Raw genomic sequence first — 115,343 nt, 5'->3', positions numbered from 1 at the left:
AATCGGTACATTGTTAAGTGTGTGAACATAGGTTTCTGACTCCGTGTTCTGTGCAGCTGATTCTGAATTTTTATAGTTGGTGGTTGTTGCATAGAAAAAGAGCAACAATGCTAGAAAAATAGATAGGGCTAAGTGACCTACAGCTTTAAACTTATCGTTCATGTTTGCCACCTCCTAATCGCTTCCAGATGGACTTTTTCTCTACATTTTCAGAAATAAAAGTCGCTCGCAACTCTGCTTCAAACTCATCCAAAGTCAAGTCATGTTTGAATATCCCGTTTCGTGCAATAGAGATACTGCCAGTTTCTTCAGAAACAATAAACACAAACGCATCAGATACCTCCGATAAGCCAATGGCTGCACGGTGTCGTGTTCCAAATTCCTTTGAAATTCCTGCGCTCTCTGACAGGGGCAAATAAGCACAAGCAACCGCTACTTTGTCTTCCTTGACAATTACGGCCCCATCGTGTAACGGTGTATTCGGGATGAAAATATTTATTAATAATTCCTGAGATATATCCGCATTAAGAGGAATCCCCGTTGCTCTATATTCTTGTAATGTTTGGGCTTGTTCTACTGCCACAAGTGCACCAATTTTACGCGGAGACATATAAGCAACAGATTTGAGAAAAGCAACAATTAACTTTTCTTCTGCACTCACAGTATTTGCCCCAAAAATCTGAGTTGTCCTGCCAAGTTTTTCAAGCATGGCACGCAACTCTGGTGCAAAAATAACTACTGCTGCAATAACTCCATACGTGATTACTTGATTAATCAGCCAAGCAATCGTCTGCAGACCGAATAAACTAGCTATAATCTGGACAATAATGAAGAGAAAAACCCCTCGAATCAATGTCATAATTTTAGTACCTGCAATAGCCTTACTAAAATTATAAATCAAATAAACAACTATACTAATATCAATTAGGTGCAACAGTGCGGTCCAAGGACTGGCTATCAAACTCGACCAATACCCTGTATCCAGTAACTGGTTTAGGTTTAACATATCATTCTCATACTTTCTAACTCATACATAGTAATGTACTCATTATACCATATTTTTTCCCCTTTTCTTTAGAAAATAGTGACCTTCCTGTTAAAAATATTACAGATTTACTGCAGGAATATATCACGTTCCAACATACTCCATTCTAGAAAATCAGTGACCTTTGTGATAAAATAGTCCCATGAAAATAAATACAGCTTTGGGTATTCTAGCAGGAAAAAGTTCCCAGTTCATTTTGAAAAAACTAGGACGTGGTACTACCCTGCCTGGAAAAATTGCCCTCAAATTCGATAAACATATTTTAGATAGTTTGGCTAAGGATTATGAAGTCGTTGTTGTGACAGGTACTAACGGTAAGACTCTGACCACCGCCCTGACAGTTGGTATCCTTCAGGAAGCTTTTGGCGAAATCACGACCAACACCAGCGGTGCCAATATGATTACAGGGATTACGGCCACCTTTTTATCTGCCAAGAAAAATAAAAATGGCAAGAAGATTGCCGTCTTGGAGATTGACGAAGCCAGCCTGGCCCGTGTGACCGACTTTATCAAGCCTAGCCTGATTGTCTTCACCAATATCTTCCGCGACCAAATGGACCGTTACGGCGAGATTTATACCACCTACCAGATGATTTTAGATGGGGCTGCCAAGGCACCTCAGGCGACCATTTTGGCTAACGGTGACAGCCCACTTTTCAACTCGACGAGCATTATCAATCCAGTTAAATACTACGGTTTTGCGACGGAAGAGCATGAGCCACGTCTGGCCCATTACAATACCGAAGGCGTTCTCTGCCCGCATTGCCACCAGATTCTCCAGTACAAGCTCAATACCTACGCTAACTTGGGCAGCTACATCTGTAACAACTGTGGCTTTAGCCGACCTGAGCTGGATTACAAGTTGACAGAGTTGAAAGAAATTACCAATACTTCTTCTACCTTTGCCATTGACGGTCAGGATTACAAAATCAACATCGGTGGGCTTTACAATATCTACAATGCCCTAGCAGCTGTCAGCGTGGCAGAATTTTTCGGCGTATCTCCTGAGAAAATCAAGGCTGGTTTTGACAAGTCCAAGGCAGTTTTCGGTCGCCAAGAAACCTTTAAGTTGGGCGACAAGGATTGTACCTTGGTCTTGATTAAAAACCCGGTCGGTGCAACCCAGGCCATTGAAATGATGAAACTAGCTCCTTACGATTTTAGCCTGTCAGTCCTTCTCAATGCCAACTACGCTGACGGAATTGATACCAGCTGGATTTGGGACGCCGACTTTGAGCAAATCACTCAAATGGACATTCCACAAGTCTTTGCGGGCGGTGTTCGCTCGTCTGAAATTGCCCGTCGCCTCCGTGTGACTGGCTATCCAGAGGACCAGATTACTGAAACACCAAAACTGGAAGACATCATGACCTTGATTGAGCAGTCCAGCAGTCAGCATGCCTATATCCTCGCAACCTATACGGCTATGCTAGAATTTCGTGATTTGCTGGCTCAACGCCAAGCTGTTGGAAAGGAGATGAAATAATGGTCTATACGTCATTAAAAAGTCCTGAAAAAGACTACACTTATGATCTCCACATCGCCCACCTCTACGGCGATTTGATGAACACCTACGGTGACAATGGCAATATCCTCATGCTCAAGTATGTGGCTGAAAAGCTGGATGCTCGTGTTCAGGTGGACATCGTTTCCCTGACAGATGAATTTGACAAGGATTTCTACGACATCGCCTTTTTCGGCGGTGGACAGGACTATGAACAATCCATTCTAGCTAAGGATTTACCAACTAAAAAAGACAGCCTAGCAGACTTCATCGAAAATGACGGTGTCATGCTGGCTATCTGCGGTGGTTTCCAATTGCTCGGTCAATACTACATCGAAGCTGGCGGCCGCAAGATTGACGGACTGGGTATCATGGGCCACTACACCCTCAACCAGACCAATAACCGCTACATCGGTGACATCAAGATTCACAATGATGAATTCAACGAAACCTACTATGGTTTTGAAAATCACCAAGGCCGTACCTTCCTAGCTGACAACCAAAAACCGCTGGGCAAGGTTGTCTATGGCAATGGCAACAACAAGGAAGACGGCGGCGAAGGCCTGCACTACAAAAACACCTTCGGCAGCTACTTCCACGGACCAATCCTGTCCCGCAATGCCAACCTAGCCTACCGGCTGGTCACAACTGCCCTCCGTAAAAAATACGGACAAGACATCCAACTTGCCAGCTACGCTGACATCCTCAGCAAAGAAGTCGCTGAAGAATACGGCGATGTGAAAAGCAAGGCAGAGTTTGAGAAATAAAGCAAAACCGCTTCTGAATCCAGAGGCGGTTTCATTTTTTATATCGTTCCTACCAAAAGCACTCCATCCACCGTAATCTCGGTCAACTGGATCAAATCCAACTTAGACTGGTCCACTTGGAAAAAGAGGGGCGTCATGTCTGCCAAGACTTGAGCATGGTCGGCTGTAATTGGCAAGGTACGGCTGACCAGCACTTGCTCCACCTGCCCCAAGTAAGACCTGAAATGGTCCACAATCTCACTGTTGTCATAGGCTTCCTTGCGGAGTTGGTCTTTGGCTAAATGGCGGAGCTCCTTGAGGTGATTGGGTCCTGGGACCAGTTTGAGAATAGCCCCACCAGCTTTCAACACTCTGGCAAACTCCTGATAATTAGCTGGGGAAAAGATGTCCAAGATGCCGTCAATGGTCTTGTCTTGAATGGGCAACTTGGTCAAGTCACCGACAAACCATTTGACCGACTTGGTGCTGTCTGTTTTGGCTGCTAGGAGTATGGAAGCCTTGGAAATATCAAAAGCAAGAATGTCCAAGTCCATTTTCTCGGCTAATTTGCGGGAATAAAAGCCCTCCCCACAGCCGATGTCCAAGACCGACTGCAAGCCCAGCTCTGCTATTTTCCCCTCCAAAGCCTCATAAAGATGATTGTAATAACCTGCCTCTAAAAAGGCCTGGCGGTTTTCAAAGCTAGACTTGTGGTAGTTGGCGGACTGCTTGACCTGGGGTGCCAGATTGACATAGCCCTGCTTGGCGATGTCGAAGGTGTGGCGGTTGGGACAGCGGAGGCTGTTGAGGTCAAGACCAAGAGCCTGCCCACAATGTGGACAGGCGAAAAATTGGTCGCTATTAAGGAAACGTGGGTGTTTGGTCATCTTACTTATTTTCTTTTCTAAAGCGGTGCAGGGCTAGTCCTGATAGGAGCGTGGCAATGGCTCCTGTAAAGACCAGCAGGTAGCCGACTGGGAGCAGGTAGAAGTTTTCATGCAAGATGCCGTTGGCATCGACATATTCGACGGAATTGGCCTTGATGAAAAAGCAGACTAGGCCTAAGACCATGAGAAAGCTTCCGATAATGGTAATGGTCAGGTGCATCTGGGTACGACGGCCTTCATGACCGTCCTTGACAGGTTTTTCTGTCATGTTGTTCATGTCAGTTCCTCCTAAGACAAGTTGATCTAAAGAGATTGAAAAGACAGAGGACATGAGAATCAAGAGTTCCAAGTCGGGTAGGTTTTTGTCATTTTCCCAGTTGGAAACAACCTGCCGTGTCACATTGAGTTTGAGGGCAAACTGTTCCTGGGTCAAGCCTTCCTTCTTACGTAAATCTTTGATTTGTTGTCCAAAGTTCATTTCGTTCTCCTCACTAGGTCCTGTCTGGCAGGTCCTAACTTTATCTTAGCTCGTCGGTCGATGTTTGCCAAGAAAGTCTAACTTGCAATAGAACTTTTGACCGCAAGAGAATGTTGCGGCAGAGTTTTTTCATCGCAATACCTGCTTGCAGGCTTGATTTGATAGGCTTTCTGACAGCTTGTCAACCTAGCCCATCTGCTCGGATAAGGCTTCCCATTCTTCCATGAGGCTTTCTTGTTGGGCTGTCAGTTGGTCGATTTCTTTCTGGTAATCGGTCAGCTGGCCGATGTCGTTGGTTTCTAGCATGGCTTGGTTGAGCTCGCTCAGGCGGTTTTCGATACTGTCGATTTCTGCCTCGATTTGCTCGATGCGGCGGGCCAGTTTGCGTTGCTCTTTTTGGTTTTCCTTTTGGGCTTGGTAGTCCATGGCTCCGGCTGATTGGCTAGTGCTTTCTTGCTGGTCAGGCTGGGCTTCTACTTCCAGCTCTGCCTTTTTCTCCAGATAATAATCATAGTCGCCCAAGTAGAGCGTGGAGCCAGTTTCCGAGATTTCGAGGACCTTGGTGGCGACGCGGTTGATGAAATAGCGGTCGTGGCTGACAAAGAGCAGGGTGCCGTCAAAGTCGATGAGGGCATTTTCCAGGACCTCCTTGCTGTCGATATCCAAGTGGTTGGTCGGCTCATCAAGGATGAGGAAGTTGTTGTTTTCCATGGACAGCTTGGCGAGGAGCAGGCGGGCTTTTTCCCCACCAGACAGCATGGAGACGGACTTTTTGACATCATCGCCTGAGAAGAGAAAGGCTCCTAGGCGGTTGCGGATTTCCACTTCAGGCGTGGTCGGAAAGGCTGACCAGAGCTCCTCCAAGACGGTGTTGGAAGGCGTTAGGGCAGACTGGGTCTGGTCGTAGTAGCCCACTTCCACATTGGCACCTAGTTTGGCTTCCCCTTTGATAAATGGCAGAGCTCCGATGATTGATTTGAGCAGGGTTGTTTTTCCGATACCATTTGGTCCGACAATGGCAATGGCATCCAGCTTTCTTTGGTCAATGGAAATAGGCTGGGAAAGTATTTCTCCATCGTAGCCCACCGCAGCATTTTCCACTGTCAAAACGATATTGCCAGAAGTCTTGTCCGACTGGAAGGTCATATTGGCAGACTTCTGACCAGTTGTTGGCTTGTCCAGTCGCTCCATCTTTTCCAACTGCTTGCGTCTAGCCTGAGCACGCTTGGTGGTCGAAGCACGGACAATATTTTTCTGAACAAAGTCTTCTAACTTGGCAATTTCCTTCTGTTGCTTCTCATAATTTTGCAATTCCGTTTGCAACTTCTGCTCTTTGAGCTCGACAAACTGAGAATAATTGCCCACATAGCGATCCAAGGAATGCTTGGTCAAGTCCAGTGTCAGTGTCGCTACCTTGTCCAAGAAATAGCGGTCGTGACTGACGATAATCAAGGCTCCCTTGTAATGCACTAGGTAGTTTTCCAGCCAGGCAATCGTGTCAATATCCAGGTGGTTGGTCGGCTCGTCCAGCACCAATAACTCTGGGCTTTCAAGAAGCATTTTTGCCAAAGCCAAACGGGTATTTTGCCCGCCAGAGAGTTCGGAAATTTTCATATCCCACATGGTTTGGTCAAACTTAAAACCATTCAAAATAGCAAGGATATCCGCCTCATAGTTAAAGCCACCTGCCAGACGAAATTCCTCTGACAAACTATCATAGGTTTTCATCAGCTGGTCAAGTTCACTACCAGACAAACTGCCCATTTGCTCTTCCATAGACCGCAGGCGTTTCTCCGTCATTCGCAGGTCATCAAAGACATGGAGCATCTCATCGTAGATAGTATTTTCCGACTCAAAACGGCTATCCTGTGCCAGATAAGAAAGCGATAAATCTCGCTTGGTAGAAATCTCGCCGCTAGTCGCTGCTTCTTCTCCGACAAGGATTTTAAGAAGAGTTGACTTGCCAGCCCCATTTTTTCCGACAAGGGCAATCCGATCCCGCTCATCCACTTGAATGTTGATATTGTTAAATAAAACTTCGCCCGCAAATGAGCGTTCAATCTTGTTTCCACTTAGAATAATCATAGCAATATTGTACCATAATTTAGGGTAACAGTGCGGAATCCTTTTTCTGATTTCAGCAAAAAACAGCGACTTTTCAGCCACTGTCCTTCTCAAAAAATATTTAGACCAAACCGCTAAGCAATTCCTTATTCTGCCAGAGCAGATAAAGACCACCACCGATAATAATCAGCATGATGACAAACTTGATCAAGCCCTTAACAAATCGGATGACCAACATCAATATCATAGATACAATCAGCCATCCCCAAGCGGAAGAATTGAGTAAGGTCTGCATACTCTCTAGACTGGCACCTGTCCAGGCCTTGATAGGTTCGAGGATTTTATCAAACCAGCTGCTATCTATACCGATTTGTTCCATAATCGAATGACTGGTAGACTGCATCCATGCAAAAATCCCAGCATTATAGAGAAAGAGCAGAGCTTGCTCAGGATAACGTTTTATTGTGTTTGTAATTGTTCGAAACATATTTTCCCTTCTATTCTGAATACAAGGCAAGGACCGCATCAATATCTGCTTGCTGGATACCATGATTAGAACCTGCCGATTCCATAACAGAGGTCTGACTATCTTCATGATCTAGGCCAATAGCATGGCCCAATTCATGCTCAGCTGTATGGATAATTCTATCCATATCATAACCATATGGGTCGTTTAATAAATAAAAACTATTCAGACGCACCGTTACCGAGCTATAATAATTCGTCAATAAATTAGTCGTTGAATTGGCCTCACCTGCTGCCTGGGTATTTCCATCATTCATCTCAGTTGCGATAATATCAGCCTGATTTGGATCACTTGTCATCACAAAAGTGAAGGCCCCTGTCGCATTCCAATTTGCAATGGCTGTTTCATAGGCAGCTACAAATGTTGGATTCTGGGTTTCAATGTAAACAGTCGCAGTATTGCTTTCCCATCGACCATGATCAGCTGTATTGACCGTATCAGTCGTCAGGTGCTTAATGGTATTAACACCTTCTTCAATCGTCACTTCAGACTGTCCTTTGACCATCAATTGCACTTCTTGAGCTAAAGTTTGTAGCATCTGAGGCGCTGCTTCCTGTTGAAAATAGAATAACAGACCTAGACCACAAGCCAATAACACCATTGATAACCAAATCAGACCCCAAAATGTCCGCCAAATCCGCCGCAGAATATTTCCAATAAGTTTCATAGACTATACCTCTTTCTAGAAATAGGTTTTAGTATAGCCATAATTTCTGAAACTTTTCTTAAAAACTAGGACAGTCTTTCTTCCAATTTGAAATCAATTGGCAACCAAGCCAATACCTTCTCAATCTGCTGATTCCAGTAGTACCACTCATGTTTACCAGGTCCGAAACTCGCCTCTATATCAAATCCCAGCTCTTTCAACTCCTCAACTGCCTTTTGATGCCCTTCAAAGAGAAAATCTTCCTCACCACACCAGGCATAAAATTTGGTCTTTTTATCGGATTGTTTAGCAATTTCTAACAAATTATTTGGATTCTGTTTATCAGAAATGTCACCAAATACTCCTCGCCAATACGAAAGACTTCCCAATTCTGCTGCCGCTGGATTATCAAAATCAAAATACAATGCGCCTGAAAGCGAAGCGGCGTAAGAAAAGCGATTGGTCATCATGGCAATCTTGAAAGTCCCATAACCACCCATAGACAAACCAGCGATAAAATTCTTCTCTCGCTTGTCAGACATATTTGGGAAAAATCGTTTGAGAATTTGAGGCAACTCTACTGCAATGGCATCGAAGTAATTCATACCGTAAGTGGTATTGGTATACCAAGCCTTGTCAGTATTAACCATAACAACAATCAGATTGGTATAACGAACCAATCGTTCCACTGTAGAACGATTCAGCCAGGAATCCTGATTGCCTCCCATACCGTGCAAAAGATATAGGACAGGAATGTCGTTGTCATCAGGATTTTCCACACGATTGCGATCTGGATATAAAACCGTAATCTGTCTAGACATATCTAGAGCTTCTGAGTGGTATTCAATTTTCATTATTGCCATAAATCTTCTCCTTATGGTAAAGAGCCTGAGTTTCCCTCGGCTCTTTGCATTTATAAAACTCTATTTCACTTCCATAATCACCGGTAAAATAGCTGGGCGACGTTTGGTTTGGTCAAAGAGGAATTTTGCTAAATCATCGCGAACAGCACTCTTAAGCTCTGCCCAGTCAAAGCTATCCTTTGTAAAGTAATTTTCCACCGTTGTATTCACCAATTCTGATGCCTCACGCAAGATGTCCTTGCTCTTTTTCACGTAGACAAAACCACGAGTATTGACCTTGGCTTTAGAAATGATTTTTTTCTCACGGCGGTTGACAGTGATAGCCACGATAAAGATACCGTCTTCTGAGAGGATCTTACGGTCACGAAGGACGATATTTCCAACATCGCCTATGGCATTTCCGTCAATCATGATATCACCAGCAGGAACCGCTCCGCTATGGACAAAATCCCCCTCTTCAAAAGCCATGACATCCCCACGCTTAACGATGATAATGTTTTCTGGATACATACCGATTTCGAGCGCAGCCTTAGCGTGAGCATCCAATTGACGATACTCCCCTTGAACTGGGAAAAGATATTTAGGCTTCATGATGTTGAGCATAAGCTGCAAATCACGCGCATTGCCATGCCCAGAGACGCGCAGTTTTTTTGTAATGGATTTGACCGTTCCACCAGCCTTGTAAATCAAGTTTTCCACACGAGCAACAACCGCTTCTTTTGAAATACTTGGAGTGGTAACAATATAAACTAGATCACCTTCTTTGATTTCAACATAGCGATGTCTACCGATAGACATTTTACGCAATCCATTTAACGGCTCGCCCATACGACCAGTTTCTAAAATAATCAATTCATGGTCTTCATACTTGTTCATATCCTTTGGTTTTACCAACAAGCGTTCGCTGACCAAACGAAGTTTTTTCAATTGAATCGCTGTTCGGACAATGTTTTCCACATCATGTCCTGTCAATACGACACGACGACCAGTTGCTTCTGCCGCGTCAAAAATCTGTTGAATACGTACAATATTGCTGGCAACTGCTGCCACAATAACTCGCCCGTCACAGTCAGCAATCGTATTGAGAATTTCCTCCCCAGCCTCATGCATGCTCGCTACTTGAACATTGCTATCTGCATTTGCTGAGTCTGACAAGAGGGCCAACACACCTTCGTTACCGATTTCAGCCAATCGCCCAAAATCCGTACGATAAAACTTATCTGCCGCCTGGTCAAACTTAAAGTCACCTGTGTAAACGATGTTCCCCTGGTCTGTCTTGACTACAATTCCTAAACTCTCAGGAATTGAGTGAGTCGTTTTAAAGAAAGAAACGACTGAATCTCCAAAGTCAATCTCCGTTTCGGCATTGATGATATGAAAATCCTTGAATTTCTTGGTTGCATTATTGTTCTTGACTATCAATTTTGCCAATTCAATGGTCAAGTGTGAGCCAAAAACAGGAACTTTCACTTTTTCCAATAGGTAAGGCAAAGCTCCAATCGAATCCGCGTGACCATGTGTCAGAAAGATTCCAGCTACACGGTGCTTGTTTTCTTCCAAATAGTCAAAGTTGGGAACAACAACATCAACACCCAACTGTTCATTTTCCGGATACTTGGCACCCGCATCCAAGACAAAAATCTGTTCATTGACTTCAGCAATATAGAGGTTTTTTCCGTTTTCACGTACACCACCGAGAGCCATGATTTTTATGCTACTCATTTTTTCTCCTTTTTGGACATCCCACAGGTGTCCAGTTTATTTTTCTTACCAACGGTCCTTGGGAGTTCCAAGTCGAATTACAGTCTGCTATGTCGGAGTTCTATTTGCAAAAGACACACGTTGGTTCAAAATTATATTCAACCATCAACGCAACTTTTAAATAGAAATACCTAAATAGCTATCGCTTCTATTATACATTTTTTCAAGAAAATTTACAAAAAACTCTGCTGAAATTCAACAGAGTTCTCTCATTTAATCAATAACCATGTCCCCTATGTTCCCACTTTCCACCAAGATTACGCACTAAAATCCATTTCCAATCCCGATGAATACTATTTGGTTCCAAGGTTGGTTCTGCCCCTTCAGCGGCTACCTTGAAAGAAGAGGTTAACACTATAGCCTCCTCTGCACCATAGTTTTCAGCCCAGTCGTCAAATAACTTTTCATCATCGCCACCGTATCCAATGGTCAACAATTGGCAATCAGTAAAATGCTTATCAAAGTAATCTTGAACGACAACTACAGCATCCTGAATTTCTTTTTCCGTGTATAATTCCGACGCTTCCATCGGCTCAATCTTTGCCTGATAAGCTGCTCCTGTCCGACATCCTACCAAAAATAGACAACACAACAGACTAAAAATAGCTAAACATTTTCTCATCTTTGTTACCCCAAGTCAACAATCGTTGCTGAAAAGCCAATCTCTTCGACAAAACGTAAAACATCCTCTGTCTTTACAAAAATCGTTTTCGTATTAACATTGGGGTGGAAGGTTAGAATGGGTTCAGAAAGGATTTCTTTATCAAAAAAGACTTGAATATCCTTATCAACATTATGTAACAAGCCAAAAACAGATACCGCACCCGCAGGCAAGTGCATTTTTTCCATCAAGCTATCACTCGAAGCCATCCGAATGCGGTTGGCTCCCACCAAATCACGAAACTGGTCCATATCCAGCTGCTTCTGGTCATCCATGATCAGTAAATAAAATGCAGTCTTTTTCTTATTAGTCAGAAACATGGACTTGGTCCGTACTCCTTCTAACCCTTCAATGTAACGGTCTGCTTCCTCAGTTGTCCGAGCTGGTGGATGCTCTACAATGGTGTAGTCCATTCCCAAGTCAGCTAAGCTTTCAAAAACTAATTTATCCATGACAGCACCTCTTGATATATTTAGTATATTATACTGCTTTTTAACTAAAAATTCAAAGGATAATAAAAGCCTGGATTACTCCAGACTTTAGACCTGTATTCACAAGTGATCTGTTTGATATAAGATTCAGTTTTAGCCAAAACCAAACTTGGTTGGAAGTTGCGAACTATCCACACAGGTTCTTAATCAAACAACTTATAATAATCTTCCAGTTTCATCTGGGACTTCTCTTCGCTAGTCTGATCTTGAATAATCTGACCATTCTTCATGACAATCAAGCGATTACCGTGACGCAGCGCATCTTCCATCTGGTGAGTGACCATGAGGGCCGTCATTCCCTTGGTCTCAATCAACTCGTCCGTTAATTGCATCAAGGATTGGCTGGTCTTAGGGTCAAGGGCTGCAGTATGCTCATCCAAGAGTAAAAGTTCAGGCTGTTTCAAACTCGCCATCAACAAACTCAATGCCTGGCGTTGACCACCTGAGAGGAGCCCCGCTGGCGTATCCAGATGTTTTTCTAGACCATTTCCCACTCTCGGCAAAAGCTGGGCAAATTCTTCCGTCTGTTGGGCCAATCTGCGTGGCACTAAGCCCCGTCCTTCGCCACGGTACTTAGCTATAAGTAGATTTTCTGCCACCGTCATCCGTGGCGCTGTACCCATTTTAGGATCTTGGAAAACTCGTGCCAGATACTTAGCACGTTTTTCAGCAGGCCAATTGGTCACGTCTTCACCAAGTATGTGGACCGAACCACTTGTCAAGGGCAGGGTACCAGCAATGACATTGAAGAGGGTTGATTTCCCAGCACCATTGCCACCTAAAATAGTAATAAAATCCCCTTGGTAGATGGTCAGATTGACATTGTCCAAAATCACGCGCTCTTCATCAAAACCGTTGGTCACCACCTTGGTGGCATTTTTTAATTCAACAATTGCTTTCATCGTGACAGGCTGGCTCCTTTCAAGATTTTATTTTTCAACTCAGGAACCATGAGGCAGACTGCCAAAATCATGGCTGAGAAGATACGGAGGTAGCTGGTATTGATACCAAGGGAAATAACCACCAAAATTAAGAACTGATAGAAAATCGCTCCGACAACAATGGCCAAGAACCGTTCTAACATAGTAAGGTTACCATAAATTACCTCACCGATAATCAGACTAGCCATACCGACCACAATGACACCAATACCACGCGACACATCCGCATAGCCTTCTTGTTGTGCAATCAAGGCACCTGCAAGAGCGATGATCCCATTTGAAAGAACAAGGCCTAGCAACTCCATTCGACTTGTATTGATACCAAAACTGCGTGCCATATCTGGATTATCCCCTGTTGCAATAAAGGCTTGACCAAGGCGAGTATAGAGGAAGAACATCAAGGCACCAATCACCACCGCTAGGCTACCTAGACCTAGCAAGAGACCATTAATTTGCTCAGAAAAAGGAAGGAAATCTTGTAAACGTTTGGTATTCAGTAAGCCTAGATTTGCCCTACCCATGATAAATAGAATGACAGAGTGACAGGAAGACATGACCAAGATACCAGCTAGGAGAGTGGGAATTTTCCCCTTGGTATAAAGCAAGCCTGTGACAAAGCCCGCCAAACAGCCAACAAGAACTGCTGCTAGAGTAGCCAAGATAGGATGAACTCCTTGCGTCAATAAGGTAACAGCAACCGCTCCTCCAAGCGGGAAAGAACCCTCTGTCGTCATATCAGGAAAATTCAGAATCCGAAAGGTAACGAATATTCCCAAACCTAGTACAGCCCATAAAAGAGCCTGTGAAACTGTTGATACAATCATATTTTTCCTTTTCTCTATCTCTTATTCGATAACCTTGCTTGCTTTACTAATCACATCATCTGACAAGGTAATTCCTAATTCTTTAGCAACTTTTTGGTTGACTACGACAGTACCTTCATTAAAAATTTGCACTGGTGTATCTCCAGGATTTGCACCGTCCAAGATTTTCGCAGCCATCTTACCAGTTGCCACACCCAAGTCATATTGGCTAAGGGTAACAGATGCGATACCTCCGCCTTCTACCATATCTTCTACGCTGGTGAATATCGGAGTTTTGGTTTTATTTGCCACAGATACGACAGTTGAAAATGCTGAGGCAACTGTGTTGTCTACTGGTGTAAAGAGAACATCTGCTTTACTACTTGCGACCTCTACTGTTGCTGCAATTTCATTACTAGAAACAACTGCATATTCAAGAACAGTATAGCCAGCCTCTTCTGCTGCTGCCTTAAATTCCGCTACTTGAATTTTTGAATTATCTTCATTTGAAGAGTAGAGAATACCGATTGTTTTAGCGTCTGGTATAATTTCTTTAATGAGAGAAACTGCGTCTGCTACTGGTGTTTGGTCAGAAACACCAGTGATATTTCCACCAGGATTTTTCAAGTCAGTTACCAAGTTGGCTCCGACTGGATCTGTCACAGCTCCCATGATAATGGGTAATTCTGTGGTTGCATTGGCAAGACCTTGTGCAGCTGGTGTCGCGATACCGATCAAGAGTTCATTACCATTGTCCACCAATTTTTTACTCATGGTTTGAACTTGGGATTGATCACCCTCAGCATTCATAAAATCAATTTCTAAATTATCCGTTGTGGTATAACCACCTTCTTTAAGGCCTGCCTTGATTCCCTTATAAATCTCATCTAATGAATCATGGGTCACAAATTGCAGAACTCCAATTTTGACTTTCTCTGTGCTATTGGATGAATTGCTCTGTTCTTTTTGCGTCATAAACAAAGCAGCAGCTACCATAACAGTAAGGGCAACAATTGTAGCAAGTAAATTTTTATTTTTCAACATATTCATTCTCCTCGTAAAATACACAATATACAATTTCTACGTCATCAATATATTATCCCACCATCGCCATCGTTTCATCATGATTACCTCTTAATTTCTATCATTGTCAAAGTAGAATGTCATTATCTGTATTTCATTTTTTCAATTGAACGACAATCTACCAAGACAAGGAAAAAGCCCCCGCATACTGAAAAACAGTATGCGAGGGCGTCAATGACACGGTGCCACCTCACTTATGGGAATTGTCTAGAATTCTCCCATATCTCATCTCCTCCAACAAGGAGTTGCACTGTAAGGTGTGCGGACCGAACTATCATTGTTTTAAGTTCATTTGAGTGACTGTTTTGGCTGAAACCTTCGTTAGCTCTCGACATAAACAATCCACATCAGCCCATTTCATAAAACTCCGCCACCCGTTCCCAGTACCACAGGCTCCCTGAAGACTTCTGCTTTACTACTTCTTCTGATTACAGATGATTATACGGTATCAAAATCACTTTGTCAATACTTTTGATTAAATTTTCTGAAAACTTTTTATGTTAGTAGGGACTACCAGTCTCATCAAAAAACATCAAAATATGATATACTAGACTGAGTTATAGCGATTAGAAAGAGGAACACCATGTCTTTTGACGGATTTTTTTTACATCACATGACGGCTGAGTTAAGGGCCAATTTAGAAGGGGGGCGGATTCAGAAAATCAACCAGCCCTTTGAGCAAGAAATTGTGCTCAATATCCGCAGCAACCGTCAGAGCCATAAGTTGCTCCTGTCCGCCCATTCGGTTTTCGGGCGGGTTCAGCTGACCCGGTCGGACTTTACCAATCCCAAGGTGCCCAATACCTTTACCATGATTCTACGAAAATACTTGCAGGGCGCCATTATTGAGGAAATTCGTCAGTTGGACAATGACCGCATCTTAGAATTTTCGGTGTCCAACAAGGACGAGATTGGCGACCATATCCAAGCAACCTTGATTGTGGAAATCATGGGCAAGCACAGTAATATCATCTTGGTGGATAAATCTGAACAGAAGATTATCGAGGCTATCAAGCACGTTGGTTTCTCGCAAAATTCCTACCGAACTATTTTGCCAGGCTCAACCTACATTCGTCCACCGGAGACACATTCTCTCAATCCTTATACGGTGTCTGACGAGAAATTGTTTGAAATCTTATCCACACAAGACTTATCAGCCAAAAATCTCCAACAGGTCTTTCAAGGTTTGGGACGGGATACAGCTACTGAACTGGCTAGTCACTTGCAGACGGACCGCCTCAAGAACTTCCGTGCCTTTTTTGACCAGGCAACTCAGCCTAGCCTGACAGACAAATCCTATGCTGCTCTGCCATTTGCCAATAGCCTTGAAAACCAGCCTCACTTTGAGAGCCTGAGCAGTCTGCTGGACTTCTACTATCAGGACAAGGCGGAGCGGGACCGGGTGGCCCAGCAGGCTAATGAGCTGATCAAGCGGGTGGCCAGTAAGCTGGAGAAAAATCGCAAAAAGTTGGTCAAGCAGGAGCAGGAATTGGCGGATACGGAAGGTGCAGAGTTGGTGCGGCAAAAGGGCGAGCTCCTGACCACCTATCTGCATCAAGTGCCAAATGACCAGTCGAGTGTGCGGTTAGACAACTACTATACAGGCCAGGAACTGGAGATTGAGTTGGACGTAGCTCTTACTCCTAGCCAAAATGCCCAGCGTTACTTCAAGAAGTACCAGAAACTCAAGGAGGCGGTCAAGCACCTGACCAACTTGATTGAGGAAACCAAGGCAACCATTGTCTATCTGGAGTCCGTTGATACCATGCTGGGACAGGCTAGTCTGGCAGAAATCGATGAAATCCGTGAGGAATTGATTGAAACAGGCTACCTCAAACGTCGCCACCGTGAGAAAATCCATAAACGTCAGAAACCTGAACGTTACTTGGCAACAGACGGGAAAACCATCATTCTGGTTGGGAAAAATAACCTGCAAAATGACGAATTGACCTTCAAAATGGCCAAGAAAGGCGAACTCTGGTTCCATGCCAAAGACATTCCAGGCAGTCACGTGGTCATCACTGATAACTTGGACCCAAGCGACGAGGTCAAGACCGATGCGGCGGAGTTAGCCGCCTATTTCTCTAAGGCCAGACATTCCAATCTGGTCCAAGTCGATATGATTGAAGCCAAGAAACTTCACAAACCAACAGGTGGCAAGCCAGGTTTTGTGACCTACCGCGGTCAGAAAACGCTCCGTGTCACCCCAACTGAAGACAAAATAAAATCCATGAAAATCTAGTTCATGGATTTTTCTGTATTGAAACCTACTCCGCCTTATCAATATCTTCTCTAACTTCCTTAGCGTTGAACTTAGCAAAAAGATACTGGCGGTCTTGAACAGGAAAACGTTGGTCTAGTTGATCTACTGGCCCCACTTCCACCATTCCTTCTGAGATAACATAGTCCATGACATGACCACCAAAGGTCAAATCATCCGAAATAAAATGCAAATGATAGCCAGCCACACTGACACCATGGAAAATCTCTGGCGTCCAAATACCAACAATGGTTCCAGAAATGTTCTCAGCGGTATATTCGGGCTGACGGCTAGCCACCTCCGCAAAACGGACATCCGAAGCCGATTTAGGAATCATGCGCACGTGCATATGCGAAAATGTCCCTTTGATTTTGATGGAACGGAAGAGATTTTCCCCATCATAATAGGATTCAATCCGCTGGTGCAATTCATCGCTAGTCATTTCAAAGCGTTGTTTGAAAATGACTTCTGCCTCATGGAAAATGACCGCCGCATAGGGAACCTTCATATCAGCTGGAACTTCAACCACTTCTGGTTTCTCCCCTGCTCCCTTGGCCTGATAAGCCCTTCCATCCAAGACAATCAGCTCACCGTCAATAGAATCCAGGGTTCCCAAACCCAAATCACCATGTTCCAACAATTCACCTACCGTCAAAGAACCATCATATAAACCCGCCATTAAGGCACCTAAGGTATTGTATTGAAATAATCGATTTACTTGCATAACCTACTCTTCATTCAAAAATTCTTGCATGGCTAAATCGTCTGGCACCAATTGGATATAATGACTAGCTTGCTCTTTTGCCTCATCCAAACGACCAAGTTGACGTAAAACCGCTACGTAATCAGCCAAAAATTCAGGATTCTCAGCCAATTCTCCAGCCAATTCATCGTAAAGCTCAATAGCTTTATCATCTCTTTCTAGAGCTTGATAGGCTTTGGCCATATTCCAGCGAGCTAGAACGTTATCGACCTCTTCATCAAATAAAGCCACAACCTCTTCAAATCGTTCCTGCTCAAGATACAGATTGGACAAGCGCAGAGCTAGTTCGTTACTATCATCTGCCACCTCTTTTGCCCGTAGAAGATAATCTTCTGCCCCCGCCTCGTCATGCAATTCATAGGCATACTGTGAAGCCTGAAGCAAGAGATTGGCATCAAAGTCATTTTTAGCCAGGCCTTTTTGAGTCATAGCCAAGGCTTCATCAATTTTATGCTCGGCATGAAGCGACTGAGCATAGGCATATTCATAGCCCTCAAAATCAGGATTGATGGTATCCAACTGCTTGAAATAGAGATTGGCCTTTTGGTATTCATCTCTTTCAAATAGCAGAGCTGCTAACTCAAAAACTGTCTGGTCATCGTATTCCAACTCAACAGCTTTTTCCAAAAATTCAATGGCCGCTTCAAATTTCCCCAAACTTGCATAGGCAATACCAATTCGCTGATAGGTAGAAACTCCCGTTAATTCGTAGATTTCACGATTATCCAGCTGGGCATAGTAGGAAATAGCCTCATTAAAAAGCTCCAGTTCCATATCCAATTCTGCTAAGCCAAAGAGGATGATGGATTCATCTGATAAGTGACTTGCTTCTAACAATTTTTCACGCGCCACATCCGACAAGCCTTCTGCCTGATACAAGTCCGCCTTGACCAACAAGGTTTCTACATAGGCAGAACTGTCTTCCGAAATTTCCTCCAAATAAGCAAAAGCTTCTTCGACCATGCCGTCTTCAAATGCTATTTGGGCAAGATTGATCAGTACTTCGGGAAATTCTTCTTTGACCTGTTCATAGATTTGTCTAGCCTGTGGAAAAAAACCAATGCCTTCTAAGTAGGCTGCCAAGGACAAAAGCGTTTCGCTATCATCTTGCACCAAGGCGCGCTTGAAATACTTATCCGCCTTGTCTAAATCCTGTTGGTCCAAACAAACCAACATTTTTTCACTATTGTTCATTCACAACCTCATTTTCTTCATCTTCATACAAACTACTGTGTGCCTTGTACCATTCAAATGCCGCTTTCACTAAAACCTTAATAGAGGCATATATTGGAATTCCCAGAAGAACTCCTAGGACACCGTACATCTGACCAGCTGTCAATAATACAAATAAAATGGTAATCGGATGAATACTTAGGGAGCTTCCGATAATCAATGGTGTCACAAAACGACCTTCTATAGTTTGCTCAATCATAAAGACTACTAAAACCTTTATCAGCATGATTGGACCAGCAATCAATCCTAAAATAACAGCTGGAATCATGGCCAAGAAAGAACCCAAATACGGAATTAGATTGAGGAAACCAGCCATCACCCCCAAAGTTATTGGATAGCTAAGACCAATGATTGAGAACATCACTGAAAACATCAGAGCAACAATAATCGCAACGGTCACCTGACCACGAACATAGTTTGATAATTGCCCATTCACATCTGATAGTACTGTTCCAATCGGTTCTCTCCACTTGGTTGGTAGATATTGGGTAATGTGTTTATTCAAATACTGACCATCCCGTAACAGATAAAAGAGAATAAAAGGCATAATCAAAATAGCAACAATAATCTGTGAAGCGGTTGAAATCAAATTACTTGCCCAGTTCACAGCGCTTGAAGAAAACTTCTGAGCATAGGCAACGATCTGATCATTGACCTTATTTAACATCTCCAGAGCTGTTGGTCTAAATTGTTCAAAGCGCTGATCCTGTAGGAGCCCAGTTACCTGTCCTTCGATTTTCTGGATATTCGAAGGAAGATTTTGCGCAAAAGATGTCACTTGCTCTTGAATACTCGGAATTGCCACCGCCAGTCCCCAGATAATGAGAAGACTGATTAAAACAAAGAGAATGGAAATACCAACTGTACGAGAAATTTTATGCTTTTCCATCCAGTCAACCATCGGATTTAATAGGTAATACAAAAGACCTGTCAAAATCATCGGTAACAATACAATTTCTAAAAAGCTTCCTATTGGTCTGAATAAAAAACTAATTTTACTAAAAATAAATATGGTCAAAAAAGTCAGTAAGGTTACCAATAAAAATGTCACCGCTTGGCTATTTAAAAACAAGCGGAAAAACCAAGTCAGACTAAATTTTTGATGCTTATCCTCCATCTAATACACTCCTAGTCTTTTTTTCTATTGTAACATGGAGAAAGGATTTTTGTAAAAATCAACTACAGAATTTATACGACTTTCTCAGAAAAACATGGTATAATTTTATCAATCATTTCCAAAAAGGAGAATCCTATGACTATCTATTTCGGTACCTACACAAAACGTGAATCCAAAGGAATTTATAAAGCAAATTTTGACTCTGAAACAGGACAACTTAGCAATCTAGAATTGGTCACTGAAGAACCTAACCCTACCTACCTTGCCTTTGATAAGGCCGGACATCTATACTCCGTCGGCGCTGAAAATGGTCTAGGAGGTATCGCTGCCTTTAATGCTGACTATACTCTACTCAACCATGTTGTATCAGAGGGCGCACCACTTTGCTATGTCGCTGTAGATGAAGCAAGAGATTTAGTTTATGGCTCCAATTACCACAAAGGGCAACTACTTGTTTATAAACGTTTGGCGGATGGTTCGCTAGAATTAGCTGATGTCGCTCAACACGAAGGATCTGGACCGCACGAAAACCAAGCTTCCGCCCATGTTCACTTTTCTGATTTGACGCCCGATAAATTTTTAGTAACCTGTGATTTAGGGTCTGACCAAGTGGTAACCTATAAGGTATCTGACCAAGGAAAAGTAGAGAAAATCGCAACCTATCAGGCTGCGCCAGGAAGTGGTCCACGTCACATTGTCTTCCATCCTGTCGCAAAAATTGCCTATCTCATCTGTGAACTCAATTCAACTATTGAGGTGCTTATCTATGACGGCTGGGGACAATTTGAACACCTACAAACTGTCTCTACTCTCCCAGAAGACCATACTGGTTTCAACGGTACTGCCGCTATTCGCATCACAAAGGATGGTAAATTTATTTATGGCTCCAACCGCGGAAACGACTCTATCGCAGTCTACAAAACGCTTGCTGATGCCAGCTTAGAATTAGTTGAAATCGTCCCAACAAATGGAAAAACTCCTCGCGATTTCACGCTTAGTCCTGATGAAAAGCATTTGATTGTTGTCCATCAAGATTCTGACAATGCAACTGTATTTGAGAGAGATGCCGAAAATGGCTGTTTGACTGAGCTTTCACACGATTTCTATGTTCCAGAAGCAGTTTGCATTACATTTTTATAAGTCGTTTCAGTTGTGAAATCCGTCCAGTTTTGGTTTAATAGTTTCATAGGAGGTGATTCCAACGTGAATCCAGTAGATCTTTTTAACCAAGTAAAAGAATTGATTGCAAACAAAGACTTTGATGGTGCAAAACAATTTATCGAAGAAAACAAGGACCAATTCGGTGAATACTTGGAACAGGCAAAAGGCTTGTTATCAGGTTCTGAAGGTGTTAACGGTCTTTTAGATAAAGTTAAAGGCTTGTTCTAATACATGTAAAAACTAGGCTGAGAATGTTCAGTCTAGTTTTTTGTTTGTTCAAAAATATTTGTTATCTCTTGCAATGAAGGAACTACCCAATCGCTCTTCAATTTTTCATTTTCACGGGCATGCTTCCCAAAACCTGTCAGTATCCGTACAGTCCACATTCCCAAAGATTTAGCAGGTAGAATATCATTATCATACCTATCCCCGACATAGACAACTCTATCTGCAGGGATGTTTGCTTTTTGCAAGGCAAGTGTGAAAATAGTTGTATCTGGTTTAGATAAACCAACCTCTTCAGAGAGACAAACTATAAGAATTGTCAATAGTTTGTCTCTTTTAGCATCTTCTTATCTTTTATATACTTCTCTTCCTTTTCATGATTTACCCATAATTGATTCTGCCACAAAAGTTCTGCTATCTTTTTTTGAATACTTTTTAACGGTTCTTTAGGGGCACAAATTTGTCTATCAGAACCATCCTTTTTAGGAATATAATAGGTTTCATAAAGTTTTTCACGATATTTTTGGTTCAACAAATTATTTAACGTATTTCTGTTACTTCCCAATATACTAGATAGATGATTCAAATCTTTTATTTCTCTTAAAAACAAAATAATCTCCTGAGAGTATAATAAAAAACATATAACTACTCACTATGCGAGACTTGTCGAGCCTTTGCAAACACAAGTAACTTTTCAGTTGCAATAAACAAAACTAGTTGCCCAGTTCGCTTTATCACTGTTTGCGGATACACAAACAATAAATTCTAGTTATATGTCAGCATAATTATAGGGGACCTCTAAAAACTAATTTTCTAAAATTTAAAATGTTGATTTAACAAGGCTTTCGTAACTCCAAATTCGCAATTTTGGGAGTTTATAGAGGTGTCCTTATAGCATATTTTTAATTTAAAAAGAAGCCCTTTCGGACTTCTCCTTATAATTATTATTCAGCTGTTTCAGCTGGACGTGACTTCCGGTCAATATCTGCTAAGATATGGTCCACAAATTCTGATACAGACTGAGTTTGTGTTGCCTTACTTCCGTAGCGACGAACGTTGACTGCATTGTCTTCCATCTCCTTGTCACCGACGATGAGTTGGTATGGAATCTTGCTGGTCTGGCTCTGACGGATCTTGTATTGCATCTTCTCGTTCCGCTCATCTACGTGTACGCGAACGCCACGGTCTTGCAATTCTTTGGCAACCTTCCAAGCGTAGTCCAAATGAGCTTCCACAGAGATTGGAATCATAGTCACTTGGGTTGGAGCCAACCAAGTTGGGAAGGCACCCTTGTAGGTTTCAATCAAGATGGCTGTGAAGCGTTCCATAGTCGAGATAACACCACGGTGAATCATAACTGGGCGGTGCTCCTCACCATCAGCACCGATATAAGTCAAGCCAAAGCGTTCTGGCAAGAGGAAGTCCAACTGAATGGTTGACAGGGTTTCCTCGTTACCAAGGGCAGTTTTCACCTGAATATCCAATTTCGGACCGTAGAAGGCAGCTTCACCCTCAGCCTCAAAGTAGTCCACGCCCATTTCATCCATGGCACCTTTCAGCATACGTTGGGCATTTTCCCACATCTCATCGTTGTCATAGTACTTCTCTTTGTCCTCTGGGTCACGATAAGACAGACGGAAACGGTAGTCGTTTAGGTTGAAATCTGCGTACACATCGATAATCAACTGGAGAGCTTTTTTGAACTCTTCTTGGATTTGTTCAGGTGTCACAAAGATATGACCGTCGTTGAGGGTCATCTCACGCACACGTTGCAAACCAGTCAATGCACCTGATTTCTCATAGCGGTGCATCATACCAAGCTCAGCAATACGCACAGGCAATTCGCGGTAAGAACGCACATGATTTTTGTAAACTTGAATGTGGTGCGGACAGTTCATCGGACGAAGAACAAACTCTTCACCGTCACCCATGTCCATAGTTGGGAACATATCTTCTGAATAATGCTCCCAGTGACCTGAAGTCTTATAGAGCTCAACAGAAGCCAATGGTGGTGTGTAAACGTGCTGGTAACCAGAAGCCAATTCCTTGTCTGTGATGTAACGCTCCAAGGTACGACGGATAGTTGCACCATTTGGCAACCAGAATGGCAAACCTTGACCAACTTCTTGGCTGATCATGAAGAGATCCAATTCCTTACCAAGTTTACGGTGGTCACGCTCTTTGGCTTCCTCACGCATTTGAAGGTAAGCCTTGAGGTCTTTCTTGTCAAACCAAGCTGTACCATAAACACGTTGCATCATTGGATTTTCGCTCTTACCACGCCAGTAAGCACCAGCCACATTGAGCAATTCAAAAATCTGGATACGGCCTGTTGACGGAACGTGTGGGCCACGGCAGAGGTCAACGTATTCACCCTGGGTATAAATGGTCAAACCACCCTCGTCATCCGAGTGTTCTTGAATCAATTCCAACTTGTATGGATCATTTTTGAAAATCTCAAGAGCTTCTTCCTTAGTTACCTCACGGCGTTCAGAAGGGAAGTTTTCCTTGACAATCTTCATCATTTCTTCCTGAATACGTGGCAAATCTTCATTTGAAATCTGACCTGCTGCATTGTCCGTATCATAGTAGAAACCATCCTGAATAGCAGGACCAACGCCCAACTTGATGTCTGGGAAAAGGCGACGAGCCGCTTGGGCAAACAAGTGAGCTACTGAGTGACGCAAGATGTCCAAGGCATCCTCATGGTCAGGTGTTACGATTTCAAGCGTGCCATCCTCTTCAATGGCACGAGTGGTGTCAATCAATTTACCATTGAACTTACCAGCAAGCGCCTTTTTCGCCAAAGACTTGCTGATACTCTCCGCAATTTCAAAAGTCGTCACACCAGCTTGGTACTCACGAACAGCACCATCTGGGAAAGTAATTTTAAGCATAATATAAGATATAAAGGGCGTTAAGCGGACACAGACAAAATAGGAAACAGAACGACGACGCAAGCGTCCAGTTCTCGTTTATCTTTTTGGCCCAGTCCGTAGCCCGTATTCAGTTCAACCAAATACGGAGACCCTAGTCCTTTCTATTTTTTATTTTTTAATCCCCAATAACTCTTCTTTTTGAGCTAAAAAGGTTTCCATTTCTTTTTGAATATCAATATCCAGTCGGTCAGCCAGTTCAATCAACCACCAGATATTTTCAGCCATTTTATGCTCCAAGGTATAAGGCGTTTCATCATAGTAACGCCCCTGCTTGGTCATAATCAGACGGTTCATGTTGCCAATATCATTAGTCAAAGCCAAGAGGTCTTCCTCAATGGACCACTCTTTGTCGTGGTACTTGAGTTCCAACTCTCTGTAAGCCTTGCGAACGGCTAGGCAACGGTCAATCGTTTCTTGTGGAATAGCAGGCATCTGTGCCTCCTTAAAGTATTAATTTTTTGAAGGGTGAAGTTGATAACAATAAAACCGATTGTCAACATCCAGTTTTGGAAAATCAGCAGGTAACTCATTCTGCGTAATCTCACAAAAGCCTAATTTCTTATAAAAAAACTGTGCAGCTTGAAAGGTATCTGTCGTCCCAAGATAAACTTCATTTACTGCATGTTTTCTACAATAGTCAAAAAACTGACTGACTAATTGTTTCCCGACCCCATAGCGTCTATATTTGGGATGAACAAACATCTTTTTCAACGCAACATTTTGATGATGTAATCTAACCAGTCCAATACATCCTACAAGTTTTCCGTCAGAAAATGCTAACCAAAATGTATTAGGATAATAGGAAGCTATATCCAATAAATCAGGTTGATCTTTAAGAGTAATGGATAAACCAAATTCATCTTGTTGGATTGTTAATATAAACTCAATCACCACTTTCTTATAAGATGGATTAAACGGAATAATCTTTATCACCTTTGCCTCCTCCAAAAGAAAATACGACGCCCTCTCAAAAGGACGTCGCAACGTGGTTCCACCTTGGTTCGCAGTCACGCCAAAAAAGCTCGACTACCTCGATTGGCGATAAGGGAACCACCCTTTTATGTTTGCATAAAATCATACCGAGTAGTGTCAATCCTATCCTCTATGTGCTTACACCAACCGCACACTCTCTCAAAGATTTCCTAGAATTGATAAGTCTCTAAAAGCTATTATAACAGGATTTCCTGATTTTTCAAGGATTTTTCCTCATTTTCTTTCTTAAAGAAAATAGCAGAGCTCCTATCCCATTTCCAATCAGAGCACATAAGGTGTAGACAATCTGATAGAGAATAATCCATTCCTTAAAGAAAAAGATGGTTACAGGATAAAGCAATAAAACTAAGGCAAGAAGGCTAGGAGAAAAGCCGTGAAAAAATCCATAAAGAAGACCTGTTAGGAATAGTACAATGGGAGTATAGAGCAATATATTCCCGACCACCAGCACCTTAGAAAGCATGGTGTCACTAATCAGATGAAAGGCAATCAGATAAATACCTGCATACATGGATAGAATAATAAGAGTTGCCAAAACCAGACTCTTCCAACTCTCTTTCCGAAGCTTTTCCATTTGAAACCTCCAAATTAATCAAAGAAATTTCGAATTGATTTTACTTGTTCGACTGATTTTTTCAATATTTTTGCTGTCGTGTCTGTTGATTTAACTACTACTTTTTGCGGTAGGTAAATAGCCTCTTTTATCAAAGCTTCTGCTACGCTATCTTGATTAGTATGTTCTTTTCTAAAATCATACGAAATCTTCAAATCTAGATAATATTCAAAAACCTTGCGCCCAAAATTCGTAGAAGAAATCTCATAGAGCTTCTTATCAAGCACATACGGATTCATTGGTGGCGTAGCAACAATCGCCTCAACGACGGCATCTGCCAACTCCTGTTCTCGAATGAAGAGCGTCCCAAACATCTTATCTGTTATAACGTTTTTTAAGTAGGGATTGCTATGTGCCAAAATAGGAGTTCCAGAAGCTAAGCTTTCTAAGAAAGTTAGTCCCTGTGTTTCACTGGTCGAAGCCGAAATAAAGAAATCCGCAGCTTTATAATAAAGTGCTGTATCACTTGGTGCAATCATTCCCGTCAACTGGACGTGTTCATCTAGATTAAGCTCCGCTATCATTTCCTGAAGATCATCTGTATAAGGTCCACCTCCGACAATGACCAGCTTCACCTTGGGATTTTCCTGCAAAATTTTTGGTATTGCCTGAACGATTGCTTGGATATTCTTCTCGTGAGAAATCCTAGACAGACTTAACAACATCGTTTCATCACTAGCAATTCCTAGTTGTTCCCGCAACTCATCTGTTTCATCCTTGCCAATTTCTGGTCTATCAAACTTTGCCAAATCAATTCCTGTCGGAATGACTCGTTTAGAAATCGGAACGTTGTAACTCATTAAAAGATCTTCAACAATCTCACTGGGGCAAATTACCCCATCCAGATCTTTTAAAAACGCCCGTACTAAATATTTAACCATCCCGGGACGAATAATCCTCCCCTTGGCAATATAGTGTACGTAGTCTTCATACTGGGTGTGATAAGTATGTACCACCGGAATATCAAGTTCCTTGGCAATCATTTTCCCCAAAATCCCCAAAGAAAATTCTGTATGAGTATGAATAATATCTAGTTTATAGCGACTTGCAATTTTTAAGGCATCTGTAAAACCCGCGTAGGCCACTCGACGATCTTTAAAGGCAAAAAAAGGTACGCTAGGAATTCGGATAATGTCCCAATCTTCGTAGCGATTCACATCCTCATCTGTCGTCGTAAAAATAAATACCGTATGTCCCAATTTCTCCAACTCTGTCTTAAGAGTCCGAATCGAAGTCGCGACTCCTGAAACCTGTGGAAAATAGGTATCCGTAAACAATCCAATCCGCATTTACATCTCCAATACTTGTCGATAGGCATCCACCAATTGGTGGGAAACATTGTCAATCGAGCGACTAACCGCAACCTGATAGCCCGCCTCACGTTTATCAACCTGCTTGTCTAAGATTTTCTGAATAGAATCGACAAAATCATCCACTGTATGTCCCAATTCGGCAACGTTTTCGTCAATCCAACCATCGTAAACTGGAATATCTCTTAGAACAACATGCTGATGACTAGCAAGAGCTTCCAGAACAACAATCCCTTCTGTTTCCTCATACGATGGGAAGAAAAAGGCATCCGCTCCGCTCATTGCTCCCTGAAAAACAGCCCCCTTAAAATAACCGGGAAACTCCACATTGTCTGGATGGTCTCCCTCTACAATCTTACGAATATAGGAAGGAATCAACCACTTATTGATGGAACCGAGCCAAATGAAGCGGACATGTGGCATCTTTTCGGCTACCTTGACAAAGTCTTCAATTCCTTTACGTCGGAAGTAAAGTCCTGCACAGACAACAACTGGCTGACCTTCTTCAATTTTAAAATACTCTCGAAAGATCGCTTCCTTACGTTCATCCTTCTTATATTTATCTAAATCAATACCATTCGAAACGGCTATAATCGGCGTTGTCACACCGTAAGACTGGATAAGTTTTTTTGAATACTCTGAAGGAGTGATGACAAAGTCTGCCTTTTGGTACATGCTTGCTAGATATTTCCCTACAAAAGGAGCTAGGGTATTCGAACCGATAAAGGAATTTTGAAAATCTTCCTTCGTGGAATGTCCATGCATGATTACCTTTTTTCCATTCCGTTTGGCTACATGTAGCAATAACCAGGAGCGTGGACCATAGGTATTGATATGAATGACATCATAATCTCCCAGCAGGTCTGTTGTATAAGGAATGCCTGCCATATCTAGCGCTTCCATCTGGTGATGAAGGGCCCGACCAATTCCTGATTTTTCTAAAACTGTTTTTCCTTCTAAATACAATAGTACTTTCATAATACCATTATAGCCCTTTTTTACATTTTTTGATATTTTAAACTGTATTCTACACGAATTTTGTATCAATTAAAGCCAATACTAAAGAATATAATCCTAAATATATGATTACATACAATAATCACCTAACTGACACAGTTCTAAAGGATAAGAACAAGCCCAGTACTGCTTCTCTAGATTCGCACCAACATCTCGCACAACTTACAGAGTGTGACAGGCTTAAACTAAACCACAAAGCCCTCGCTAAACTTAATCTAGCGAGGGCTTATATTTATTTCTTATAATCTTTTAGTTTTCGGTTAGTATAGCCGTTTAGTTTGCTTTTAGTACTCGCTTCAAAGGTTCGGGGAACCTTTGAAGGCTGGAGATAAGTCGAAGCAAGTTTGCCTCAATAGCTACAGGTTGCTAGAACAGCCTAAAGGCTGTTCTAGGTTGGAAATGTTTCCTCGCTCGTCGAAGCAATAAAAGATAAACTAAATGATTATAATGTTTGATAGTGTGAGGGTGCGGAGTAACAAGATATCTTATCAAGCTACTTCTATACTCATCACTTAGTTGATTTCCGTACTTTGATTCCGTGGTTAAGAACTACCTCACGGTTTTCCAACTCTTCCTTGTGCATGATTTTGGTGAGCATGCGCATAGCAATTGCACCAATATCGTAAAGTGGTTGATTGATAGAGGTCAGGTTTGGACGGGTAAACTTGGTCACTAGGGAATCATCACTTGTAATGATTTCAAAGTCTTCTGGAACCTTGATGCCCATATCACTGACACCATTCAATAGACCAGCAGCAATCTCATCTTCTGCAACATAAGCTGCAGTTGCTCCTGCATTCAAAATACGTTCTGCTAGAGCGTATCCTTCCTCATATTTATACTTAGATTCAAAAACCAATCCTTCGTTAAACTCTATTCCGTTGTCCTTCAAGCCTTGTTTGTAGCCTGCAAAACGAACTTTACCATTGATGTCATCTACAAGCGGCCCTGATACAAAGGCAATTTTCTTGTTGTTCTTAGCTAACAGATTGACTGCATCAACACTAGCGGCAGCATAGTCAATATTGACACTAGGTAATTGGTGCTCCAAGTCCACGGTACCAGCTAAAACAATCGGTGTACGTGAGCGCGAAAACTCCGCACGAATCTTGTCTGTCAAATGATAGCCCATGAAAATGATTCCGTCCACCTGTTTTGAGAATAGGGTATTTACTACATTGATTTCTTTCTCATCATTTTCATCACTGTTTGCTAAGACGATATTGTATTTGTACATATCGGCAATATCATCGATACCTTTGGCCAAGGTTGCAAAATAAGCATTAGCAATATTTGGAATCACAACCCCCACAGTGGTAGTCTTCTTGCTGGCCAAGCCACGTGCAACAGCATTCGGACGATAATCCAAACGGTCGATGACTTCTAATACTTTTTTACGAGTATTTTCCTTTACGTTTTTATTCCCATTTACCACGCGCGATACTGTCGCCATGGATACACCTGCTTCGCGGGCAACGTCATAAATCGTTACCGTATCGTCAGTGTTTAACATACGTTATGTACTCCCTTTCAATAGTTCTAGTTCTATGAAAATTACGCTTTCACTCAAGTATAGTGTATCACTTTTTGAAACCACTTTCAAGAGAAAAACGCCATTTTTTTGATAATACTTGCAATTTTTTTCATTTTTTGGAACAATAGTCTATATAATAAACGAAACTTTCACTTTTTTTACCACTACATGCTAGAAAGGTCTCCACTATGTCAAAATTACATCATGTTAAATCCTACTTAGAAGCCAACAAAATGGACTTGGCCATCTTCTCTGATCCAGTTAGCATCTATTATCTGACTGGCTATCATAGCGATCCTCATGAGCGCCACATGATGCTCTTTGTTATGCCTGACCACGACTCACTACTCTTTCTCCCTGCCTTGGATGTAGAACGTGCGGTTGCGACGGTTGACTTTCCTGTAGCCGGCTATATGGACTCAGAAAATCCATGGCAGATTATCAAGAGCAAATTGCCACAAAAATCTTTCTCAGCAATCGGTGCAGAATTTGATAATTTGAATTTAACCCGCTACCATGGTCTTCAGTCTATCTTTAGCCAACCATTTTCAGACATTACACCTCTGATTAATACTATGAAATTGATCAAGTCTCGTGATGAAATTGAAAAAATGCTGGTTGCTGGAGAGTTTGCGGATAAGGCTATGCAGGTTGGGTTTAACAATATCTCACTCAACGTAACCGAAACGGATATTATTGCTCAGATTGAATTTGAAATGAAGAAGCAAGGCATCTCAAAAATGAGTTTTGAGACCATGGTCTTAACAGGCGACAATGCCGCAAATCCACACGGTATTCCCTCAACAAACAAAATCGAGAATAACGCTCTGCTATTGTTCGACCTAGGCGTGGAAACTTTGGGCTATACGTCTGATATGACACGGACTGTCGCTGTCGGTAAACCTGATCAGTTTAAAAAAGATATTTACAACTTGACTCTGGAGGCTCACATGGCCGCTGTCAATATGATTAAGCCTGGTGTGACTGCTGGTGAGATTGACTATGCCGCTCGCTCTGTGATTGAAAAAGCAGGTTATGGCGAGTACTTCAACCACCGACTCGGTCACGGTTTGGGAATGAGTGTCCATGAATTCCCATCGATTATGGAAGGCAATGATTTGGTCATCGAAGAAGGTATGTGTTTCTCTGTCGAGCCTGGTATTTACATCCCTGGAAAAGTTGGTGTTCGTATCGAGGATTGTGGTTACGTTACCAAAAATGGCTTTGAAGTCTTTACAAAAACACCAAAAGAATTACTGTATTTTGAAGGGTAATGGGGACCAATCGTTTTTTCACTCCTCAAAACTCATTGACAACAGGGAGTGGGAAAGAACTCGACTAGTCTAAAAGAGAGTTCGTTTTCCCACCCCCGCACAGTTGATTAGGTCAGATTTGGAGTGTGAAACACGAACAAATCTGCCAATCAACCACTGCGCTGAGATGTTGACACGAACTCTGAGTAGTGGAGCTGGGCTTTTTGCCCAGCCTCTTCAAAAAATTAAATAGAAGTGCTGTGGAGCCAAGCATCAAAATAAAAGCATACGATCATGTTACCGAGGAGTTTCATAATCGTATGCTTTATTTATTTGTATCTAACCAAATCTTGAGAAGCTGTAACTGATACTCTTCGAAAATCAAAATCAGACGTTGTTGACTTGATTTGATGAGTGAAAGGCTCCAGTGGAGCCTTTCAGCCTGTTACCTTTAAACAAAATAGTAACAGGGTTCTATCTACGTAAGTAGAAACGAACTACGTTCGCTCTCTCTCCAACCTCCAAAGGTTCCTCAAACCTTTGGAGCTAGTCTGATTTTGATTTTCATTGAGTATGAGAACAAGGATAAGTCCACAAAGAAGGCTGTTTTATCTAAAAATTACGTCCATTTTTACCGTAACCGTATTTTTCCATAAAGTCTTGACGGAATTCCAAAAGGTTGTCATCCATGATTGCTTGACGGACATTTTTCATCAAATTAATCAAGAAGTAGAGGTTGTGATAACTTGTCAAACGAATACCAAATGTCTCGTCGGCCTTAAGTAAATGGCGGAGATACGCACGTGTATAGTTTTTACATGTGTAGCAATCACAGTTTGGATCAAGTGGCGTGAAGTCTTCTGCAAACTGGGCATTTTTCACTACCAAGCGCCCTTGGCTAGTCATGCAGGTGCCGTTACGTGCGATGCGGGTTGGCAAAACACAGTCAAACATATCAACCCCACGAATTACGCCATCAATCAAGCTATCTGGTGCTCCAACACCCATAAGATAGCGTGGTTTATTCTCCGGTAAAAGAGGGGTCGTAAAGTCCAGTACAGCATTCATTTCATCGTGTGTCTCACCAACAGCCAATCCTCCAATAGAATATCCTGGAAAATCCATGCTAACCAAATCATGGGCTGATTGGCGACGAAGATCTTCAAAACCAGCACCCTGTACAATACCAAATAAGCCTTGGTCATGCGGACGACGGTGAGCCTTGAGACCACGTTCTGCCCAACGACTTGTTCTTTCGATGGATTTTTTTACATAATCATAAGGCTGGTAGAACTGCGGACACTCATCAAAGCTCATCATAATGTCAGAGCCAAGATTGTTCTGAATAGAGATAGCTTTTTCAGGTGACAGGAACATCTTACTACCATTGAGATGGTTTTTGAAGGTCACACCTTCTTCTGAGATATTGCGACTATCCGCCAAAGAATAAACCTGGAAACCACCAGAGTCAGTCAGAATCGGTTGATCCCAATTCATAAACTTGTGCAAACCACCTGCACGCGCCACCAATTCGTCACCTGGACGAAGCCACAAATGATAGGTATTCGATAGAATAATTCCTGAACCCATCACCTTCAATTCTTCAGGCGACATGGTTTTTACCGTTGCCTGAGTTCCAACTGGCATAAACATGGGGGTTGGAAAGGTCCCGTGTGGGGTAATAATTTCACCCAAACGTGCACCTGTGTGCTTTTCTTTCTTAATCAAGCGATACTTGATTGGAACATCTGTCATGTTTTATTTACCTCCCGCTAGGAAAAACAGTCCTAGGATATTAGTTCTGGATTCACAGTTCAGCTCCTTCATATCATACATAAAAGCACTTTACCTGGAAATACAGTTTCTCAATCTTGCATGGTCTAATCCATCAGAATGTCTTTAATGTTCTCGCTTATTTCAGCGATATTTACCTTATCTTCTACTTATTTAATAGTAAATAGATAGGCGCATCACAACAAACTGACAAATTACCACAGCACCTTCCAGTCTATCAAAAAAAGCCTAGCTTGTCATCTAGAATTATGTTACAATATTCAGCAAGGAGGTTATGTAGATGTTTACAATTTATAATATACGTGAGCGGGCTCGCCAAACACTAAACGAGACACCTGGTATCTATCAAGTGGCCGTCATCCCCGTCACTATTTCTGTTATCGTTCAGTTAATTTCTTTCTCTCGCAATAGCCTTGCTGGAGTAACAGCTGAGGAACTTGCTAGTCCTAGCTACTTTATTTCTACCTCCTTGTTTCCAATATTTTACGGATTGCTATTAGGACTACTGCACTTATCCATTATATGCACTATATTTCATCTTATCAAAGGGGTAAAAACTTCCACATCATTTAAAGATGCGCTGATGATTTTCAATCATAAAGATTTCTGGAAAATCTTTCGAACCTACATTTTAAAAAGTTTCTTGCTCTTCCTTTGGGGACTCCTGTTTTACCTTGGTATCGGTCTACTTATCGGTGCTGGAACGATGATTACGATTATAGCTGCATCCAGTCAAACCTTGGATCCTAATGCGCTTCCTATGGAAATCCTTGCCATACTGGGGCTAATGGCCATGGGAGGTATCCTACTTATGCTTTTAGGGTTGGCTCTTTATATTCCACAAATCTATGCTTACTCACAGATAGAATATATCTTGTTTGAACAATTGGAACGCGAAGAATATACAAGTGCCTTTTCAATCATTCGGTCTAGTCGAAAGTTGATGAAAGGTTACAAGTTTAAACGCTTTACACTTGATTTATCCTTCATTGGCTGGTTCCTTCTTGTCATTATTACATTTGGATTGGCAGGTTTATATGTATGGCCGTATCACTATGCTGCCCAAATGCACTTTCATGAAGAAATTTTAGATGATCAGGCTAAGAAAATGAGTTACGTATAAAAGTAAGAGCGATATATGCTCTTATTTTTATACACGACTTTTATGTTGATATTTAAGAAAAAAATATAGTAATAATTGGTACAAACAGTTGGATTGTGTTATACTATGACTGAGGAGCGACAAAGGACTATTTTAGCCTGCTTAGCATTAGAGCAGATTTCTTCCTTTCTATTTTTACGCCATGTGTAGTAATTTGTTCCAATTCTAAGCGTTCCTCACTTAGAGTCATCCAGCAGTTCAATGGTTCATTGAGCTGCTTTTTCGATAAAAAAAAGTCGGATAAATATAACCCGACTTATTAGTATTGTTCTTTCATTTCAAGATATTCAATCTTGATACATTTATTCATGACAATATCGTTACGACCTGCCTGACGCAACAGTTTTTCTGCTTCTTGACTTTCTAAACCAAGTTGAGCCCAGAAAACTTTGGCGTTTGACTGGATAAATTCCTGTGCTACCTCTGGTAAAAATTCACTTCTACGGAAAACATCTACAATATCAATAGGCTGGTCAATCTCTGCTAGACTACTATAGACCAACTCGCCTAAAATCGTCCCACCAGCAGCCTTGGGATTAACTGGAATAATTTTATAGCCCACTTCCTGCATGAGCTTGGAAACGCGGTAGGCTGCTGTCTCTTCTCGACTAGACAAACCGACCACCGCAATAGTCTTAGCATTTTTCAAATAGTCGAAGATAATGTCCTGACTAGGATTTTGGAAGGAATAAGACATAGAGACCTCCTTTAATGTATATTAAATGTTAGAATCAATAAAAGTTTAATGAATAAAGGTGCTATAACACAATCTTGTCAGTTTTATCGTCATTTAGTTTTTCTTTTATTACTTCGTTAACTCGCTTTGCCGTACTCCAGTACAGCCTGCAGCTCGTTGCCTACTACTAAAAGTAAACTAAAAGACTATACTAACTTAGCTTGTTTATCCTGATTATTTTTTAGCAATTTGGTACACAACATCCTTAACTTGGCCGATAACCTTTTTAAGATTGGTCCGATCTTTATCGGTTCCTGGTTCTAAGGAATAATAGATTGAACCAACAACCACGGAGTCATCATAAGCAGCTGTCGATTCCATCCGATAAAAAGTCAGACGAGCTAATTTTTGATCTGTTAATAACTGTCGCCCAACCTGCCATTCCTGACCATTGATTGTGACAACCGTCTTTTCACTGAAAGAATGATTTGTTTCAACCATCCGTGCTTCTAATTCCTCCGGCGTCATATTGCGACCGTCTTCCAATGGAGACTGATTAAAAGCATTGATATTATAGAGTTGGACCATGTAATTGCTGGAACCTTCTTTAACATCATAGACTGCAGCGACTGTCTCATCCTGAGTATTTTCTGCATTAATTGTCCAAGTAGATGGCACATCATAATAACGGAAATATTCCTTGATATTCCCATTTTCATCTTTTTCAGCAACACCATTATTGGCCGCATAAATCTTGTGGCCTTTTTGTGTTTCGTCAGCAGGTGGTGTACTATTAACAGCTACAAGCTCTGCATTTGCTAAAACATTGAACTGTTCGTTCGTAGTATCCTGCTTTTCTTGCAAAATCGGTAAAGTGGTTGAAAACTCTTCCCCTGAAGAAGCTGGTGTTTTCTCTGCCTTCTGCGATGTTTTTCCGCAACCTGCGAGCAGAAGACTACATAGACCAATACAAAGAACTATTTTTTTCATACTCTTCCTTTCTTACTTAGCTTCATACCATGTCGGTCCCTCATTTTCATCCGCAATCAATGGTACAGACAGGCTAATCGCCGATTCCATGGTCTCTTTTACCATAGCTTTTACCGTTTCTAGCTCTGCCACTGGGACTTCCAAAACAATCTCATCGTGTACTTGCAATAACATACGTGTCGCAAGACCTGCTTCAGTCAAAGCCTTGTCAAGATTAATCATGGCTACTTTGAGAATATCTGCAGCCGAACCCTGAATTGGTGAGTTGATGGCTGTTCGTTCCGCAAAATTACGGACATTGAAATTGCGAGAGTTTATATCTGGTAATTCACGACGGCGTTTGTAAATCGTCTCTACATAACCCTTATCACGTGCCTCACGAACAATGGTTTCCATGTAATTCTTAATTCCTGGGAAGCGTTCAAAATAGGTATCGATATAGGCTTTAGCTTCCTTACGTGTAATCCCCAAGTTATTGGATAGACCGAAATCTGAAATACCATAGACGACACCGAAGTTTACAGCCTTGGCATTCCGACGATCATTTGGTGTCACATCCTCAGCTTTTTCGATACCGAAGACCCGCATAGCTGTCGAAGTATGAATATCTGCACCTTGCTGGAAGGCCTCAATCAAATGCTGGTCCTGAGAAATATGAGCCAAGACGCGCAATTCAATCTGTGAATAGTCCGATGCTAAAAGGACACTATTTTCAAGCGATGGCACAAATGCCTTACGAATCAAGCGCCCTTGTTCTAGACGAACAGGAATATTTTGCAAGTTAGGGTCGGTCGAAGATAGGCGACCTGTCTGGGTCAAATCCTGTACATAGCGGGTATGAATCTTACCATCTTCTAAAATGGCATCCTGCAAGCCGACTACATAAGTTGATTGAAGCTTGGTAATCTGACGGTATTCCAAGATTTTTGAAACAACTGGTGCAATTGGTGCTAATCGTTCTAAGACATCTACTGCTGTTGAATAGCCTGTCTTGGTTTTCTTGGTATATTCCAATGGTAGTCCCATATCTTCAAAGAGAATGGTCCCAAGCTGCTTAGGCGAATTGATATTAAATTCCTGACCAGCTAGTTCATAGATTTCCTTGGTCAACTGGTCAATCAAAACTTCGTTTTCAGATTGCATAGCTTTGAGAGTCTCAGCTTCCACTTTAATACCAGCAATTTCCATCTTAGCTAAAACATTTGCCAGTGGCAACTCCATGTCAAACAAAAGATCTAATTGCTGATTTTCTTCTAATTTGGTCAACATCGGCTCTTCTGTCTCAATCAAAACCTGAACCTTACGTGCCAAGTGTGGGAAAAAGACCTCGCGTTCAGGCAAGTCTAACTTAGCACCCTTGCCATAAACTGCCTCATCTGGAACAAGACTGGTCTGACCATAGAGGTTGGCAATGGTTGTTAGGGAGTTGTCCTCAACGGTGGAAAGCAAGTATTTGGCTAGACGGCTATCGAAAGTAGCTGGGGGTAGCGTAATCTCTTTTCGGTCGAGAAGAACTTTTCCACGCTTAAAGTCATAGGTTTTTATGGTTTGGTTTTCTAAAAAGTCACGCAAGACTGGACTATCAAGTAGCTCAGGCCCTCCGACATAGATTTTCTCCTTATCCCCCCAAGCTAAACCAACCAAATCCTCTCGGTGATAATTTTCACCCAAGATTTCAAAATAGAAAAACTGGTCTTGTTTGAGCATAGCGGGGCTGATTTCCGTTACGATTTGGAAATCGAGTACCGCTTCCTCTTGCGAGCTGGTCGTACCTAACTGAGCCCTTAATTGCTTGAAGCCCATGTCATCATAAAATTGTCCCAGTTCATCCACCTTAGGACCTTGATAAACAATGTCATCCAGACCAATTTCGATTGGTGCCTGAGTATCAATGGTAGCAAGTGTACGAGATAGGAAGGCCTTCTTCTTATCAGCAATCAGGTTTTCTTTCATCTTAGAGGCCTTCATGCTGTCAATGTTTTCGTAGATACCATCCAAAGAACCAAATTCTGTCAGGAGTTTTAGACCTGTTTTTTCACCGATTTTGGTCACCCCAGGGATGTTATCGGACTTATCTCCCATTAGAGCCTTGAGGTCAATAAACTGAGTAGGGGTAATCCCCATTTTTTCCATGAGGTAGGCTGGGGTAAATTCTTCGAATTCGGCTACGCCTTTCTTGGAAATTTCGACTACGGTGTTCTCATCAGTCAGCTGGATCAAGTCCTTGTCACCGCTGACAATGGTCACATCGAAAGGAATGTCTGTCCGCTCTGCCATTTTGTCCAAGGTACCGATAATATCGTCTGCCTCGTACTGAGCTAGCTCATAGTGCTTGACCCCCATGGCATCCAACATCTGACGGATAAAAGGAAACTGCTCACGGAATTCGTCTGGAGTCTTGGCACGACCTGCCTTATAGTCTGCATACATCTCCGTACGGAAAGTGGTCTTCCCAGCATCAAAAGCCACGAGAATATGGGTCGGTTCAATCCGCTTCATCATGTGGTCTAGCATGAGATTGAAGCCGTAGATAGCATTGGTGTGAAGACCTGTCGGACTCTTAAAACGATCAATTTGATTATAAAGTGCAAAGAAAGCACGGAAGGCTACCGAAGAGCCATCGATTAATAATAATTTATTTTTTTTCATGTCTCTATTATAGCATGAAACGTATGTTTTAGTGGACTAGGGAGGGCTGAAATAATAGAAAATCCCAGTCAGTGACTAGGATTTCTCTTTTCGATAATAAATGTTCTTTGCGACTACTAAACTATGTGGTTTTTCATATTCTTGATCTAGGTAAGATTGGTAGGTTCCTGGAGCAATGAAACCGCGCAAGCCTAGGACATCTGTTCCTGCTTGACCGATTACTGAATCAGCCAAAAGGACGCAGTTGGTTGAGAGGACAAAGTAGGTTTTGAATTTTGATTTTTTAAATTTGAAAAGAGCTGCCCCAATTGCCTCTTTCATGCGGTAGGCATACATTTCGATAGGCTGGCCGTCTGGCCTTCTAGAGACCTTTTCCGCACTTGGTTGCCATGGAAGCAGTAAACCTTCTATTTCAGCTAGTCGCGTTTCTACCGCTTTTTCCTGCTCAGAACTCAATGCCAATTGATAGCCCAACATAGTCATTCCTTCTTGGTTACAAAAATCAATGTAGGCCTGACGCTCAGCTTTAAACAAAACTCCGTCACCAATCGCACCACCCAAACGCTCTGACAGGACATCGTATGAACCAAAACCGTAGACCTGCCCTTTGTAACTCAAATCAACATGGCCAACTGCTCCGAACCCTTCTTCCCCAACGTGTACAAAGACTTCTAATGCTGGAAGCTCCGCAATTTCTTTGTGGCGGTTGTAGATAGACTGAGCCGTTTGTCCCTTATTATCCGCCAAGTAATCATTGACTTTTTGCAGGGTCATACGAGGAATCAAAGCTGCTAAAAATAAAGGTAGGGGCAAACGGACATGGCGCTTAAGATTTTGTTGCTCAATAGCCTCCTCAAACAAGAAGCCATCACGCAGATTAGTTAGTCCGTACAAGACCAGATAACCTCCGATGACAATTGTTTGAACAACTAGCTGTGTGCCTGATACGAAGAGAGAGGCGATGCCTAACAGGGATAGCCAAACTCCGTCAATCAAAAAACGAATCCGTGGCTGCACCCCATCTTTTCTATATAGATAGAAAGTAATGAAATTAATGACTGCCGTAAAAAGCTGGTAAATCCCTATAAAAATAGCTGCAAAATAGAGAGGAATTTGAATAGCCAAATCAATACTTGCCAAAATACCAAATAATACTGCTTTTCCCACTAGGGCAAGCACACTTTCACTCGATTTCTTCTTTCTGAAAAATATCATGCTTAATTCATATAAAGCCAAAAAGAATAAACCTGCGTGAACAAATCGAAGAATCAGTCCTGGAAAGTGCCAACCAGCAATTAAAAATCCAAGACCGATGAAGACTAAAATCAGACCTTCTCCAACTAATTTTCGACCTGTTAATCCTAATTCACTTATTTTTTTCATGAGATGATTATAGCATACTTCTAGACTTGTGTTTACAGAAAAATCCTAGATACACTAGGATTTTTGAATCGCAAGACTGTCATTCTCTTTTTAAAATTCCTTCCAAACCAAGACTGTGCCTCGCTCTCCCATTTCATGGCTCGGGTTAAAACAGTCTATTCCCAGACTGTGCCTCGCTCTCCCATTTCAAGGCTCAGGTTAAAACAGTCTATTCCCAGACTGTTTTAATCAACCGACTTCAAGGCCTCCAGCATATCCACCTTTCTCAGGTGATGATTTACATAGATACCAAGGGCGGCTAGAATACCGATAATGGCTAGAATTGGAATGGCATAAACTTCCAGACCGACTGCTGGATTGAAACGAATGCTATCCGAACCAATCATGACAAGAAGAATCTTGTGAAGGTAGATTCCACCAATCAGCCCAACCCCCATACCAATCAAGGAAAGAACAATAGTTTCCCGATAAATATAGAGGGTCACTTCCTTATTATGAAAGCCCAGAACTTTTATGGTCGAAAGTTCTCGAATCCGCTCAGACATATTGATAATGGTCAGGTTGTAGAGGATAACCAGACCAAGCAGAATAGACAAGACCACCAAGATAGTCATAATGGTCTGTAGTGAGCCTGCAATAGTTGTGAGCATGGACATGAGGGAGGTATTTTGCACCAGACTTCTGACCGCTGGCATGGCTATCAGCTGGCTAGAAATCGTTTGAACATGGCTGGTCTGATCATCTTTCAGCTCTATTAGATAGGCATTAGCAGTCTTTTGCTTGCCCGTCACTTGCTCATAATAACCTCTGGTCATATAGATAAAGTGTCCTGCATACATATCCGCCACAGCAGCGACCCTGACCGGCACTTCCTTATCCTCCAAGGTCAGCGATAGCTTGTCTCCAACTGTCACACCGTAGATAGCTGCGAGTTTTTCCGTGAGGACAATACCCCTGCCACTCAGCTGAATGTTCTGACCAGATGACGTTTCAAGACTGACCAGATTTCCTAAATCCTGACGGTCTGAAATAAAGAGGTTGATCGATACATTCTTTCTTTGGCCATTTGTCTCCACTGTTTGACGGAGTTGCTCAAAAGCCACTGGCAAGGATTGACCAACTTGATTTGACTGGAGAAAGTCTGTTAATTTGTCTAAGTCCTGCTCCTCTGCTCTGCTATTTTCCACTACCAACATATCATAATGGATCAGCTCCCCAAACTGCCGTTGGACAACCCCTGAGATAGAGGAACGAATGCCCAGACCGCCAAAGAGGAGGGCGACTGTCCCTGCCACACCAAAGATGGTCATGAGCATGCGGAGCTTGTAGCGGAAGATATTGCGGGCAGTCACCTTGTGGGTAAAGCTCAAGCGGGACCAGATGGCTGGCCATTTTTCTAGCCAAATGCTGGAGCCAGCAGCGGGAGGTTTTGGAAGCAGGAGCTGGGCTGGCTTCTCTGTCAATTCTCTGCGAGCTACCAGATAGGCAGGGAGGACGGATGAAATCAGAGAAAGCAAGAGGGCCAGACCTGTCCAAAGTGGATAAAAGTGGAGCTTGGCAGACCCGATCACTGTCGTCTGGGTGATAATGCTTGAAATAATAGGCGATAGGACAAAATTCCCCATCAGTATGCCGACAAGAGTGCCAAGGAGACCGGCTGCTAGTCCATAAAGGATAAACTTGGCCATAATCTGACCATTTGTATAGCCAAGTGCCTTGAAGAGTCCTGACTGGGTTCTCTCTTCATCGACAAATCGGGCCATAGTGGTAAAGGTAACTAGAGCTGCGACCAGATAGAGAACTACTGGAAAGACATTGCCTACTGCCGCAATGGACTTGGTCGCATTGCTATAGGTGGTGTAGCCATCTCCACCAGGAAGGCTGGTCCGACTGTAAATCTGATAAGGAGATTTTTCTAATTTGCTCAAGTCGGACTTGGCCTGGGCAATATCTGTTTGGGCTTGGCTGATTTCTTGGTTGGCTTCCGCCTGTTTTTCTGTCAATTGACTTTGAGCCTGAGCTAATTCCTTGTCTGCTTCTTCCAATCGCAATTCTTCTTGACGCAGTTTCAAGTCAGAAGATGCCAACTGACTGACGCCCCATTCATAATCTGAAACACCCTTATGATAGGCCGCAAGCCCTTGCTCATACTGACCCAGACCTGATTGGTAGCGGGCCAAAGCTGATTGGTATTCCTGATCCCAGGTCTGATAATCCGCTAGACTTGTTTCATATTCTGCAACCTTGGATTGGTAGTAGTCATAGTGAGTGATATAGGCTTGGTTGGCTTGGTCATAGTCAGCTTCCAGTTGATCTAAGCGAGCTTTTTCTGCATCCAAGGCTTCCTGTCTAGCTAATAAGTCAGGATGGTCAGATAGAGTCTGTCCAGCTTGAACTTGATTGGCAATCAGCTGATTTAAACCTTGTTGGTTTTGGTACCAGTCGGCACGACCAGTTGAAATTTGTGAAGCTGTCTGACTGAGTTGAACATTCTGTGCATCCAGTTCCTGCTTGGCATTTTCCAAGCGCTGAGCAGTTTCAAGTAGACCCTCGTGGCTTCCATCCAAAAAAGATTTAGTTTGGTCTAATTTAGCCTTCTGGCTGTCCAGCTCTTTCTTGCTTTCTTCTAGCTGAAACTTGGTTTGTAATAATTGGGCAAGAGTTGCTCGCAATTCCATTTCCGACTGAACAAGCTTGGCCCGTCCACGCGCAAATTCACTGCGACCGCTTGCGACTTGCTCCTGACCAGTTGCCAAGTCTTCTGCCGCTTGATTCAGCTGAGATTGAGCTTGGGCAATTTCTTTTTCTCCTTGGAAAATTTCCGTCTGCCCTTCTGCTTGGATGGCTTCCAACCGCTGTTCATCATTATCTGCCAATAACTTTTCTAGGTCTTCTTGGTGTTGGTCCAGTTTCTCCTGATAGGCCTGACTGTAGTAAGGCAAATTTGCCAAATCATCATAGATAATTCTAGCTATGGTAAAAACTTCCGATTGAAAAACATCCTCTGCAACAACTCCATAGCCTGTCAATTGACCATCTCCACTTGCGGCCAGGCCCATGGTTTCATTATCCCAAATTTCCGCCGAAGCTACGAAACCGACAACGGTAAAGGTCGTTTGGGTCAGGATGGTGCCATCCTTATCAGGCTCGGTTACTTGAAATGTATCCCCCAATTTATAGCTTGCTTGTAAGGAAGGAGACAGGGCAATTTCCCCCTTTTGACTGGGTAATTTCCCTTCTAACAATTTATAGGTGGAAATAGACTTTGGAGCTGAAAAAAGCCGAACCGCAGTCTGATTTTTCTTAGCAACCACATCCTTAAAATAGCCAACCTCTACTGTCGCACCTTTAATGGATGCCAATTCATCCATGTCAGCCTGACTGATACCCAGACCAGAGATGACTGCCAAATCCATGGTTTTCTGGTCAGTAATATAGGCTTGGGCTGTTTGTTCCATATTGGGAGCTGTTACTTTCAGACCTGTCAAAGCTAGGGCTCCCAGCATCATTAGGCTAAATAGGGACAGAAAACGCCCCTTAGAAGAAAGGAGGGATTGCCTCATATCCTTCCAGTAGATTTTCTTTTTCATAGGCTCCCCCCACTAATATTCCAAACTAGCGATGTCCTGCGGATTTGCATTCAGCTCTAAAGAATACACACGGGCATCCCGCATCCAAATCACTCGGTCAGCAATGGGAGCCAGTGAACTATTGTGGGTCACGATAATCACCGTAGCACCTTGCTTGCGGGACATATCCTGCAGGATTTGCAAGACCTGCTTACCAGTTTGGTAGTCCAAAGCCCCTGTCGGTTCATCACAGAGAAGAATTTTAGGTTTTTTAGCAACGGCACGGGCAATGGCCACACGTTGTTGTTCGCCGCCTGAAAGCTGAGCGGGGAAATTATTGATACGGTGACCGAGTCCGACCTGTTCCAAGACCTCCTCAGCATCCAAGGCATCCTTGACGATTTCTGCTGCCAACTCCACATTTTCCTTTGCGGTCAGGTTGGCGACTAAATTATAAAACTGGAAGACAAAGCCAACGTCATCTCGGCGGTAGTTGGTCAATTCATGACTGGACAGCTTGGCAATATCCACACCGTCAATCCAAACCTCTCCCTCATCATTGCTGTCCATGCCACCTAATATATTGAGAAGTGTGGACTTACCCGCACCAGACGAGCCGAGAATGATGACTAGCTCACCCTGCTCAATTTCAAAGGACACATGCTCATTGGCCACAATTGTCGCATCCCCCATTTGATAGTATTTTGACGAATTCTTTACTTGGATGTAGGACATAGCACACCTCTCTTCTTCTCTTTCTATCGACTAAATTCTTATACTTTATTATAGCACAAAAGAGGGATTCTCACCCTCTTCTATCATCTATTATACTTGGGCAATAGCAGAGCCACCATAGAGTTTCAATTCTTCTCTGATCGTTTGGTAGTAGTAGCGATCAAAGGCCTTCCAAGCCTGCCTGCTGGTCTCACTCAACCGCAGATCGCCCAGTCCAACCAAAAAACTGGTCGAACGATAAAACTTCTCAATCGCAATCAATTCTGAATTGGTGACCGACTTGGCCTCCGACAATAGGCGTATCGTCTCAGTCAAATTATGTTGGAACCGTTGCTCATCAGCTGTTCCTACTTTGTCTGCTTGAAAGGCCTGATTCAAGTTTTGAATGAGGGCCAAAACGTCTTGAATAATCTGTGTCTTTTCCATAAAAGACCCTCCTTGTTTTTGATAAATTTAGTATATCAAATTAGACAAAAATATTCAAGTCCTTTGTAGAATTCCTTGATTTATATTTGTGTTGATATTATAATTATAGAAAACAACACATTTATACATCTATCCGTCGCCATTTCTCCCCTGGAGGTATCTATGTTTCAAATTGAAGGAAAGCTATTTTTCCGTAGCAAGAAAAACTTGGTCGCTATCTTGGTCATGCTGATTGCAATCCTAGCTAGTTCCTTTCTAGCAGGCTACCACAATCGGCAAGCTAAATTAGGGGTCATCCAGAACTATGAACAATACATTCAAAAATTTGAAAATATCATTCAAGATTTAGAAACACAGTATCAGAATCAAGCCCTCAGCCAAGAGGATTACCAGGCTGAAAAGGACTTCTTTACAGACTATATCGCCAACTACCAAAAGGAGATTGAGGCGGTCAAGAAGGAGGACTGGACCTATTTTTATGAGAAAAATATCCAGCACTATCAGCAGGATGGCCGATACATCAGCCATTCCTACCGAAACTATGAATTTACCCCTCAAACCATCGAAAATACCTTCTTGATTTCCAAATATCTGTTAGAAAAGGAGATACCCTCTGCCTTTCCAACTGAGCTTTACCTGACAGCCTTTGAGAATCCCAAAACACCAACAGACAGAGAAATTGTCAAGAGCCGGGGCCAGCAGGCCTTAAAGGGAACCAGTCATGAAATCTGGCAAGGGCAAAAACAGCTGGGTCTGGTCATCACCCTTCCTCTCTTTCTCTTAACTTTCACCAACTTTTTCATCAAAGACCAGCAGGGAACTAGCCGGCAGATTCGCCTTTTACAGACCCTAGGGCTGACTAGAATCCGAATTACAACCAATAAATACCTAGCCTTCCTAACACTCTATACTGCCCTCTTTCTAACCCTCTATCTGAGCCATTTGCTCATCGCTTTTTTACTAAATGGAAATAGTAGCTGGATCTATCCCGTCACCACCTATATCAGTAAGGGAATTGATTTCAGCCTGATCCAAACAGCTATCAAACCTATTTACCAAGTCATCTTGCTGGCCTGTGGCATGCACTATCTCTACCTTCTATTTTTGCTGGGAGTGGCACAGACCTTGGCTAGAGTCTTAAAAAATGGACTGGCTGGACTGGTTGTCACACTAGGACTTGTCATCTCTGCCAACTTCTTTCCCCATATCTTCAATCCATTTAGCCTATGGAATGCAGGCAATCTGGCGGACGGAAGTGCTATCATCTACCATCAATTAACAGGATATAGCATTCCAAAAGTCTTTACGGTTCTTCTCATCAGTAACCTGCTCATCTATTGCCTGCAATTCTATCTCCTGACAAGAAAAAGTGAGGTCTAACCATGCGACTATCCATTCACAATTTGTGCAAATCCTACGGGAAAAAGAACATACTAGACCAGCTAAACCTAGAACTGGTGGAACCTGGAATCTGGGCCTTGATTGGACCAAACGGTTCTGGAAAGACAACCCTTCTAGACTGCATTGCCAATCTGCAATCCTTTGATTCGGGAGAGATTTCTATAAACGGCAAGAAGCACGATAATCCAACTGTCTACCAAACCTTTGCCTACCTGCAGGACAACCGTGTCCTCTACCCTGAATTGACGGGGCTGGAACACTTGCGATTGGTCCAAACTATCCAAGGTTTACCAAAAGAGCGGATTGAGGAAGTCATCCAAGAAATCGGCATCCGTGATTATGTGAAGATCCCTGTCAAAAATTATTCCCTGGGAATGAAACAACATCTCCTGCTGGCTATCGGTATTATGAACAAGCCCCAGGTCATGCTCTTGGATGAACCCTTGAACGGCTTGGACCCGACCAGCTACATTCAAACCCGAAAATTGCTCCAGAAACTAGCCAAAAATGGTTCAACCATTATCGTGTCTTCCCACCAATTAAACGAAGTAGACCAACTAACCGACCAACTGCTCTTTCTTAAACAGGGAAAAATCATTGAGTGGAAACTGGAACAGGTTGGGCGACAATATGCCATTCAGACTAGTGACAATCAGACAGTGTATCAGAAACTTGGGCAAGTGAAGGGACTGACTTTGGCCAATGATAGCATTCAGGTGGACACCAGTGTTCACAGTCTGCATTTCTACCTTGACCAAGTCATGTCTTGTCAGGTGGAAATTTTGGATATTAGCATTCAGGAGCACCAGTCCGAAGAAATCTATAAAGAACTATTTGAATAGGGAGGTCTAACTATGAACACCCTAACTCTTTTCATTCTACGACTGAAACGCAATGCTCTTTTTCTAGCCCTCATGACCGCTGTGGCTCTTATCCCACTTGCTCTGTCCTATCGGAATGTCCTAGAAGCCGAAAACCTGCGCTTTGAGGATCGAACCCGTATCATACAAGTCAAAAAAGAAGCTGAAATTGTCTTGTATGCTGACGATAAGGAAGCTCAAGCCTTAGACCAGGAAAGCATGGATTATTATAAAAAACTCTTGGAACTGACGACCACCTACTTAGAAAAGGAACATATCCAAGGAAAAAGTCAGGAGGTCTTGGAAACGGAGTTAGAACTCTACCAGACCATGCAAAACTGGGAGGCAAACGGGCACAATATCAATCATTTTACAAACAGCGAACTGGCAGAACGTATCACAGTCTATAAAAAAGTTCTAGAGCAAACTCTTTCCTTTCACTACCCTACTGCTCCCAAGGATGTTTATCTGACCTTGTTACAAGTTCTTCCAGCTAGTAACTATATGATTCCTCTCGTCATCTGCTGTCTCTTAGCCTGGCTTCTGATGTCTGACCTTTCTAAACATCGTGGTCTCCTCTTTATCAACGGACTATCCCCTGGTCAATATGCCACTAGCCTGACCCAACTTGCTCTTCTCCTACAAGTTGCTATCTATGCCCTCATCCTGTTCATGCTACTTCTATTGGCCCATCAGTTCCAATTTACCTTCCAAGAACATTATCCCATTCTGATTGGCACAAATCTTCAGTCTACCATAACAGTAGGGAAGCAGTTGCAGAAACTCCTGTTGGAAATGGCTGGTGTGACAGGTTTCTATCTGGTCTTTATCCGATTAGCAACTGCTAAACTCCTAGAAAAGTATAAACGAAAATAGGCCGAAAGCAAGCCAGTCACTAGACTTCAAACTGAACATATGTTACAATGCCTTGGTGTGCAAACGTTGGCATAAGAAAGGCATGAAAAAGTGAAAAAATTATCCCTATCTCCATTTGTTTGGAGTTCCATCTATCTGACTCTGTCTTAGTTGATTTTCTTCTTCCAAGTACCATTTTTTAACAAAATAATCCAAGGCCTCTTCCAACTGGACATGGAAAACATCAGTAATCTGATTCAAGACCAGCTGGTTCAGGGCTGGTTGCGTCGGGCAATCCTGCTCCTACTTGTCATGGTCCTCATCTGCCTAGTAGAAATCATTCTCTTCTATTTCCTAACTGGCAAGCTCATCAAGGCTTTCAAACTCATGGATGGCAAGGTTAACAAGCTTCTTATTTGGAGCTACCGCCTCTTGTTCTGGGGCTCAATCGGCTTGCTTGTCTTTGGTTTGGTGACTAGTCTCTCGGCTGGACTGGACTTATGGAAAAATGTCCAAGCCCTACAAGAACTGGATGTTCAGGCGATTGGGACGGAAATCCAAGCCATCGTAGCTGAAGCTCCTCTGACCAAAATCGGTGATGTGCAAGCCTTGTTTGATAGCATCCAAGACTACATTCGTGATAAGAGCATGCTTTTGGCAACCAAGGAATCACTGATACTTCAAGTCTCAAAACTCCACTCACTCATCAGTGTCTGGTCAACTGCCTACCCTATCCTACTTGCCCTGCTCAGCTATTTCCACATAAAAGACTGGTGAACTAAGCGGACGCCAGGCAAACCAAGCGTCAAAATCAGCCTGACCATCGAGCGTCAGTAAGCAGAAATCCCACTTCGATTGAAGCGGGATTTTTTATTCTGTCGAATGACCAAGGTTCATACCAACAAAACCAATCATCATCAAACTAGTCACAATCAAGCTGGTCACCATCAACCAACTCCATGACTGAGTAAAGACTAGTAGGCTAATTCCAAAGCCGATACTGATGAGCAGAAGCTGGGTAATATGAAACTGCTTGGATAGGATTCTGCCTTGCTTGTTGTAGGCATTGTGCTGAAGAAGTCCGAGCATAAAGAGGACTAGACCACCGTAAAAATAAAAGACGGTGTATTGGGCATTCATGTCACCATTTCCAAAAAATGAGAGGGCAATGGTTATCAAGCTGAGCCCAAAGAGTATGGGATAGTGGCTATAAATGGCACGAATCCCAGTTTCTTCCCGTTCTACATCAAGCAGGTGGTCCACTTCTACAATATAGACCATGAAAAGATTTGTCAGAGTAATGAAAATCGCAATGGATTCCCAAGAAAAATTCTCTGGACTGAAATGCTCTGAAATACCAATCAAGGACTCGCCAAAGGTAATAATCACTAAGAGTGACAAGCGTTCTATCAAATGCGGAAAATTAATCGGACTCAAGTCAGCCGAAACAAAGCCACGGTTGGGATCGCTGAGCAATCCAGGTAGCAACCAGGTCGTGAGAATACCGACCAAGGCAATCCACATACCTATCTCATAAGGGAAAAATAAGGAAAGAAAGAGCATGACAGACCGCAAACCGAGGATATAGAAAAACTGCTTCATCAGACTCCGATCCGCATCATTTGAAGTCTGGAAATATTCTAAAATGTACTGGACCAGAAGCAGCAAGGAAATAATGGCCATGGGGAGAAAAATCCATACAAAACTAGTCTGCCAATCTCCTGCAACTGCACTTGATGCCACCAAAAGACAAATCATCTGCAAAAACATAAAAATGATATTTCTCAAGCTGTTACTTCCAAAACGGTTTGTAAAGACAGTCTGCACCATCCAAGAATTGATAAAAATAATCAGTCCAACAGAGAAGTTAAAAAAGGATTGAAGACTAACAACTCCCTGATGGGCATGGTGGATAATCGACGTCAGCTGACTGATAGTATAGACATAAACTAAATCATAAAATAATTCGGTCAACTCGACCTTCTTATGCTTGATAAATGGCATAGAATCTCCTATCTGTTAAATTTCTTGATTTTATCAGTATAGCATAGAAGGATAAGTGATACAAATTAGCTAGAAAAAGCCAACTGCCCTTTCGAGATAGCCATACTGTTTTCTAAGTACTGTAAGATCTTTTCTTCCACCATATCCTGTGTTTCTGAAATATAGCGTTGAAAATGCGGAGTCAATCGGTGGTCTTCGTAGGCTTTCGCACTCGCATACACTTCGTAGAAGTAATAACAATTTGATTGCTGGCTGTCCTTGACGGCATACATGGCTAAAACACCCGCTTCTTCTTTTATAGAAGTTTGCATATTCAGCAGGACACTTCTTTCAAAAGATTTTTCACTCCCCGCTTCCACTTGAAGCTGGGCAAATTTTAGGAAATGGTCTTCTGCTACCAACGAGATACCCGACGGCAGCTTTTCCTCCAAAAACAAGGCTTCTACTTCATAGACCTCCCGCTTGGTGAGTTTGGATCCCACCTGCTCTACATAGGATTTAAAGTGCGGAGAATTCCGATGCTTTTGGTAGGCCTCCTCATCTGCATAGACCTCAAAAACCTTGTACTCCAACGAATTTCCCTTTAAAGAACTGGCGTACATGGCAAGAGTACCTGCTTCCTCTTCATAAGAGGTCTGGAAATTCTTCACACCAACTTGAAAAAAACTATCACGATTTTTCTCATCAATTCCCAGATGAAATAAATGAATAACTGGCTTACTCATCTATTTTGCCTCCTTCAGTAATAGTCTGATATTTTCAGAGTAAATGGCCTGCTTGTCCTCTTGAGATAAGGGCAGGGAGTCAATAGCGTCTGAGATGACTTGCGTAGCCCCTGCAGGTGCAATACCCAAAGGAGCATCTGTTCCAAAGAGAACACGGTCCAGTCCGAAATAGTCGATGGTTAATTCTAGAGCTTTTGGATTACCTAAGATAGCGGTATCCACATAGAACTTGTGGAAGTCCTCCACCTGTTTTTCTGGCAAAATGTACTGGATCCGTCCACTAAAGAAAGGCGCCAAAGCTCCTGCATGGTGAACGATGATTTTCAGATTAGGATAATCTTGGAAGATACCAGACTCCACCAATTGTAGCATAGCCTGACTCTGCTCGTACTCCCATGAAAAGACAATGTTGTTATCTGGTTTGCGATTATCAAATACAGGGTGCAACCAGATAGGAATATCTAATTCGTCACATTTAGCGAAAATTGGTCTGAAACTCTGGTCCGCAACGGACAGGCCAAGGTGTCTTGAGAATAGCTGTACACCAACAATTTCAGGATTTTTAGCGACAAAGTCTTCCAAAATTTCCAGACTTCCCTCAATATTGTTCAGGGCCAGCATGGCCACACCAGCAAAAAATTGATTTGGATAGGCCTGAACAGTTTCCATGAGTTCTTGATTGGCTTCTTGAACCAAAGCCAAAGCTGGCTCTGCTTCAAGATAATCTTCTGGATTGACATTGACAAATGAAATAATCTGTTTGACAGCTCGTTCTTGCAGAGCCTGCCTTTTTTCCATATCCATTAAAACAGGATTTTGTAGAAAAGGCATTTTTTGAGGCAAGGTTGGATCAAGGGCCGACATTTTTTGGTAAAACTGGGGCAACAATACATGGGCAAATACATCTATTTTCATACATCTATCTCCTTCCAACTGTCCTTTTCATCGGATAAAATCGCATAGTCTTCAAAGTAGGAAAGGTCTTGTTCAATCTCACCTGATTCATATAAGGCTATTTTTTTCTCCAAGCGGTCAATAGAGCGTTGGAGGTTGGCCTGCTTTTGATAGAGAGTCGTCAACTGCTCCCGCAACAAGTTTTCCCGTTCCTTAACGGTACTATTTCCCTCCTTCAACAAGGAAGCATACTCTGTCAGCGTTTCAATACTGACACCTGAGTGACGCAAACAGATAATCATCTCCAGCCAAGCCAGGATTTCCTTTGTAAAATAGCGATGTCCATTGCTTGCTCTTGGAACATCTGGCAGTAAGCCAATTCGTTCATAATAACGTAGAGTATTACTATTGATCTGGTATCTTTGACTAACTTCCGCAATCGTGTAGCCGAGTTTGTCCATGGTCTGCACCTCCTGTATGCCATTATAACACTTGTAGTTCACTATAAGTCAATATAAAAAACAAAAAAACGATGCCTGCTCAGACACCGTTTTGTATTCTTTTAATTGACAGCTTCCAAAGCTGCTTCATAGTCGGGATGTTCGTTGACATTGTCCAGGTATTCTACGTAGGTGATTTCATTGTCGGCATTGAGGACAAAGACCGCACGCGCTAGCAAATTCCACTCTCGCATGAGTAGACCGTAGGATTTACCAAAGGCATGGTCATAGTAATCAGACAGGGTGATGGCATCCTCCAAACCTGCAGCCCCACACCAGCGTTTTTGGGCAAAAGGTAGGTCTGCTGAAATCGTCACGACAACCGTATTGTCACGGTCAGCCAGTTCCTGATTGAAGCGACGGGTCTGGGTATCGCAAATCCCTGTGTCAATAGAAGGCACCACACTGATGACCTTGGTCTGCTTGCCAAAGTCCTTCAAACTTTTCAAGCTCAAGTCATTGGCCATGAGGACAAAATCAGGGGCGGTATCTCCCACCTGCAATCGTGGACCTACCAAAGTCACCGGTTTTCCAATAAAGGTTGTCATAAACATCTCCCTTGCACTTAATATATCTATTGTAAGCGTTTATGACGAAAATTACCAGTTTTTTGACTGGTATTTCATACAAGCTATCTATCTGAATCTGTACTCTCTAGATTTTCTGCAAGAATTTCAATAAATCGCTTGGCAATTGGACTCAGCACTGCTCCTTTTTTCCAAAGAAGCTGCAAACTATCCGTTGATAAATCTAGTGGGCGAAATACTAGTTCACTTTCCTCATAGCTTGTGTCAATAATTCCATCCAAGCAAAGGGCGATCCCAACCCCTGCTTTTACCAATAAAGAAGCATTATAGAGAAGATTATAAGTCGCTACTATTCGATAATCGCCTAATCCAGCAAAGATAGACTTGTCAACATTGCTTTGGGAGGAAACAATCAAAGGATAGGCTAGAACATCGCTCAGCACTAGCTCTTCTTTAGAGGCTAAAGGATGAAAACGAGGAACTAGAATCCCCCATCTATCGCGGTTTACCAAAGGAAGACTATCAAATTTTTTTGTAGAATAGCGTCCGAAGGTAATCCCAACATCTTGAATACCATCTTGCAATTGTTCTAAAATATGATCTGCATTTCCGCTTTGGACATGAACTCTCGTATTCGGATATTGACTGGTCAAAGTAGCAATCGCTCTTGCGACAGGCTCTAAAGACTGACTTTCTGCCGCACCAATGTAAAGGTCACCAGAAATCATCTCCGTTGGGCGAAGAGTATCTTCTGTTTTTTTGACCAAACTAGTAATTTCCAAGGCACGATTGTAGAGATATTGCCCTGCTTCTGTCAGCTGAATTTCTCTACTCCCACGATAAAACAAAACGGTGTCTAACTCTTGCTCCAATTCTTTTATTTGCCGTGATAAGGTGGGCTGAGTAATGTGTAAGCTCTGAGCCGCATTTGATATGGATCCTGTTTGTACTATAGCAATAAAATAGGTCAATACACGAATATCCATCTACTACCTCCAACTTTTTTCTCTATTATATCATGCTCACAAGGCATATAAATCATATAAAATAGGTATTTGTAATATCTTTATTTCCCTGATATGATAAGAATCAAGAAAAGGAGATATATACTATGATTGAAATAATTTTTAAAGACTATATCGATTCAGACCGCTTGGTGCCAGAAAAAGATGGTCTACGTCAGCTCATATCCAACATTCAAAGAGAGAATCAACCTCTTGTTCAAGAATTAAATACTTCCATTCAAACAGTTGAAAGTACAAGGAAAATTATCGAAAAGCTGACATTGGAAAAGATTGACAAATCTGTGGTTATCAATACACCATTCCAAACAGATTTTGGCCGTCACATTCATTTCGGAAAAGACATCTATATCAACAAGGATGTTTTTATGGTGGACTTGGGTGGGATTTATATCGAAGATAAAGTACTAATTGGACCCCGTGCTAAACTGATTTCTGTCAACCATCCCTTAAAAGCGGAGGATCGTCACAAGCTAGAACTTAAGTCCGTCCGTATCCAAGAAAATGCCTGGATAGGTGCAGATGCGACGATTTTACCTGGTGTTACAATTGGTAAAAATGCCGTCGTAGCTGCTGGTGCGATTGTCACAAAAGATGTGCCCGACAATTCGCTCGTTGCAGGAGTTCCTGCGAAAATCATTAAAAATCTATCCTAAAGCAAACACCCCACAGACGAGAAAATCATCTACGGGGTGTTTTCATATGTATAACATCATTACCGTCAATCCATTAAAGGCTATCAATTCGGGTGTTTTTCAACCGAAGAGCGTTCAAAACAACTGAAACTGAGCTGAGAGCCATCGCTGCTCCTGCCAACATGGGGTTGAGCAGAGGTCCACCAAATACATGTAAGAGCCCCATGGCGATTGGAATGCCAATCACATTGTAGGCAAAGGCCCAGAAGAGATTTTGCTTAATGGTCCGCATGGTTGCCTGGCTGAGTTTAACAGCCTTAACCACATCCAAAATGTCGCTATGCATGAGAACAACATCGGCAGACTCAATGGCAATATCAGTCCCAGAACCAATGGCCAGACCCACATGGGCTTGAGCTAGAGCCGGAGCATCATTGATGCCATCACCTACCATGGCGACTGTTTTGCCCTGTTCTTGTAAGAGCTTGACTTGGTTGGCCTTGTCATCTGGCAGGACCTGACTGACCACCTGCTCAATGCCGACTTCCTTGGAAATGGCCTGGGCAGTTTTTTCATTGTCCCCTGTCAGCATGACCACTTCTAATCCCATAGCTTGCAGAGCCTGGACAGCCTGACGGCTGGTCTCTTTTACTTTATCAGCAATGGCAATGACTGCTAGTAATTCTTGCTGGGTTACTAGCAAAACAGGCGTCTTGGCTTGATGGGCAAATGCCTCCGCAACTGCACGCCCTTTGGAAACATCAATTCCTTGTTCCTGCATCAACCGTTCATTTCCCAGATAGACAGTCTGCTCTGCTATTGTCACCGAAAGACCACGACCTGAAAGAGCCTGAAAATCGGTGGCGGGCAAGAGAGTAATCTTTTCTGTCTGAGCTGCTTGCAGGAGAGCTTGAGCCAGAGGATGCTCGGAAAATTGCTCGCTACTTGCGGCCAGTTGGAGGACCTGCTCACGATTTTTCGTAGACAAGAGATGAATGTCTGTCACCTGAGGTTTGCCTTCTGTAATAGTCCCTGTTTTGTCGAAGACAATGGTATTCACAGCTTGTAGGGTTTCAATAGCTTGACCAGACTTGAACAGAAGACCGTTTTCTGCCCCTTTTCCAGTCCCAACCATGATAGCCGTAGGAGTTGCCAGACCCAAAGCACAAGGGCAGGCGATAACCAAGACTGCGATGATAATACTAAGGGAAAAAATCCATGATTCTTGACCGAGGAAGTACCAAGCAAGACCCGACAAGAAAGCCAAGCCCATGACAACTGGCACAAAGACGGCAGATACTTGGTCAGCCATTTTGGCAATGGGGGCCTTAGACCCTTGAGCCTCTTCTACCAAGCGAATAATCTGTGCCAGAGTCGTATCACGGCCAACCTTGGTAGCCTGCATGGTAATGGCACCTTGTTGGTTAAGGGTACCGCCAAAAACAGTATCGCCTAGAGCCTTCTTCACTGGCAGGCTCTCACCCGTCAGCATGGATTCGTCCACACGTGTCTGGCCATCTAGAACTTGACCGTCAACAGGAATCTGCTGACCTGGGCGAACAATGACCTGGTCACCGACCACCACATCTTCAATCGGTACTTGCATTTCCTGCCCATTTCGTAGGACCTGGGCAGTCTTGGGAGCCAGATTCATCAACTTCTTAATGGCCTCAGAAGTCTGACCGTTGGACCTAGCTTCAAAATATTTTCCAAGGGTAATCAAGGTCAAGATAACGGCAGCTGATTCAAAATACAGTTCTGGATGGTGACCGTGCATGGCTACTTCTTTCCCCATCAGAAGAAAAGCAATCATCAAAAGACCTTGAACCAAGGCTGCCCCTGTCCCAACAGCAATCAAGGAATCCATATTGGGATGGCCTTGCAAGAGAGTTTTAAAGCCTTTTTGGAAAAAACTGCGTCCGATATAAAGGACAGGGATGAGCAAGATGACTTGGCTGACCGCATAGACTAGCGGTTGATGGAGCAAGGCTGGTAATGGAAGCCCACCCCAGGGAAACATAGGCCCCATAGCAATATAGAGCAAGGGAAGGGTAAAGATAGCTGACCAGACAAATCGTTGCCAAAGACTGTCTTCCTTGCTTGGTCCCTTGTCCACCGTCTCTTCTACATCTTCTGGTCTGATTAGCTGATAGCCTGCCTGCTCAACTGCTTTTTCAAGACTAGCTGGACTTTGCCTATCACGGCTATAACGGATGGTCGCCTTTTCTGTTGCCAGATTGACACTGACTTCTTCTACGCCCTCTAGTTTGCCCAGAGCTTTTTCAACCGTCATGGCACAGGAAGCACAGGTCATGCCTGAAATGTCATAAGACTCGGTCACCAAGTTATCGACTAGCTGATAACCCGCCTTTTCAACTGCCTGACGAATATCTTCTAGTCCCAAAAGCTTTTCATCGTAGATAACACTCAATTTTTCATTCGCTAGGTTGACACTAGCTTCTTCTACTCCTGCTAATTTACCAACAGCCTTTTCAACTGTCATGGCACAGGAAGCACAGGTCATGCCTTGAATGGGATAGCTTGCTTGTTTCATAGGTTACTCCTTTTCCGACTACATCTGTAAACAAATTATACAACATACGACTACATTTGTAAACAAAATTGTTTCAAAAAAGTAGATTGAAATCAATCCAACCTACTTTTACATATTCATTTATTCTTTACTGGATTTTTTCCGATGAAGAAAAATTGCTGTTAAAATTCCTGCAACACCTAGCGCCACCAATAAGATGCTGACTTGCTCACCTGTACTAGGAAGACTTGATTTACCTTTTTTATTGGTAGGTGTTACTTTCTTATCAGAAGACACTACTGTTCCGCTTGATGAGGAAGTATCCGTAGCTCCTCCTGTGTCAGAAGCACTTGTAGACTGACTTGTACTGCTTGAAGTACTTGTAGAAGTTTCGGTGCTACTGAATTCTGCTGTGCTGGTTGAGGTTTCGGTGCTGCTTGATTCCTCTGTACTAGTTGAAGTTTCGGTGCTACTAGCACTTGTTGTAGTTGCTTCAATTTTAGCAATCATTTCTGCTTCAACAGCTTTTAGTTGGGCAAAAATCTCTGCTGAACGAGCCAAGGTTTCCTCGGTTACAGTTGGAGCCAGAGCTACGGCTGCATCTTCTGAAAGTCCAGCATATTGAGCATCAAGAGCTGCCTGCGCAGCAATCCATTCACTTTCAAGAGCAATCCATTTTTCTTGAATCGATGTACCAAATAACTCTGGGTGTGAGATGGCCATCTTATCAATATTTTGTACTGTCCAATACCATGAATTGGTATCATAAGAAGCTGAGCGATTTTTAAATGCTTCATAAGTATCTGTTACAAGTCCATAGAATGGTACATATGGTGTATTTCTAGTCTGACCAAGTCCCAACCAAACAATCCCTCCAAAGGCAGACGGCAAACTTTCTTTTATTTGATAAACGTGAGCATCAATGACATTTTCATTACCAAGAGCGTATTTATACGTTGCATCTGTTGCTTGGTCATTCGCACCGTTATCCCCTTGTTTTACCTTGCCCGCTTCATCGTCTGGACGAAATTCTGGAAGATGTTCAAAACGGTTACGTTGTAAGGCAAAGGTGTCTTGTAAACTAAAGCGACGACTTGAATCTGTTGGCTGACGTAGCAAATCATACACAGCATCTTCATAGGTTACAGGCGATGCTGGATCCATCAATTTAATACCTGCATACACACGGGAACGGTCTGCTTCAGCATAAGTTGCAGGACCGTATGATTTAGCGATATGGAACTGCCCATCAACTGTCACATAATTATCTGCTTGTTTGGCTACCGTTTCTACATTTGCAGAGGCAATGACATTTTCTGTGTCTGTTAAATCAACATGACCTAGATAGTAAGTATTTGCAAAAATTGCATACTTGTCTTCAGGGAACTTGATGGCTACGTATTGGTGTCCTGACAAAATTTCCATGTACCAAACTTCATTTTTGTCAGCAATAATAACAATATTCCCTTCTGCTGAGCCTTTTTCATCGATTGTCTTTGCAATCAGCTCAACACCTTCACGCGCACTAGTAACCCTAGGAAGAACATAATCAATCAAAATTGGTTCTCCCAGCCCTCCAGCTTCAACTAGAGGATCAACTGCCAAGACTTTAGCATTTGGAATAGCTGTTACAGTAGCAGTCATGGATACGCCTTTTTCGTTAAAACCGTGCGCCCCATAATTACCATTTGAACCATCCCCACGCGCCGCATCAGGCGTAGAGGTATACTTGAACTCATTTGCCAAATGTGGTGCTGTAAAACCAAATGTCTCATCCACCAACATATCTCCCTCAGCATAAGTTGCTGCTGGAACCACAATATAATTTTTATTGTGCGCTCCATTATCTGGTGGATAGGGATAATCTTCCGTTCTACCATAAAGGATAGAACCATCCGTTGTCAACCCTTTCCCAATGATAAAGCCTGAACAGGCTTGAACAATTTGGGCAGGGAGCATGCACACCAGCATGAGAAATGCTGCAATGCGAACTAAAGTCTTTTTCATAAGACTCTCTCCTTTCATATAATAAAATACCCATTTGCACATATATTGTAACGCAAAAGCACCTGCCTTGCAAGTGTTTTCAGAGCTATTTTACACATTTTTTCTAGCCAACATGGTCGCAAACCGCATCTTGAGGAAATTACCATGTTCGTCACGCTTATGGAGCTGACCAAAGTCTTCATTGTACTTGACCAATTCCCAGTCACGGTAGTATTCCTTCAACTCACCAGCTCCGAAGGTAAAGGAGAAATTCATCGGACAGGGTGCATCCTCCGTATCCATAGCCGCCACGATCAAGTTATAGCCACCCGGCCGTGTCTGCTCCTGCATATTGCGTATAATGGCTGGCACACGATCCCTCTCCAAGAACATAAATACCACAGTCGAGATAATCCAATCGTAGTCCTGCTCCAGACTGGCTGAATTGATGTCATAGGTCCCAGCTTGCAGATCCAAATCCTCCGCTTCCTTGACCTGCAAGAGCGTCTGAATGCTCGGCACGTGCTTGTCAACCGCCGTCACCTCAAATCCCTGCTGGGCTAGATAGAGACTATTGCGACCATGACCGCAACCCAAATCCAAAACCTTACAGGGCTCGATGATTTTCAAGGCCTCCAAGACTTCTGAATGTGTCCGTGTATAGTCATATTTTTTAGTAAAATAATCCTCTGGCTGACAGAAAAATTCCAAGAAAAACTCCGTATCCTCTGTCAACAGAGTCACTCGATGCCAAGCCTGTGGCTCCACAAAGGGAATATCATCTGTCGGACCATAAACATATTCTCCCAAAATCTCATTATCATCTGAAATGGGCTCAAACTTGAGCTGGCCCTTTAAAACCTTGATTTTGGCCCAAGTACCCACCTTGGTATTGTGCTTGGTCAAAAAATGTTGGGGAACTGTATCCTGATTCCAAATGGGCATGCGTTTGTAAGGAACTAAAACTGTCATTATCTCTCCTTTTCTTTCCGATACACTTAGTCTATCACAAAGGAAATATGAATTCAAACACATTTTTTTCTTGACTTGGAGTGAACTCCAAGGTGTATAATAGTTCTTATAGTCGTTCAGTTTATCTTTTATTACGTCGTTAACTCGTTTTGCCGTACTCCAGTACTGCCTTCAACTCGTTGCCTAGTACTAAAAGCAAACTGAAAGACTATTTCAATCAGAAAGGATATTTACTGACAAAGTAAAAGTGTAAAAAACATGAAAGCAGCTATTTATGAAAAAGCCGGTAAGATGACCGTTGCAGAAATCGAAAAACCAAGCCTTCAAGCTAAGGATGATGTCATTATCAAGGTCGTGCGGGCCTGTGTCTGTGGGTCAGACCTTTGGGGCTACGGTGAGGATATTCACCATGACCACGGTGACACAAACTCTGGACATGAAGCCATCGGTATCGTTGATGAGGTAGGCGAAGACATTACAACACTTGTTCCTGGTGACTTCGTTATTGTTCCATTTACACATGGTTGCGGACACTGTGATGCCTGTCGTGCTGGCTTTGACGGTACTTGTGACAACCACCCAGGCTATACCAACTGGGGCAACAACTACCAGTCTCAATACATTCGTTTCCACTATGGAAACTGGGCCTTGGTCAAAGTTCCTGGTCAGCCAAGTGACTACTCAGAAGGCATGATTAAATCCCTTTTGACATTAGCTGATGTTATGCCAACAGGCTACCACGCAGCCCGCGTAGCAGATGTCAAACCAGGTGACAAGGTTGTTGTCATCGGTGATGGTGCAGTGGGTCAATGTGCCGTCATTGCTGCAAAAATGCGCGGAGCTTCTCAGATTATCATGATGAGTCGTCACGCAGATCGCCAGCAAATGGCTTTGGAATCAGGGGCTACTGCCATCGTAGCAGAACGTGGTGAAGAAGGCATTGCCAAAGTCCGTGAAATTCTTGGTGGTGGAGCGGATGCTGCCCTCGAATGTGTTGGTACAGAAGCCTCTATTGACCAAGCCCTCGGTGTTCTTCATAATGGCGGTCGCATCGGTTTTGTTGGTGTGCCACACTACAACAACCACGCCCTTGGCTCAACTTTTGCTCAAAATATCATTATCGGTGGTGGCTCTGCTTCTGTCACAACCTATGATAAGGAAATTTTGCTCGATGCTGTTCTCAAAGGCGACATCAACCCAGGTCGCGTTTTCACCCAAACTTACAGCCTGGACAATATCGACCAAGCCTACAAGGATATGGCCAACCGCAAAACCATTAAAGCAATGGTGACGGTGGATTAATACTCTTCGAAAATCAAACTCAGCCGTTGTTGATTTGATTTGATGAGTGTAAAGCTCCTGTGGAGCTTTACAGCCTACTACTTGAAAACACGAAAGTAGTAGAGTTCTATCTGCTCTTGGAGAAACGAACTTCGTTCGCTCTATCTCCAACCTCCAAAGGTTCCCCTAACCTTTGGAGCTAGCCTGATTTTGATTTTCATTGAGTATAATACAAAAGAAAGCCCCAGATAGTCTCTGAACTGTCTGGGGGTTTTCGTATAATTTATAGAAAGATAAAAACGGAACCATCCCACTCATTAGAACTACTAATGCTCAACGGGAGTAGAAAGGTCCAGTTTCAGCATTTGCAATAACAGAAGCAAGTGTTAAGCATGAATTTTTTTATCTGCAATTGCATCCGTGAGGGTCTGTGAGAAATTCAATCCTAGTTCACGTCCTAGAGTGTCCGCCCAGCGTGGGATAGTGAGTGTTTTCTTTACTGGCTCTTGACTGCCCAAATACCTTGCAACGTCCACCATCACCATGGAGATAAAAGACTTGCTAGAATCGTAAACCATCTCAAAATCCTCATTACGGAAGGGGTTATTATCTACTAATGACAAAGTGTTTATAGAAGACGGGGTAGGAATGTCTCTTCCATTTTCGATATAATCAGCTAAGTTCATGCCTAACCAATCGCTAGCCATTGCCATAGCGTCTGCCATATCTTCGCCCTGAGTTGCTGAATGCTCAAAATCAGGGAAAGTTACAAAGTAAGGGGCGTTAGCTCCGTCTGTATCATCATAATAAAATAAAGCTGGATAAGTGACAAGCATAGTTTACCTCCAAAAGAAAACAAGCGGTAGACTGTTGTTATAACAGCCCTGCTTGCTTTTTGATACCCCTTTCGGTGTATTTGTTAATTTCACCGTGGGGAATGGTTATAGGTCGCTCGCCTGCTTTTTCAAGTTTAACGTGCGACCCCTTACCACCTTTGGTCTTTGTCCAACCATGGGCGGTAAGTAGCTTAACCATTTCTTTTTGTGTCATAGGCATAGCGCTTTTACCTCCTGACAAGATTATTATACCATACGTATTACACGTGTTCAACCATAAAAATCAGAAAATGTCTGAAATTTGTGACTGATACTCAATGAAAATCAAAAAAGACCAGGATTTCTCCCGGTCTTAGCGACTATTGATCGCCTTCATGGTCCGCTTAATATCACGGTCTTGCTCACGGCGTTTGATGGACTCTCGCTTGTCGTAATCGTGCTTACCTTTGGCAAGCCCAATCAGGACCTTGGCAAAGCCGTCCTTGATATAGACCTTGAGCGGCACCAGGGTCATCCCCGTTCCCTTGACCTCATTGCCCAAGGACTCGATTTGCTTCTTCCGCAAGAGAAGTTTGCGGGTCCGCGTTGGCTCCTGGTTCCAGATATTGCCCTCATCATAGGGAGCGATATGGACATTGACCAACCAAGCCTCACCCTGCTTGATCTGGGCAAAGCCGTCCTTGAGGTTAATCCTCCCCGCACGAATCGACTTAATCTCCGTCCCCGTCAGGACCATCCCCGCCTCCACTGTATCAACAATGGTATAGTCGTGGCGGGCTTTTTTATTCTGTGCAATCACATTGCCCTCACCCTTGGCCATGCCTATCTCCTTTTCTTCTTGTTCTTTTTAGCCACTTCTTTGTAAAATGGTTTCTTTTTCTTGTCTGACTTTCCAGCCTTAGACTTGTGGTCTTTCCCAGACTTGTGACGTCCGCTATCGCGACCAGCAGCTTCTTGTTTGTGGTGCTTGCCCCGTCCTCGCCCTGACCGATCATCACGGTCACGGTTGGAGTGACTAGCCGTTCTCCGCTTGGCTTTCAAAGCTTTTTCTACGATATCCAGCTCGGACGGCACGTGGGCAAAATCGATTTCCCCTGTCATCTTGTCCGCCCGCGTTAGCTTGATACGAATTGGCTGACCGACACGGAAGACCCGACCGGATTTCTCACCCTGCAAGGTCAGAGTCCGCTCGTGGAACTGATAGTACTCGTTGAGGTTAGTGACATGAATCAAGCCTTCAACCGTATTTGGCAACTCGACAAAGAGCCCAAACTTGACTACGCTAGACACGACACCATCAAACTCTTGCCCGACAAATTCTTGCATGAACTCTGCCTTCTTCATAGCTTCGACTTCCCGCTCTGCCTCAATAGCACGGCGTTCTAAACTGGACGAAGACTTGGCAAGCTCAGGAATAACTTGCTCAAAATGCTCTGCTTTTTCCGCAGGATTGTGACCATACTCCCGCACCATACGGTGAACCAGCAGGTCAGGATAGCGGCGAATAGGACTGGTGAAGTGGGTGTAAAACTCCGCACCCAGTCCGTAGTGGCCGTGGTTGTGCTCCGAGTAGCGCGCCTGTTGCATGGAGCGAAGCAACATCATGTTGAGGACATCCGCATAAGGTTCATCCTTGACCCGCTCCATGAGATCCTGAAGGGCGTCCTGGCTGATAGAGCTGGCCGTACCATAGACCGTCAGACCGAAGCTGGTCGCATAGTCGATGAACTTCTGCAGCTTGTCTGACTTCGGCTCCTCGTGGATACGATAGATGAAAGGCAGGTCCAGCTTGGCAAAATGCTCAGCAACGCACTCATTGGCCGCCAGCATGAAGGACTCAATCATCCGCTCGGCAATCCCCCGCTGACGCAGTTGGATATCGACTGGCAGACCGTCCTTGTTGACGATGATTTTGGCTTCTGTCGTGTCAAAGTTGAGAGCTCCACGCTTGTACCGCATGGTTTCCAGGGTTTCGTGGAGTTTGACCATGAGGTCTACACTCGGCACGATTGCCTTGTATTTAGTAAGCTTTTCCTGATTGCCCGCAATCATGTCATTGACATCGGAATAGGTCATGCGGAAGGTGGTTTTGATGACCGTCTGGCCAATCCAGTGCTTGACCACCTTGCCCTTGCGGTCAATTTCCATAATAGCCGACTGGGTCAGACGATCCACATTTGGATTAAGGGAACAAATGCCATTTGACAAACGTTCTGGCAACATCGGCACCACACGGTCGGTCACATAGACAGAAGTCCCACGCTTGACAGCTTCCTGGTCCAAGGCAGAACCTTCGGTCACATAGTAACTGACATCAGCGATATGGACACCCAGCTCCAGATTGCCGTTCTTGAGCTGCTTGATGTGGACCGCATCGTCCAAGTCCTTGGCATCCGCACCGTCAATGGTGAAGATGATTTCATCTCGCAGGTCCAAGCGTCCTTCAAAGTCCTTCTCTGACGGACTTTCTGGCACCCGATTGGCCTCCGCCAAGACTTCATCAGGGAATTCCGACACGATGTCCATGGATTCCAAGACTTCCAAGACATCGATACCCACGTCATCCTTGTGACCCACTACATCCCGAATGGTCGCAACAAAGTGGTCCCGTTTCTTGTTTGGATAAGCCTCGATATCGACTTTGAGGATTTCCGTTCCGGTCAATACCAGAGGTGACTTCTTGATGTAAATCTTCTGAGCGATTTTCTGGTTTTTAGACTTGATGTAGCCTGCATATTCTGGCTTGTCTTCGTCAAAAACAATCAAGCCTACTGCAGTTTTCAGGCTATGTTCCAAAATATCAATGACTTCCGCTTCCGCAGCCGTCCCCTTGAGCCTGTCTGCTACTTTCTTGATCGCCACTTCCACTCGGTCGCCCTCAATAGCGAAGTTGACATCGTCACGACTGACAAAGAGATCATCTTCCTCCTCGTCAATGGTCACAAAGCCAAAACCTGACTTGTGGGCACGGAAAATACCCTGTAAGGTCACCTTGTTTTTGGACACTTTTGGAACTGGCAGAGCGATTCGACCCGCATTGTCAAAGACAAGCTGACGGCTACCTTCCATGCTAGAAACCAGCTTGACCAAGTCTGTAAAACTCTTGGCAGAGCTAGCTCCAAGCTGGTCTGCTAGTTGATCCATGGTCACAGGACCAACTGTTTTAATATAGTTTATAATTTCGTTTTTCATCTTGTACTTACCAAAGTGCTAGTTAAGAATCTAGCACTATTTCTCTTTCAGTCCTTTAGTTTATCTTTTATTACTGCGACGTACGAGGAAACTCCGTTTCCCTATTTCCAACTTCAAATAATTTCATCATTATTTGAACTCGCTTTGTCGTACTTCAGTACAGTCTGCAGCTCGTTGCCTAGTACTAAAAGCAAACTAAAAGACTGTATTTTGCGTTATATCCAGACGCAGTGGTTGATTGCTCCAACAATCAAATGATTGTTGGAGGTGGGAGATAGGATTTGCAAAGCAAATCTCAATAGTTCGCGAATAACGCTCCGAACCATACCTATTCAACCTATGCGGGGGTGGGCAGACGAACTCTTTATATAGTCATTTGAATTATCTTTGATACATCGTCACTTTCGCCTTGCCATACTTTAGTATAGCCTGCGCCTCAGTTCCTTGTCTGAAAGCTAATTCATTCGACTATACTTGTCGAGTTCTGGCCCACTCCCAAAAAAATAGACCAAGAACAAGTCCCAGTCCGATTTATCTACTTACTTGAAATGATAACAAGTGCCAGCGCATCCAGCATCCAAAGAAAAACAAGAATAGCTGTAATGCGTTGCATCACCGCTTCAAAACCACGGGCCTTTGTACGTTCAAATAAGGCTCCACTAGAAGAGTCAAAGACGTTGCTAGACTGGTTTTTAGCCGGTTGAATAAAAATCACTACAATCAAAATAACAGATAAAATCAACAGAATTGCTAATAATGCTTGATACATATTTTTTTCACTTTCTACAATAACTTATGACATTATACCATAAAACCTACTTAGTTTCAAGGTGGAGGGTTACTTTTCTCTCTTTTGGGCAGTATTTAAGGACTTCAATCTTATCTGGATGAGTCTTGGCGTTTTTGCTAGTCAAGTAGTTCTTACTACCACATTCTGAACATTGTAAATTGATTTTAACTCTCACTAAACATCCCTTACTTTCAAATAGTTTCTAAAATTGGTCAAAGACCAGATAAGGTTAAAGAGGACAAGTCCGCTCGACAGATAGAAAACCCAGTCATACCCCATGTGAGCAGCTACCGCAGACCCCATCATGGGACCAACTACAGAACCTAGATTATTAAAGAGTTGATTGTAGGAAAATATCCTTGAAATCCCTTCTTTGGGGGTCAACTTGGTCAAAAGAGAATTGACCGAAGGCAACAATGCTCCTGTCCCAAAACCATACATGAATCGCAACAAACCAAGCTGGAAAGGATTTTCTGCAAAAACACAGAAAACATTAATCAACAGACTATAAGTCAAAGCAATCAATAGAAGTCGATGATTGCCAATACGATCACCAATTTTCCCTAAATAACCTGATGTCACTAGCGATGCCATACCAGGCAAGGAAATGATAAAACCAGCAACAAATAACAGATTATCTGTCTGTCCCAAATGCCGCACGTAGAGGGTCAATATAGGAACAACAGCCTGAGCAGCTGCAATAATAATCATAGAAGTCACAAAAAGCCCAACCAGCATCTGCCGATCTTTCACCTGCTCAAATACCTCTTTAACCGACATCTCTTCGCCTTTTTTGATTGGAACAAAATCCTCTCGAATATAGAAAACGGTCAGTAACACAACGATAGCATAAAGAAGTCCCACCAGCAAAAATACCGTATGTACGCCAAACATCTCTGCTAAGATACCACCAAGCGTTGGTCCAATCAAGTTTCCAGCAACCGCACCCGTTGACAAGGTCCCCAGAGCATAGCCTGTCTTGTCCTTAGGTACCTGACTGGCTATCAGAGCCGTTGCATTTGGTATGTAGCCAGTGAACATCCCGTTCAAAACCCGCAGGACAATCAGCCAAAAAACATTGGGCACAAAGGCCATACCACCCATGGTAAAAATCATGGCAAAGGCTGCCCTTACCATCATGGGCTTACGTCCATAGCGGTCTGCCAGACTCCCCCAGATTGGTGCCATGACTGCTGCTGCCAAGGCATTGGCCGACACCGCCAGCCCTGCATAGTATTCCACCTGACCTGCTCCCACTCCCAACTCCTCGACAAAGACCGAGATAAAGGGCATGACCAAGGTAAAGCTGACACCCGTTAAGAAGTTCCCCAACCAAGCCACCTTCAAATTCTGCTTCCAATAACTACTACCGTCGTCCATCCTTTAATTCCTCCAAAAGCCGAGCAACCTGCACTAAGGTCGCCTCAACCGCTCCGCTATTGTCAATCACCACCTGGGCTTGCGACCGTTTTTCCTCTAAAGAAAGCTGAGCAGCCAGACGATTTTCCGCATCTTGAACAGCTAAACCATTACGTTTCATAAGCCGTTCCAACTGCTGCGCTCTATCGACATAAACTAGCCAGACTTCATTTACTTCCCCGCTATAATCTGCCTCATAAAGCAAAGGAATATCCATGAAAACAACTTGCTCCGTCTGTTTGAGAGCATCCCTTCTAGCCAACAATTCTTGCCTGATAATCTGGTCCTGCAAGACAGACAAACGAGCCCGCAACTTGCTATCCGCAAAAACAGCCTGGCCCAGCTTGAACCTATCTAGACTGCCATCAGCTGTCAGGATAGCTTCCCCAAACTCAGCCAGTAAGACCTGATAGAGCTCGCCGCCTTTAGCCTGTAATTCATGCACGACCGCATCCGCATCGATGACTGGATAACCTTGTTCTCTCAGAAAAGCTGTAACGGTTGATTTTCCAGAGGCGATGCCCCCTGTTAAACCGATAATTTTAGCCATCTTTCACCTGACACTTGGGACAGAAATGTGTCCCCCGTCCGCCCAGCTGGATTTTGACAATCTCCGTCTGGCAACGGGGACAAGCCTGTCCTGTCTTTCCGTAAACTTGTAAATAATCCTGCATAGTCCCATCCATGCCCAAGGCATTCTTATAGGTCCGAATGGTTGAGCCACCTTTTTCGATACCCAGTTGCAGAACTTCTATGGTAGCTTGGCGAAGGCTAGTTACCTGCTCTGCCGACAGCTGATTACTCGTTTGTGCAGGATGAACTTTAGCCTTGAACAAGACCTCATCGACATAAATATTGCCCAAACCAGCCACCAAAGACTGGTCCAAAAGATGCGACTTAATGGGCTTTCTCGACTTAGCTAACTTGGCTGCAAATTCTTTTAAGTCAAAATCTTCCTCCGTCGGCTCAGGACCAATTTTTCGACTGATAAAATAGGCACCCACATCTGCCTTGCCCAGCAGTTCCATTGTGCCAAACTTGCGGACATCTTGATAGACCAAGGTTGAACCGTCCGTAAAAGTAAAAAAGGCATGGAAATGCTTGTTGGCAGGCACCTGATCTGGAAAGAAATTGTACTTGCCCTCCATTCGCAAGTGAGAAATGAGGACATGGTCTGTCAGGTAAATCAAGAGATACTTGCCCCGACGAGCCACATCTAAAATCTCCTGACCAATCAAGTCCTGACAGAAGGCATCCACACCAGTCTTAATCATAGGGGCATAGGTCACCTTGACCTTTTCGATAACCTTTCCCTTAACCAACCGATTTAAACCACGACGAACCGTCTCAACCTCAGGCAATTCTGGCAATGTACGATACCAAGAGCGTAAAAAGCGACTGAAAATTAGGAGAGCGACGCTGTGTGACTTGCACACAAGAAGCTCTATCTATTTTCCGAGCTTTTAGCTCGGGTTCAAGTACGCAAACACTCGTCCTTTCTAACAAAACTACAGAGCAAATAGAAACCTGACCGACGGTGCTTCGACACCTAGGTCACGGTTGTGATTTTCAAAGAGTCGTAGGCGAGTTCAATTACATCACCTAATCGGCTTTCCTTTCTAAACTAAATTTTTGATTGATAACCTGTTAATCACTAGTCAAATCTAGAACATAGTGAACTGTTCGACTAACTTCTCGGAAGCCATATTTGATATGAAAGTTCTGGCTCAGTAGATTATCTAGTTCCGCATCAGACCCTAGTTGGCATATCCCTTGACTTTTAGCCCAACCCTCTGCAAAATTTAACAGTTCTTCCGCAATCCCTTGATTACGATAATTCGGACTAATAAAAATTCCTTCTAAATAGGCAACTGGACCCGCCTGACATCCTTCTACATAGTCGTGGCGAAGCGACAAACTAATCCACGCTATTGGCTCCTCACTTTGAGAGTAATACAAAAACTCAAAAGGAAACTCATTATTTGAAAATTTTTCTATCAAAACTTGCTCTTTTGTCTGCCAAACCTGACTTGCAAAAGTAGCCCAGATAGAAAGAGTCTGTTCATTAACTGCTCTAATCGTCATAATATCTCACCGTAACGACGGAAAACACCACAAAAGTGGTGCTTCACGCTTGAAATTAATTCATTTCTATTCTGTCGAGACAAGTCACACCAGGCTACCTCGCTCTCCAATTTCTTGGCTCGGGTTAAAAACGTTCTCCGGACGTTTTTAATACTCTTTCTCATTATAGCCAAAATCGGCGAGGTCTAGTTTTTTGTCACGCCAGTTTTTCTTGACCTTGACCCAGGTTTCTAGGAAGACCTTATCTCCTAGCATGAGTTCAATATCACGACGGGCCATGGAGCCGATTTTCTTGAGCATGGCTCCTTGCTTACCGATAATAATGCCTTTCTGGCTATCACGCTCTACCATAATCGTCGCTCGGATATGGACCTTGTCGGTAAATTCATCGCGTTTCATAGATTCGATAACAACTGCCACAGAGTGCGGAATTTCCTCACGGGTCAGGTGCAAGACCTTCTCCCGAATCATCTCAGATACCAAGAAACGTTCTGGGTGGTCAGTGATTTGGTCCGCTGGGAAATACTGGAAGCCTTCGTCCAGGTTTTCCTTGAGAATTTCCATGAGTCGGTTGACATTGTTCCCTTGGGTAGCAGAAATTGGCACAATTTCCTTGAAGTCCATCTGTTGACGGAAATCATCAATCTGTTCCAAAAGCTGGTCTGGATGAACCTTGTCAATCTTGTTAACAACGAGAATAACTGGAACCTTGACTTGTTTGAGGCGTTCCATAATCATGTCGTCACCCTTGCCTCGCTTTTCATCGGCTGGCACCATAAAGAGGACCGTATCCACTTCACGAAGGGTGCTATAGGCAGATTCTACCATAAAGTCACCCAAGGCCGTCTTAGGCTTGTGGATTCCTGGTGTGTCAATGAAGACAATCTGCTCTTCTTCAGTCGTATAAATGCCCATAATCTTATTACGGGTTGTCTGAGCCTTATCGCTCATGATAGCAATTTTTTGCCCCATTACGTAGTTGAGAAAGGTTGATTTCCCAACGTTTGGACGACCTAAAATCGCCACAAAACCTGAGTTAAATGTCATGTATTCTCCTTATATCGTCATTTAGTTTTTCTTTTATTACTTCGTTAACTCACCTTGGCTAACTCCAGTTATGCCTGCGGCTCGTTGCCTAGTACTAAAAGTAAACTAAAAGACTAAATTCTAAAAAATAAAGTCCCAAATTTTAGGCACAAAGATAATCAATCCTGTCAACAAGGCAAATCCTGAAACAAACAAGACTGCTCCTGCCGCCATGTCCTTAGCGTTTTTAGCTAGCATAGAAAAATGATAGCCTGATGCCAAATCCACCACATTTTCAATAGCTGAATTAACAATTTCAAAAGCGATAACCAGACTGATACTAAGCAAGAGGAAGAGCCATTCTGTCACAGATACTTGGAAAATAAGCCCCGCAAGCACAACAAGGATAGCTGAAGCAAGGTGCTTCCTCATATTGCGTTCTTCCTTGAATGCCGTAAACAGACCCGTTACTGCAAATTCTAGACTAGCGATCAATTCTCGGTTCTTCCAACGATTTTTTGAATTATTCTCTTGTAAGTCCATAGGCCGTCAAAATTTCTTCTTGTAAACCAAACATTTCTGCTTCTTCTTCTGGCGTATAATGATCATAGCCATTGATATGCAGAAAACCGTGTACAGCTAAAAAGCCCATTTCGCGCTCGTAGCTATGTCCATAATCTTCAGCTTGCTCACGCGCCTTATCGATAGAAATATACAATTCACCAATATAGGCATCGAAATCTTCCATCATTTCAGCCAATTCAGGATTGTCCAGTAAGTCTTCCTCAGCAAAGACAATTTCCGACTCTGGCTTATATTCTAGGCTGACAACATCTGTGGGACGGTCAATGCCTCGGTATTCCAAATTGACCTCATGGACACGAGCATTGTCCACAAAGGTCACAGCCATTTCCTTATTTTGCTTGCCAATTTTTTCGGCAGCAAACTGGAGCAATTCTGTAATCTGCTCCTGCATTTGAGCAGAAACCTGCCCCGTTTCATCAATCATTTCTATATACATAATCTTACATTCCTTTTACGATTCCATTATATCATAAAACCTATCAATGAGGGTTTTTTAATGATATAATATCCTCAGAAGCTAACAGAGGTATGCAACATGTTACAAACTCCAAAACATATAACAGCCATCATTGAGTCTCATCTGGACCAGATGACAAAATTAGAAAAACAAATTGCTAGTTATTTCACACAGTTAGACCCTGCAAGCGCTGACCTTAGCCAAGAATATACCATCTCACAACTCCACATTTCTCCATCTGCTCTGACCCGTTTTGCTAAAAAATGTGGTTTTTCCGGTTATCGAGAATTTGTCTTTGCCTTTCAGAATAACCAAGAATACCTGGACCAGCATTTTGAAAAATTGCAGCGCAGCTTAACAAAAAAGGTCTTGGTAGACTACGAAGAAATTCTAACTGCTACCAATAAACTGGTAGATGAGGAAAAATTGGAAGAAATTGCCAAACTGATTGACAGCAGCAAGCGTGTCTATTTCTACGGAATTGGCAGTTCTGGTTTGGTTGCCATGGAAATCAAGTCTCGATTTACACGACTTGGTGTGGTTTGTGATGCTATTACAGATAAAAACAACCTCATTTGGACAACCAATATCCTAGATCAGACCTGCTTGGTCATCGGGCTCTCCTTGTCCGGTCAGACAGAAGAAATCATGGAACATCTCCACCTGGCTGCTCAAAAGGGGATTCCTACTGCTCTGTTAACAACTAAGAGTTTTCCCCATCCACCTTTTGATCAAATCATTCCAGTCGCCTCTGTCCGCCATCTCAACTATGGCAACCGTATTTCACCCCAAATTCCCCTGCTCATCATGCTAGATATTATCTACGCCTATTTTTTAGCTATTGACAAGGAGAAAAAAGAGAATATTTTCAAGCAAACCATTAGAGAGTAATTCATCCGTCTTTCTACTTCACAACAATCTTAATAAAACAAAAAGCATTCAAAAATACCCGATAGGTACAGTTTGAATGCTTTTAATTCGCTTAAATATAACTCTATTCTTCAAGACCAAGAATTTGATTGATTTCTTGGCTATACAGAATAGCCTTACCTCCGAAAATAGCCTGTATTCCTCCTTTTACATCCAAAACAGCCGTTGCACCTATAGACTGAATAACTCCCTTATCCACAAGACCACTCTTTCTGAGCGATACTCTTAATCGAGTCGCACAGGCAGTTACATTCTCAATATTATCTGCTCCACCAAGAGCATCGATGATAGCAATTGCATTATCACGAAGACTAGAGCCGTTTGATAAAACTTTTTCAGAATGTGATGCTTGATCACTATTTTCCATACCAGGAACTAGCACGTGAAATTTGGTTACTAAAAATTTGAAAACTAGATAATAAACTGCTGCCCAAAGCAAGCCAACAGGAATCACATAAATCCAATTGGTTTTGTCATTTCCTTGGAAAACACCAAAAATCAAGTAATCAATAAGCCCACCAGAAAATGAGTTCCCAATACGAATTTGCAGGAGATCCGCCACTAAGAATGATAGTCCATCTAAAAATGCGTGAACAACATATAGCCATGGAGCAACAAACAAGAAAGAAAATTCGATTGGTTCAGTAATTCCTGTCAATAGGGAAGTTAATGCACTACTTGAATAAAAACTGCCAACCTTCTTACGATTTTCCTTAGGAATTGCGTGATACATAGCCAAACAAGATGCTGGTAGACCAAAAATCATCGTTGCAAATCGACCAGCAAAAAATCGAGTTCCATAAGTAAATAAGCCTGTGTGATTCGCATCTGCTAATTGAGCAAAGAAAATATTTTGCGCACCTTGGATTGTCTCACCTGCTACCACTTCACTTCCACCTAATGAGGTATACCAAAACATTGGATAGATGGTATGGTGCAAGCCAAATGCACCTGTCAAACGTAATCCAAAACCATATAAGAAAGTTCCAAAACTTCCCATCTCTGCTATTGCCTTACCAAAATCAACTAACAAATTCTGAATCGGTGGCCAAATTATATAAAAAATGGAGCCAATCGCAATTGCTGCAAATGATGAAATAATTGGAATAAAGCGAGAGCCCCCGAAGAAACCAAGAAAGGCTGGTAATTCAATTTTTCGATATTTATTGTGTAAAGTTGCAACAGTGATACCAATCGCTAAAGCGCCCAAAACTCCAGTATCAATGCTTGCTCCCTTATCTGCAAAAAGAGTTAAAAATCCACTAATAGTAGCCGTATAAACCAAGTATGCAACCCCAGCAGATAGGCCAGCAGTCCCCTTATCAGCATCTGCCAAACCTACAGCAACACCAATTGCAAAAATCAATGCTAAATTCGCAAATACCGCACTACCTGCCGTACTCATGATAGTGAATACAGCTTGCAACCACGCTTGATCCAATACAGGGAATTGTGCTACAGCATTACTATTTGATAAGGCGCCTCCAATTCCCAGTAAGAGACCAGCAACAGGCAAAATTGAGATTGGCAGCATAAAGGCCTGCCCTAGCTGAGAAAACTTCTTAAAATTCATACTCCATTCCTTTCTATAACCTATTTATTATTTATGTAAAGCACTAATAAACCGCTCTGCGATTTCCTTTGGACGTGTGATTGCACCGCCTACAACAATTCCTGCCACACCTAAATCATGAATAATTTTTACTTGGTCAGGATAGTGTATTTTTCCTTCCGCTATCACATCGATACCTGCTCGGCACAAGCGGTCAACCAATTCAATATCTGGACCCTCCTCCTGCCTACTATAGGATGTATACCCCGAAAGTGTTGTCCCAATGAAATCGATGCCTGCTTCATAAGCAGTTAATCCTTCCTCAAAGGTTGAAATATCTGCCATAAAAAGTTGTTCGGGGTATTTTTCCTTGATTTGATTAATGAAATCAACAATATCGAGTCCGTCATAACGCTCACGCTTGGTACAATCAAGAGCAATGACTTCAATATCTAGAGCTGCTAACTCGTCTACTTCTCGCATCGTAGCCGTAATAAAGGGCTCTTGTGGAGGATAGTCTCGCTTGATAATTCCGATAATTGGTAAAGTAGTTACTTCTTTTATCTCCTTAATATCTCGTACACTATTGGCCCGAATACCGACAGCACCTGCTTCTTGGGCAGCCTTGACTAGTAAAGGCATAATACCGCCTTCTTCCCGATACAGAGGTTCGCCTGGCAAAGCCTGACAGGAAATGATAATTCCATCTTTTATCTGTTCTTTTAGAACTTCCTTACTGATCTTGCCCATTAATTTCTCCTTTCTATTCCTGGATCCTGGATAGCGCTTACAATATTATTATATAGCACATTAACTTTTTTTCAATCCCAGTTCCTCATTTAAAATCTAATTTCTATTTTGAAAGAAAATAGTCTTCTTTTGAAAATAGTTTCAACATTTTATACCTCTTCTAAAACTAGTTTTAAAAAACAAAGGCCATCTCATACTCAATGAAAATCAAAAGTAGCCTAGGAAACGAAGCCGAAGATAGAACTGGAGTTCATCAAGGCAAGTTGACAACGGATAATTTTGATTTTCGAAGAGTATCAAATGTATATTAGGAAAATCACACTTGGTTAATTCAAAAAAACTAGTTAGGATAACGTAAACGTCCTAACTAGTTTTCGATACATATTCTGCTGGAACTCCTACAGAGCATAGGCCTGTAATTCTGGATTGATAGGAGTGTTGATGAGATTGTTGGCATAATTACAAAGAGTTGCAAGACTGACTCCTAACACCACATCCAAGGCATTTTCAGCCGTGTAGCCCTCTTGGAAAAATTCCTCTAGCAAGGGCTGTTCAACCTTGCCTTTTTCATGGATAACAGCCAGAGTAAATCGAGCGAGAGCATCTAATTTTGCATCCGTTTCGATGGGAGTTCCCTGGCGTAGAGCCTGTAGAATTACATCTGGCATCTTAACCTGCTTGATAGAAATAGCCGTATGACCTGCCACACAGAAGCCACATCCATTTGCTACGGCTGCTGTGATTTGCACAACTTCTCGTTCTGTTGGTGTTAGACTATTACGACGGTTGATGCCACCTACTGTCTGATAGGTTTCCAAGGCTGTCGGGGAATTGGCTAAAAGACCGATGAGATTAGGAATATAACCGCCATTATTTTTCTTGACAGTTGCAAGTTTTTCTCGTAATTCTGGACTAACAGTCTCTAGAGTATGGATAGGAAAGAAAGCTTGTGTCATAGGTAACTCCATTTCAAAAAATTTCATAGAGTAGGAATAAAAATCTGCTTGGATTCACACCTATACTTCTATGCTTACATTTTATGCTATCATAAAGACAGGTATTCTGCTAATATATTTTACCTATCACACCTATAAAAAATTGATAATCCCTTGTAGAAACCACTAGAAAGACTGGATAACTTCGACCAGTTCATCCCAATCTATCACCACTTTATCTGCCTGATACGGAGCTATTGGCTCTACTCTCTTTCTATGATTAAACCAAATTGCCTTCCAATTCGCAGCTTTCGCTCCTACCACATCATTTTCAAACGAATCCCCTAGATAACAAATATCTTCGCCTGACATCCCCAAACGTTCTTCCATTAGTTGAAAAATAGCAGGATTTGGCTTTGTGATACCAACTTGTCCAGAAATAAGGACATGTTCTAGCTCAAACCAATTAACTAACCCCATCGTGCGTATCTTTCTCAACTGATGTCTATAAGGTCCATTCGTAATAATCCCCATTACAATTCCTTGCGCCTGACACCACGAAAATATTTCTGGAAACACTGGACTGAGCTCTATCTGCCCTTGAAAATAATCATAATCTATTTGAATAGCTAAGGCTGTCGCATCAGACACCTGATACCCAAAATCTGCCAAAGCATGTTTCATCCGATAAATATGACTGTCTTTCAGACTCATCTTTCCAATTGCTGTCGCTTCAAATACTTCATCCGCATATCTGCGAAAGGAAAGGTAGAGTGGTTCAATTTGCTCCCTTGCTACTTCAATGTGTCTTTCCAAAGCACGTTCAAACGGTTGAATCTGATCATAAAGCGTATCATCTACATCAAAAATTAAGGCTTTCATGAGTCAATTATAGCAAAAAATTCCAGCCAAAGCTTGGAATTTTTAACTGTGGTATAATATCCTCAGAAGCTATCAGAGGAATGAAGATGTTAGAAACCCCAAAAAGCATAACAGCAATTATCGAAGCACATTTGGAACAGATGACAAGGCTCGAAAAACAGATTGCCAGCTACTTTACCCAACTGGACCCTGCCAGTGCTGATTTCAGCCTTGAAAACACCACCCAAACCCTGCATATTTCCCCATCTGCTCTAACTAGATTTGCTAAAAAATGTGGATTTTCTGGCTACAGAGAATTTGTTTTCGCTTATCAAAATAACCAGCAGTATTTGGATAAACATTTTGAAAAATTGCAACGGAGCCTAACAAAAAAAGTCTTGGTAGACTATGAGGAAATCTTGACTGCCACCAACAATTTAGTGGATGAAGAAAGATTGGAAGAAATTGCCAAACTCATTGACAGTAGTAAGCGTGTCTATTTTTATGGAATCGGCAGTTCTGGTTTGGTTGCAATGGAAATCAAATCCCGCTTTATGCGACTGGGAGTCGTTTGTGATGCAATTACTGATAAAAACAATCTTATTTGGACAACCAATATCCTAGATCAGACCTGCTTGGTTATCGGTCTTTCTTTGTCTGGTCAGACAGAAGAGGTCATGGAGCATCTCCAGCTGGCTGCTCAAAAGGGGATTCCTACCGCCCTGTTAACAACTAAGAGTTTTCCCCATCCAACTTTTGACCAAATCATTCCAGTCGCCTCTGTCCGCCACCTCAATTACGGCAATCGTATCTCACCCCAAATTCCCCTGCTCATCATGCTAGATATTATCTACGCCTATTTTTTAGCTATTGACAAAGAAAGAAAAGAAAGTATTTTTAAACAGACCATCAAAGAATAAACACAAAAGGCACTACTGTATTTCAAGTAGTGCCTTTATTAGTTAGCCGAAAAACGTGTCCCGATTAAATAATCATAGACATAGTCATTAACCTTTACATGCATGGCATCGTGGGCATATTCTGGTAAGATTTTCATCTCTTTTTCAACTTCCAGTCGATTGTAGATAGCAAATTGGGTTGATGGAGGACAAACTCCATCTTCTAAGCCCGTCACCATAGCTACTGGGCATGAAATCAAGTGAGCCAGATTTTTTACATCAATATAGGATAGGGTTCGAAGAACTTCCTCTTCCCTTTCATGAAACGGATCTGAAAATTTGAAATAACGAAACAATTCGTCGTAGGCTTCACTGTTGTTGCCAAGTTCCAAGACCCGTTTGAAGTCAGATAGGAAAGGATAGATGGCTACAGTTTTACTGATGTAGGGACTGAGAGCGGCTGCCACCAAGGCCAAGGCCCCTCCCTGTGAGGCACCATAAGACACCAGGCGCTTCTGATCAACAAAGTCAAACTGTGCAACAATAGCAATCAGTTGATAGACATCCAAATAGACATCCTTATAAAATAAGTGGTCTGGTCCTTGCAGCATCCCTCGAACAACCTGTCCCTTAACAGTGAGACCATCAAATTGCCCCAAATCCTGAGAACGACCGGCCTGCCCACGGACATCCATAGCTACTACCCCATAACCAGCTGCTAAAAATTTCAAGTTCTCAGACCAGTCGGGTCCTTGACCTTGGTAGCCATGGAAATAAAAGAGAACAGGAACTGGTTGGTCAGACTTGGGAAAGAGGCACTTGGCAAAAACCTTGGAGCCATTTGTACCCGTAAAGGTCAGTTCGTAGCAAGCTACATGAGGCAAGCCACATTCTTTTTCAAGTAATACATGGTCTGCTAGACCTGTCAACTGATTTTTTTCATTCTGCCAGAAGGCATCGAAATCTGCAGGGATTTCCTGCCGACCACGATAGGTCTGCATATCCTGCAAGGTCATATTATCAATCATCATTCAACCTCTCTACAACTAGAAAAAAGACGGAAAGCTTCCAAATCTAAAGGAGAAGAGAAAGGGAAGGAAGCTCTCCATCTTATCGTATATTATAGTAGCCCCTGCTTCTGTTGGAAGTGATAAAAAGCACCTAACATTCCCGCCGCATTTTCATGCTCTGCAAAGGCAAGTCTGGTCTTGTCTGCTAGGCTAGAAACCAAGTTTTCTTTAAGGGCTGCCTGGATTTTCTCAAAGAGATAATCCTTTTGCGCCATAATGCCACCACCAAGAATAACCACTTCTGGATTGGCTACATAACAGATGTTGGCAATGCCTTGGCCAAGATAGTTGACCATTCGGTCAATAGCCGCAATACAGTGGGCATCTCCAGCCTTGGCTTCTTGGAAAATCTTATAGCCGTTCCAGTCTGCCGGATCCTGACCATGCAGGCGAGCCACTTTTTGGACAAGAGCCGTCGTTGAAGCCAGGTCTTGGAAGGCGCCATCAGAAAGATGAAGGTAGCCGACCTCACAGGCCGAATTGCTAAATCCGTGGAAGATTTGACCGTCCACCAGCAAGCAGCCTCCAATGCCCGTTCCAATGGTCAAGCAAACGGAAATCCGACTACCTTGACCAGCGCCTGAAATCCCTTCTGCCAACCCTGCACAGTTGACATCATTTTCAATCTCACAAGGAAGATCAAAACTAGACTCAATTTCAGACTTGAATTGGGTTCCAGCATAATTTGGAATCTGCGGTCCCGAATAGAAAATCTCTCCCTTATCAGGATCGACCATCCCTGCTGAGGAAATGGCTACACCTGAAAGTGGGGATTGGGCATGAAAGTTTGCTACTAGATTTTTGACTGTTGCAAGGATATGCGGACCGCCCTTGTGAGCTTCCGTATCCATCTTGTAACTTTCTAAAATCTGACCTGCTGCATCTAGGCGGCCATATTTTATCTGGGTTCCGCCGATATCAATAGCAAGATAGGTTTTCATAGACACCTCCTAGGCACCAAATCTTTCCTTGGCATCCCGAATCAACTGGGCTGCTTCTTGAGCGATGGAAAGGTCCGCTTCTGTTAAGGCCGTTAGAGGTTCCCGAACAGAGCCAATGTCCAAGCCATCATTGATACGGATAACTTCCTTGATGACAGCATACATATGACCATGACCAGACACCAATTTACCAATGATGGTATTGATGGTTGCCTGTAATTGACGGGCTGTTTCCAAGTCCTTGTCAGCAATCAACTGATTGAGCCGTAGGAAGAGTTCTGGCATTGAGCCATAGGTACCACCAATTCCTCCTTTAGCCCCCATGAGGCGACCGCCGAGAAATTGCTCATCTGGACCATTGAAGACCACATAATCTTCACCGCCTAGACTAACAAAGGTATCAATATCCTGAACTGGCATAGAAGAATTCTTCACCCCTACCACTCGTGGATTTTTCAACATTTCCTTGTACAGACTAGGCGTCAAAGCCACACCTGCCAGTTGCGGAATGTTGTAGATGATGAAATCTGTATTTGGTGCAGCGGCACTAATGCCGTTCCAGTAAGCTGCGATGCTGTACTCAGGCAAACGGAAATAAATCGGTGGAATAGCTGCAATAGCATCGACACCCAATTCTTCCGAATGGCGTGCTAGTTCCACACTGTCCTTCAAATTATTGCAGGCCACATGGTTAATGATGGTCAATTTGCCCTTGGCAACCTCCATAACCGCTTCAAGAATTTGCTTGCGGTCTGCCACACTTTGGTAAATGCATTCACCAGACGAACCATTGACATAAAGCCCTTGAACTCCCTTGTCAATGAAATACTGAACCAGAGCTTTTACACGCTTTGAACTAATGTCACCAGCCTCATCATAACAGGCATAAAAGGCTGGGATAATACCATGATATTTCGATAAATCTTTCATTCTAATTCCTTTTTAACGATTGTAATCGTGAGCCAAATTCTCTAATAAATAGAAAGGATAGGCCAGCATAGGCAAAAAACAGGAAACTCACCAGACCAATCAAGAGGGTGAGGTCTGAATAGAAGAGGACAGCAACCAAGAGGAGTAAGACAAGACTGACCACAAAGGTCAGAGACAACATAGTCCCAAGGTAGAAAATCCCTTGCAAAAACAAGTCTTTCAAGCGGAGCTGAAAACGACTGGCTAGTGGGTAGACATAGACCCAGAGCAACTGGCTAAAGAGCAAGATAGCAATGCAGCTTGCACGGAAACCATCAAAAACTAGTCCAGCCTGCCCCCAGATTAGATAGAGGTCCAAAAGGCAACATGTCGTTAGCCCAATTTCTACCAGTGACAAGACTAGACCCTGTTTCCACTGGCGACGAAAATGCCCCCAGTAGGTCGACCAGACCTTGATTTTACCTTCTTCATGCATGTCCCATAAACTGGCCTGGAGGGCTAGTTTGGCAACCCCTAAGGTAAAAAGAGGGAGACTTGCCAAAACAGTTAAGCTATTTAAGAGCATAAGATCGAAGATCTTCTCTACCAGTTGCCAGGCTGGATGATGGACATCAAACAGGGACTGAACCAGTGTTCTACCACCTTTTCCTTTCATCCTCTTCTTCCCCCTTTCTATTTTATAAAGGACTTAATCATCAATTAAGACTTTAAATACACACTTGTGGACAGTCTTGGCACCACCTGCCCATTGGTTTGGCTGATGAACTTCCCCAGGTAGGAATATAGCAAAGTAATTCCCATCTAGTAGACAATCCACCCATTTTTCACTGGGAACAAAACCGATATCACCTGCCTGGTCAAATCCAGTATCCTCTCCAACCAGACGGCAACCATAGGAAATTTGTTCCTGACCACTGATGACAAAATGGATATCTGCATAAGAACGGTGGTATTCAAATTCCTCCTTAAACTCCTCAGAGAGGGTATTTTCTTGGAGGAAATAATAAACATTCTGACCTGCAACTTCATACTTGCCTAGCTCCTGCTCTCGAAAATCTCCCTTTTCCAGAACAGCCAAGGCAAGATCCAAGTTAGGATGCAGGCCCTTATAGTGCCTAACATGTTCAATATGATCGTAAATCATGCAACTTTCTCCATGAACTTATCCCTTAACAGCCCCCATAGTAATACCCTGTGTAAAGGATTTTTGGAAGACAAGGAAGACGGTAACAATTGGGACAGCAGCCATAGCAGCACCAGCCATGATAACTCCATAGTTAGTTGCCATTTCAGCCTGCATGGTCGCAACACCCAGCGAAATGGTCAAGTTCTGACGTGAAGTCAGCATAACCAATTGCATGAAGTAGTCGTTCCATGAGTTGATGAAGGTGAAAATGGCCAAGGCAGCAAAGCCAGGTTTGACAATTGGAAAGGCAACATTCCAGAAAGTGGATAGCTCGCCACAACCGTCAATCTTAGCCGATTCCAAGAGCTCTGTTGGGATATTTTCTGAGAATTGTTTCATCAAGAAAACACCGAATGGCCAACCAACAAGCGGCAGAATAACCGCAGCTAGCGTATCGTGAATCCCCATAAAGTTGATAATCCGAACAAGAGGCACAAGAACAACCTGTTTCGGCAAAGCCATAGCCGCGATGAAGATAGAGAACAAAATCCGCTGACCGTAGAAACGTTTCTTAGCCAAAACATAACCTGCTAGTGAGGAAGTTGAACACACCAAAATCATGGTTGCCAAGGAAATGAAGACGGAGTTCCATAGCCATTGCAAGGCAGGGTTTTGTACCGTCAACTTGGTAAAGTTTTCCAGTGTTGGCTGGGTTGGCCACCACTGAGGTGGAATGACAATAGTATGCGGTTGTGACTTAAAGGCCCCTGTCATAATCCAATAGAAAGGAAAGATGAAAAGGATAGTCAACAAGAGCAAAATAATGGTTGAAATAACACCAAAAGGCGTAATGGTTTTCTTTTTCATGGTCTCCTCCTTTCTAGTACTCCACATCATTACCCAAAATCTTGAATTGAGCAAAGGAAATCAAGGCAATCATGACTGCCAAGAAAACACCCATGGTATTTGCATAGCCATACTCAGACAACTTAAAGGCTTTTTCGTACAAATAGTACATGAGGGTCGAAGTCGAATAGTTTGGACCACCTGAAGTCAAGAGCTGAATGAGGGCAAAACATTGGAAAGAGTTAATGGTTGTAATAACTGCAATATAAAGAGTTGTTGGCAAGAGGCTTGGCCATTTGATTTGCCAGAAAACCTGATGCTCATTGGCACCATCCACACGCGCTGCTTCTACCAAAGAATTATCAATATTACCCAGAGCTGCAATGTAGAGGATAATAGGCTGACCAACTGAAGTTGTCAAAAGGATAATGATAATGGCTAACAAGGCCCATTGCTTATCCCCCAGCCAGCTGATGTTCTGGTCGATGATTCCACCAGATTTCAAGACAAAGTTCAAAATACCTGACAGTGGATCGTAGATCCATTTCCAAACGACCGTTACAGCAACCGAACCTGTAACAACAGGTAAGAAGAAGACCGCACGGTAGAACGAGCGAGCGATGACATTCTTTTCATAGGTCTGAGAAGCCACAAAGACTGAAAAGAAGACAACGACTGGCACTGACCCAACCACGATAATCAACGTGTTAATCAAAGATTTGATAAAAATCGGATCATTAAACATCCGTACATAGTTATCCAGCCCAACAAAGCTAAAATCTGTCATCGTATAGTTGAAGAAACTGGTGACAAATCCCATAATCATTGGAGCAAGTACAAAAATAGTGAAGAAAATGAGAATAGGAGCTAAGAATGTATAGGATACAATGGTCTCCCGCATTCTAATCTTATTTATCTGCACCGAGAACACCTCAATTCTATTCGGAATCATTCTCAATGAAAATCAAAATACCTACTGAAAAATAGTTGTTGATTTTCATAAAGCATGAAAGGAATGGCTCCCTTTCTTTATCTTTGTAGGAAACTGACAGAGAAAAGGAGCCTCATTCAATTCATTTATTTAATCGTTGCGTTTGCTTGCTCAGTGAATTCTTTCAAAGCTGGTTCTGCTTCTTTTTCGCCATTTGATACAGCTTGAAGCATTGGGAACCAAAGAGTTCTCATTTCAGCAAAACCGTCAATGGTGTTGTAATATGGAGAGTAGTATTGAGTCCACTTATCAATCATAGCCATACGTTCATCATCATAAAGGGCACCAAATGATGTACGAACTGGGAATGCTCCTGTACGAACAACGTTCTTAGGACCCCATTCTTTATCATCTGCGATGAACTGGATGAATTTCTTAGCTGCTGCTACGCGTGCTTCGTCGCCATTGTTGAAGACTGCAAAGCCGTTTACAAGGTATTCTAGAGCTGCCTTACCATCTTCAGATGGGAATGGTACTTCGAGCACTTCTACTTTAGATGCTTCTAACAATTGTCCTTGGATACCATTTTGCGCAGGACCCCAAAGGATGGTGTAAGATGTTTGGCCATTTGCAAAGTTTTGGATGTCATCGCCACCTGCATATTGTGAACCATTCATCATGTAACCGTCTTTAATCCAGCCAGCTGCCTTATCCAAGGCTTTGATCATTTGCTCTGAATCAGTTGTATATTTGGTTACACCTTCATCGGTGATGCTTCCGCTATAGAGGTTTGCCAAGAAGGCACGAGTACCTTGGTCGCCACCTTGACCGTTAGAGAAGAGGGAACCTGGGTTGTAGCCCTTGTCTTTCAAGGCTTTGATCACTTTTTCAAAGTCGTCAGTAGTCCAACCGTCTTTGACAAGATCAAGCACACCTGCGTCTTTCAACATCGCTTTGTTAAAGGCCATGTAGAATGGCGCAGAGCTGAGTGGGTACATGTAGGCTGTATCACCAGCTTTTGATGCCTGAATAATATTGTCATTGTTGACATCTTTGACAAACTCATCAGTAAAGAGGTCATTCAAGTCAGCCAACTTACCATTTTTTCCGTAGGTAATGATACGACCTGGCGCATCAAAGAGAACGTCTGGAGCAGTACCTGCTTCGATAGCAGTTGTGATTTTTTCTGGCCCAGATGTAAAGTCGATGGTTTCGAGTTTGACAGTGATGTCTGGGTTTGCTTCCTCAAAAGCAGCAATAATTTTTTGCTCATAGGTACCAACACCGTCTTCTGTATTTTCTTGAGTGAAGACTGGGAAGGCCCACCATGTGATTTCTGTCTTACCAGAAGCACTAGAATCAGCAGTTTTTTCAGCAGTTGTATTGCTTGTACTACTACATGCTGCAAGTGACAAAACTGCCACACCAGCTAACAACGAATGTATGATTTTCTTCATCATTCTTCTCCTTTTTTTATTATTTTGCTTACCCCAATGGGTGCTTAGACTACTTATTTATTGTTTCAACACTCGGATAAACCGCTCTGCTATTTCTTTTGGTCGGGTAATAGCCCCGCCAACAACGATACCTGCAACACCTAGATCATGGATGGTTTTGACTTGATCCGGATAATGAATTTTTCCTTCAGCGATGACATCAATACCTGCTCGACAGAGTCGATCAACCAATTCAATATCTGGACCATCTTCCTGTCGGCTATATGAAGTGTAGCCAGATAGGGTCGTTCCAACAAAATCAATTCCAGCCTCGTAGGCTGTCACACCTTCTTCATAGGTGGAAATATCTGCCATAAAGAGTTGGTGTGGATATTTTTCCTTGATTTGCTTGATGAAATCAACGATGTCCAGACCATCAAACCGCTCACGTTTAGTACAATCCAGGGCAATAACTGCAATGTCTAGCTCAGCTAGCTCATCAACCTCTTTCATCGTTGCCGTAATGAAAGGCTCTTGAGGAGGGTAATCTCTCTTGATAATTCCGATAATTGGTAAATTGGTCACTTCCTTGATTTCTTTAATATCTCGAACACTGTTTGCTCGAATACCTACAGCACCTGCTTCCTGGGCTGCTTTGACCAATAGAGGAATAACTCCGCCTTCTTCACTGTATAAAGGCTCACCTGGTAAAGCTTGACAGGAAATAATAATGCCATCTTTAATCTGCTCTTTTAAGATTTCTTTGCTTATGATCGCCATTTAATTCTCCTTGCACCGTTCTACTATTGGATCCAAGATAGCGTTTACAATATAATTATATAATATACTGATGTTTTTTCAATAGACTTTTACATTTAAATTTTAATTTCTGCCTGAAGAAAGAAAAGGGGATTTTTTGAAACTACTTTCTATTTTCTAACTTTTTTATAAAAATAGTTTCACTTGTTAGAGCTGAAAAAACCAGCCGATTTTTCCGACTGGTTTTTACTCTATTCTATTTACTCAATTCTCCAAAGCATAGGCCTGTAATTCTGGATTGATTGGGGTGTTAATCAGGTTATTTGCATAATTACAAAGAGTTGCAAGACTGACTCCTAATACTACATCCAAGGCGTTTTCAGCAGTATAACCAGCTTGAAAAAATTCCTCTAGCAAGGGCTGTTCAACCTTGCCTTTTTCATGGATAACCGCCAGAGTAAATCGAGCGAGAGCATCTAATTTTGCATCCGTTTCGATGGGAGTTCCCTGGCGTAGAGCCTGTAGAATAAGATCTGGCATCTTAACCTGCTTGATAGAAATAGCCGTATGACCTGCCACGCAAAATCCACAGCCATTGGCAACGGCAGCTGTAATTTGTACCACTTCACGCTCAGTCGGTGTCAGGCTGTTGCGGCGGTTAATTCCTCCGACCGTCTGATAAGTTTCCAAAGCGGCTGGAGAATTAGCCAGAAGTCCAATTAAGTTTGGAATATAACCGCCATTATTTTTCTTGACCGTTTCCAAATTTTCTCTCAAATCAGGTCTAACAGTGTCCAAGGTATGAATAGGGAAAATTGCTTGTGTCATAGAAAACTCCATTTCATGCTTTTTTTACATCAAGTCATCAACCACGACTTCTACGATATAGGATTATCCTATCATACCTCTAAAAGTTTTGCTAATATATTTTACCTATCGTTCAATAATGAATAACTATTCGTTATTGTTTTCTAGACCCTAGCCTGTATCTCATGCATCTGTGCATAAACACCACCCAAGGCAAGCAGCTCCTCATGTTTGCCACGTTCAATAATACGACCTTGGTCCAAGACCAAAATCTGGTCTGCATTTTGAATAGTGGACAGACGATGGGCGATAATAAAGGTTGTCCGACCTTCCTTGACCACTTCCATAGCATGCTGGATAATTTCCTCTGTTTCCGTATCGATATGTGAAGTCGCCTCATCCAAAATCAAGATTTTGGGATTGGAGTAAAGGGTGCGGGCAAAGGCAATCAATTGACGTTCACCGCTTGAGAAGGTTGACCCCTTTTCAAATACTGGTTCATCGATACCTTGTTCCAAGCGAGCAAGCATTGGACCTGCCCCAACTTTTTCTAGGGCTTCTATGACTGCCTGCCTATCCATCTTCTCCGTATCCATAGCCACGTTGCTAGCGATGGTCCCAGTGAAGAGATAGGGATCTTGCAAAACAATCCCCATGTGACTGCGCAGACTTTCACGAGAATAATCACGGATGTTTTCCCCATCAATCAGTACACGTCCCTCCTGTGGATCATAGAAACGATAGAGGAGGTTCATAATAGAAGACTTACCAGACCCAGTATGCCCAACCAGTGCAATGGTTGCTCCCTTGTCTGCCTGAATGGAGATGTCCTTGAGAATAGGCTTGCCAACTTCGTAGGCAAAGGTCACTTGGTCAAAGACCACCTGACCGTCTGTCACCGTCAATTCAGCACTACTATCGGGCTCCGTTTCTTCTTCCAGCAAGCCCATCAACCTCTTACCTGTTTCAATCGACCGAAGGAGATTTGGAAACTGCTTGACCAAGGCACCAAGGGACAAAAAAATCCCCTCTATGTAATCAATATACACAAATAATTTACCTGGTGACAAGCTAGATTGACCTTGTAAAAATTGATAGCCAATAATGGTTAAAATCCCTGTCAGAACTAAAAATTTCAAAAACTCCGTCAACGTCCATGTCGAGCTGGATTGGGCCCAGATAATCTGGTTATCCGCACGGCGCATCTTATCTGCTGTCGCTTCAAACTCAGCTAGCACTCTCTCTTCCTGCCCATAGAGCTGAATCAAACTAGCACCATTCATGGTCTCATTGACCTGTGTATTGACCTCGCTTCGCGCATCGTAAAAGTCCTTCATAGGCTTATCGGTCAACTTTTTATAGATAAATTGAATACCGATAAAGACTGGAATTAGAAGCAAGAGAGCAAAACCTAGACTAGGATTGAGGTAGAAAACAATCCCGTAGGTAAGAAGCAAGCGAACAAAACTATTAAAGACATTGACCAAGGTACCGTAAAACTGATTGCGCAAGGTTTCAGTATCGTTAACAATACGAGTGGCAATCTTCCCGGCAGGTTTATCATCAAAATAGGAAATGGGCAAGCACTGCATAACATCATAGGCCAGGTTGCGCAAATACTCTGCTATCCTATTGGCAGAGTGCATCAAGAGCCGCATGGAAAGGTAATAGCCAAGTGCACCCAAGAAAATCATGGCCACATATTGACTTGCCATTTGTAAGAAAAGGGATTCTTGGAAGGGTTGGCCTTCACTCAAGGCCCGTAAAGGGCCATCGATGGCTTTTTGAATAATAAGGGGGGCAAAACGCAAGAGGCTAGAAGCTACTAAGTAACAGACTACAGCAAACGTAAATAGCCACTTGACACGACCGATTTGTTTTAATAAAAAACCTAAAATAGTCATTACTCTCCTCCTTCCTGGCTTTGTTGTCGTTGGTATTGTTCATAGTACCAACCTCTTTGGGCAAGCAAATCAGCTGGACGCCCTTCTTCGACGATACGCCCCTCATCCAAGACTAGTACCCAGTCTGCATGGTTGACAGCAGATAGACGATGGGTCACGATGACATTGGTTTTGCCTGCACGTTCTTTTTGAATATTTTGGATAATCTGGCGTTCTGTCCGAGCATCCACTGCCGACAAAGAATCATCTAGAATTAGCAAATCTGGCTCTCGCAGGAAAGCACGGGCGATGGAAATCCGTTGTTTCTGACCGCCAGAAATAGACACACCACGCTCACCAATCATGGTATCAAGACCATCACTCATCCGTTTTAAATCTTGACTAAAAGCTGCTGTGGCAATGGCTTGTTCAATCTCCTCAGAGCTACTAGCTACTTTCCCAAGGGCAATATTTTCTCCAACAGACCTTGAAAACAAAATGTGTTCTTGTGGAACATAGCCAATTTTTTCCTCTATACTAGAACGTTTAAAGTCTAAAACAGATTGATGATTGATGAAAAAATTTCCCTGACCAATCGGATACTGGCGTAAGAATTGACGAACCAAGGTCGTTTTTCCCGAACCAGTCTTCCCAACGATACCTACAGTTTGCCCTGCTTTCAGTGTCCAATTGATGTCCTGTAGGCTGGCTCTTTCCGCCTGTGGATAACTAAAGCTATAATTTTTGAAGGAAATACTAGACAGCTCTGCAATTTCCTTAGAACCATCAGCCTCCAAATCATCACCCGTCTCAATCAGCTCTTGCAGTTTTTCGAAAGATGTCTTACCAGTCTGATAAACAAGGATGAAATCTGCTAGTGTCCAAAACGGCTCTAAAAGCGAACCAACATACAATTGAAGGGCAATTACTTGTCCCAAGGTCAGTTGCCCTGCTCTCACAGCTTGTGCCCCCATGAGAAGCACGAAAATAGTAGATAATCCCAAACAGACTGTGGCTAATGGATTATACAATGATTGCAAGGAAGTGATGCGATCCCCACCTTGAGCCAATTGTTTGGTACGAGCTTGAAATTGAGCCTTTTGAGCTGCCTTTTTGCTATAGGCGCGGGTTACACGAATACCCTCGACAACTTCCAAGACCTCATTATTGAGCTGTGCAACTGCCTCACGGTTGGCATCAATAGCCTGATCCTGCTTACGACCAATGAAAAAGAAAGCAACTGCCATAAAAATCATCGGTAAGATAGCCAGGAAGGAAATCTTCCAATCAATCAAAAGCATGGTAGGAATGATAAATGCTAACATACCCCCGGAATAGACCACAATCATGAGCCCGTATCCGACCATCTCCATCAGGCCATCGACATCCGTTGAAAAGCGGGTCATGACATCACCAGACCGAAATTTTTCATAAAAAGGTGTTCGCATGGTGACCATCTTTTTAAAGGCTCGTTGTTGCATATCAAATTTGAAATTGACCGAGGCCTGAAAAAGCTTAAGATGCCAGATAAAACCCATCCCATAATTGAGAAAGGTCACCAAAAGCAATAGGCTCATCTCTTGAACTAAAATCCGCTCAGTCAAGCCATTCTTGGTCAGCGTATCCACCATCCTCTGAATAATCTGCGTTGGTATCAAGAGGGTGACATCATAAATAATCAAGGTCACAACAACCAGCAAGTAGAGCCACTTGTGTTGTTTGACGTAATCAAATATCAATTTAAACATATTTCTCCTTTAAGTTAAAACCTGTATTCACTCAAAATACCCTCTCATTCTAAAAGCATTTTACTTGTGAAAAATGTTATTAAAACGATTCCTTTCTAAGCACAAAAAAGCCTAGGTATGTTTTAAACTCCACCTAGGCATGGCTCAGTCCACAAAGACCAACTCTAGAATAGCCTTGGAAAGCCCACCTGACCATGTTAAGACATGCTTGACTTTCCCACTATTCCAGAGTAGGGCCACGAAAACTCCAAAAGTCTTTCAATAAGCCCTGTTTTCCTGCTTAGAAAGGAGTGTATGATAAAAAATAGCTTGCTGAAGGACAAGTTGTGTGTTCATTTGTTTTACTCCTTTCTTTTTTCTAAGCCCTATTCTAACATAATAAACTGACAAGTCAAGATTTTTTTGATATCAGGGAAGAATTTGGGGCAGACATAACAAAACCCTTGTGTTTCAAGGGTTTTTAGCGTTATTTTATGCTAGTTGCCGGGATTGAACCGGCGACCTCATCCTTACCATGGATGCGCTCTACCGACTGAGCTAAACCAGCAGTACTTGACTAGTATATCATATCTCTAAAAAAAGTCAATGGATTTTTTGGAAATATTGAGAAAAATAAAGAAGGCTAAATTCCCAAAGTAAGTTCTAGTCTGTCTTAAAAACTGGAAATTAGACTGAGACAAAGAAATAAGGTAGAACTTACTATGGGACAAGTTGGTAACTGACAATGAAAAACCAAAAATAAAGAGAAAATAGGCTATTCCTAAAAATTATCTGACACTTTTAAGGAATTGTGCTATACTATTGTTATAAAAATCACAAAGGAAACGATATGAAACTGCAAAACCTTCAAGTTGGACAATCTTATTTAGTCAAAGATTGTCTAACGCAAGATGATATTCGTAAACACTTAGCGCACTTAGGTTTGAAAGTCGGAGAAGAGATTCGCATCATTTCAAAAACCAAGACCAATGCTATTTTCCAAGTCAAGGCAAGCCGTCTAGCCCTAGACAGAGAAATTATTGAATCTCTGGTTTTAATAGAAAAGTCAGCTACGGAAATAATCAATCTATCTGAGGCACCTATTGGTAGCTCAGCTAAGGTCATGGACATCTATGCAACAGGTGCACTCCGTCGTCGCCTCATGGATATGGGAATTACAAAGAACACGCAGCTATTTCTCAAAAAAGTCGCGCCCCTGGGAGATCCAATCGAAATTACCTTGAGAGGATACGAGCTGACACTACGCAAATCCGAAGCGCAAATGATTGGTGTTCAACTCACAAGCGAGGTGAAGAAATGACAAAACACATCGCCCTTGCAGGAAATCCAAATAGCGGAAAAACAACTCTTTTCAACCTCCTAACAGGAACCAACCAACGTGTTGGTAACTGGCCTGGAGTCACCGTTGAAAGAAAATCTGGAACAATCAAAAAGCGAAAGCATTTATTAATTCAAGATTTACCAGGTATCTACTCGCTATCTCCCTACACACCAGAAGAACGGGTTGCCAGAGATTATTTGATAGCGGACCAACCAGCTGCTATCCTCAACGTCCTTGATGCAACAAACTTGGAGCGAAATCTCTATCTGACCTTGCAGTTATTAGAAATGGGCCTTCCTACTGTTATCGCCCTCAATATGACAGACGCCCTGAAAAGTCAAGGTCGCTCAATAAACAGCGACCAACTCTCCTATCAACTGGGAGTTCCTGTACAGCCTATCAGTGCACTAAAAAAGCTAGGTATATCCCAGCTCCTCCATGAAGTAGAAAAAATTACCAATCAGCAAGCCGAGCCAATCTATCCTCAGTATGATAAGCAATTTGAAGCCGGTCTTGCCCAAGTTATTGACCTATTATCGGATTCCATCCCAAATCATCAAAAACGCTTCTACGCCATTAAGCTACTCGAACAAGACCAAGTCATTCTAGACCAATTGCAACTCAATGCACAAGACATGCTTGATTTGACCGAAATCATTGCCATTTTGGAAAAAATTTACGCAGACGATATGGAAGCCATTATCGTCAATCAACGCTACCAATTTATCGAGAAAATCACAGAACTGGTCACAAAAGACAGCGATAAGGCTTTTAACCTGTCTGATAACATAGACCGACTTGTTACCAATCGTTTTCTTGCCCTCCCTATCTTTGCGGCAGTCATGTGGCTGACCTACTTCCTGTCTATTCAAACGATTGGCACAATGGGGACAGACTGGGTGAATGATGTCCTCTTCGGAGAGCTTGTTCCAGGCCTTATTCAGGAAAATCTAGATCGATTTGAAATCGCTGGCTGGCTACAATCTCTGGTCCTTGATGGCATTATTGCAGGATGCGGAGCCATTCTCGGTTTTGTACCACAAATTTTCGTCCTCTTCGTCTGCTTGGGAATCTTGGAAGACATCGGCTATATGAGCCGAGTAGCCTTTGTCATGGATAGGATTTTTAGACGTTTTGGTTTGTCAGGCAAGTCCTTTATTCCCATGTTGATTTCCACAGGCTGTGGCGTTCCAGGAGTCATGGCAAGTCGGACTATTGAAAATGAACAGGACCGAAAAATCACCATTATGACAGCAACCTTCATGCCCTGTTCTGCCAAACTTCCTATCATTTCGCTGGTAGCTGGTGCTTTCTTTCCTGACAATCCTTGGATTGCTCCAAGTGCCTATTTTGTCGGTATGGCCGCCATCGTCCTATCCGGAATGGCACTAAAAAAGACCAAGCAGCTCGGTGGAGTCGCAAGCCCCTTTATCATGGAATTACCATCTTATCACTTACCGAAACTCAGTACGGTTCTCCGGTATGCATTCGATAAGGCTCTTAGTTTTATCAAACGAGCTGGTACCATTATATTTGTGACCAACATCATTATTTGGTTCAGCAGTTCCTATAATTGGTCCTTACAAATGGTAGAAACAGATGAGAGTATTTTAGCCTCCATTGGACGCAGTTTTTCTCTCCTCTTTGCCCCACTTGGTTTCGGAAATTGGCGAGCAACTGTTGCAGCCATTACAGGTCTCTTAGCCAAGGAAACCGTCATTGCCACCTTTGGTATCCTCTATAAATTAGGAGAAACAACCGAAGAAAATCCCGAACTCTGGGGGCTTTTACAACAAGACTATACAGCATTGTCAGCCTATTCCTTCCTAGTATTCAATCTCCTCTGTGCCCCTTGTTTTGCGGCTATTGGTGCCATTCACCGTGAAATGGGAGAAGCCAAGTGGACATGGATTGCTATCGGTTTCCAAACAGGTTTAGCCTATGCAAGTAGTTTGGTTATCTATCAGATTGGTCTTGTACTTATCTACGGACAATTACCAACCGTCTGGACATTTATCGCTATCTTTCTAATTATCATAGCCATCTACAGCCTAGTGAAAAAACCAGCCAATACCCTTCCAATCGTCACGCTAAAAACATTAGAAAAAGGAGAATATTAATGCCTACTCTTATCCTCTTTCTTATCATCGTCATCTTATTTTCTCTTGCTATTCGCAGTCTCATCAAAGGAAAAGGGTCCTGCGGAGATTGCTCCTGCGACTGTGCTATTAAGCAAGAGATGAACGAATCTTCTCACCATAGACATCCATAACAAAAAGGTCTGCCTCATTATTGTGCAGACCTTTTTACATGTAGCTTGTCTATTAAATTTTTAAGTAGCGGTTCATGGAAATGACTGATCCCAAGGAACCAATAATAATACCAATTACAAAAAGTGCGCCAATCATTCCTGGAACAAAGACATTCATACTAATCAGAGACAAATCTTGACTAGCAAGACTAGCATTTACTGAAGTATAGATCATCTTATAAAGAGAATAGACTAAAACAGAAGGTAAAATAGCTCCGAGGAACCCTACCCAGGCACCTTCCCAGAGGAATGGTCCACGAATATAACTGTTTTTAGCACCAACCAGACGCATAATCTGAATTTCACGGCTACGAGAAATAATGGTAATTCGAATAGTATTGGAAATCAAGAAGACCGCCGTAAAGAGCAATAAACCAGTCGCTGCCAATCCCCAAGTCCGAACTAAATCAGCCAACTTGAAAATACGCTCTGTCTCTACTTCACCATCTCGAACCTCTGTAACACCATCAATTTTTGCAATTTCTGCAGCCACAGATTTAACATAATTTGGATCTGTCGTATCAATGATATAAGCATCGTAAAGTGGATTGGCATCTCCTTGGAATAAGTTCCAAGTGTCTCCCAAGGTAGCTGTTAATTTCTGCAACTGTTCATCCTTACTTGAATAAGTAACAGATTGTACATTTTCTAAGGCTGTAATCTGATTATACACCTTTTGATAATCTGGATTAGCTACCGTCTCTCCTGCTTCGTTCACAATCGTCTCAGCTTGATCAGTTGAGTTCGCTCTCAAGTATACATTGATGCGTACATTCTGCTCCAAATCCGAAGCAAGCTTTGCTGTGTTTAAAATAACTGAAGCAAATAGACCAACCAAAGTAAGAGTAATAGCTACAGATGAAATAGCTGCAATTGTCATCCAACCATTTCGCTTCAAACTCTTCAATGATTCAATAAAGTGTCTAAAAAATCGTCTAATCATCGTATCCATACTCTCCTTGTTCTTCATCCCGTACTACTCGACCGTCTTCGATCGCGATTACCCGATGGCGGAGGGTATTAACAATCTGGCTGTTATGAGTTGCCATAAGAACCGTTGTCCCCTGCAAATTGATTCGCTCCAATAGATTCATGATTTCCCAAGAGTTTTCAGGGTCCAAGTTACCAGTTGGTTCATCAGCAATCAATACTTTAGGATTATTTACAATGGCACGGGCAATAGCAATACGCTGTTGCTCACCACCTGAAAGTTCATTTGGGAAAGAACGAATCTTGTGCTTCAAACCAACCAAATCTAAAACTTCCATTACACGTTTCTTGATATTCCGTGGTTTCTCACCGATAACTTCCATCGCATAAGCAATATTTTCAAAGACAGTCTTTTTAGGTAAGAGTTTATAGTCTTGGAAAACCACTCCTACACTACGACGTAGAAGAGGAACATCTCTCTTTTTAATTTTTGCAAGGTCAAATTTACCAACCTTTAGACTCCCCTTATCGAGCTTTTCCTCCCGATACAAGAGTTTGATAAAGGTTGACTTACCTGCACCAGAAGGACCTACAATGTAGGCAAATTCTCCCGCTTCAACATTGACTGATACTCCGCGAAGGGCAGTCGTTCCGTTTCCATATTTCTTGGAAACGTCTTTCATTTCTATTATTCCCATAGGATTTCCTGTCTTAGACAGTCCTTTCTTTAGATTTGAGAACGTTTTTTTCAAAATACAGTCCGTATTCTCTCAAAAAACTTCCTTGATGAGCGAAAAACTATCTCTTATTTACAAGCACTTCACTTGTAGATACAGGTTCTTAGCTAATTCGCCATTTTAAATAAGCATCTATAAAGCCGTCCAAGTCTCCGTCCATAACCTTATCGACTTGAGCCACCTCATAACCAGTACGGTGGTCTTTTACCATTGTATAAGGTGTAAAGACATAAGAACGAATCTGACTTCCCCAAGTGATCTCTTTCTTGTCACCCTTGAGTGAGTCTACTTCTGCCGCTTTCTTCTCCTGCTCCAATTGATACAATTTAGCCTGCAAGAGTTTCATTGCACGGTCTCGGTTTCCATACTGAGTACGGTCAACTGTGGACTGAGTCACAATCCCTGTCGGAATATGCGTCAATCGAACACCCGTTGAGACCTTGTTGACGTTCTGTCCACCAGCACCTCCTGACCGGAAGGTATCCATCTTCATTTCATCATCTCTGATTTCAATTTCAATGGTATCGTCCAACTCAGGCATGACCTCTACAGATGTAAAGGAAGTATGACGACGCTTAGCTGAGTCAAAAGGTGAGATGCGCACCAAACGATGAACACCCATTTCTGACTTAAGCAAGCCATAGGCGTTTGGCCCAGTAAAGCTTAGAGTCACGGACTTAATACCTGCCTCATCACCAGCTTGATAATCCAATGTTTCTACTGTAAAACCTTTGGCATTTCCATAACGCTGATACATCCGCAGGAGCATTTCACCCCAGTCCTGAGCCTCTGTACCACCCGAACCTGGATGGATTTCCAAGATAGCGTTATTGTGATCATAGGGTTCCGACAAAAGCAAGGTCATCTCATAGGCAGTCATGGCTTTGTCCAAGTCTGCCAACTTTTCAACCAACTCTTCCCGAACAGACTCATCTTCTGCTAGAAAATCTAGCAAAATTTCGGATTCATCATATAAATCCAACATCTGATGGAAATTTCCATAAGTATTTTTTAATTCATTCAACTCCTGAGACGTCTTCTGGGCTGCCAAATTATCATTCCAGAAATCTGGCTCCGTCATCTTGTTCTCAAGAATGGCAATCTCTTCTTCCAGACCTTCTAAGTCAAAGAGACCCCCTAAAAGAAGTTAATTTTTTGCCAAGTTCTTCAATCTTTTGGCGAATTTCTGCTGTATCCATATACACCTCATTTTTATTCATAATCTTTATTATATCACATTTGCAAGTCCTTGACCATGTTGAGAAAGGCCGTTTGCTCCGCTATAACATCATCATTGTCTGATGAAATACCTGCGATAAAGTCTACCATCTCATCATTGGGTTGTTTGGCCAATTGCCCCAAGGCCCAAATAGCCGTTGCCATGTGGATGGGATTTTGTTTTTTATCGATGATTTCTAGGAGTTTGGGAATGGCAGAGCGGTCATTGCTATTTGCTAAGGCAATGATGGCATTACGCTGGAGAATATTTTTCCCTCGCCAAGAACCAGCAATCATACCAAATTTTTCCTTGAATTGCCCATTTGACAAGTCCAAGAATGGAATCAGCTCAGGCTCAGCCAAATCAGGGTCGATTTCTACAACAGGTGGACTTGAAATTCCCTTGTTGTAAGGACAACAAATCTGGCAAATATCACAACCATAGATGACCGTCTTGATTTTCTTACGAAATTCCAAGTCCATCATACCCTTATCTTGTGTCTGAAAGGACAGACAGCGACGGGCATTCATGGTCGTATCACCTAATAGACAAGACGTCGGACAGGCTGCAACACAGCGATTGCAATCACCACAATCGTAATCTACTGGTTGATCTGGTTCGATGTCCAGGTTGGTCACTAATTCTCCTAGGAACATGTAGGAACCAAATTCCTTAGAAATGACTAGCCCATTCTTCCCGATAAAGCCAATTCCTGCACGACGAGCGACCGCTGTATCCACCAAAGCTCCTGTATCTACCATAGCCTTGTATTCCAAACCATCCGTCAGTTTCTCAATTCCCCGTGCCAAACGCTCCATCTTATCTTGCAAGATATAGTGGTAATCAAGTCCCCATGAACTAGGGGTAATCTTCCCACGTTTGTATTGGGTCTTCTGCGGTTTGACAGGCAAATGTCTAGGATAAGCTACCGCGATAGAAATGATGGTTTTGGCTGATTCTAACGACAATTTGGGACGGATACGTTCTTCAATGTTCTTATGTTCAAATCCTGACGAACGCCCTTCTTCCTGACTAGCACGAAGTGATTTCTCCAAATAAGCAAAATCATCAGCCGTTGTAAAACCAATCTTCGAGATTCCGATTTCCTGAGATAATTTAATAATCTCTTCCTTAATATTCATTACATTCATTTTAGCAAACTTTGGATATATTTAGCAAGACCTACAAAGCTAAATAAGTTATTAATATAACAAAAAACGTTAGCACAAAACAAAAAATATTCATACGAACATAGGCCTTCTCCCGCCAAATACTGGTCAAGACATACATGATATTAATGCCGATTGCTCCCCCTAAGCCGTTAGCCAGTAAATCAGTTATATCTGCAACCCCAAGTAAAAGAAGATATTGCAGAACCTCAAAACAGAGACTCACTAACATAATCAAACATAGATTAGCCACCCACGATGCCTTACGAAATAGCATTTCCATATAAATACCAAAGGGAATAAAACTTACAATATTAAATAGAATTTCTGGAAAATCCAGCACTCCATCATAGACTGCTGTTCCTGCAAACGGAATTAAGTTTATACTAGCATAACCATAGCGTCCATATAAGATGCTCAAGTCCATCTTAAAGACAATCATCCAAGTAAGTAAAAGGAGATAGGCAAAAAATAAAAACATACTCATTTTCTTTGTCTGCATAGAAATTCTCCTCTCAACTAGCATATTTTATCATTATATCATAAATGCTGTTCCATAAAATGTCACTTCTATGACAAAGCTCGTTCCATATTACAAGTACTTTACATCCTGCTAAAAAACAGAAAAGGAAGACAATACCAAGCCTCCCCTTATTCACAAAAATATCTTACTTAAAATGTCTGATTGCTATGCTGAAAAGCCTTATATTGATGGATTTGTAGCATCAAACGCTCAAAGTTCGCCTCCTTACATGCTCGCATGATTAAGAAGCAATCAATAAACTTCCACAAATAAAGTCCAAAAAATAACAAGAACCCAATCAAGATAAATAGCGTAACAAAAGATACTGCAAAAGCAATCAGCTTGGCAAATCCCAATTCTTTATTCCCGACATAAAAACGGTCAACACCAAACTCACCGAAGAAAATAGCCAGAATAAGAGCGACAAGAGGTTGACGCATCTCAACCATCATAAGAACGTTTAAAGCCTCATCATCTAAATCTTCTAGTTCTTTTTGCAGAATGAATAACTTATCAGATGGCAAATAACTGCTTTTACTTAAAATATAATTCTGAAGATAATTCATATAAACTCCTACCTCTTCAAAATTATAGCAGTTTCTTATTCTTCAAGCAAGCCTACAGGGGAAAACAGTGTCAGAAATCGTTTACATATTTTCTTTTTTTGCTATAATGAAACTAGATTACAAGGAGGTTCATATGAGAGTTATTATTCATTATCCAAAACCTATCAAACAACTATCCTCCCAAAAACTTCCACTCCTGGTAGATGGAAAAATTGCTGGGACAGTTACTCAAGGTAAAATTCTAAGCTTACCAATTACACAACCATCTGTTACACTAAGCATTCGAGGGGATAAAAAATCAAGCATTCAGGTTAAAGACGGCGATAGGGTTCAAATAATAGAAAACAGTAAGTACTTCACCCTCTACTATTTCAGCTTGGCTATCCTTCCAATTGTCATCTTTTTCCAATTTTCTACGATGATAAAGATAATCCTACTTGCTACATCTCTAATCTTTACATTTTTGGGGCAAGTAATCTTCCCAAAATACATTATCAGTACAGAAAAAAGCTCAGACCACTAAATCTGAGCTTTTTCAAATGATATAGTCTTCAGTTTACTTTTAGTACAAGGCAACGAGTCGCAGGAGGCTGGGAAAAAAGCCCAGAACCACTACTCAGAGTTCGTGTCAACATCTCAGCGCAGTGGTTGATTGGCAGATTTGTTCGTGTTTTGCACTCCAAATCTGGCCTAATCAACTGTGCGGGGGTGGGAAGACGAACTCTTTTTATCTTGGTTGAGTTCTTTCCCACTCCCAAGGCGAGTTAACGAAGTAATAAAAGATAAGCTGAATAACTATATTAGATAGCTTTTTCATCCAAGCCCAACTTACGTTGAACAAATTTAACAATTTCTACAACAACAACCATGAGACCTGAACCAATTACTGTTACCATCCATTGAGTTGGTGTCAAGATTGAAACCTTGAAGAAGGTATTGAATCCTGGAATCACAACAGTCGCCATCAAGAGCAAGAAGGCTGCTACGATAGACCAGTTAAAGAGCTTGTTCTTGAATGGACCAACGGTAAAGATAGATTGGTAGACAGACTTAACGTTGAAAGCATGCACCAACTGAATCAATCCAAGTGTAACATATGCCATTGTCAAGGCATCCGCATGAATAGCATGGTTATCTCCAGCATGCTCTGGGTAAAGCAGTGCAAAACCATAGACACCAAGTACCAATGCTGTTTGTAGAATACCCTGATAGACAATAGAGCTCAAGACACCACCTGAGAAGAAGCTTGAGTTACGACCACGAGGTTTGTGCTGCATCACACCTGGCTCAGCAGGTTCAACACCAAGGGCAATCGCTGGAAGTGTATCTGTTACCAAGTTAATCCAAAGAAGATGAACTGGCTCCAATACGTCCCAACCAAAGAGGGTTGCAAGGAAGATACACAATACTTCAGCTGTGTTAGCTGACAAGAGATACTGGATAGTTTTTTGGATGTTTGAGAAGACCTTACGTCCTTCTTCTACCGCTACGATAATAGTCGCAAAGTTGTCATCTGAAAGGACCATATCAGAGGCACCTTTAGATACTTCCGTACCTGTAATCCCCATACCGATACCAATGTCGGCAGTCTTCAGTGATGGCGCATCGTTAACACCGTCACCAGTCATGGCAACAACCTTACCATCATTTTGCCAAGCTTTTACAATACGAACCTTGTGTTCTGGAGATACACGAGCATATACAGAATATTGCTTGAAGACTTTCTGGAACTCTTCATCCGTCAATTCGTTGAGCTCTGCACCTGTAAATACATGATCTTCTGTATCGTTTGGATCGATGATACCAAGACGTTTTGCAATCGCCTCAGCTGTATCTTGGTGGTCACCTGTAATCATGATTGGACGGATACCAGCTTCCTTAGCAACACGCACAGCTTCTGCTGCTTCAGGACGCTCAGGGTCAATCATACCAACCAAACCTGAGAAGACAAGGTCGTTTTCAACAATGTCAGATTCCAATTCAGGAATAGCATCCACATACTTGTACGCCATCATCAAGACACGGAGGGCTTGTTTAGCCAACTCTTTGTTGGTTGCAAGGATAGCTTGCTTATCCGCATCCGTAATCGGACGAACTGTACCGTTTTCTTCAATTTGCGTTACACGTTTGAGCAATTGGTCTGGAGCACCTTTAACAGCTACGAAGAAGTTTCCAGCAGCTTGCTGATGAATGGTTGACATCAATTTACGTGTTGAGTCAAAAGGCAATTCTGCTACACGAGGCTCAGAAACCAAGACTTCGCGAACATCAAAGTTTTGATCCAAACCAAATTGAACAAGTGCCGTTTCAGTTGGGTCACCAATCAATTTACCAGTTGGGTCCACTTTTGTATCATTGGCAAAGTTCATAACACGAAGCGTTGTATTGCTTGCATCCAAAGCTTCTTTAGCATCCACCAATTGACCGTTTGTGTAGACTTTCTCAACCGTCATCTGGTTCATCGTCAAGGTACCAGTCTTATCTGATGCGATGATTTCAGTTGAACCAAGTGTTTCAACTGCTGGCAACTTACGAATGATAGAGTTACGTTTTGCCAAGACCTGTGTACCAAGAGAAAGGACAACAGTTACGATTGCTGGCAAACCTTCAGGAATGGCCGCAACCGCAAGAGCTACAGAAGTCATAAGAGCAGGTAAGATACCTTCTCCACGTACAAATACCGAAACAGCCATCGTTACCGCAGCAATTACAAGAACTGCATATGTCAAGACTTTTGATAACTGGTGCAAGTTTTGTTTCAATGGTGTATCCGTCTCATCTGCATTGGCAAGCATGCCTGCGATGTGACCAACTTCCGTGTACATACCTGTGTTTGTAACCACACCAAGACCACGGCCGTAAGTAACGTTTGAGTTTTGGTAAGCCATGTTGACACGGTCACCAATCGGTGCATCTTCTGCCAATTCCTTGCTCAAGTCCTTATCGACAGGAACAGATTCACCAGTCAGAGCCGCTTCTTCGATTTTCAAAGAGTTAGCTTCCAACAAACGCATATCTGCTGGAACAACGTCCCCTGCTTCAAGAAGAACGATATCACCTGGCACCAAGTCTTTAGAATCAACCTCGACTACATGATTGTCACGAAGCGCACGCGCAACTGGGCTTGACATGTTTTTTAGCGCCTCAATGGCTGCCTCAGCTTGCCCTTCTTGATAAACACCAAAAGCAGCGTTCAAGATAACCACGGCCAAGATGATAATGGCATCTGTCAAACCGTGTGAACCTTCTGTAATCACCGTCAAGATTGCTGCTGCAATCAAAATGATAATCATCAAGTCTTTGAACTGATCCAAAAATTTAGCTAAGAGTGTGCGTTTTTCACCCTCATCCAATTCGTTACGACCGTAGTCTGCTAGACGTTTGCTTGCCTCATCACTAGACAAACCGTCCAAAGAAGACCCCATGCTTGACAATACTTGCTCTTCGCTCTGTGTATAAAACAAATCGCGTTTTTGTTCTTTTGACAATTTCCTTCTCCTTCTCGGTCTCTTTTTTACCTAACAAATAAAAAAGAGACCTGTCTTATTAAAACAAGTCTCGCTATTTAATATATTGCCGGAAACAAGTCGGATTGACGACAATATCACGGAAATTTCCGCTAGCTACTCCCTCGATTTGTTAACTATTATATCAAAAATCCCGAGAAATTCAAGAATATTTTTCTGGAAACAAGAGATTATTTCCACGAGATTTCCAAATCATAGGAAGCAAAACCTTGCTGGTTCTCCAATCCCTTTAATTCATATTGCAACTGGACACTTTGATCCGAACGGTTTAATTGGTAATGTTTTGTATCGGTCACAAAATGCTGGATTCCTAACGGTGTAGGAATGGTCACAATAGCTTCTTTACCAGAAATGAATCGCATAATAGACTTCGGAGTGGAAAAGCGTGTCATCACTAACTCTTCTTCGTCACATTTTATGACAACTTTTTCAGCTTCATCGTTACTATAAATAAGATAGAGATTGCCGTCTTTTTCCTTGACTTCCACTTGAAATTGCTGATCCACTACCTCAATCTGCCCGTCCAGATCAATTTCATTTCGTAAATAAATATCCATAGGTCCTCCTACTATTTTTTAATCCTAGTAACAAAGGAAGAACGAAGCAGAGTAAAGCCTGTATACGCTGCAATGAAGACTACCAAAATTTTTAAATTATTAATATCCAAATTTGATAAGAAGAAAGCGGCTGTCAAAACACCCAGCACCCCACCGACAATGATTCCTGGAACTCCTGGCCAATTTACTCGTCCTGATTGGATAAACTGCTTGGCACCAGCTGTCATAATCATAGCAGCATTCAACATCATGACCGGAAGAGCAACTGCTGGACTAATTCCCATCAATGAGAAGAAGATTAACTCAGGAGCATAGTTACCCAGCCCCATACTCATCAGCATTCCCACCATAAAATCAAAGGCAATACCAACAGCCAGTTTCCAACCAGTTAAGCCCTTTACTTCATTGGTAAGATCTGCGCCAGGGTTAGTAATCATGCGATAGACCATGAAACAGGCTGCAATAATTAGCAAAATTCCAAGAATTCGTTGAACTTTCTTTGTATCCCATTTTTGAGTTACCTTGGCACCAACAAAGGCACCTGTAAATGCCGCTACTGCCATAGCAATCAGAGTGACCATGTCAACCTCAACTATCGTAATAAACAATAGCGCCTCTACTAAGACTGGTATGATGTGCGCCGTTGTCATGGTCGCAGGAATTTTACGATCGTCTTCCACCAACTTTGTCAGTTTAAACATAGTGGTTGTCGTTGCAAAGGTTCCAATCCCCAAGGTGTCTAGCAAATCAGTAACATAACCGATACCAAATCCTGTCCAAAATTTCTCTTTTAGAGAAATATCGTGCTTTTTAGCATAGAATAGAATTGTGTAAAGCATCCAAAGAATCAGGGCTATAATAAAGACCTGAATAGTTAATAAGATAATTTGATTATTCATTTCTCCATTATACCAAAAGATTCCTTTGGATACATAGCAATATCCTTGTATTTTAGAAAAATCAGGAATTTATCTCCCTTTTTTGTTATAATAAAACTATGATAGAAAAAGTATTTCGCGATCCAGTTCATAACTATGTACATGTTGATCATGAGCTGATTTATAAACTTATCAATACAAAAGAATTTCAGCGACTACGCCGCATCAAGCAACTAGGGACTACTTCCTATACCTTCCATGGTGGCGAGCATAGCCGCTTTTCGCACTGCCTTGGCGCCTACGAAATCGCCAGACGGATTACTCAAAAATTTGAAGACAAGTATCCACAAATCTGGGATACAAATGAGTCCCTACTGACCATGGTTGCTGCGCTACTCCATGATGTCGGACACGGAGCCTATTCTCATACCTTCGAGCGTCTATTTGATACAGACCATGAGGAAATGACCTGTGCTATTATTACTAGTCCAGAAACGGAAATCAATGCTCTGTTGAAACAAGTTTCGCCTGAGTTTCCAGACAAGGTTGCTAGTATTATCAAACACACCTATCCAAATAAACAGGTCGTTCAACTCATTTCGAGCCAGATTGATGTTGACCGAATGGATTATCTATTACGAGATTCCTACTTCACAGGAGCGAACTATGGTGAATTTGACCTAACTAGGATATTACGTGTCATTCGCCCGACAGAAAATGGAATTGCTTTCAAAGAATCTGGTATGCATGCAGTAGAAGACTACGTTCTCAGCCGCTACCAGATGTACATGCAAGTCTATTTTCATCCAGCAAGCCGCTCTATGGAAGTCCTATTGCAGAATTTACTCAATCGTGCCAAACTACTATATACTAGTGAACAGGAGTTTTTTGCACGAACTTCACCTCGGCTATTACCTTTTTTTGAGCATCGTATCCGTCTAACCGACTACCTCAGTCTGGATGATGGAGTTATGAATACTTACTTTCAATCATGGATAGATGGACCAGATCGTATTTTATCTGACTTAGCCCAGCGCTATATCAATAGGAAAGTGCTCAAATCCATCACTTTCAAGGCCGAAGAAGAGGAAGCTTTGGACCGCCTGCGTAGCCTGGTCTCAGATGTCGGGTTTGACCCAGAATACTATACTGCTATTCACCACAACTTCGATTTGCCGTATGACATTTACCGTCCGAATGCAGAAAAGAAACGGACTCAAATTGAGATTTATCGCAAAGATGAAACCTTGGTAGAACTATCCTCTCTATCACCAATTGTTCACTCCCTATCAGGCACAATCCACGGCGATAGCCGTTTCTATTTCCCAAAAGAAATGTTAGAAGAAACAGGGATTTTCGCACCTCAAATAGCTGATTTTAACAGCCATATACATAACGATCATTTTATAATTGGAGAATCAAATGAGCATTAAACTTGTCGCCATCGATATTGATGGTACTCTTCTGAACAGCCAACATGAAATCACACCTGAGGTCTTTTCAGCCATTCAAGACGCCAAAAAAGCAGGCGTTAAAATTGTTATTGCTACTGGTCGCCCCATTTCCGGTGTTCAAGCAATTTTAGAAGAACTCAATCTTACAGAAGCAGGTGACTACGTCATCACTTTTAACGGTGGCTTAGTCCAAGATGCAGCAACTGGTGAGGATATTGTCAAAGATACCTTGACTTATGAGGATTATCTCGACATCGAATCTGCTGCCCGTAAACTCAAGCTCCCAATGCATGCCAGCACCAAGGAAGGTATCTATACTGCCAACCGTAACATCGGTAAATACACCATTTACGAATCAACACTAGTAAGTACACCTATTTTCTATCGCACTCCTGAAGAAATGGCTGACAAGGAAATCATCAAAACAATGATGGTTGATGAGCCAGAAATTCTTGATGCTGCTATTCCACTTCTACCGACCAGCTTGACTGAGAAGTACAACGTAGCAAAATCAGCACCATTTTATTTGGAAATCACCCCTAAAACTGTTAACAAGGGACAAGCTATCATTCATCTAGCTGACAAGCTTGGACTAACTATGGATCAAACCATGGCCATCGGTGACCAAGAAAATGACCGTCCAATGTTGGAAGTCGTCGGTAATCCTGTTGTCATGGAAAACGGAAATCCTGAACTGAAAAAAATCGCCAAATACATTACGAAGTCAAATGATGAGAGCGGTGTAGCCCACGCTCTGAGAGAATGGGTACTGAAATAGCCTCTTAAAATAGCAAAAAAAGCATCGGATTCAAAATCCGATGCTTTTTGTTATAGTCTTTTAGTTTACTTTTAGTACTAGGCAACGAGCTGCAGACAGTACTGGAGTACGGCAAAGCGAGTTAACGAAGTAATAAAAGAAAAACTAAATGACTATATTAGAAGTTCAACAAAGCCAAGAAACTTTCTGCTTCAAGTGATGCGCCACCAACAAGCGCACCGTCAACGTCTGGACATGCCATGTATTCAGCAACGTTTGATGGGTTTACAGAACCACCGTATTGAACGCGAACCTTGTCTGCAACTTCTTGACCGAAATCAGCAGCAACAACGTCACGAACAGCTTTACACATGTTTTGTGCATCATCTTTAGTAGCTGATTTACCAGTACCGATTGCCCAGATTGGCTCATAAGCAATAACAAGTGATGCTACTTGTTCAGCAGTCAAGTCTTTCAAAGCTGCAGAAACTTGTGCACCTACAAATTCTACTGCTTTACCAGCTTCGTAAGTTTCAAGTGACTCACCACAACAGATGATTGGAGTCAAACCGTTACGGAAGATTGCATGAGCTTTTTTATTAATATCTTCATCAGTTTCGTGGAAGTAATCACGACGCTCTGAGTGACCGATAACAACATAGTTAACACCCATTTCAGCCAATACTTTTGGAGATGTTTCACCAGTGAAGGCACCTGCATCTTCAAAGTAGCAGTTTTGAGCAGCAACTTTCAATTCAGAATCTTTAGCGAACCACAAGAGAGCGTTCAAATCTACAGCTGGAGCTGCGATAGCTGCTTCAATTTTGTCGCCTGCAGGTAATTTTCCTGCAATTGCCTCAACGAAAGCTTGCGCTTCTTGAGGGTTTTTGTTCATTTTCCAGTTACCGGCAATGATTGGTTTACGTGACATTTCACTTACCTCTTCTATATTTATTGTACAAGGTACATTATAGCATAAACTTAGCTAAGATTAAAGAATTTCTGTGCATTTTATGAATACTTACAGAAAAACTCTCTACCCGAAAGTAGAGAGTTACAATTAAGTTGTCTGACTATAATTGTTATTTCTGGGAACTCAATCGAATTAAGCTTCGATTTCTGTAACCATACCTGAACCAACAGTACGTCCACCTTCACGGATAGAGAAAGTAGTACCTTGTTCAACGGCGATTGGGTGGATCAATTCAACGTCGATAGTAACGTTATCACCAGGCATTACCATTTCAGTACCTTCTGGCAATTTGATTGAACCAGTTACGTCAGTTGTACGGAAGTAGAACTGTGGACGGTAGTTGTCGAAGAATGGAGTGTGACGTCCACCTTCTTCTTTAGTAAGGATGTAAACTTCACCTTTGAATTTAGTGTGTGGGTTGATAGAACCTGGTTTAGAGATAACTTGACCACGTTCGATTTCATCACGTTGTACACCACGAAGAAGCACACCAACGTTATCGCCGGCAAGACCTTCGTCAAGTTGTTTACGGAACATTTCAACACCAGTAACAACTGCTTTAGATTTTTCTTCTTGAAGACCAACGATTTCGATTTCGTCGTTGACACGAACAGTACCACGGTCGATACGTCCTGAAGCTACAGTACCACGACCAGTGATTGAGAATACGTCCTCGACTGGAAGCAACAATGGTTTGTCAGTGTCGCGTTCTGGTTCTGGAATGTACTCATCAACTGTGTTCATCAATTCCATAACGATGTCTTCGTACTTAGAGTCACCTTCAAGAGCTTTAAGAGCTGAACCTTGGATAACTGGAAGATCATCACCTGGGAAATCGTATTCTGAAAGAAGGTCACGGATTTCCATTTCAACCAACTCAAGCAATTCTTCATCGTCAACCAAGTCAACTTTGTTCATGAAGACGATAAGGTGTTTAACACCAACCTGACGTGAAAGAAGGATGTGCTCACGAGTTTGTGGCATTGGACCGTCAGTTGAAGCTACTACAAGGATCGCACCGTCCATCTGAGCAGCACCAGTGATCATGTTTTTAACGTAGTCCGCGTGTCCTGGAGCGTCGATGTGAGCATAGTGACGTTTTTCAGTTTCGTACTCAACGTGTGCAGTGTTGATAGTGATACCGCGCTCGCGCTCTTCTGGAGCAGCATCGATAGACGCATAGTCTTTAGGTTGGTTAACTGATGAAGGCAAGCGACGTGCCAATACAGTTGTGATAGCTGCTGTCAAAGTAGTTTTACCGTGGTCAACGTGTCCAATTGTACCAATGTTAACGTGTGGTTTACTACGATCGTATTTTTCTTTTGCCATTTTGGGAAAAGCCTCCAATAAAATATATTTTATAGATAGACAGTAGGCAATACAGTCTAACTTTACCTTACTATTCTATCAAATTGTAGCAGAATTGCAAGCATTTTCTATCGTTTTTTATTTTATCCATGTTCTGCAAGGGCTATTAGCTTCGCTCATAACCTTTTTTATCATCCCATTTTAACCTATTACTCAACTAAAAACACCTCACTTCCGTAGGAATATTGATGTTACCATAGCTACAAGGTGCCACAAATACGAGACTACTGCAACAGACCTTTCTCCGTTCAGTCATCCTACGACTCCCTGGCAAGCCTCTTGCTATAAGTATTGAAAATATATTGACTATTTTCACTTAATGATGCAGTTGATAATAAGGCTGAATAGGAATGGACGCGCCAATACTAGAAGAATAAATCCAGTCCTTGCCTTCCAACTGAGCAAAGTCTTCTGCTTTTCCTGTTAGGATAATGCCTGCGAACTCCAACTGGTCAATCTCTTCTTGTTTGGTAAAGTCGGTGTCACCAAACTTATCAACAAAGGCTTGCAAGTCATCCACTGGTATGTCCAAATACTGCGCTCGTTTCTGCTCTCCTGTTTCTAAGAACTCTTTAATAAAGTCCATACCTGTCATATAGTCTTCTGGCATGGCCGAAAAGACCAGTTGAATATCCTCTGGATCTAATCCCAAAAGCTGCTCTGGACGATAGTGATAGGTATTTTGTTTCCCTTCTGTCCCTATCCAATACCAATTTTGCTTGATGTTGCTGGGAATCATCTCCTTAATCTCTGCCAAACTGTACTTCTTATCAAAGGAAATAGCCACTTCTACTAGTTGACCGCTCATTTCTCTTAGATAGGGCAACTCTTTAGCAATCTCTGACTCACTCCATACAATCTGATTCTTATTGTAAAAAATAGGCAGCTTGGTATTGGTTGTATGGTCATATAGGTATTTGAAGGTATTCCCAGGTATATGCTGGGCAAAGTCATAATGACTATCAAACAGGTCATAGTAAATTTCATGCTGACCAAAAGCCATAGGAACACCGTCTAAATCCTTGTACAAATTGAAGTAGAGTTTTCCAGATACATAACTTGTGCTTTGGATTTTAATGCCATCATGATTTATATTTGGATAGGCGATTTCCATTAGCATCGTTTGTTCCCACACCTCACGACCTTCTCGTGCACCGACAATTATTTTTACGGTTTGAACGCCAATCAATAATAAGATAAAACCGATGAGCGATGATAGCCCTATTGTCTTCCATAAATTCTTCCGCTTACTCTTTTTTGTCACTTCTTCAAAAGTCTTCATAGTCATATCCTCTCTCTTCTAATGCTTTCCTTAACTGTTTGCGTCCTCGGTAAAGGCTGATTTTCACCCAACTTTGACCAGCACCTAAAATATGCTCAATCTCCTTGATACTCATATCTTGGAAATAATAGAGGTCAATCACTTGCTGGTATTTTTCTGGTAGGTCTGCAACAGCTTGATAGAGTTCCTCATAATCTTCTTGGTCATAGACCAAAAAATTTTCAGGCCTAAAAAACTCCTTTTGTAAAATTTCATGGTAGCGCTTGTCTCGCCTGTATTTGTCAATGTAGGCCCGAACTGCAGAACGATAAAGCCAAGCTCTTAGTTTTTCGAAAGGAAGGACAATATCAGATTCAAGCAATTTGACTAGAACATCTTGGGCAATATCCTGACTGTCAGCTGGGCTGGCTCCTGATTTTTGCAGATAGTAGGAAATCTCCTCTGCAATACCAATAATTTCTTTTTCATATTGATCCAGTTTGATACTTATCTCCTCCTTTCACTAATAAAACGAATGAATTGACGATTGGTTACACCTTTCTGATATTATTATACATAAAAAACAACCTCCGAAGAAGTTGTTTTGTAGTGGTATTAACCTGAGTTACGCAAACCTGTTGCTACACCGTTGATGGTAATATGAATGAGATTCTCTTGCTCTTTGCTCAATTCTCCACGACGAAGACGATGAATTAATTCAATCTGAATATAGTTGAGCACATTGAAATAAGGCATGCGATAATCAAGACTGGCTTTTAGGAACGGTAGTTCTGCTAAAAGCTCATCATTTTGCTCGATTGATAAAATGATTTCTTTGGTCAACTGCCATTCATCTAAAATGACATGGAAGATATTTCGTACCTCTTCGCTTTCACACATTTTAGCATATTCAAATGCGATATTCATATTAGATTTAGACAATACCATATCCACGTTTGATAGAAGTGAACGGAAGAATGGCCAAGATTCGTACATTTTTTGTAACTTAGACAAATTATCAGGGTGCTTATCAATAAAGCGTTTGAAACTTGAACCAACTCCATACCAACCTGGCAACATGACACGGTTTTGTGACCAGGAGAATACCCATGGAATCGCACGCAAACCACCGATTTCTGTGATGGTTTTTCGAGCCGCGGGACGTGAGCCAATGTTCAGGCTTGATACTTCACGAATTGGACTAGCGGCAAAGAAATAATCATAAAAATGTGGATTGTTGAACACAAGATCTCTATAAATACGATAGCTATCTGATACAATCTCATCCATGGTTTCGCGATAGCCATCGATTTCATTTGGATCGGTAATCATTTGTGTGACCATACGGTCAAGCGTTGCAGATACCAGCATTTCTAAATTATAGTAGGCTGCGTCTTTGTTACCGTATTTATTGCCTATCACTTCGCCTTGTTCTGTCAAACGAAGCCGGTCCTTGATAGAACCAAATGGCTGAGATGTAATCGCATCATAGGAAGGACCACCACCACGACCAACAGTACCACCACGACCGTGGAAGAAGGTGATGTTTACTCCGTAGTCTTGACCAATTTGCGTCAATTCATTCTGTGCTTTGTAGAGTGTCCAGCCGGAGGATAGGTAGCCACCATCCTTGTTGGAATCTGAGTAGCCAAGCATGATTTCTTGGTAGTATTTATTGCCTGCAATCCAACGTTTCGCCAAATCTAATTGCAGATATTGACGCATGGTATCAGGTGCATTATCTAAGTCCTCGATTGTCTCAAAAAGTGGAACAATCTGAACACGGGCCTTATCGACATCTACTAGACCAACTTCTTTTAATAGGACAGCTAATTCCAGTAAATCAGAAACACTCTCCGAGTGTGAAATAATATGTTGCTTGATGATTTCCTCACCTAGCTTATCTTTCAATTCACGCGCAGCAGCAAAGATAGCCAATTCTTTTTCTAATTGTTCTGACTTTGGTATGTGCGTTGCAGAAAGAATGCGTGGATCTGTTTCCAACTGTTTCAAAAGAACATGGCATTTAGCTTCCTCAGATAAACTGGAGTAGTCTTCTACGATACGAGCAGAGGCCAATAGCTCCGCAACACTTGTTTCATGAATAGAAGAGTCTTGGCGCATATCGATACTAGCTAGGTAGAAACCAAACGCTTCAACCGCTTCAAGCAATTCTGTAAAATCACCTTTCAATAGCGCCATAGATTTATTTTCAATCAAAGATTGTTTGATGGCTAATAAATCAGCTTTAAACTCGGCTACATTACTATAGCGAACATCTGACGGCTTATTGTGAACTAGATAATCTCTTGTATTTGCAAGTTTCATCTGAATATAGTGAAAAGCACGACGATAAGGCTCATTTTCACGATAGACAGAACTATCTTCAGATAAATCCGCCAGCATCTTAACCGCTGTAGATACATTCACAATGGAAGTTGAGAGCGAAAAATTCCGATAGAGTTTATAGAGTTGCTCATCGTAATAATTCATAATGACTTCACACTGAGTCAAGGCTGACAGCTTCAAGGTCTCTGCAGTAACAAATGGATTTCCATCACGGTCTCCCCCAATCCACATACCCATTGTAATTGGACGAGGGTTATTTAAGGCGATTCCTTTCTCAGCAGCCAAACGTTTGTATTCCCGCTGCAACTTAGTGACAGCCTTAATAAAGGAAGAATTGTAATACTCCATAACGTTTGTGATTTCGTTGGTTACTTTCAACTTCTTCTCACGAATCATATCCGTCTGCATGATAATTTCAATGTAACAACGGAGCTCATCTTCCCATTTGTTTTTATTGAGCAAGCCCAATTTTACATCGCGATAACGACGAAGCAACTCATGAATATGCTTGGTTAAATCAAGCATAGACTGACGTTGAACCTGAGTAGGATGGGCTGTCAAGACTGGAACAACATTCAACTTTTCAAGGATTTCAGCTGCATTTTCTTGTTTGGAAACCATATCAATTGTTGTTGAAATCTTGCCAAGATAATCTTGATCAATATTGTTTTGATGGTTGATTTCATAGGCCAAGTCAACATCTTCTGATATATTAATCAAAAGTGGCAAAACAGCAAAGTATCTAGAAATAACTGCTAGTTCATCATTATTTAACTGACTGATAATAGCAATCAATGCCTGATAATCATCCTGACGAGACAATTGAGATAATTCTACAATTTTAGCAAAAGTCTCTGCAGGCATCATTTGAGCTGCTACTTCTTCCAAAATAGATGTTAGAATCGTTACTTCTTCACGGATTGCTTCCTTGTTGTTATAGTTCTCTAATTTTTGAATAGCCATCTCCTACCTCTTTCCTATCTCTAAATTAGCGTACGCTCTATTTCTTCTTCAATTAATCGACGTTTTTCACTAGCATCAATATTCAGAACAAACCCTATCCCGATGGAAATAATCAAAAGACTCGATCCCCCCTGTGACAAGAAGGGGAAAGTTACCCCCGTTGCAGGAATAATTCCTGAAATTCCTCCAATATTGACAAATGTTTGAATCAGAAGCATGCCTGCCATTCCAAGTGCCATCATCGCATTAAATGGACTACGAGCACGGACGCCTACAATAATAATTCGAATAATCAAAAAGAACAATAAGGCTAGAATTAAACTAGCTCCGACAAAACCGAGTTCTTCAATGACAATCGAAAACGCAAAGTCGGTGTGGGCCTCTGGTAGATACCCCTTTTTCTCAATCGAATTTCCCAAGCCACGTCCAAGCCATCCACCGTTACTCATCGCATAGTAAGAATGAGTCAATTGAAGACCTGAGTTGGTGGCATTACCAAATGGATCAAAATAGGCCGCAAAACGACGAGCAATATAACCAAAGAGCGGAATTTTTTCCACCGTTTCTACACCCAAAATACGAATCGTTCCTAGAATAACTGTTGAGGCGGCCACAATTCCCAAAACCGCTGTTGAAAACCAGCGATAGGCAATCCCACTTACACTAATCATCACGACCATAATCAGCACAATAATCGTCGCATTCCCCAAGTCTGGCAGTGTTGCAACTAGACCAAGGAGGAGCAGACTGACCACCCGCCAATCTGTAAACTCTTTCGGAATCCAACTTCCTTTAATCAACGATACATAGTCATAAGCCCGAATATCCGCCTGTTGTTTTGCAAACTCATGTGCCAGATACCAAATGATAATTAATTTCAAATATTCTGCCGGCTGCAAGGTTCCTGCGATTGGCAGAGGAATCCAGCCATGAGCCCCGTTAATCGGAGTAAACAACCGAGAAATAGCTAACAGAAATACTTCTACCAAAATAACCGAATAGATAACGGCTTTCTTGCGTAAAAAACTTAATTTCATACGATAAATCGTATAGATTGCTACCAAGCTGACAATCCAGAATCCTGCCTGGTTAATCACTGTTCTAAATGGATTTCCACCATTAATAATTTGCGTAGCACTGGTTGTCGAATAGACCATGACCAACCCAATCACCGATAAGATGAGATAGGGAATCAGTATGGAGTAATTCAACAACTGGCGTTTGTCAATCTTCATTGCTTATCCAACCTTCTTCGAGTATAGCTCTTATTATAGCATACTTTGTATAAAAATACTTATCACTTTCTAAGTTGCTCTGCAAACATTCGGAACTAACTTTTGTCAACAAGAAAAAGGCCGAAGCCTTTCATATCTATTCAAATGTTTCAAGATAAAATTCAATTTCATCCCCATTCGCAACTGTAAGGTCTTTCGCCCCTTTATCAGCCATTTGGCCATTAACTTTATACATCCAGTATGTATTGGTACTCGCATCTTGGCTAACACCATCAATTTCTGTTATCAAACCATTGTCTTCTACAATGTCATGATGTTCTTTAAGTACATCCATGACACTATCACCTTCTTCCGCAGTAACTTCCTGACGATTCTCTTTGTCCTTGGTTGTAATCTGCAAAGTGACTTCGATAGCCGAGTTGCTCTGTTTCTCAGTAGTGTTTGTACAAGCAGCCAAGAAGAGCGAGAAGACAACCGTCAACATAATACTAATTTTTTTCATTTATAAAATCTCCTAAAAATATAATCAATAATTGGATAAAACAAAACTGTTGAAGCAGCGTGTAAACTATCAAAGACTAGACCATTAAGCCAGAAGACGATAGGGGAAATCCCAAACTGTGTAGCAGATAAAAAACTTATCGTTAGCCCATACAAAAAGACAAGAATCCCCGCCAGAAGACTCTGTAGCCACAAGGGAATGTTCTCTTTTTTGATAAAAGGACCGATTACCAACCACCATATAAATTGGATAAAAGCAAAACTAAGAACTTGCCACAAAACAACTGTGCCAAATCCAAAAAGCAAGCCACTCCCTACCATCGCTAGTATCATCAATGTCCAGCTCTCCAGCAAACTGAAATAGGACAGAACAATGAGGAAAATAGCCGTAAGAGGCTTTATATTGGGAAATGGCCCAAAAACCACCCTTAAAACAATCGTCAAAGAGGACAGAACAACTAGCTGACTAACACGTCTTACTTTTTCACTTTTGTCATGCATACCAATTTAGCCTACCTTATTCCCTTTATTATGTCAAGTTCAGATAATCTTTTACTATTTCTTGAATCGTATTTTTTTGATTTTTTCATGATTTTACGGTAGAATTGAGGAGATGAGAAAGAAACTAAATCCGATGATTGTTGTTGTTTTTTTCCTATCCTTCTTTGCTCTTATTTTCATCACTGGGGTGACTGGAAATACTGTAAATAAGACGGAGGTAGCTAACGAACCCGCAGTCACACAATCAAACACCAGTACAAGTTCTAAAACAACAAATTCTAGCTCAAGTTATTACATTGCAAATGCGCTCGAAATGAAACCTATCGTCGACGTTTCTGCTTGGCAGAGACCGTCTGAAATCGACTACGATACCCTTAGCAAAAATATTTCTGGCGCAATCGTTCGTATTCAAAGTGGATCACACACTAAAAACGAAAATACAGCGACTGATAAAAACGGGTTAGATAAATCCTTTGATACCCATATTAAAGAATTCCAAGCAAGAAATATCCCTGTTGCTGTCTATGCCTATGTCACGGGAAATAGTATTGAGAGCATGCAGGAGGAAGCTCGAAGCTTTTATAAGGCCGCCAATAAATACAAGCCGACCTTCTATTGGTTAGACGTTGAAGAATATACCATGGATGATATGAATGCTGGAGTGGAGGCTTTTCGAAAAGAGTTAGAAACTCTCGGTGCTAAAAACATTGGAATTTACGTCGGAACCTATTTCATGGAAGACCACAGCATCAATGTGGATAAATTCGATGCAGTCTGGATTCCTACATATGGTGATGATTCTGGCTACTACAATGCCGCTCCAAATACTGATTTGGATTACGATCTCCACCAATACACATCACGTGGGTATGTCAACGGATTTGAACACCATTTGGATTTAAACCTCATTACTACACTCAAAGATCCTAACGAAGTTTATCAGAAACTATTTA

At 42.3% G+C, this 115,343-nt stretch carries 110 protein-coding genes, 1 tRNA gene and 1 pseudogene (2 of these 112 cut by a window edge); 22 read left to right on the top strand and 90 right to left on the bottom strand.

The window, feature by feature from the left end; genetic code table 11:
* Positions 1 to 162, bottom strand: the beginning of a protein-coding gene (locus P7J49_RS01180) for a YbbR-like domain-containing protein (protein ID WP_408568913.1). 543 nt of this gene lie to the left of the window's left edge; only the first 162 of its 705 coding nucleotides appear in the window; it begins with the start codon at positions 160 to 162; its stop codon lies off the left edge, out of view.
* Positions 152 to 1,006, bottom strand: coding sequence for a diadenylate cyclase CdaA (gene cdaA / locus P7J49_RS01175; RefSeq protein WP_024399762.1), 855 nt, complete (start codon positions 1,004 to 1,006; stop codon positions 152 to 154). The genes P7J49_RS01180 and cdaA overlap by 11 nt, the downstream gene beginning before the upstream one ends.
* A gap of 181 nt (positions 1,007 to 1,187) precedes the next feature.
* Here cdaA and murT point away from each other — a divergent pair, with 181 nt between their 5' ends.
* Entirely contained in the window at positions 1,188 to 2,531 is a 1,344-nt protein-coding gene (gene murT, locus P7J49_RS01170; RefSeq protein WP_408568911.1) for a lipid II isoglutaminyl synthase subunit MurT, read from the top strand.
* Positions 2,531 to 3,316 carry a lipid II isoglutaminyl synthase subunit GatD gene (gene gatD / locus P7J49_RS01165; RefSeq protein WP_408568909.1) on the top strand — a complete coding sequence of 262 codons (786 nt, stop codon included), beginning with the start codon at positions 2,531 to 2,533 and terminating at the stop codon, positions 3,314 to 3,316. The genes murT and gatD overlap by 1 nt, the downstream gene beginning before the upstream one ends.
* Positions 3,317 to 3,354: 38 nt before the next feature.
* Here gatD and P7J49_RS01160 read toward each other — a convergent pair whose 3' ends face one another.
* The 12 genes from P7J49_RS01160 to trpX all read right to left on the bottom strand — a co-directional run bounded on the left by P7J49_RS01160 (position 3,355) and on the right by trpX (position 14,460).
* Positions 3,355 to 4,182, bottom strand: coding sequence for a putative RNA methyltransferase (locus P7J49_RS01160; RefSeq protein WP_408568907.1), 828 nt, complete (start codon positions 4,180 to 4,182; stop codon positions 3,355 to 3,357).
* 1 nt (position 4,183) lies between these two features.
* The gene (locus tag P7J49_RS01155) at positions 4,184 to 4,660 is read right to left on the bottom strand and encodes a DUF3955 domain-containing protein (RefSeq protein WP_408568906.1); all 477 of its coding nucleotides are present in this window, start codon (positions 4,658 to 4,660) and stop codon (positions 4,184 to 4,186) included.
* A 186-nt stretch (positions 4,661 to 4,846) separates the two neighbouring features.
* Positions 4,847 to 6,745, bottom strand: a complete 1,899-nt coding sequence (locus tag P7J49_RS01150) for an ABC-F family ATP-binding cassette domain-containing protein (RefSeq protein ID WP_408568904.1) — start codon at positions 6,743 to 6,745, stop codon at positions 4,847 to 4,849.
* 100 nt (positions 6,746 to 6,845) lie between these two features.
* Complete coding sequence (locus P7J49_RS01145; RefSeq protein WP_408568902.1) at positions 6,846 to 7,211, bottom strand: hypothetical protein; 366 nt, start codon at positions 7,209 to 7,211, stop codon at positions 6,846 to 6,848.
* Positions 7,212 to 7,221: 10 nt separating this feature from the next.
* A complete protein-coding gene (locus tag P7J49_RS01140) occupies positions 7,222 to 7,917 on the bottom strand; it encodes a M57 family metalloprotease (protein WP_408568900.1) in 696 nt (231 codons plus the stop codon).
* 65 nt (positions 7,918 to 7,982) lie between these two features.
* Complete coding sequence (locus P7J49_RS01135; RefSeq protein WP_408568898.1) at positions 7,983 to 8,759, bottom strand: alpha/beta hydrolase; 777 nt, start codon at positions 8,757 to 8,759, stop codon at positions 7,983 to 7,985.
* Between the two features lie 60 nt (positions 8,760 to 8,819).
* Positions 8,820 to 10,481 carry a ribonuclease J gene (locus P7J49_RS01130; protein ID WP_408568896.1) on the bottom strand — a complete coding sequence of 554 codons (1,662 nt, stop codon included), beginning with the start codon at positions 10,479 to 10,481 and terminating at the stop codon, positions 8,820 to 8,822.
* A gap of 256 nt (positions 10,482 to 10,737) precedes the next feature.
* Positions 10,738 to 11,142 carry a hypothetical protein gene (locus tag P7J49_RS01125; protein WP_408568894.1) on the bottom strand — a complete coding sequence of 135 codons (405 nt, stop codon included), beginning with the start codon at positions 11,140 to 11,142 and terminating at the stop codon, positions 10,738 to 10,740.
* Between the two features lie 5 nt (positions 11,143 to 11,147).
* Entirely contained in the window at positions 11,148 to 11,633 is a 486-nt protein-coding gene (locus tag P7J49_RS01120) for a prolyl-tRNA synthetase associated domain-containing protein (RefSeq protein WP_015647096.1), read from the bottom strand.
* Between the two features lie 182 nt (positions 11,634 to 11,815).
* Positions 11,816 to 12,574 carry an ABC transporter ATP-binding protein gene (locus P7J49_RS01115; RefSeq protein ID WP_029187878.1) on the bottom strand — a complete coding sequence of 253 codons (759 nt, stop codon included), beginning with the start codon at positions 12,572 to 12,574 and terminating at the stop codon, positions 11,816 to 11,818.
* On the bottom strand, positions 12,571 to 13,437 hold the full coding sequence (locus tag P7J49_RS01110; protein WP_408568892.1) for an ABC transporter permease: 867 nt from the start codon (positions 13,435 to 13,437) through the stop codon (positions 12,571 to 12,573). The genes P7J49_RS01115 and P7J49_RS01110 overlap by 4 nt, the downstream gene beginning before the upstream one ends.
* A gap of 21 nt (positions 13,438 to 13,458) precedes the next feature.
* Positions 13,459 to 14,460 carry a tryptophan ABC transporter substrate-binding protein gene (trpX, locus tag P7J49_RS01105; RefSeq protein WP_408568891.1) on the bottom strand — a complete coding sequence of 334 codons (1,002 nt, stop codon included), beginning with the start codon at positions 14,458 to 14,460 and terminating at the stop codon, positions 13,459 to 13,461.
* Between the two features lie 622 nt (positions 14,461 to 15,082).
* Here trpX and P7J49_RS01100 point away from each other — a divergent pair.
* On the top strand, positions 15,083 to 16,741 hold the full coding sequence (locus P7J49_RS01100; RefSeq protein ID WP_408568889.1) for an NFACT family protein: 1,659 nt from the start codon (positions 15,083 to 15,085) through the stop codon (positions 16,739 to 16,741).
* A 25-nt stretch (positions 16,742 to 16,766) separates the two neighbouring features.
* Here P7J49_RS01100 and budA read toward each other — a convergent pair whose 3' ends face one another.
* Genes budA through P7J49_RS01085 form a run of 3 tightly spaced genes read right to left on the bottom strand, consistent with a single transcriptional unit; the run spans position 16,767 to position 19,872 of the window.
* A complete protein-coding gene (gene budA / locus P7J49_RS01095) occupies positions 16,767 to 17,483 on the bottom strand; it encodes an acetolactate decarboxylase (protein WP_408568887.1) in 717 nt (238 codons plus the stop codon).
* Positions 17,484 to 17,486: 3 nt separating this feature from the next.
* Positions 17,487 to 18,716, bottom strand: a complete 1,230-nt coding sequence (locus tag P7J49_RS01090; RefSeq protein WP_408568885.1) for a hypothetical protein — start codon at positions 18,714 to 18,716, stop codon at positions 17,487 to 17,489.
* Complete coding sequence (locus tag P7J49_RS01085; protein ID WP_002935690.1) at positions 18,706 to 19,872, bottom strand: AI-2E family transporter; 1,167 nt, start codon at positions 19,870 to 19,872, stop codon at positions 18,706 to 18,708. Before P7J49_RS01085 ends, P7J49_RS01090 begins: the two co-directional genes overlap by 11 nt.
* A 135-nt stretch (positions 19,873 to 20,007) precedes the next feature.
* Between P7J49_RS01085 and P7J49_RS01080 the strand changes: the two genes are divergently transcribed.
* Both P7J49_RS01080 and P7J49_RS01075 read left to right on the top strand, forming a co-directional pair.
* Positions 20,008 to 21,012, top strand: a complete 1,005-nt coding sequence (locus P7J49_RS01080; RefSeq protein ID WP_024380594.1) for a lactonase family protein — start codon at positions 20,008 to 20,010, stop codon at positions 21,010 to 21,012.
* 63 nt (positions 21,013 to 21,075) lie between these two features.
* Entirely contained in the window at positions 21,076 to 21,261 is a 186-nt protein-coding gene (locus P7J49_RS01075) for a hypothetical protein (protein ID WP_002935693.1), read from the top strand.
* A 32-nt stretch (positions 21,262 to 21,293) separates the two neighbouring features.
* Here P7J49_RS01075 and P7J49_RS01070 read toward each other — a convergent pair.
* The 9 genes and pseudogenes from P7J49_RS01070 to ccpA form a co-directional block, all read right to left on the bottom strand.
* A pseudogene (locus tag P7J49_RS01070) lies at positions 21,294 to 21,569 on the bottom strand (HAD family hydrolase); the annotation flags it as partial.
* 8 nt (positions 21,570 to 21,577) lie between these two features.
* Positions 21,578 to 21,868 (bottom strand): hypothetical protein, encoded by a 291-nt coding sequence (locus P7J49_RS01065; RefSeq protein WP_172052367.1) that lies wholly within the window; start codon positions 21,866 to 21,868, stop codon positions 21,578 to 21,580.
* A gap of 334 nt (positions 21,869 to 22,202) precedes the next feature.
* A complete protein-coding gene (thrS, locus tag P7J49_RS01060; protein WP_408568882.1) occupies positions 22,203 to 24,155 on the bottom strand; it encodes a threonine--tRNA ligase in 1,953 nt (650 codons plus the stop codon).
* A 150-nt stretch (positions 24,156 to 24,305) separates the two neighbouring features.
* Positions 24,306 to 24,629 (bottom strand): MazG-like protein, encoded by a 324-nt coding sequence (locus P7J49_RS01055; RefSeq protein ID WP_044688822.1) that lies wholly within the window; start codon positions 24,627 to 24,629, stop codon positions 24,306 to 24,308.
* An 18-nt stretch (positions 24,630 to 24,647) separates the two neighbouring features.
* Positions 24,648 to 25,130 (bottom strand): GNAT family N-acetyltransferase, encoded by a 483-nt coding sequence (locus P7J49_RS01050; protein ID WP_024398911.1) that lies wholly within the window; start codon positions 25,128 to 25,130, stop codon positions 24,648 to 24,650.
* A gap of 259 nt (positions 25,131 to 25,389) precedes the next feature.
* Positions 25,390 to 25,764 carry a hypothetical protein gene (locus P7J49_RS01045; protein ID WP_222337250.1) on the bottom strand — a complete coding sequence of 125 codons (375 nt, stop codon included), beginning with the start codon at positions 25,762 to 25,764 and terminating at the stop codon, positions 25,390 to 25,392.
* Positions 25,765 to 25,778: 14 nt separating this feature from the next.
* Entirely contained in the window at positions 25,779 to 27,092 is a 1,314-nt protein-coding gene (locus P7J49_RS01040; protein WP_408568879.1) for a glycosyltransferase family 4 protein, read from the bottom strand.
* Positions 27,093 to 28,091 carry a glycosyltransferase family 4 protein gene (locus P7J49_RS01035; protein WP_408568877.1) on the bottom strand — a complete coding sequence of 333 codons (999 nt, stop codon included), beginning with the start codon at positions 28,089 to 28,091 and terminating at the stop codon, positions 27,093 to 27,095.
* Between the two features lie 547 nt (positions 28,092 to 28,638).
* Positions 28,639 to 29,643 (bottom strand): catabolite control protein A, encoded by a 1,005-nt coding sequence (gene ccpA, locus P7J49_RS01030; RefSeq protein ID WP_004298830.1) that lies wholly within the window; start codon positions 29,641 to 29,643, stop codon positions 28,639 to 28,641.
* A gap of 209 nt (positions 29,644 to 29,852) precedes the next feature.
* Between ccpA and P7J49_RS01025 the strand changes: the two genes are divergently transcribed.
* Positions 29,853 to 30,938, top strand: a complete 1,086-nt coding sequence (locus P7J49_RS01025) for a M24 family metallopeptidase (RefSeq protein ID WP_024384331.1) — start codon at positions 29,853 to 29,855, stop codon at positions 30,936 to 30,938.
* A 591-nt stretch (positions 30,939 to 31,529) separates the two neighbouring features.
* On the opposite strand, the gene tgt is transcribed toward P7J49_RS01025, so the two are convergent.
* On the bottom strand, positions 31,530 to 32,672 hold the full coding sequence (tgt, locus tag P7J49_RS01020; RefSeq protein ID WP_408568875.1) for a tRNA guanosine(34) transglycosylase Tgt: 1,143 nt from the start codon (positions 32,670 to 32,672) through the stop codon (positions 31,530 to 31,532).
* 319 nt (positions 32,673 to 32,991) lie between these two features.
* Here tgt and P7J49_RS01015 point away from each other — a divergent pair, with 319 nt between their 5' ends.
* Entirely contained in the window at positions 32,992 to 33,834 is an 843-nt protein-coding gene (locus P7J49_RS01015) for a DUF975 family protein (protein ID WP_408568873.1), read from the top strand.
* A 298-nt stretch (positions 33,835 to 34,132) separates the two neighbouring features.
* Here P7J49_RS01015 and P7J49_RS01010 read toward each other — a convergent pair whose 3' ends face one another.
* The 7 genes from P7J49_RS01010 to P7J49_RS00980 form a co-directional block, all read right to left on the bottom strand.
* Positions 34,133 to 34,570, bottom strand: coding sequence for a CoA-binding protein (locus P7J49_RS01010; protein WP_408568871.1), 438 nt, complete (start codon positions 34,568 to 34,570; stop codon positions 34,133 to 34,135).
* Between the two features lie 213 nt (positions 34,571 to 34,783).
* Positions 34,784 to 35,539, bottom strand: a complete 756-nt coding sequence (locus tag P7J49_RS01005; protein ID WP_408568869.1) for a glucose-6-phosphate isomerase — start codon at positions 35,537 to 35,539, stop codon at positions 34,784 to 34,786.
* A gap of 12 nt (positions 35,540 to 35,551) precedes the next feature.
* Positions 35,552 to 38,188 (bottom strand): DNA polymerase I, encoded by a 2,637-nt coding sequence (gene polA, locus P7J49_RS01000; RefSeq protein WP_408568867.1) that lies wholly within the window; start codon positions 38,186 to 38,188, stop codon positions 35,552 to 35,554.
* A gap of 75 nt (positions 38,189 to 38,263) precedes the next feature.
* Positions 38,264 to 39,571, bottom strand: coding sequence for a hypothetical protein (locus P7J49_RS00995; protein WP_408568865.1), 1,308 nt, complete (start codon positions 39,569 to 39,571; stop codon positions 38,264 to 38,266).
* A gap of 224 nt (positions 39,572 to 39,795) precedes the next feature.
* Positions 39,796 to 43,161 (bottom strand): FtsX-like permease family protein, encoded by a 3,366-nt coding sequence (locus P7J49_RS00990; RefSeq protein ID WP_408568863.1) that lies wholly within the window; start codon positions 43,159 to 43,161, stop codon positions 39,796 to 39,798.
* A gap of 12 nt (positions 43,162 to 43,173) precedes the next feature.
* Positions 43,174 to 43,875, bottom strand: coding sequence for an ABC transporter ATP-binding protein (locus P7J49_RS00985; protein WP_408568861.1), 702 nt, complete (start codon positions 43,873 to 43,875; stop codon positions 43,174 to 43,176).
* 90 nt (positions 43,876 to 43,965) lie between these two features.
* Positions 43,966 to 44,301 (bottom strand): helicase BlpT, encoded by a 336-nt coding sequence (locus P7J49_RS00980; protein ID WP_408568860.1) that lies wholly within the window; start codon positions 44,299 to 44,301, stop codon positions 43,966 to 43,968.
* Positions 44,302 to 44,463: 162 nt separating this feature from the next.
* Here P7J49_RS00980 and P7J49_RS00975 point away from each other — a divergent pair, with 162 nt between their 5' ends.
* The 4 genes from P7J49_RS00975 to P7J49_RS00960 all read left to right on the top strand — a co-directional run bounded on the left by P7J49_RS00975 (position 44,464) and on the right by P7J49_RS00960 (position 48,194).
* The gene (locus P7J49_RS00975) at positions 44,464 to 45,681 is read left to right on the top strand and encodes a hypothetical protein (protein ID WP_408568858.1); all 1,218 of its coding nucleotides are present in this window, start codon (positions 44,464 to 44,466) and stop codon (positions 45,679 to 45,681) included.
* 2 nt (positions 45,682 to 45,683) lie between these two features.
* Positions 45,684 to 46,544, top strand: a complete 861-nt coding sequence (locus P7J49_RS00970; protein WP_408568856.1) for an ABC transporter ATP-binding protein — start codon at positions 45,684 to 45,686, stop codon at positions 46,542 to 46,544.
* Positions 46,545 to 46,556: 12 nt separating this feature from the next.
* Positions 46,557 to 47,438, top strand: coding sequence for a hypothetical protein (locus P7J49_RS00965; RefSeq protein ID WP_408568855.1), 882 nt, complete (start codon positions 46,557 to 46,559; stop codon positions 47,436 to 47,438).
* Between the two features lie 213 nt (positions 47,439 to 47,651).
* Positions 47,652 to 48,194, top strand: coding sequence for a hypothetical protein (locus P7J49_RS00960; RefSeq protein ID WP_408568853.1), 543 nt, complete (start codon positions 47,652 to 47,654; stop codon positions 48,192 to 48,194).
* Between the two features lie 93 nt (positions 48,195 to 48,287).
* Here P7J49_RS00960 and P7J49_RS00955 read toward each other — a convergent pair whose 3' ends face one another.
* The 6 genes from P7J49_RS00955 to P7J49_RS00930 form a co-directional block, all read right to left on the bottom strand.
* Complete coding sequence (locus P7J49_RS00955) at positions 48,288 to 49,421, bottom strand: low temperature requirement protein A (protein WP_408568851.1); 1,134 nt, start codon at positions 49,419 to 49,421, stop codon at positions 48,288 to 48,290.
* Positions 49,422 to 49,486: 65 nt separating this feature from the next.
* Positions 49,487 to 50,146, bottom strand: a complete 660-nt coding sequence (locus tag P7J49_RS00950; protein ID WP_408568849.1) for a putative quinol monooxygenase — start codon at positions 50,144 to 50,146, stop codon at positions 49,487 to 49,489.
* Positions 50,147 to 51,061, bottom strand: coding sequence for an amidohydrolase family protein (locus tag P7J49_RS00945; RefSeq protein ID WP_408568847.1), 915 nt, complete (start codon positions 51,059 to 51,061; stop codon positions 50,147 to 50,149).
* A complete protein-coding gene (locus P7J49_RS00940) occupies positions 51,058 to 51,501 on the bottom strand; it encodes a MerR family transcriptional regulator (RefSeq protein ID WP_044758488.1) in 444 nt (147 codons plus the stop codon). The genes P7J49_RS00945 and P7J49_RS00940 overlap by 4 nt, the downstream gene beginning before the upstream one ends.
* Before the next feature lie 101 nt (positions 51,502 to 51,602).
* On the bottom strand, positions 51,603 to 52,088 hold the full coding sequence (gene tpx / locus P7J49_RS00935; protein WP_408568845.1) for a thiol peroxidase: 486 nt from the start codon (positions 52,086 to 52,088) through the stop codon (positions 51,603 to 51,605).
* Positions 52,089 to 52,171: 83 nt separating this feature from the next.
* Positions 52,172 to 53,053, bottom strand: coding sequence for a LysR family transcriptional regulator (locus tag P7J49_RS00930; protein WP_408568843.1), 882 nt, complete (start codon positions 53,051 to 53,053; stop codon positions 52,172 to 52,174).
* Between the two features lie 125 nt (positions 53,054 to 53,178).
* On the opposite strand from P7J49_RS00930, the gene P7J49_RS00925 reads away from it, so the two are divergent.
* Positions 53,179 to 53,745: a sugar O-acetyltransferase gene (locus P7J49_RS00925; RefSeq protein WP_408568841.1), complete on the top strand. Its 567-nt coding sequence runs from the start codon at positions 53,179 to 53,181 to the stop codon at positions 53,743 to 53,745.
* A 73-nt stretch (positions 53,746 to 53,818) separates the two neighbouring features.
* Here the strand turns inward: P7J49_RS00925 and P7J49_RS00920 are convergent, their stop codons facing one another.
* The 3 genes from P7J49_RS00920 to tehB form a co-directional block, all read right to left on the bottom strand.
* Positions 53,819 to 56,278, bottom strand: coding sequence for a heavy metal translocating P-type ATPase (locus P7J49_RS00920; protein ID WP_408568839.1), 2,460 nt, complete (start codon positions 56,276 to 56,278; stop codon positions 53,819 to 53,821).
* Between the two features lie 120 nt (positions 56,279 to 56,398).
* Entirely contained in the window at positions 56,399 to 58,264 is a 1,866-nt protein-coding gene (locus P7J49_RS00915; RefSeq protein ID WP_408568837.1) for a C69 family dipeptidase, read from the bottom strand.
* A gap of 90 nt (positions 58,265 to 58,354) precedes the next feature.
* Positions 58,355 to 59,215, bottom strand: coding sequence for an SAM-dependent methyltransferase TehB (tehB, locus tag P7J49_RS00910; RefSeq protein ID WP_408568835.1), 861 nt, complete (start codon positions 59,213 to 59,215; stop codon positions 58,355 to 58,357).
* A gap of 258 nt (positions 59,216 to 59,473) precedes the next feature.
* On the opposite strand from tehB, the gene P7J49_RS00905 reads away from it, so the two are divergent.
* The gene (locus P7J49_RS00905; protein ID WP_408568833.1) at positions 59,474 to 60,517 is read left to right on the top strand and encodes a zinc-binding dehydrogenase; all 1,044 of its coding nucleotides are present in this window, start codon (positions 59,474 to 59,476) and stop codon (positions 60,515 to 60,517) included.
* A gap of 365 nt (positions 60,518 to 60,882) precedes the next feature.
* On the opposite strand, the gene P7J49_RS00900 is transcribed toward P7J49_RS00905, so the two are convergent.
* The 13 genes from P7J49_RS00900 to ybeY form a co-directional block, all read right to left on the bottom strand.
* On the bottom strand, positions 60,883 to 61,332 hold the full coding sequence (locus P7J49_RS00900) for a type II toxin-antitoxin system HicB family antitoxin (protein WP_029186287.1): 450 nt from the start codon (positions 61,330 to 61,332) through the stop codon (positions 60,883 to 60,885).
* A gap of 37 nt (positions 61,333 to 61,369) precedes the next feature.
* The gene (locus P7J49_RS00895; RefSeq protein ID WP_014637653.1) at positions 61,370 to 61,552 is read right to left on the bottom strand and encodes a type II toxin-antitoxin system HicA family toxin; all 183 of its coding nucleotides are present in this window, start codon (positions 61,550 to 61,552) and stop codon (positions 61,370 to 61,372) included.
* 132 nt (positions 61,553 to 61,684) lie between these two features.
* A complete protein-coding gene (smpB, locus tag P7J49_RS00890) occupies positions 61,685 to 62,152 on the bottom strand; it encodes an SsrA-binding protein SmpB (protein WP_002935771.1) in 468 nt (155 codons plus the stop codon).
* A gap of 2 nt (positions 62,153 to 62,154) precedes the next feature.
* Complete coding sequence (gene rnr, locus P7J49_RS00885) at positions 62,155 to 64,524, bottom strand: ribonuclease R (RefSeq protein ID WP_408568830.1); 2,370 nt, start codon at positions 64,522 to 64,524, stop codon at positions 62,155 to 62,157.
* 535 nt (positions 64,525 to 65,059) lie between these two features.
* Complete coding sequence (secG, locus tag P7J49_RS00880; protein WP_002935768.1) at positions 65,060 to 65,293, bottom strand: preprotein translocase subunit SecG; 234 nt, start codon at positions 65,291 to 65,293, stop codon at positions 65,060 to 65,062.
* 46 nt (positions 65,294 to 65,339) lie between these two features.
* Entirely contained in the window at positions 65,340 to 65,489 is a 150-nt protein-coding gene (rpmG, locus tag P7J49_RS00875) for a 50S ribosomal protein L33 (protein WP_012775228.1), read from the bottom strand.
* Positions 65,489 to 66,694 (bottom strand): multidrug efflux MFS transporter, encoded by a 1,206-nt coding sequence (locus P7J49_RS00870; protein ID WP_408568828.1) that lies wholly within the window; start codon positions 66,692 to 66,694, stop codon positions 65,489 to 65,491. Before P7J49_RS00870 ends, rpmG begins: the two co-directional genes overlap by 1 nt.
* A complete protein-coding gene (coaE, locus tag P7J49_RS00865) occupies positions 66,681 to 67,283 on the bottom strand; it encodes a dephospho-CoA kinase (protein ID WP_099777126.1) in 603 nt (200 codons plus the stop codon). Before coaE ends, P7J49_RS00870 begins: the two co-directional genes overlap by 14 nt.
* Entirely contained in the window at positions 67,276 to 68,103 is an 828-nt protein-coding gene (gene mutM / locus P7J49_RS00860) for a DNA-formamidopyrimidine glycosylase (protein ID WP_044781789.1), read from the bottom strand. The genes coaE and mutM overlap by 8 nt, the downstream gene beginning before the upstream one ends.
* A 277-nt stretch (positions 68,104 to 68,380) precedes the next feature.
* Positions 68,381 to 68,818, bottom strand: a complete 438-nt coding sequence (locus P7J49_RS00855; protein WP_205031781.1) for a GNAT family N-acetyltransferase — start codon at positions 68,816 to 68,818, stop codon at positions 68,381 to 68,383.
* 147 nt (positions 68,819 to 68,965) lie between these two features.
* Positions 68,966 to 69,865: a GTPase Era gene (era, locus tag P7J49_RS00850; protein WP_408568825.1), complete on the bottom strand. Its 900-nt coding sequence runs from the start codon at positions 69,863 to 69,865 to the stop codon at positions 68,966 to 68,968.
* Between the two features lie 120 nt (positions 69,866 to 69,985).
* Entirely contained in the window at positions 69,986 to 70,387 is a 402-nt protein-coding gene (locus tag P7J49_RS00845; RefSeq protein ID WP_408568823.1) for a diacylglycerol kinase family protein, read from the bottom strand.
* Positions 70,368 to 70,865: an rRNA maturation RNase YbeY gene (ybeY, locus tag P7J49_RS00840; RefSeq protein ID WP_408568821.1), complete on the bottom strand. Its 498-nt coding sequence runs from the start codon at positions 70,863 to 70,865 to the stop codon at positions 70,368 to 70,370. The genes P7J49_RS00845 and ybeY overlap by 20 nt, the downstream gene beginning before the upstream one ends.
* A 99-nt stretch (positions 70,866 to 70,964) precedes the next feature.
* On the opposite strand from ybeY, the gene P7J49_RS00835 reads away from it, so the two are divergent.
* Positions 70,965 to 71,777 (top strand): MurR/RpiR family transcriptional regulator, encoded by an 813-nt coding sequence (locus P7J49_RS00835; RefSeq protein WP_408568819.1) that lies wholly within the window; start codon positions 70,965 to 70,967, stop codon positions 71,775 to 71,777.
* A gap of 103 nt (positions 71,778 to 71,880) precedes the next feature.
* On the opposite strand, the gene P7J49_RS00830 is transcribed toward P7J49_RS00835, so the two are convergent.
* The 4 genes from P7J49_RS00830 to P7J49_RS00815 all read right to left on the bottom strand — a co-directional run bounded on the left by P7J49_RS00830 (position 71,881) and on the right by P7J49_RS00815 (position 75,935).
* A complete protein-coding gene (locus P7J49_RS00830; protein WP_408568817.1) occupies positions 71,881 to 73,389 on the bottom strand; it encodes a PTS transporter subunit EIIC in 1,509 nt (502 codons plus the stop codon).
* Positions 73,390 to 73,416: 27 nt separating this feature from the next.
* Positions 73,417 to 74,118 carry an N-acetylmannosamine-6-phosphate 2-epimerase gene (locus P7J49_RS00825; protein ID WP_408568816.1) on the bottom strand — a complete coding sequence of 234 codons (702 nt, stop codon included), beginning with the start codon at positions 74,116 to 74,118 and terminating at the stop codon, positions 73,417 to 73,419.
* 398 nt (positions 74,119 to 74,516) lie between these two features.
* Entirely contained in the window at positions 74,517 to 75,074 is a 558-nt protein-coding gene (locus tag P7J49_RS00820; protein WP_408568814.1) for a carboxymuconolactone decarboxylase family protein, read from the bottom strand.
* A 165-nt stretch (positions 75,075 to 75,239) separates the two neighbouring features.
* The gene (locus tag P7J49_RS00815) at positions 75,240 to 75,935 is read right to left on the bottom strand and encodes an HAD family hydrolase (protein WP_408568812.1); all 696 of its coding nucleotides are present in this window, start codon (positions 75,933 to 75,935) and stop codon (positions 75,240 to 75,242) included.
* Positions 75,936 to 76,021: 86 nt separating this feature from the next.
* Here P7J49_RS00815 and P7J49_RS00810 point away from each other — a divergent pair, with 86 nt between their 5' ends.
* Positions 76,022 to 76,834, top strand: a complete 813-nt coding sequence (locus P7J49_RS00810; protein ID WP_408568810.1) for a MurR/RpiR family transcriptional regulator — start codon at positions 76,022 to 76,024, stop codon at positions 76,832 to 76,834.
* Between the two features lie 38 nt (positions 76,835 to 76,872).
* On the opposite strand, the gene P7J49_RS00805 is transcribed toward P7J49_RS00810, so the two are convergent.
* The 13 genes from P7J49_RS00805 to P7J49_RS00745 form a co-directional block, all read right to left on the bottom strand.
* Positions 76,873 to 77,841, bottom strand: coding sequence for an alpha/beta fold hydrolase (locus tag P7J49_RS00805; RefSeq protein ID WP_408568928.1), 969 nt, complete (start codon positions 77,839 to 77,841; stop codon positions 76,873 to 76,875).
* 92 nt (positions 77,842 to 77,933) lie between these two features.
* Positions 77,934 to 78,824 (bottom strand): ROK family protein, encoded by an 891-nt coding sequence (locus P7J49_RS00800; RefSeq protein ID WP_408568808.1) that lies wholly within the window; start codon positions 78,822 to 78,824, stop codon positions 77,934 to 77,936.
* 9 nt (positions 78,825 to 78,833) lie between these two features.
* Positions 78,834 to 79,754 (bottom strand): dihydrodipicolinate synthase family protein, encoded by a 921-nt coding sequence (locus P7J49_RS00795; RefSeq protein WP_408568807.1) that lies wholly within the window; start codon positions 79,752 to 79,754, stop codon positions 78,834 to 78,836.
* 1 nt (position 79,755) lies between these two features.
* The gene (locus P7J49_RS00790) at positions 79,756 to 80,409 is read right to left on the bottom strand and encodes a DUF624 domain-containing protein (protein ID WP_408568805.1); all 654 of its coding nucleotides are present in this window, start codon (positions 80,407 to 80,409) and stop codon (positions 79,756 to 79,758) included.
* A gap of 33 nt (positions 80,410 to 80,442) precedes the next feature.
* On the bottom strand, positions 80,443 to 80,898 hold the full coding sequence (locus P7J49_RS00785; protein WP_408568803.1) for a YhcH/YjgK/YiaL family protein: 456 nt from the start codon (positions 80,896 to 80,898) through the stop codon (positions 80,443 to 80,445).
* Between the two features lie 18 nt (positions 80,899 to 80,916).
* Positions 80,917 to 81,747: a carbohydrate ABC transporter permease gene (locus P7J49_RS00780; RefSeq protein ID WP_024376836.1), complete on the bottom strand. Its 831-nt coding sequence runs from the start codon at positions 81,745 to 81,747 to the stop codon at positions 80,917 to 80,919.
* A 13-nt stretch (positions 81,748 to 81,760) separates the two neighbouring features.
* A complete protein-coding gene (locus P7J49_RS00775) occupies positions 81,761 to 82,648 on the bottom strand; it encodes a carbohydrate ABC transporter permease (RefSeq protein WP_029186299.1) in 888 nt (295 codons plus the stop codon).
* 155 nt (positions 82,649 to 82,803) lie between these two features.
* Positions 82,804 to 84,114 (bottom strand): ABC transporter substrate-binding protein, encoded by a 1,311-nt coding sequence (locus tag P7J49_RS00770; protein WP_408568801.1) that lies wholly within the window; start codon positions 84,112 to 84,114, stop codon positions 82,804 to 82,806.
* Between the two features lie 57 nt (positions 84,115 to 84,171).
* Positions 84,172 to 84,873 carry an N-acetylmannosamine-6-phosphate 2-epimerase gene (locus P7J49_RS00765; protein ID WP_408568799.1) on the bottom strand — a complete coding sequence of 234 codons (702 nt, stop codon included), beginning with the start codon at positions 84,871 to 84,873 and terminating at the stop codon, positions 84,172 to 84,174.
* A 243-nt stretch (positions 84,874 to 85,116) separates the two neighbouring features.
* Positions 85,117 to 85,692 (bottom strand): carboxymuconolactone decarboxylase family protein, encoded by a 576-nt coding sequence (locus P7J49_RS00760; protein ID WP_408568798.1) that lies wholly within the window; start codon positions 85,690 to 85,692, stop codon positions 85,117 to 85,119.
* Positions 85,693 to 85,823: 131 nt separating this feature from the next.
* Positions 85,824 to 87,563, bottom strand: a complete 1,740-nt coding sequence (locus P7J49_RS00755) for an ABC transporter ATP-binding protein (protein WP_408568796.1) — start codon at positions 87,561 to 87,563, stop codon at positions 85,824 to 85,826.
* Complete coding sequence (locus P7J49_RS00750) at positions 87,563 to 89,290, bottom strand: ABC transporter ATP-binding protein (RefSeq protein ID WP_408568794.1); 1,728 nt, start codon at positions 89,288 to 89,290, stop codon at positions 87,563 to 87,565. The genes P7J49_RS00755 and P7J49_RS00750 overlap by 1 nt, the downstream gene beginning before the upstream one ends.
* A 474-nt stretch (positions 89,291 to 89,764) precedes the next feature.
* Positions 89,765 to 89,837, bottom strand: a tRNA-Thr gene (locus tag P7J49_RS00745).
* Positions 89,838 to 90,119: 282 nt separating this feature from the next.
* Here P7J49_RS00745 and P7J49_RS00740 point away from each other — a divergent pair.
* Genes P7J49_RS00740 through P7J49_RS00730 form a run of 3 tightly spaced genes read left to right on the top strand, consistent with a single transcriptional unit; the run spans position 90,120 to position 92,883 of the window.
* On the top strand, positions 90,120 to 90,590 hold the full coding sequence (locus P7J49_RS00740; RefSeq protein WP_408568792.1) for a ferrous iron transport protein A: 471 nt from the start codon (positions 90,120 to 90,122) through the stop codon (positions 90,588 to 90,590).
* Entirely contained in the window at positions 90,587 to 92,731 is a 2,145-nt protein-coding gene (gene feoB / locus P7J49_RS00735; RefSeq protein ID WP_408568790.1) for a ferrous iron transport protein B, read from the top strand. Before P7J49_RS00740 ends, feoB begins: the two co-directional genes overlap by 4 nt.
* Positions 92,731 to 92,883: a hypothetical protein gene (locus tag P7J49_RS00730; RefSeq protein WP_004298744.1), complete on the top strand. Its 153-nt coding sequence runs from the start codon at positions 92,731 to 92,733 to the stop codon at positions 92,881 to 92,883. Before feoB ends, P7J49_RS00730 begins: the two co-directional genes overlap by 1 nt.
* Positions 92,884 to 92,935: 52 nt before the next feature.
* On the opposite strand, the gene ftsX is transcribed toward P7J49_RS00730, so the two are convergent.
* The 6 genes from ftsX to P7J49_RS00700 form a co-directional block, all read right to left on the bottom strand.
* Complete coding sequence (ftsX, locus tag P7J49_RS00725) at positions 92,936 to 93,865, bottom strand: permease-like cell division protein FtsX (RefSeq protein WP_029186309.1); 930 nt, start codon at positions 93,863 to 93,865, stop codon at positions 92,936 to 92,938.
* Positions 93,858 to 94,550: a cell division ATP-binding protein FtsE gene (gene ftsE / locus P7J49_RS00720; protein WP_023369634.1), complete on the bottom strand. Its 693-nt coding sequence runs from the start codon at positions 94,548 to 94,550 to the stop codon at positions 93,858 to 93,860. The genes ftsX and ftsE overlap by 8 nt, the downstream gene beginning before the upstream one ends.
* Positions 94,551 to 94,692: 142 nt before the next feature.
* Positions 94,693 to 95,788, bottom strand: a protein-coding gene (prfB, locus tag P7J49_RS00715; RefSeq protein ID WP_408568927.1) for a peptide chain release factor 2 whose coding sequence is annotated in 2 segments (ribosomal slippage) — positions 94,693 to 95,715 and positions 95,717 to 95,788 — 1,095 coding nt in all. Because the reading frame shifts where the segments join, the coding sequence is not laid out codon by codon here.
* A gap of 34 nt (positions 95,789 to 95,822) precedes the next feature.
* Entirely contained in the window at positions 95,823 to 96,950 is a 1,128-nt protein-coding gene (gene queG, locus P7J49_RS00710) for a tRNA epoxyqueuosine(34) reductase QueG (protein ID WP_408568788.1), read from the bottom strand.
* A gap of 40 nt (positions 96,951 to 96,990) precedes the next feature.
* Positions 96,991 to 97,479, bottom strand: coding sequence for a VanZ family protein (locus P7J49_RS00705; RefSeq protein WP_408568786.1), 489 nt, complete (start codon positions 97,477 to 97,479; stop codon positions 96,991 to 96,993).
* Positions 97,480 to 97,649: 170 nt separating this feature from the next.
* Positions 97,650 to 98,066, bottom strand: a complete 417-nt coding sequence (locus tag P7J49_RS00700; protein ID WP_014637624.1) for a TM2 domain-containing protein — start codon at positions 98,064 to 98,066, stop codon at positions 97,650 to 97,652.
* A gap of 133 nt (positions 98,067 to 98,199) precedes the next feature.
* Here P7J49_RS00700 and P7J49_RS00695 point away from each other — a divergent pair, with 133 nt between their 5' ends.
* The gene (locus P7J49_RS00695; RefSeq protein WP_398582737.1) at positions 98,200 to 98,589 is read left to right on the top strand and encodes a hypothetical protein; all 390 of its coding nucleotides are present in this window, start codon (positions 98,200 to 98,202) and stop codon (positions 98,587 to 98,589) included.
* 277 nt (positions 98,590 to 98,866) lie between these two features.
* Here P7J49_RS00695 and P7J49_RS00690 read toward each other — a convergent pair whose 3' ends face one another.
* The 3 genes from P7J49_RS00690 to P7J49_RS00680 all read right to left on the bottom strand — a co-directional run bounded on the left by P7J49_RS00690 (position 98,867) and on the right by P7J49_RS00680 (position 103,049).
* Positions 98,867 to 101,554, bottom strand: a complete 2,688-nt coding sequence (locus P7J49_RS00690) for a cation-translocating P-type ATPase (RefSeq protein ID WP_408568785.1) — start codon at positions 101,552 to 101,554, stop codon at positions 98,867 to 98,869.
* A 209-nt stretch (positions 101,555 to 101,763) separates the two neighbouring features.
* Positions 101,764 to 102,150 carry a DUF1934 domain-containing protein gene (locus P7J49_RS00685; protein WP_029186312.1) on the bottom strand — a complete coding sequence of 129 codons (387 nt, stop codon included), beginning with the start codon at positions 102,148 to 102,150 and terminating at the stop codon, positions 101,764 to 101,766.
* Between the two features lie 11 nt (positions 102,151 to 102,161).
* On the bottom strand, positions 102,162 to 103,049 hold the full coding sequence (locus P7J49_RS00680; RefSeq protein ID WP_029186313.1) for a sulfite exporter TauE/SafE family protein: 888 nt from the start codon (positions 103,047 to 103,049) through the stop codon (positions 102,162 to 102,164).
* A 98-nt stretch (positions 103,050 to 103,147) separates the two neighbouring features.
* On the opposite strand from P7J49_RS00680, the gene P7J49_RS00675 reads away from it, so the two are divergent.
* Positions 103,148 to 104,461, top strand: coding sequence for an HD domain-containing protein (locus tag P7J49_RS00675; protein WP_408568783.1), 1,314 nt, complete (start codon positions 103,148 to 103,150; stop codon positions 104,459 to 104,461).
* Positions 104,451 to 105,260: a sugar-phosphatase gene (yidA, locus tag P7J49_RS00670; protein ID WP_408568781.1), complete on the top strand. Its 810-nt coding sequence runs from the start codon at positions 104,451 to 104,453 to the stop codon at positions 105,258 to 105,260. The genes P7J49_RS00675 and yidA overlap by 11 nt, the downstream gene beginning before the upstream one ends.
* A 157-nt stretch (positions 105,261 to 105,417) precedes the next feature.
* Here the strand turns inward: yidA and tpiA are convergent, their stop codons facing one another.
* From tpiA to P7J49_RS00630, 8 genes are all read right to left on the bottom strand, one after another.
* Positions 105,418 to 106,170 (bottom strand): triose-phosphate isomerase, encoded by a 753-nt coding sequence (tpiA, locus tag P7J49_RS00665; protein ID WP_004298713.1) that lies wholly within the window; start codon positions 106,168 to 106,170, stop codon positions 105,418 to 105,420.
* A gap of 174 nt (positions 106,171 to 106,344) precedes the next feature.
* Positions 106,345 to 107,541, bottom strand: a complete 1,197-nt coding sequence (gene tuf, locus P7J49_RS00660; protein ID WP_012775011.1) for an elongation factor Tu — start codon at positions 107,539 to 107,541, stop codon at positions 106,345 to 106,347.
* 355 nt (positions 107,542 to 107,896) lie between these two features.
* Positions 107,897 to 108,868 (bottom strand): anti sigma factor C-terminal domain-containing protein, encoded by a 972-nt coding sequence (locus P7J49_RS00655; RefSeq protein WP_408568779.1) that lies wholly within the window; start codon positions 108,866 to 108,868, stop codon positions 107,897 to 107,899.
* Positions 108,849 to 109,352, bottom strand: coding sequence for an RNA polymerase sigma factor (locus tag P7J49_RS00650; protein WP_408568925.1), 504 nt, complete (start codon positions 109,350 to 109,352; stop codon positions 108,849 to 108,851). Before P7J49_RS00650 ends, P7J49_RS00655 begins: the two co-directional genes overlap by 20 nt.
* Before the next feature lie 104 nt (positions 109,353 to 109,456).
* Complete coding sequence (gene ppc / locus P7J49_RS00645) at positions 109,457 to 112,153, bottom strand: phosphoenolpyruvate carboxylase (protein WP_408568777.1); 2,697 nt, start codon at positions 112,151 to 112,153, stop codon at positions 109,457 to 109,459.
* 20 nt (positions 112,154 to 112,173) lie between these two features.
* Entirely contained in the window at positions 112,174 to 113,388 is a 1,215-nt protein-coding gene (gene ftsW / locus P7J49_RS00640; protein ID WP_408568775.1) for a cell division peptidoglycan polymerase FtsW, read from the bottom strand.
* Positions 113,389 to 113,524: 136 nt separating this feature from the next.
* On the bottom strand, positions 113,525 to 113,890 hold the full coding sequence (locus P7J49_RS00635) for a DUF4430 domain-containing protein (protein WP_024418011.1): 366 nt from the start codon (positions 113,888 to 113,890) through the stop codon (positions 113,525 to 113,527).
* The gene (locus P7J49_RS00630; RefSeq protein ID WP_408568773.1) at positions 113,887 to 114,390 is read right to left on the bottom strand and encodes a hypothetical protein; all 504 of its coding nucleotides are present in this window, start codon (positions 114,388 to 114,390) and stop codon (positions 113,887 to 113,889) included. Before P7J49_RS00630 ends, P7J49_RS00635 begins: the two co-directional genes overlap by 4 nt.
* A gap of 112 nt (positions 114,391 to 114,502) precedes the next feature.
* On the opposite strand from P7J49_RS00630, the gene P7J49_RS00625 reads away from it, so the two are divergent.
* Positions 114,503 to 115,343: the 5' portion of a glycoside hydrolase family 25 protein gene (locus P7J49_RS00625; RefSeq protein ID WP_408551839.1), read on the top strand. The gene runs 14 nt beyond the window's last position; only the first 841 of its 855 coding nucleotides appear in the window; its start codon is at positions 114,503 to 114,505; the stop codon falls past the right edge of the window.

The sequence above is a fragment of the Streptococcus suis genome, assembly GCF_046032515.1.
Taxonomy (GTDB): domain Bacteria; phylum Bacillota; class Bacilli; order Lactobacillales; family Streptococcaceae; genus Streptococcus; species Streptococcus suis_AL.
This window is presented reverse-complemented; position numbering and strand designations above follow the sequence as displayed.

Bases quoted from the DNA above. Each gene is read 5' to 3' on its own strand.
- cdaA (WP_024399762.1), bottom strand. From the start codon at position 1,006: ATGTTAAACCTAAACCAGTTACTGGATACAGGGTATTGGTCGAGTTTG.
- murT (WP_408568911.1), top strand. From the start codon at position 1,188: ATGAAAATAAATACAGCTTTGGGTATTCTAGCAGGAAAAAGTTCCCAG.
- gatD (WP_408568909.1), top strand. From the start codon at position 2,531: ATGGTCTATACGTCATTAAAAAGTCCTGAAAAAGACTACACTTATGAT.
- P7J49_RS01160 (WP_408568907.1), bottom strand. From the start codon at position 4,182: ATGACCAAACACCCACGTTTCCTTAATAGCGACCAATTTTTCGCCTGT.
- P7J49_RS01155 (WP_408568906.1), bottom strand. From the start codon at position 4,660: ATGAACTTTGGACAACAAATCAAAGATTTACGTAAGAAGGAAGGCTTG.
- P7J49_RS01150 (WP_408568904.1), bottom strand. From the start codon at position 6,745: ATGATTATTCTAAGTGGAAACAAGATTGAACGCTCATTTGCGGGCGAA.
- P7J49_RS01145 (WP_408568902.1), bottom strand. From the start codon at position 7,211: ATGTTTCGAACAATTACAAACACAATAAAACGTTATCCTGAGCAAGCT.
- P7J49_RS01140 (WP_408568900.1), bottom strand. From the start codon at position 7,917: ATGAAACTTATTGGAAATATTCTGCGGCGGATTTGGCGGACATTTTGG.
- P7J49_RS01135 (WP_408568898.1), bottom strand. From the start codon at position 8,759: ATGGCAATAATGAAAATTGAATACCACTCAGAAGCTCTAGATATGTCT.
- P7J49_RS01130 (WP_408568896.1), bottom strand. From the start codon at position 10,481: ATGAGTAGCATAAAAATCATGGCTCTCGGTGGTGTACGTGAAAACGGA.
- P7J49_RS01125 (WP_408568894.1), bottom strand. From the start codon at position 11,142: ATGAGAAAATGTTTAGCTATTTTTAGTCTGTTGTGTTGTCTATTTTTG.
- P7J49_RS01120 (WP_015647096.1), bottom strand. From the start codon at position 11,633: ATGGATAAATTAGTTTTTGAAAGCTTAGCTGACTTGGGAATGGACTAC.
- P7J49_RS01115 (WP_029187878.1), bottom strand. From the start codon at position 12,574: ATGAAAGCAATTGTTGAATTAAAAAATGCCACCAAGGTGGTGACCAAC.
- P7J49_RS01110 (WP_408568892.1), bottom strand. From the start codon at position 13,437: ATGATTGTATCAACAGTTTCACAGGCTCTTTTATGGGCTGTACTAGGT.
- trpX (WP_408568891.1), bottom strand. From the start codon at position 14,460: ATGTTGAAAAATAAAAATTTACTTGCTACAATTGTTGCCCTTACTGTT.
- P7J49_RS01100 (WP_408568889.1), top strand. From the start codon at position 15,083: ATGTCTTTTGACGGATTTTTTTTACATCACATGACGGCTGAGTTAAGG.
- budA (WP_408568887.1), bottom strand. From the start codon at position 17,483: ATGCAAGTAAATCGATTATTTCAATACAATACCTTAGGTGCCTTAATG.
- P7J49_RS01090 (WP_408568885.1), bottom strand. From the start codon at position 18,716: ATGAACAATAGTGAAAAAATGTTGGTTTGTTTGGACCAACAGGATTTA.
- P7J49_RS01085 (WP_002935690.1), bottom strand. From the start codon at position 19,872: ATGGAGGATAAGCATCAAAAATTTAGTCTGACTTGGTTTTTCCGCTTG.
- P7J49_RS01080 (WP_024380594.1), top strand. From the start codon at position 20,008: ATGACTATCTATTTCGGTACCTACACAAAACGTGAATCCAAAGGAATT.
- thrS (WP_408568882.1), bottom strand. From the start codon at position 24,155: ATGCTTAAAATTACTTTCCCAGATGGTGCTGTTCGTGAGTACCAAGCT.
- P7J49_RS01055 (WP_044688822.1), bottom strand. From the start codon at position 24,629: ATGCCTGCTATTCCACAAGAAACGATTGACCGTTGCCTAGCCGTTCGC.
- P7J49_RS01045 (WP_222337250.1), bottom strand. From the start codon at position 25,764: ATGGAAAAGCTTCGGAAAGAGAGTTGGAAGAGTCTGGTTTTGGCAACT.
- P7J49_RS01040 (WP_408568879.1), bottom strand. From the start codon at position 27,092: ATGCGGATTGGATTGTTTACGGATACCTATTTTCCACAGGTTTCAGGA.
- P7J49_RS01035 (WP_408568877.1), bottom strand. From the start codon at position 28,091: ATGAAAGTACTATTGTATTTAGAAGGAAAAACAGTTTTAGAAAAATCA.
- ccpA (WP_004298830.1), bottom strand. From the start codon at position 29,643: ATGTTAAACACTGACGATACGGTAACGATTTATGACGTTGCCCGCGAA.
- P7J49_RS01025 (WP_024384331.1), top strand. From the start codon at position 29,853: ATGTCAAAATTACATCATGTTAAATCCTACTTAGAAGCCAACAAAATG.
- tgt (WP_408568875.1), bottom strand. From the start codon at position 32,672: ATGACAGATGTTCCAATCAAGTATCGCTTGATTAAGAAAGAAAAGCAC.
- P7J49_RS01015 (WP_408568873.1), top strand. From the start codon at position 32,992: ATGTTTACAATTTATAATATACGTGAGCGGGCTCGCCAAACACTAAAC.
- P7J49_RS01010 (WP_408568871.1), bottom strand. From the start codon at position 34,570: ATGTCTTATTCCTTCCAAAATCCTAGTCAGGACATTATCTTCGACTAT.
- P7J49_RS01005 (WP_408568869.1), bottom strand. From the start codon at position 35,539: ATGAAAAAAATAGTTCTTTGTATTGGTCTATGTAGTCTTCTGCTCGCA.
- polA (WP_408568867.1), bottom strand. From the start codon at position 38,188: ATGAAAAAAAATAAATTATTATTAATCGATGGCTCTTCGGTAGCCTTC.
- P7J49_RS00995 (WP_408568865.1), bottom strand. From the start codon at position 39,571: ATGAAAAAAATAAGTGAATTAGGATTAACAGGTCGAAAATTAGTTGGA.
- P7J49_RS00990 (WP_408568863.1), bottom strand. From the start codon at position 43,161: ATGAAAAAGAAAATCTACTGGAAGGATATGAGGCAATCCCTCCTTTCT.
- P7J49_RS00985 (WP_408568861.1), bottom strand. From the start codon at position 43,875: ATGTCCTACATCCAAGTAAAGAATTCGTCAAAATACTATCAAATGGGG.
- P7J49_RS00980 (WP_408568860.1), bottom strand. From the start codon at position 44,301: ATGGAAAAGACACAGATTATTCAAGACGTTTTGGCCCTCATTCAAAAC.
- P7J49_RS00975 (WP_408568858.1), top strand. From the start codon at position 44,464: ATGTTTCAAATTGAAGGAAAGCTATTTTTCCGTAGCAAGAAAAACTTG.
- P7J49_RS00970 (WP_408568856.1), top strand. From the start codon at position 45,684: ATGCGACTATCCATTCACAATTTGTGCAAATCCTACGGGAAAAAGAAC.
- P7J49_RS00965 (WP_408568855.1), top strand. From the start codon at position 46,557: ATGAACACCCTAACTCTTTTCATTCTACGACTGAAACGCAATGCTCTT.
- P7J49_RS00960 (WP_408568853.1), top strand. From the start codon at position 47,652: ATGGAAAACATCAGTAATCTGATTCAAGACCAGCTGGTTCAGGGCTGG.
- P7J49_RS00955 (WP_408568851.1), bottom strand. From the start codon at position 49,421: ATGCCATTTATCAAGCATAAGAAGGTCGAGTTGACCGAATTATTTTAT.
- P7J49_RS00950 (WP_408568849.1), bottom strand. From the start codon at position 50,146: ATGAGTAAGCCAGTTATTCATTTATTTCATCTGGGAATTGATGAGAAA.
- P7J49_RS00945 (WP_408568847.1), bottom strand. From the start codon at position 51,061: ATGAAAATAGATGTATTTGCCCATGTATTGTTGCCCCAGTTTTACCAA.
- P7J49_RS00940 (WP_044758488.1), bottom strand. From the start codon at position 51,501: ATGGACAAACTCGGCTACACGATTGCGGAAGTTAGTCAAAGATACCAG.
- tpx (WP_408568845.1), bottom strand. From the start codon at position 52,088: ATGACAACCTTTATTGGAAAACCGGTGACTTTGGTAGGTCCACGATTG.
- P7J49_RS00930 (WP_408568843.1), bottom strand. From the start codon at position 53,053: ATGGATATTCGTGTATTGACCTATTTTATTGCTATAGTACAAACAGGA.
- P7J49_RS00925 (WP_408568841.1), top strand. From the start codon at position 53,179: ATGATTGAAATAATTTTTAAAGACTATATCGATTCAGACCGCTTGGTG.
- P7J49_RS00920 (WP_408568839.1), bottom strand. From the start codon at position 56,278: ATGAAACAAGCAAGCTATCCCATTCAAGGCATGACCTGTGCTTCCTGT.
- P7J49_RS00915 (WP_408568837.1), bottom strand. From the start codon at position 58,264: ATGAAAAAGACTTTAGTTCGCATTGCAGCATTTCTCATGCTGGTGTGC.
- tehB (WP_408568835.1), bottom strand. From the start codon at position 59,215: ATGACAGTTTTAGTTCCTTACAAACGCATGCCCATTTGGAATCAGGAT.
- P7J49_RS00905 (WP_408568833.1), top strand. From the start codon at position 59,474: ATGAAAGCAGCTATTTATGAAAAAGCCGGTAAGATGACCGTTGCAGAA.
- P7J49_RS00900 (WP_029186287.1), bottom strand. From the start codon at position 61,332: ATGCTTGTCACTTATCCAGCTTTATTTTATTATGATGATACAGACGGA.
- P7J49_RS00895 (WP_014637653.1), bottom strand. From the start codon at position 61,552: ATGCCTATGACACAAAAAGAAATGGTTAAGCTACTTACCGCCCATGGT.
- smpB (WP_002935771.1), bottom strand. From the start codon at position 62,152: ATGGCCAAGGGTGAGGGCAATGTGATTGCACAGAATAAAAAAGCCCGC.
- rnr (WP_408568830.1), bottom strand. From the start codon at position 64,524: ATGAAAAACGAAATTATAAACTATATTAAAACAGTTGGTCCTGTGACC.
- secG (WP_002935768.1), bottom strand. From the start codon at position 65,293: ATGTATCAAGCATTATTAGCAATTCTGTTGATTTTATCTGTTATTTTG.
- P7J49_RS00870 (WP_408568828.1), bottom strand. From the start codon at position 66,694: ATGGACGACGGTAGTAGTTATTGGAAGCAGAATTTGAAGGTGGCTTGG.
- coaE (WP_099777126.1), bottom strand. From the start codon at position 67,283: ATGGCTAAAATTATCGGTTTAACAGGGGGCATCGCCTCTGGAAAATCA.
- P7J49_RS00855 (WP_205031781.1), bottom strand. From the start codon at position 68,818: ATGACGATTAGAGCAGTTAATGAACAGACTCTTTCTATCTGGGCTACT.
- era (WP_408568825.1), bottom strand. From the start codon at position 69,865: ATGACATTTAACTCAGGTTTTGTGGCGATTTTAGGTCGTCCAAACGTT.
- P7J49_RS00845 (WP_408568823.1), bottom strand. From the start codon at position 70,387: ATGGACTTACAAGAGAATAATTCAAAAAATCGTTGGAAGAACCGAGAA.
- ybeY (WP_408568821.1), bottom strand. From the start codon at position 70,865: ATGTATATAGAAATGATTGATGAAACGGGGCAGGTTTCTGCTCAAATG.
- P7J49_RS00835 (WP_408568819.1), top strand. From the start codon at position 70,965: ATGTTACAAACTCCAAAACATATAACAGCCATCATTGAGTCTCATCTG.
- P7J49_RS00830 (WP_408568817.1), bottom strand. From the start codon at position 73,389: ATGAATTTTAAGAAGTTTTCTCAGCTAGGGCAGGCCTTTATGCTGCCA.
- P7J49_RS00825 (WP_408568816.1), bottom strand. From the start codon at position 74,118: ATGGGCAAGATCAGTAAGGAAGTTCTAAAAGAACAGATAAAAGATGGA.
- P7J49_RS00820 (WP_408568814.1), bottom strand. From the start codon at position 75,074: ATGACACAAGCTTTCTTTCCTATCCATACTCTAGAGACTGTTAGTCCA.
- P7J49_RS00815 (WP_408568812.1), bottom strand. From the start codon at position 75,935: ATGAAAGCCTTAATTTTTGATGTAGATGATACGCTTTATGATCAGATT.
- P7J49_RS00810 (WP_408568810.1), top strand. From the start codon at position 76,022: ATGTTAGAAACCCCAAAAAGCATAACAGCAATTATCGAAGCACATTTG.
- P7J49_RS00805 (WP_408568928.1), bottom strand. From the start codon at position 77,841: ATGATTGATAATATGACCTTGCAGGATATGCAGACCTATCGTGGTCGG.
- P7J49_RS00800 (WP_408568808.1), bottom strand. From the start codon at position 78,824: ATGAAAACCTATCTTGCTATTGATATCGGCGGAACCCAGATAAAATAT.
- P7J49_RS00795 (WP_408568807.1), bottom strand. From the start codon at position 79,754: ATGAAAGATTTATCGAAATATCATGGTATTATCCCAGCCTTTTATGCC.
- P7J49_RS00790 (WP_408568805.1), bottom strand. From the start codon at position 80,409: ATGAAAGGAAAAGGTGGTAGAACACTGGTTCAGTCCCTGTTTGATGTC.
- P7J49_RS00785 (WP_408568803.1), bottom strand. From the start codon at position 80,898: ATGATTTACGATCATATTGAACATGTTAGGCACTATAAGGGCCTGCAT.
- P7J49_RS00780 (WP_024376836.1), bottom strand. From the start codon at position 81,747: ATGAAAAAGAAAACCATTACGCCTTTTGGTGTTATTTCAACCATTATT.
- P7J49_RS00770 (WP_408568801.1), bottom strand. From the start codon at position 84,114: ATGAAGAAAATCATACATTCGTTGTTAGCTGGTGTGGCAGTTTTGTCA.
- P7J49_RS00765 (WP_408568799.1), bottom strand. From the start codon at position 84,873: ATGGCGATCATAAGCAAAGAAATCTTAAAAGAGCAGATTAAAGATGGC.
- P7J49_RS00760 (WP_408568798.1), bottom strand. From the start codon at position 85,692: ATGGAGTTTTCTATGACACAAGCAATTTTCCCTATTCATACCTTGGAC.
- P7J49_RS00755 (WP_408568796.1), bottom strand. From the start codon at position 87,563: ATGACTATTTTAGGTTTTTTATTAAAACAAATCGGTCGTGTCAAGTGG.
- P7J49_RS00750 (WP_408568794.1), bottom strand. From the start codon at position 89,290: ATGTTTAAATTGATATTTGATTACGTCAAACAACACAAGTGGCTCTAC.
- P7J49_RS00740 (WP_408568792.1), top strand. From the start codon at position 90,120: ATGAAACTGCAAAACCTTCAAGTTGGACAATCTTATTTAGTCAAAGAT.
- feoB (WP_408568790.1), top strand. From the start codon at position 90,587: ATGACAAAACACATCGCCCTTGCAGGAAATCCAAATAGCGGAAAAACA.
- P7J49_RS00730 (WP_004298744.1), top strand. From the start codon at position 92,731: ATGCCTACTCTTATCCTCTTTCTTATCATCGTCATCTTATTTTCTCTT.
- ftsX (WP_029186309.1), bottom strand. From the start codon at position 93,865: ATGATTAGACGATTTTTTAGACACTTTATTGAATCATTGAAGAGTTTG.
- ftsE (WP_023369634.1), bottom strand. From the start codon at position 94,550: ATGGGAATAATAGAAATGAAAGACGTTTCCAAGAAATATGGAAACGGA.
- queG (WP_408568788.1), bottom strand. From the start codon at position 96,950: ATGAATATTAAGGAAGAGATTATTAAATTATCTCAGGAAATCGGAATC.
- P7J49_RS00705 (WP_408568786.1), bottom strand. From the start codon at position 97,479: ATGCAGACAAAGAAAATGAGTATGTTTTTATTTTTTGCCTATCTCCTT.
- P7J49_RS00700 (WP_014637624.1), bottom strand. From the start codon at position 98,066: ATGAATTATCTTCAGAATTATATTTTAAGTAAAAGCAGTTATTTGCCA.
- P7J49_RS00695 (WP_398582737.1), top strand. From the start codon at position 98,200: ATGAGAGTTATTATTCATTATCCAAAACCTATCAAACAACTATCCTCC.
- P7J49_RS00685 (WP_029186312.1), bottom strand. From the start codon at position 102,150: ATGGATATTTATTTACGAAATGAAATTGATCTGGACGGGCAGATTGAG.
- P7J49_RS00680 (WP_029186313.1), bottom strand. From the start codon at position 103,049: ATGAATAATCAAATTATCTTATTAACTATTCAGGTCTTTATTATAGCC.
- P7J49_RS00675 (WP_408568783.1), top strand. From the start codon at position 103,148: ATGATAGAAAAAGTATTTCGCGATCCAGTTCATAACTATGTACATGTT.
- yidA (WP_408568781.1), top strand. From the start codon at position 104,451: ATGAGCATTAAACTTGTCGCCATCGATATTGATGGTACTCTTCTGAAC.
- tpiA (WP_004298713.1), bottom strand. From the start codon at position 106,170: ATGTCACGTAAACCAATCATTGCCGGTAACTGGAAAATGAACAAAAAC.
- tuf (WP_012775011.1), bottom strand. From the start codon at position 107,541: ATGGCAAAAGAAAAATACGATCGTAGTAAACCACACGTTAACATTGGT.
- P7J49_RS00655 (WP_408568779.1), bottom strand. From the start codon at position 108,868: ATGACTATGAAGACTTTTGAAGAAGTGACAAAAAAGAGTAAGCGGAAG.
- ppc (WP_408568777.1), bottom strand. From the start codon at position 112,153: ATGGCTATTCAAAAATTAGAGAACTATAACAACAAGGAAGCAATCCGT.
- ftsW (WP_408568775.1), bottom strand. From the start codon at position 113,388: ATGAAGATTGACAAACGCCAGTTGTTGAATTACTCCATACTGATTCCC.
- P7J49_RS00635 (WP_024418011.1), bottom strand. From the start codon at position 113,890: ATGAAAAAAATTAGTATTATGTTGACGGTTGTCTTCTCGCTCTTCTTG.
- P7J49_RS00630 (WP_408568773.1), bottom strand. From the start codon at position 114,390: ATGCATGACAAAAGTGAAAAAGTAAGACGTGTTAGTCAGCTAGTTGTT.